Genomic DNA, 115343 nt, shown 5'->3' on the forward strand with positions numbered 1-115343 from the left:
AGGTTGCATTTACAGTAGAAGAAGCTGTAGAAGCAGCGAAAGAACTAGGAACAGATGTATGTGTAGTGAAAGCACAAATTCACGCTGGTGGACGCGGCAAAGCTGGCGGAGTAAAAGTTGCAAAAAATTTAGATGAAGTTCGTACATATGCAGAAAGCATTTTAGGAACTACACTTGTGACACATCAAACAGGTCCTGAAGGTAAGGAAGTAAAACGCTTACTTATCGAAGAAGGTTGCGATATTAAAAAAGAATATTATGTAGGTCTAGTTTTAGATCGTGCAACTTCTCAAGTTGTTTTAATGGCGTCTGAAGAAGGCGGAACAGAAATTGAAGAAGTAGCAGAAAAAACACCTGAAAAAATCTTTAAAGAATATATTGATCCAGCAGTAGGCTTACAAGGTTTCCAAGCACGCCGAATTGCATTTAACATCAATATTCCAAAAGAGCTTGTAGGACAAGCTGTGAAGTTTATGATGGGCTTATACCGTGCGTTTATCGAAAAAGATTGCTCTATCGCTGAGATTAACCCACTTGTTACAACAGGTGAAGGTAAAGTTATGGCATTAGATGCAAAATTAAACTTTGATTCTAATGCGTTATATCGCCATAAAGACATTTTAGAGCTTCGTGATCTTGATGAAGAGGATTCAAAAGAAATTGAAGCTTCAAAATACGATTTAAACTACATTCCTTTAGATGGAAATATCGGTTGTATGGTTAATGGTGCAGGTTTAGCGATGGCTACAATGGATATCATTAAACATTACCACGGTGACCCAGCTAACTTCTTAGATGTTGGTGGCGGTGCAACTGCTGAAAAAGTTACAGAAGCATTCAAAATTATCCTTTCTGACAAAAATGTAAAAGGTATCTTCGTTAACATTTTTGGTGGTATTATGAAGTGTGATGTTATTGCAGAAGGTGTTATTGAAGCAACGAAACAAGTAGGTCTTGAGTTACCTTTAGTTGTACGTCTTGAAGGTACAAACGTAGAACTAGGTAAGAAAATTTTAAATGAGTCTGGCTTAAATATTGTTGCAGCAGAATCTATGGCAGACGGTGCACAAAAAATTGTTTCACTAGTGGGCTAATAGAAAGCGGGGGAGAAAAATGAGCGTATTAGTTAATAAAGATACAAAAGTTATTGTTCAAGGTATTACAGGTTCTCAAGGTTTATTCCATACAAAACAAATGATTGAATACGGTACGAAAATTGTCGGTGGTGTAACACCAGGTAAAGGCGGCACTGATATTGAAGGTGTACCAGTATTTGATACAGTAGAAGATGCAGTGAAAGCAACAGGCGCAAACGCTTCAGTTGTATACGTTCCACCCGCTTTTGCGGCAGATGCAATTATGGAAGCAGTTGATGCAGAAATTGATTTAGTAGTATGTATTACTGAAGGAATTCCTGTATTAGATATGGTAAACGTAAAGAGATATATGGCTGGTAAACATACACGTTTACTTGGACCAAACTGCCCAGGTGTAATCACACCAGATGAATGTAAGATTGGTATTATGCCAGGATATATTCATAAAAAAGGTCATGTTGGTATCGTATCTCGCTCTGGTACATTAACGTATGAAGCTGTACATCAATTAACACAAGAAGGTATTGGCCAATCTACTGCTGTAGGTATCGGTGGAGACCCTGTTAACGGTACAGACTTTATTGATGCGTTAAAAGCATTTAATGAAGATGAAGAAACACATGCTGTAATTATGATTGGTGAAATCGGCGGTACAGCAGAAGAAGAGGCAGCTGAATGGGTAAAAGCTAATATGACAAAACCTGTTGTAGGCTTCATTGGTGGTCAAACAGCGCCTGCTGGCAAACGTATGGGCCATGCTGGTGCAATCATTTCTGGTGGTAAAGGAACTGCTGCTGAAAAGATTAAAACAATGGAAGCTTGTGGCATTAAAGTAGCTGAAACTCCAGCAGTTATGGGAGAAACGCTAATCTCTGTTTTAAAAGAAAAAGGTCTATTTGAGACTTGCAAAAACTATTAATCTGTTGAAAGACACCTTCTTACTTGAGGGTGTCTTTTTACACTTTTTTCTGTTTACATAATAAAAATTATGGGTAAGGAGAATCAAGATGAAAAGAGAGCGGTTATTACATCTTCATTACTTGCTAGCAGATTATTGGAAAGCGATGGAGAGGCTACTATATGTCGATCCAGAATTAAAGAACATATATAATTTTAACGAAAAACAAATGGAGCACTACACTGGAATATCCTCGAAAAAATCTTCAGAACTAGTGAAATTTCTTCAAAGTTCAAATCTTCCGCAATATATATCTTATTTAGAGAAAAACCGTATCTTTTATATAACGATATGGGATGAAAATTATCCACAATTATTACGTGAAATACAAGACCCTCCCTTCGTTTTATATGGAAAAGGAGAGAAAGATTTTCTAAATAAAGTAAATAAATTAGCAGTTGTTGGAACGAGAGAACCATCATTATATGGTCATGAGAGCTTGAAATTTATTTTACACCCTTTATTAGAAAGAGAGTGGCTTATTGTCAGTGGGTTTGCAAAAGGGATAGATACAATGTCTCATGAGATTACAGTAAGGCATCATTGTCCCACTATTGGGATATTAGGGCACGGATTGTCGTTTATGTATCCGAAAGAAAATAGACATTTATATGAAATGTGGAAGGAATATATATTGTTATTGACAGAGTATCCTCCGCACTATGCACCGAAAAAATGGTATTTTCCAAAAAGGAACCGGATTATTAGTGGTATAAGTAAAGGTGTTTTAGTTGTAGAAGCGAAATCGAGAAGTGGGACACTTATTACTGCAGACCTTGCGTTAGAGCAAAATAGAGAGGTGTTTGCGCTTCCTGGACCTATATTTATAGAGGGGGCATCGGGAACGAATCATCTTATTCAACAAGGAGCAAAATTAGTAAGAAATGCAGAAGATATCTTGGAAGAGATTTTAAATTAACCTTATATTTTTAAATTTTTATTAAACAATTATTGACAAATGGTAGATTGGCACTGTATGGTATATTCATTCTTGATTGACAAAAACAAGAGAAATCAATAAGATTAATGAAGACTTGAATCCACCTCTTAAGGAGGCACTAGCATGTCAGATTACCTCGTGATCGTGGAGTCGCCTTCTAAGGCGAAGACCATTGAGAAATATTTAGGGAAAAAATACAAAGTTGTCGCGTCTATGGGACATGTTCGCGATTTGCCAAAAAGTCAAATGGGGATAGAAGTAAAGAACAACTTCACCCCGAAGTATATTACCATTCGTGGTAAAGGTCCCGTCTTAAAAGATTTAAAATCAGCGGCGAAAAAAGCAAAGAAAGTCTATCTCGCGGCCGATCCAGACCGCGAAGGGGAAGCAATTGCTTGGCATTTAGCGAATACGTTAAATGTGGACGTTGAATCAGATTGTCGGGTTGTGTTTAATGAGATTACGAAAGATGCAATCAAAGAATCATTTAAACATCCTCGTGCAATTAATATGGATTTAGTAGATGCACAACAAGCAAGACGTATACTTGATCGTCTTGTTGGTTACAATATTAGTCCTTTATTATGGAAGAAAGTAAAAAAAGGATTAAGTGCAGGGCGTGTACAATCTGTAGCAGTTCGTTTAATCATCGAACGTGAAAAGGAAATTCAAAGCTTTGAACCTGAAGAATTCTGGACAATTAAAACAGAATTTGTAAAAGGAAAAGACACATTTGAAGCAAGTTTTTACGGTGTAGATGGGGAAAAGGTTCAATTAACGAATGAAACGCAAGTGAATGAAATAATTGAACAGATGAAAGACAATGCGTTTTCAGTTGAAAATGTAACGCGCAAAGAGCGAAAACGTAATCCTGCATTACCGTTTACAACATCTTCCTTGCAACAAGAAGCAGCACGTAAGTTAAACATGCGAGCAAAGAAAACGATGATGCTTGCACAGCAATTGTATGAAGGGATAGATCTTGGAAAACAAGGAACTGTAGGTCTTATTACGTATATGAGAACTGATTCAACACGTATCTCAGAAACAGCTCAAACAGAGGCTCGTACTTACATCACTGAAGCGTATGGTACGGAATACATAGGAACAGAAAAGAAGAAAGAAACGAAAAAGTCAAATGCACAAGATGCACATGAGGCAATTCGTCCTACTTCGGTAATGAGAAAGCCAGAGGAACTAAAAAGTTTCTTAAGTCGTGATCAACTTCGATTATATAAATTGATTTGGGAGCGATTTGTTGCAAGTCAAATGGCGTCTGCTATAATGGATACTGTGACAGCGAGACTCATTAATAACAATGTTCAGTTCCGTGCAAGTGGATCGGTTGTAAAGTTCCCAGGATTTATGAAAGTGTATGTAGAGTCGAAAGATGATGGTGCTGAAGAAAAGGATAAGATGTTGCCGCCTTTAGAAGTAGGGGAAACTGTATTTTCGAAGGATTTAGAACCGAAGCAACATTTTACACAACCTCCTCCGCGCTATACAGAGGCTCGTCTAGTAAGAACACTTGAAGAACTTGGAATTGGAAGACCGTCGACTTATGTACCTACACTTGAAACGATTCAAAAACGTGGATATGTAGGCTTGGATAATAAACGCTTCGTTCCGACTGAACTTGGTGAAATAGTAATTGAACTTATTTTAGAATTTTTCCCGGAAATTATTAACATTGAATTTACTGCCAATATGGAGCAAAGCCTTGATGAAGTGGAAGAAGGAAATGCCAATTGGGTGAAAATTGTTGATGATTTCTACGTAGGATTTGAACCGCGCTTAGAAAAAGCGGAAAAAGAAATGCGTGAAGTGGAAATTAAAGATGAGCCAGCTGGGGAAGACTGTGAATTATGCGGACATCCAATGGTCTTTAAAATGGGTAAATACGGGAAGTTTATGGCTTGTTCGAATTTCCCTGATTGTCGTAATACAAAACCGATTGTGAAAGAAATCGGTGTAACTTGTCCGAAATGTGAAGAAGGACAAATTATTGAGCGTCGTAGTAACAAAAAGAAACGCCTTTTCTATGGATGCGGTACGTATCCAGAATGTGACTTTGTATCTTGGGATAAGCCGATTGGTCGTAAATGTCCGAAGTGTGAAGGCATGCTTGTAGAGAAGAAGTTGAAAAAAGGCGTGCAAGTACAATGTATTTCGTGCGATTATGAAGAAGAACAACAAATGTGAGCGTAACTGCTCACATTTTTTTCGGGAAGAAAAGGAAAGGTGATATATATGACAACACAAGTAGTAAACGTCATTGGCGCAGGTCTTGCAGGAAGTGAAGCGGCTTACCAAATTGCAAAACGTGGTGTCCAAGTTAGATTATATGAAATGAGGCCGGTAAGGCAAACGCCAGCTCATCACACAGATAAATTTGCTGAATTAGTATGTAGTAACTCACTTCGTGCAAACACTTTAACAAATGCAGTTGGAGTTATTAAAGAGGAAATGCGTTTAATGGATTCTGTAATTATTCGTGCGGCAGATGAGTGCTCTGTACCAGCTGGAGGTGCGTTAGCTGTAGACCGTCATGAGTTCGCAGCTAAAGTAACAGAATACGTAAAAAACCATCCGAATGTAACGGTAGTGAACGAAGAGCTTACTGAAATTCCAGAAGGACCAACAATTATTGCAACAGGTCCACTTACATCTCCTGATCTTGCTGCACAATTAAAAGAACTAACAGGTGAAGATTATTTCTATTTCTACGATGCGGCAGCACCAATCGTAGAAAAAGACAGTATTGACATGAATAAAGTATATTTAAAATCGCGTTATGACAAAGGGGAAGCTGCATATTTAAATTGCCCAATGACAGAAGAAGAGTTTGACCGTTTTTATGAGGCTTTAATTGCTGCTGAGACAGTGCCTTTAAAAGAGTTTGAAAAAGAAATTTTCTTTGAAGGTTGTATGCCAGTAGAAGTTATGGCAAGTAGAGGGAGACAGACGCTAGTATTTGGACCTATGAAACCTGTTGGATTGGAAGATCCAAAAACAGGGAAAACGCCATATGCTGTTGTTCAGTTACGTCAAGATGATGCAGCAGGAACTTTATACAATATCGTAGGTTTCCAAACGCATTTAAAGTGGGGACCACAAAAAGAAGTGCTACAGTTAATACCGGGACTGGAAAATGCAGAGATTGTACGTTATGGTGTAATGCATCGTAATACGTTTATTAATTCACCTAATTTGCTTCGTCCAACATATCAATATAAACAACGTGATGATTTATTCTTCGCTGGTCAAATGACTGGAGTAGAGGGATATGTTGAATCAGCAGCATCAGGATTATTAGCAGGAATTAATGCTGCACGTCTTGTGCAAGGTGAAGAGCCAGTTGTATTACCGTCAGTAACTGCGATGGGCAGCATGGCAAATTACATTACGGCAACGAACGCTAAAAACTTCCAACCGATGAATGCGAACTTCGGTCTATTTGCACCGTTAGAGAAGAAGATCAAAAAGAAAGCGGAACGAAATGAAGCATACGCAACACGCGCTTTAGAAACAATTCAAAATTTTGTAAATATTTAGTTAAATTTCTTGCAAAGGCTACTAAGTTGTGATACGATTTAGTAGCCTTTATTGAGGTGAGTTGTGTGAATGTGAAGAAATTGTTACAATTATTCGTTGGATATTTACAAATTGAAAGAAATTATTCAAAATATACAATTGCAAGTTATCAAAATGATTTAGAACATTTTGTGCAATTTATGGAGCGAGAAGGCATATCCTCTTTTTTAGACGTTACATACGCGGATGTTCGTTTGTACTTAACGACGTTGCACGATGAAAAGTTAGCCCGTAAATCTGTCGCAAGAAAAGTATCAAGCTTACGAAGTTTATATCGTTTTTTGATGCGTGAAGGTTATCGGAAAGATAATCCGTTTGCACTTGCGTCACTCCCCAAAAAAGAATTGTCAATCCCAAAGTTTTTATATGCTGAAGAGTTAGAGGAATTATTTGAAGTTTCTGACACGGAAACGCCATTAGGTCAAAGGAATCAAGCTTTATTAGAGTTGATGTATGCGACTGGAATCCGTGTGAGTGAATGTGTCAATTTACAACTTACCGATATTGACTTTGCGGTGGGAACAATTTTAGTAATGGGAAAAGGAAAAAAACAAAGGTATATTCCGTTCGGAAGCTATGCGCAAGATTCTTTAATTACTTATATAGAGAATGGGAGAAAACAGTTAGTTAATAAGACTGACGAAGACTCTCGTATGGTGTTTTTAAATGCGAAAGGTACACCGCTAACAAGTCGTGGAGTGCGTTATGTTTTAAATGAACTCATTAAAAAGGCTTCACTGACAATGCGAATAAGTCCCCATATGTTAAGGCATACATTTGCTACACATATGTTAGATGAAGGGGCGGATTTACGTACTGTACAGGAGCTATTAGGTCATGAGAATTTGTCGACCACACAAATTTATACGCATGTCTCTAAAGAAAGATTGCGTTCTGTTTACATGAAGCATCACCCGCGGGCATAAATTGCTTTAAAAGCTATAAAAACAAATAAAGGAGTTTTTTCTATGGGGAATTTCCACGCTACAACGATATTTGCAGTTCATCATAATGGAGAATGTGCAATGGCTGGAGATGGTCAGGTGACAATGGGAAATGCTGTTGTAATGAAACATACAGCTCGTAAAGTTCGCAGACTTTTCCAAGGTAAAGTTTTAGCTGGTTTTGCAGGTTCAGTTGCTGATGCATTTACTCTTTTTGAAATGTTTGAAGGAAAATTAGAAGAGTATAATGGCAACTTGCAGCGTGCAGCTGTTGAAATGGCAAAACAATGGCGTGGCGATAAAATGTTACGTCAACTAGAAGCGATGCTCATTGTCATGGATAAAACAACTATGCTCCTTGTTTCAGGTACAGGAGAAGTGATTGAACCGGATGATGGTATTTTAGCAATTGGATCTGGTGGGAATTATGCACTTTCTGCAGGTCGTGCTTTAAAGCAATATGCAAGTGAACACTTAACAGCGAAACAAATTGCGAAAGCGAGTTTAGAGATTGCTGGCGATATTTGTGTTTATACGAATCACAACATAATTGTTGAAGAATTGTAGAATCGTAAGGGAGGCATTTTATATGCATTTACATTTTACTCCGCGCCAAATTGTGGAAAAATTAGATCAATACATCATCGGTCAAAAAGACGCAAAGAAAGCGGTTGCTGTAGCGTTGAGAAATCGATACCGTCGCAGTAAATTAGCTGAAAATTTACGTGATGAAATAGCACCTAAAAACATTTTGATGATTGGACCGACAGGTGTTGGGAAAACAGAGGTAGCACGACGAATGGCGAAACTCGTTGGAGCACCTTTTATTAAGGTTGAGGCTACAAAATTTACAGAAGTTGGATATGTGGGTAGAGATGTAGAGTCGATGGTACGTGACCTTGTGGAAACATCGGTTCGTATTGTAAAAGAAGAAATGGTAGTGAAAGTTCAAGATAAAGCAGAAGAGCAAGCGAATCAACGTCTTGTTGAAATTTTAGTGCCGAGTCCGGAGAAGCAATCTGGATTTAAAAATCCATTAGAGATGCTTTTTGGGGGCGCTCAAAATTCGAGTCAAACGTCTGATACACAAGAAGATGGTGAAATTGAAAAGAAACGTCAAGATGTGGAGAGAAAGCTTGCTGCAGGGCTTCTTGAAGACGAAATTGTATCGATTGAAGTGACTGAGCAACAGTCGTCAATGTTTGATATGTTACAAGGAACTGGCATGGAGCAAATGGGAATGAATTTCCAAGATGCGTTAGGGAGTTTTATGCCGAAAAAAACAAAAAAACGTAAACTTTCTGTAAAAGAAGCAAGAAAACTCTTGACAAATGAAGAGGCACAGCGCTTAATTGATATGGATGAAGTTACACAAGAGGCTGTTTATCGTGCTGAACAGCTCGGGATTATTTTTATCGATGAAATTGACAAAATTGCTGGTAAGCAGTCGAATAGCGTAGATGTATCACGTGAAGGTGTGCAACGTGACATTTTGCCAATTGTAGAAGGGTCGAATGTTGCGACAAAATACGGATCAGTAAAAACGGATTATATTTTATTCGTTGCAGCTGGAGCGTTCCATATGTCTAAACCGTCGGATTTAATTCCGGAATTGCAAGGGAGATTTCCGATTCGAGTAGAATTAACGAAATTATCGACAGACGATTTTGTTAAAATATTAATCGAGCCTGACAATGCGTTAATTAAACAATATATGGCATTATTAGCGACTGAAGGTATAGAAATTGAATTTTCAGACGAAGCTATTCGTAAGATTGCTGAGATTGCTTATCAAGTTAATCAGGATACAGATAATATTGGAGCAAGAAGACTTCATACGATTATGGAGAAGCTCCTTGAAGATTTATCGTTTGAAGCATCTGAAATTACGTTAGAGAAAATAACGATAACCCCTCAATACGTTGAGGAGAAATTAGCAACAATTGCTAAAAATAAAGATGTGAGCCAGTTTATTTTGTAATAGTGTCATCAGGTGACTCGCCCTAGTTTCCAAGTGATGAAAAAATATGTGAGTAACATGTAGGAGGAACTTTTGAAATGGAATTATTAGCAAAAACGAGAAAATTAAATGCGTTATTACAGAGCGCAGCAGGGAAGCCTGTAAACTTTAGAGAAATGTCTGACACAATGTGTGAAGTAATCGAAGCAAACGTATTCGTAGTTAGCCGTCGTGGTAAATTACTAGGTTATGCAATTCACCAACAAATCGAAAACGAACGCATGAAGCAAATGCTTGCAGAACGTCAATTCCCAGAAGAATATACACAAAGCTTATTCAACATTACAGAAACATCTTCAAACTTGGATGTGAACAGTGCTTACACAGCATTCCCAGTAGAAAACAGAGAATTATTTGGTCAAGGTTTAACTACAATCGTACCAATCGTTGGTGGTGGTGAGCGTCTAGGTACATTAGTATTAGCTCGTCTAGGTCAAGAGTTCTTAGATGACGATTTAATCCTTGCTGAGTACAGCTCAACTGTTGTAGGTATGGAAATCTTACGTGAAAAAGCAGAAGAAATCGAAGAGGAAGCACGTAGTAAAGCTGTTGTTCAAATGGCGATCAGCTCATTATCTTACAGTGAGTTAGAAGCAATTGAGCACATCTTCGAAGAATTAAATGGAACAGAAGGTTTACTTGTTGCAAGTAAAATTGCTGATCGCGTAGGAATTACTCGCTCTGTAATCGTAAATGCACTACGTAAATTAGAAAGTGCTGGTGTTATTGAGTCTCGCTCTTTAGGTATGAAAGGAACATACATTAAAGTGCTAAACGACAAGTTTCTACAGGAACTTGCTAAATTAAAAACAAACTAATTTATAAAAAACTCTCCTCGATTGAGGAGAGTTTTTTTGCGCAATGGATTGATGGTGCTTGTGAAAAGTGGCATAAGCGTGTTTTCTGGGAAAACTATTAATTGTATTTTGCTTTTTTGCTTAAAAGAAATGAAGGTTGGTAATACTAGAATTCGAGTATGAACAAAGAAAGTTTTACATTGTTCGCATTTTCGACTTGATTGTAATATTTCAGTATGATATAGTAAGCAGTGGTGTCAGTACAAAGTACACACGTTTACTGATTTAAGTGTTGGTGCTACGTTTGTAGTTTCGCTTAGAGATGAAGTAAACGGAGGATATCAAAAACCATTTAGGAGGAACTATATTATGTCAGTAATTTCTATGAAGCAATTGCTTGAAGCTGGTGTTCATTTCGGACATCAAACTCGTCGTTGGAACCCAAAAATGAAGCGTTACATTTTCACAGAGCGTAACGGTATCTACATCATCGACTTACAAAAAACTGTGAAAAAAGTTGAGGAAGCTTACAGAACGATGCGTGACATCGCTGCTGAAGGTGGAGACATTTTATTCGTAGGTACTAAAAAACAAGCACAAGAAGCTATTAAAGAAGAAGCAACTCGTGCGGGTATGTACTTCGTTAACCAACGTTGGTTAGGTGGAACTTTAACAAACTTCCAAACAATCCAAAAGCGTATCAAGCGTCTTAAAGACATCGAAAGAATGCAAGAAGATGGTACTTTCGAAGTACTACCTAAGAAAGAAGTTGTTCAACTTAAAAAAGAGTTAGAGCGTCTTGAGAAATTCTTAGGCGGTATTAAAGATATGAAAGGTCTTCCAAGTGCATTATTCGTAGTAGACCCTCGTAAAGAGCGTATTGCAGTTGCTGAAGCACGCAAATTACACATTCCAATCATCGGTATCGTTGATACAAACTGTGATCCAGACGAAATCGATCACGTTATCCCAGCAAACGATGATGCAATTCGTGCTGTAAAACTTCTTACATCTAAAATGGCAGACGCGATCCTTGAAGCAAAACAAGGTGAAGAAACTGTTACTGCGTAACAAAGTTGGAAAGGTGATAAGGGGTTCGGCCTTTTATCACCTTTTTTAAGGTATAAACACCTTTATAAAAAGTATAAATACATATTTTAGGAGGATGAAAAGTATGGCAATCACTGCTCAAATGGTAAAAGAATTACGTGAAAAAACTGGCGCAGGTATGATGGACTGCAAAAAAGCTTTAACAGAAACTAACGGCGACATGGAGAAGGCAATTGACTTCTTACGTGAAAAAGGTATTGCGAAAGCTGCTAAAAAAGCAGACCGCATTGCTGCTGAAGGTTTAACTTTCATCGAAACAAACGGTAACGACGCTTTAATCTTAGAATTAAACTCTGAAACTGATTTCGTTGCGAAAAACGAAGGTTTCCAAGCATTAATTAAAGAACTAGCTGCTCACTTATTAGCTAACAAACCTGCTAACGTTGAAGAAGCTATGACTCAAACAATTGAAGGCGGCAAAACAGTAGAAGAGCACATCAACGAAGCAATCGCTAAAATTGGTGAAAAACTTACACTTCGTCGTTTCGAAATCGTATCAAAAACTGATGCAGATGCATTCGGCGCTTACCTACACATGGGTGGACGTATTGGTGTATTAACAGTTCTTGAAGGTTCTACTGATGAAGCAGCTGCTAAAGATGTAGCAATGCACATTGCAGCAGTTAACCCTAAATACATCGACCGCGATGCTGTAACAGCTGAAGAAGTTGAGCATGAGCGTCAAGTATTAACACAACAAGCATTAAACGAAGGCAAGCCTGAAAAAATCGTTGCAAAAATGGTTGAAGGCCGTCTAGGCAAATTCTTCGAAGAGATTTGCTTACTTGACCAAGCATTCGTTAAAAACCCTGATATGAAAGTTCGTCAGTTCGTTGAGTCTAAAGGCGGAACATTAAAAGGATTCGTTCGCTACGCTGTTGGCGAAGGTATCGAAAAACGTGAAGACAACTTTGCTGAAGAAGTAATGAACCAAGTAAAAGGTAGTAACTAATACAGATTAGGGAACACATTGTGTTCCCTTTTTTAAAATAAAGATGTAAGCAATTGGAGGTTCATTATGAGTAAACCGAAATATAATCGTGTCGTTTTAAAGTTAAGTGGAGAAGCTTTAGCTGGAGAGCAAGGATTTGGAATTAATCCAACTGTTATTAAGTCAGTTGCAGAACAAGTAAAAGAAATTGCAGAACTTGATGTAGAGGTTGCTGTTGTTGTTGGTGGCGGTAACATTTGGCGTGGGAAAATTGGAAGTGAAATGGGCATGGATCGTGCAGGAGCAGATTACATGGGCATGTTAGCTACAGTTATGAATTCATTAGCTCTTCAAGATAGCTTGGAGAATATTGGAATCCAAACTCGTGTACAAACTTCAATTGAGATGCGTCAAGTGGCAGAGCCTTACATTCGCCGTAAAGCAGTTCGTCACTTAGAGAAAAAACGTGTTGTTATCTTTGCAGCAGGTACAGGTAATCCATACTTCTCTACAGATACAACAGCAGCATTACGTGCAGCGGAAATCGAAGCAGACGTTATTTTAATGGCGAAAAATAATGTGGATGGCGTATATAGCGCAGATCCATCTATTGACCCAACGGCTACGAAATACGAAACGCTTACTTACTTAGATGTATTAAAAGAAGGTTTAGGTGTAATGGATTCTACAGCTTCTTCTCTATGTATGGATAATGATATTCCATTAATTGTATTCTCAGTTATGGAAAAAGGTAATATTAAACGTGCCGTTTTAGGCGAAAATATTGGAACAGTTGTAAGGGGGAAATAAATATGGGACAACAAGTATTGAAGTCTTCAAATGAAAAAATGGAAAAAGCAGTTGCTGCTTATTCTCGTGAATTAGCAACAGTTCGCGCTGGTCGTGCAAGCTCGTCTGTATTAGATAAGGTACAAGTTGATTACTATGGTGCACCAACACCAGTTGTGCAATTAGCGAACATTACAGTTCCAGAAGCACGTTTACTTGTAATTCAACCTTATGATAAAACTTCTATCGGTGATATCGAAAAAGCAATTTTAAAAGCAGATTTAGGCTTAAACCCTTCTAATGATGGAACTGTAATTCGTATTGCATTCCCTGCATTAACAGAAGAGCGTCGTCGTGATCTTGTTAAAGTTGTGAAAAAATATGCTGAAGAAGCAAAAGTTGCTGTTCGTAACGTACGTCGTGACGGAAATGATGATCTTAAGAAGCTTGAAAAAGCTGGCGAGATTACAGAAGATGATTTAAGAGGATATACTGAAGATATCCAAAAAGAAACAGATAAATATATTGCAAAAGTTGACGAAATCGCAAAAAACAAAGAAAAAGAAATCATGGAAGTGTAATAGCGATAACTTCGCAAATATGACCCTCTTCTTAAGGGGGTCTTTTTACACTTTTAGGCATACGTCTGCTTGTTGGAGGGTATGAATGATGTTTAAAAACTTTCCTTTTTTTAAAGGTAAAAAGGACACATCGTTTGATCATCTCGTTGAAGAAGTGAAAAAAGGATATATCCCAGAACATATTGCCATCATTATGGATGGGAATGGAAGATGGGCAAAGAGGAGAGCAATGCCTCGTATTGCGGGACATCATGAAGGTATGCAAGTTGTAAAGAAAATTACAAAATTTGCAAGTAAACTTAATGTGAAAGTGTTAACTCTCTATGCTTTTTCAACTGAGAACTGGAAAAGACCGAAAAAGGAAGTTGATTATTTAATGAAGCTTCCAGAAGAATTTCTAGGTACATTTTTACCAGAATTGATTGAAGAAAACGTACAAGTCCGAGTAATAGGGCAAAAAGATCGTCTTCCTACGCATACACGCAGAGCGATGGAGAAAGCCATGGAAGATACGAAAGAGAATACGGGATTAATTCTTAATTTCGCGTTAAACTATGGAAGTCGAGATGAAATCGTTTCTGCTGTGCAACATATGATGAAAGATAACGAGGAAGGAAAAATTCGTTCTGAAGAGGTAAGTGAAGAAATGCTTTCTTCCTACTTAATGACGAGTTCTTTACCTGATCCAGAGTTGTTAATCCGAACAAGCGGAGAGCTACGTATTAGTAATTTCATGTTATGGCAAATTGCGTATTCGGAGTTTTGGTTTACAGACGTGTATTGGCCAGACTTCAAAGAAGAACATTTGCTAAATGCAATTACTGACTTTCAACATAGAGGGCGCAGATTCGGAGGCGTGTAGAAAGAGAGGGTTTGGTAGTGAAACAGAGAATTATTACTGGAGTGGTTGCTGCCGCGCTATTCATTCCCATCGTAATATACGGTGGCGTGCCTTTTACGGTTTTAGTGTATGCACTTGCTTCTATAGGTTTATATGAATTAATTCGTATGAATAAGCTTACGCTTATTTCAGTACCGACAGTTTTAGCTGCAGTATTATTGTGGATTCTTTTAATTCCAAGTAGTGCATCAGAACTGTTTACATGGATTGGATTAGGTAAATTGGAAATCACATTTGTGATTGTTTTATTACTTTTATCATATACAGTCCTTTCTAAGAATACATTTACTTTTGATAATGCTTCATTTTTACTGATGGCAACGACATATGTGGCAATGGGATTCTTATATTTAAATGAAACGAGAATATTAGGAATTAAATATGTGTTTTGCGCATTATTTATTATATGGGCTACTGATTCAGGCGCATATTTCGTAGGAAAAGCATTAGGCAAGAGAAAATTGTGGCCAGAAATTAGTCCAAATAAAACGATTGAAGGTTCATTAGGCGGCATCGTTTGCGGAATTATCGTGGCACTTGTTTACAACGCGTTCTTCCCAGTTGAATCGAATGTAGTAATTTTAATTGTGCTGACAATTATCATTTCTATTTTTGGACAAATTGGTGATTTAGTACAATCTGCTTTTAAACGTCATTATGGCGTAAAGGATTCAGGTACAATTTTACCTGGACATGGTGGTATATTAGATCGAACAGATAGTTGGTTATTCGTTTTACCAATTCTCTACTTCTTATTACAATACAATTAATAAATGAACGAGGGGTTGGAGTCATGAAAAACATTAGTTTATTAGGTGCGAGCGGATCAATTGGTACACAAACTTTAGATGTATTACGCTCGCACCCAGACCAATTCCGTCTCGTTGCTTTTTCTGTAGGGAAAAATATTGACTACGCAGTAAAGGTAATTCAAGAATTTTCTCCGCAAATCGTCTCTGTGCAAAGAGAGGAAGATGTTTTAAAATTACAAGCTGTTTCTGGTAATACAAAAATTGTATATGGTAGTGAAGGGCTTTTAGAAGTAGCATTACATCCAGATGCGGAGATTGTAGTAAATGCTGTTGTAGGTAGCGTAGGGTTGTTACCAACACTTCGTGCAATTGAGGCGAAAAAAACAATTGGAATTGCAAATAAAGAAACGTTAGTAACTGCAGGACATCTTGTAATGGAAGCAGCACGAAAACATAATGTTTCGTTACTTCCAGTAGATAGTGAACATTCAGCTATTTTTCAATGCTTGAATGGTGAAAATGAGAAAAGAATTTCTCGTCTTATTATAACGGCTTCTGGTGGAAGTTTCCGTGATAAAACGAGGGATGAATTGCATCATGTGACCGTAGAAGATGCGCTTCGACATCCAAACTGGTCAATGGGTTCGAAAATTACAATTGATTCTGCTACAATGATGAATAAGGGACTAGAAGTAATTGAAGCACATTGGCTTTTTGGTATCCCTTACGAGCAAATCGATGTTGTTTTACATAAAGAAAGTATTATCCATTCTATGGTTGAATTTGAAGATCGTAGTGTAATGGCGCAGCTTGGTTCACCTGATATGCGAGTACCAATTCAATACGCACTTACATATCCTGATAGATTGCCTCTTTCAGACACAAAACAGTTAAACTTATGGGAAATAGGGACGTTGCATTTTGAGAAAATGGACCAAGAAAGATTCCGTTGTCTACGTTTTGCGTATGAAGCTGGAAAAGCAGGTGGAAGTATGCCAGCTGTAATGAACGCAGCGAATGAAGTAGCTGTTGAAGCCTTTTTACAAAAGAGAATTGGTTTCTTAACAGTAGAAGACCTCATTGAAAAAGCAATGAACCATCACAATGTCATTGCACGTCCGAGCTTAGAGGAAATTCTGGAAATTGATGCAGCCACAAGACGGTTTGTGATGGAACAAATTTAGCAAAGGTGGTTATGGAATTGAATACAGCGATTGCCTTTATATTAATTTTCGGTGCACTCGTATTTTTCCATGAGCTAGGACATCTATATTTCGCAAAAAGAGCAGGTATTTTATGCCGCGAGTTTGCGATTGGTTTTGGTCCGAAAATATTCTCATTTGAAAAGAATGAAACGGTGTATACGATTCGATTACTGCCCCTTGGTGGCTATGTAAGAATGGCTGGCGAGGATGCGGACACAGTTGAGTTAAAGCCTGGGAAAAAGGTTGGCCTTGTATTAAATGAAAAAGACGAAGTTGTGAAATTAGTTTTTGATGGATATGAAAAGTATCCAAATGTTCGTGTCATTGAAGTCGAACAAGCTGATTTGGAGCACAATCTAACAATTTCGGGCTATGAGGAGTACGAGGAAGAGCTTCAAACGTTCCGAGTGAATGAAAAAGCTCGTATTATTACTGCGGGGGAAGAAATTCAAATTGCTCCGTATAATAGACAATTTGGTTCAAAAAAATTAGGGCAACGCGCTTTAACAATCTTTGCGGGTCCTGCAATGAACTTCATTTTAGCATTTGTTATTTTTGTGATTCTTGGATTTGTACAAGGGGTTCCTATTGACAAACCAATGGTCGGAAAAGTGATGGATAATAGTGCAGCACAGCAAGCTGGATTGAAAGAGAATGATACAATTCAAGCGATTGATGGAAAAAACACAAGTACATGGAAAGATGTTGTTGACATTGTACGTGAAAATCCGGATAAAGAAATTACGTTACAAGTAAAGCGTGATAATGAACAGTTTAATGTGAAAGTAACGCCAACACTCGATAAAGAAGGAAAAGACGAAGTTGGTAGAATTGGTGTTTATTCCCCTGTAGAGAAAACAGTAATGGGTTCTATTAAATCAGGATTTGAACAAACATACCAATGGACGAAACTAATTTTTGAATCTCTTGTGAAATTAGTAACTGGTCAATTTTCTATTAATGAGTTGTCAGGTCCAGTAGGAATTTATAATCTAACAGATCAAGTTGTAGATTATGGATTTACGCGTGTACTAAGTTTAGCGGCAGTTTTAAGTATTAATCTTGGTTTATTCAATTTATTACCAGTTCCTGCTTTAGACGGTGGCCGTTTATTCTTCTTCTTAATTGAGGCGTTACGAGGAAAACCAATTGACCGTCAAAAAGAAGGAATGGTTCACTTTATTGGTTTTGCATTATTAATGTTATTAATGTTAGTTGTAACATGGAATGACATTCGTAAGTTTTTCTTGTAAAATAGAATGAAACTTATAATGAAATAGAGCCCGTAGAATAAAATCCCTCACCTAATTCGAGGTGAGGGGTTTTACTGCGTGTAAGAGTAAAATGAAGAGGTGCAAATAAATGAAACAAAGTATGGTATTCAGTCCTACATTACGTGAAGTTCCAGCTGATGCTGAAATTAAGAGTCATCAATTATTACTTCGCGCAGGTTTTATGCGTCAAAATGCTTCTGGTATTTATAGTTTTCTACCATTTGGGTTAAAAGTATTACACAAAGTAGAACGTATCGTTCGAGAAGAAATGGAGCGCGCAGGAGCTGTGGAATTATTGATGCCAGCTATGCAAGCTGCAGAATTATGGCAAGAATCAGGTCGTTGGTATTCTTACGGATCTGAATTAATGCGTATGAAAGATCGTAACGCTCGTGAGTTTGCTTTAGGAGCGACGCATGAAGAAGTAATTACTGATCTTGTACGTGATGAAATAAAATCATATAAAAAATTACCGTTAACATTATATCAAATTCAAACGAAATTCCGCGATGAACAAAGACCTCGTTTCGGTTTATTACGTGGAAGAGAGTTTCTAATGAAAGATGCATACTCTTTCCATGCTACACAAGAGAGCTTAGATGAAGTATACGATCGCTTATACAAAGCATATTCTAACATTTTTGCTCGTTGTGGTTTGAACTTCCGTGCAGTTATTGCTGATTCTGGAGCAATGGGCGGAAAAGATACACATGAATTCATGGTATTATCTGATGTTGGTGAAGATACAATTGCATACTCTGATACATCTGATTATGCAGCGAACATTGAAATGGCTCCTGTTGTAGCTACGTATACGAAGAGTGACGAAGCGGAAATGGCACTTGAAAAGGTTGCAACGCCAGATCAAAAAGCGATTGAAGAAGTATCTGCATTCTTAAACATTGAAGCTGACAAGTGTATTAAGTCTATGGTATTTAAAGTAGATGAGAAATTAGTAGTTGTACTTGTTCGTGGTGATCACGAAGTAAACGATGTAAAAGTGAAAAATGTATACGGCGCTTCAGTTGTTGAGCTTGCTTCTCATGAGGAAGTAAAAGAATTATTAAATTGTGAAGTTGGTTCATTAGGACCGATTGGTGTAACAGGTGATATCGAAATTATCGCTGACCATGCTGTAGCATCAATTGTCAACGGATGTTCAGGAGCGAACGAAGAAGGATTCCATTATGTAAATGTAAATCCAGAACGTGACTTTAAAGTAAGTCAGTATACAGATTTACGCTTTATTCAAGAAGGAGACCAATCTCCAGACGGAAACGGAACAATTCTTTTTGCACGTGGAATTGAAGTTGGTCATGTATTCAAATTAGGAACTCGTTATAGTGAAGCAATGAACGCAACATTCCTAGATGAAAATGGGAAAACACAACCACTTATTATGGGTTGTTACGGTATCGGTGTATCTCGTACAGTGGCAGCAATTGCAGAGCAGTTTAATGATGAGAACGGCTTAGTTTGGCCGAAAGCTGTAGCACCGTTCCATGTGCATGTAATTCCAGTAAATATGAAATCTGATGCACAACGTGAAATGGGTGAAAACATCTACAACTCATTACAAGAAAAAGGCTATGAAGTGTTATTAGACGATCGTGCAGAACGTGCAGGTGTTAAATTTGCAGATGCAGATTTATTCGGCCTTCCAGTTCGCGTTACAGTTGGTAAAAAAGCAGACGAAGGTATTGTAGAAGTGAAAGTACGTGCTACAGGTGAGTCTGAAGAAGTAAAAGTAGAAGAACTTCAAACATATATTGCAAATATTTTAAAATAAGAAGAGGTACCTCGTAATGGGGTACCTTCTCTTTCTTTGTAAACGTATTTTGTAAAAGAAGAAGTGAGAAATCTTTCTTTGTAGTACGTTTCAATTTATAATAGCAAATGGAAGGAGAGTGCTTATGTCTTTAACAAATGAACAACAAGAGCGATTTCAAATTTTGCTCCAGCAGTTGCAAATACCAGACGACCTTATAAATCAATATTTACAAGGCGGTGGTATTGAAAGGCTCGTTATTGATAAAGCGAATAAAAGTTGGCATTTTGATTTACAAGTGCCACGTATTTTGCCTACAGAATTATATGAATTGCTAGAAACAAAGCTTAAGCAATCATTTTCTCATATTGCAAGAACAACATTTGCATTAGAAACAGAGAATAAACAATTTACAGAAGAAGAAGTGAGGGCGTATTGGCCGCTTTGTACGGAACGAATTACATTTTCACCTATGTTTGCTTACTTAAAGAAACAGCTTCCGCAGGTGAATGGAGTGAAGTTGCTAATAAATGTGAATAATGAGCTGGAGTCTACTGCTTTAAAGAAAAACGTTGCGAAACCAGTAGGGGATCAATACGAAGCTTTTGGATTTCCACGTTTCCAGTTAGACACACATATACAGCAAAATGCAGAAGAAATGCAAAAGTTTCGTGAGCAAACGCAGCAAGAAGACCGCGAGCGTGTTATACAAGCTATGGAAGAAATGGCGAAGAAGCAAGCTGAAGAAAGTAGCGTTGTGTATGAAGGACCGATTACACTCGGGTATCTTATTAAGCCAGATGAAGAGATTACACCGATGCGAGAAATTCAAGATGAAGAAAGAAGAAAAACGGTTCAAGGATATGTCTTCCATGTAGAGACAAAAGAGCTTCGTAGTGGACGTACGTTATTAACTTTAAAAATAACGGATTATACGGATTCTATTATGATCAAAATGTTCTCGCGTGACAAAGAAGATATTCCAATGCTGCAATCCTTGAAAAAAGGAATGTGGGTGAAAGCCCGTGGTTCAGTTCAAAACGATACATTTGTTCGAGATTTAGTAATGATTGCGAATGATATTAATGAAATAACAGGTCCGTCTCGTAAAGATAAAGCGCCAGAAGGCGAAAAGCGTGTAGAACTTCATCTTCACACTCCCATGAGCCAAATGGATGCTGTTACTCCTGTTTCTAGGCTTGTTGCCCAAGCTGGTAAATGGGGACATGAAGCTATTGCGGTTACAGACCATGCTGTGGCTCAGTCGTTCCCGGAGGCATATTCTGCGGGGAAAAAGGCTGGAGTTAAAGTTATATACGGTGTAGAAGCGAATTTAGTTAATGATGGTGTACCGATAGCGTATAACGAAGCGCATCGTTTACTTGCGGAGGAAACGTATGTTGTTTTCGACGTTGAGACGACAGGTTTATCAGCTGTATACGATACAGTCATTGAGTTGGCTGCCGTAAAAGTAAAGGGTGGCGAAATCATTGATCGTTTTGAATCTTTTGCAAACCCACATCAACCATTATCAGCGACGATTATTGAATTAACAGGTATTACAGATGATATGTTAACTGATGCACCAGAAGTGGACGAAGTGTTTAAAAAGTTTGAGGAATGGATGGGTGACCATACACTTGTTGCCCATAACGCAAGCTTCGATATGGGATTTATTAACGTAGGTTTTAAAAAGGCTGGGTTAGAAAAAACGAATAACCCTGTTATTGATACGTTAGAACTTGCACGATTCTTATTCCCAGAAATGAAAAATCACCGATTAAATACGATGTGTAAAAAACTTGATATTGAATTAACGCAACATCACCGTGCGATTTATGATACAGAAGCGACGGGATATTTACTTGTGAAAATGTTGAAAGACGTAATTGAAAAGGGATTTGAATATCACGATCAATTAAATGATAGCATGGGGCAAGGGGATGCGTATAAGCGTGGCCGTCCAAGCCATCTGACGTTACTTGCCACATCAGATGTTGGATTGAAAAATTTATATAAACTTGTTTCATATTCTCACCTTAATTACTTTTACCGTGTACCACGAGTACCGAGGTCACTATTAAAAAAATATCGTGAAGGAATTTTAGTAGGAACGGCTTGTGATAAAGGTGAAGTGTTTGAGGCAATGATGCAAAAAGCTCCTGAAGAGGTAGAAGAAATTGCACAGTTTTATGATTACATTGAAGTAATGCCTCCAGAGGTGTTGCGTCATTTAGTAGAGCGTGAACTCGTTCGAGATGAGGGACAATTAAAAACAATTATCTCTAACTTAGTAAAACTAGGCGAGACGTTAGATAAACCAGTTGTTGCTACAGGGAACGTGCATTACTTAGATCCAGAAGATGCAATGTATCGTAAAATTTTAGTCAGTTCGCAGGGCGGAGCCAATCCGTTAAATCGACATTCATTACCGCCAGTACATTTCCGTACAACTGATGAAATGCTAGAGTGTTTTTCATTTTTAGGTGAAGACAAAGCGAAAGAAGTTGTTGTGACGAATACACAAAAGGTTGCGTCATTAATTGGTGATGTTCGTCCAGTAAAAGATGATCTATATACACCGAAAATTGAGGGTGCCGATGATGAAACACGTGATATGAGTTATAAAATGGCACGCAGTATATATGGTGAAGAACTACCAGAAATTGTAGAGGCTCGTTTAGAAAAAGAATTGAAAAGTATTATTGGACATGGATTTGCCGTTATCTATTTAATCTCACATAAGCTTGTGAAAAAATCGTTAGTCGACGGATATCTAGTAGGTTCGCGTGGTTCGGTAGGTTCGTCGTTCGTTGCAACGATGATGGAAATTACAGAAGTAAACCCATTACCACCACACTATGTCTGTCCAAAGTGCAAGCAATCTGAATTCTTTAATGATGGTTCCGTAGGCTCTGGTTTCGACTTACCAGATAAAGATTGTCCGACATGTAATGTGGCATATGTGAAAGATGGACATGATATTCCATTCGAAACGTTCCTTGGATTTAAAGGAGATAAGGTACCCGATATCGATTTGAACTTCTCCGGGGAATACCAACCACGTGCCCATAACTATACGAAAGTACTGTTCGGTGAAGACTATGTATACCGTGCTGGAACGATTGGTACAGTTGCGGAAAAAACCGCTTATGGATATGTAAAAGGTTATGCAAATGATCACAATTTAACAATTCGAAATGCAGAGATTGATCGCTTAGTAGCGGGATGTACAGGGGTAAAACGTACAACTGGACAGCATCCAGGTGGTATTATCGTTGTGCCAGATTACATGGATATCTTTGATTTCTCACCAATACAGTTTCCTGCTGATTCAATTGGTGCTGAGTGGAGAACAACGCATTTTGACTTCCACTCGATTCATGATAATTTATTGAAACTTGATATACTGGGACACGATGATCCGACCGTTATTCGTATGTTACAAGATCTAAGTGGTATTGATCCGAAAACAATCCCAACGGATGATCCAGAAGTAATGAAAATTTTCTCTGGTCCAGAAACGTTAGGGGTAACGGAAGAACAAATTAACTGTAAAACAGGTACACTTGGTATCCCGGAATTCGGTACGAAGTTCGTAAGACAGATGTTAGAAGAGACAAAACCAACGACATTCTCAGAATTGGTCCAAATTTCTGGGCTGTCACATGGTACTGACGTATGGCTTGGTAATGCAAATGAGTTAATTTATAACGGTACATGTACGCTGAGTGAAGTTATCGGTTGTCGTGATGACATCATGGTATATTTAATCTATCAAGGTTTAGATCCATCATTAGCCTTCAAAATCATGGAGTCGGTTCGTAAAGGTAAAGGTGTACCAGAAGAATGGGAAGATGACATGAAAGGTAATAATGTGCCAGGTTGGTATATTGATTCATGTAAGAAGATTAAATACATGTTCCCTAAAGCCCATGCGGCTGCTTACGTACTTATGGCTGTGCGTATCGCATACTTTAAAGTACATTTTGCACTTTTATTCTATGCGGCATATTTTACAGTCCGTGCAGATGATTTTGATGTAGAGGCGATGGCGAAAGGTTCAGCATCCATACGTGTAAAAATTGATGAAATTGCTCAAAAAGGATTGGATGCAGCGCCGAAAGAGAAGAGTTTATTAACAGTACTAGAAATGACACTGGAAATGTGTGAGCGTGGATATTCATTCCAAAAGGTCGATTTATACCGCTCGCATGCAACTGAGTTTATTATTGATGGGGATACTTTAATTCCTCCATTTAATGCAGTGCCTGGTCTTGGTACGAACGCAGCCTTAAGTATTGTGGAAGCGCGCAAAAATGGAGACTTCTTATCAAAAGAAGACTTACAGCAGCGAAGTAAGGTTTCGAAAACAATTATTGAGTATTTAGATAGCCAAGGTTGTTTAGGAGATTTGCCAGATCAAAACCAATTATCACTGTTCTAATAGGTAGGAAAAGTCTTTGCAAATCAATATTTGCTATGGTATACTATAAACCGAGATAACCATGTCATGTATATTTTGTGAAAAAGAGAGTGGGGAAACCCACTCTTTCGTGTTACTATCTACATTTTATTCATGTAGATAGTAAAGACATTTCTGTCGTATATACATATTTTGTTACAAGTTTTACTTCTTAAATTTGGTAATACTAAGACAGATATTCCCTGCTTAACGGCAGGGGCTTTTGTTAGCTAACGAGAAAGAATAAGATAGACCGTCTTTGTGAACGGGATCTTTTCTTGTAAATGGTACATGGCGGCAGGAAGGAGGCTGTTTATGGATAAGAAAGTCACAGAAGTTGTAGAAGCATTTGCGCAGCCAATCGTTGAAGAGTTAAATCTTGAACTTGTAGATGTAGAGTATGTGAAAGAAGGACAAGACTGGTTCTTACGCGTATTCATCGATTCTGAAAAGGGAGTCGACATTGAAGAATGCGGTGCGGTAAGTGAACGTTTAAGCGAAGCTTTAGATAAAGAGGATCCAATTCCTCACCTTTACTTTTTGGATGTATCATCTCCTGGAGCAGAACGCCCATTAAAGAAAGAGAAAGACTTCCAGCAAGCGGTAGGAAAACAAGTGGCAATTAAAACATATGAGCCAATTGATGGCGAAAAGATGTTTGAAGGAAAGTTACTTTCCTACGACGGTACTACAATTACACTACTATTAACAATTAAAACACGTAAAAAAGAAATCCAAATTCCAATGGATAAAGTTGCAAATGCGCGACTTGCTGTTACGTTTTAGTAAGAAGGGGGATCTTCATGAGCACTGAGTTGTTAGATGCTTTGCTCGTATTAGAGTCAGAAAAAGGTATTAGTAAAGATATTATTATTGATGCGATTGAAGCAGCATTAATCTCTGCTTATAAACGCAATTTTAACCAAGCACAAAACGTTCGTGTGAGCTTTAACCCAGAAGTGGGAACAATTCAAGTTTTAGCACGTAAGGACGTTGTTGATAATGTGTTTGATCCACGTCTTGAAATCTCTGTAGAAGAGGCAAGACAAATTAATCCAAACTACCAAGATGGCGACGTACTAGAAATTGAAGTAACGCCAAAAGATTTTGGTCGTATTGCAGCGCAAACTGCAAAACAAGTTGTAACACAACGAGTTCGTGAAGCAGAACGTGGTGTTATTTACTCAGAATTTAGTGATCGTGAAGAAGACATTATGGTTGGTATTGTACAACGCCAAGATGCTCGTTTCATCTACGTAAGCTTAGGCAAAGTAGAAGCTTTATTACCTGTAAGTGAGCAAATGCCAAATGAGCAATATAAGCCACATGATCGTATTCGCGTATTTATTACAAAAGTAGAAAAGACAACAAAAGGACCACAAATTTACGTATCACGTACACATCCTGGTCTTTTAAAACGTTTATTCGAAATGGAAGTTCCAGAAATTTATGATGGAACTGTAGAAATTCGCTCTGTAGCGCGCGAAGCAGGAGATCGTTCTAAAATCTCTGTGCATGCAGAAAACATTGATGTTGATCCAGTTGGTTCTTGCGTAGGACCGAAAGGACAACGTGTACAACGTGTTGTAGATGAACTAAAAGGTGAAAAGATTGACATCGTTCGCTGGTCAAATGACCCAGTTGAATATGTTGCAAATGCTTTAAGCCCATCACAAGTTGTTAAAGTACTTGTAGATGAAGATGAAAAAGCAACAACTGTTGTTGTTCCAGACCACCAGCTATCGTTAGCTATCGGTAAGCGTGGACAAAATGCACGTCTTGCAGCTAAATTAACAGGCTGGAAAATTGATATTAAAAGTGAGTCTGATGCGAAACAACTTGGAATTGTTACAGAAGAAGATAGCGTAATCGCATTCGGATTCGATTCAGTTGAAGACGAAATCCAATAGAGGTGATGAGTATGAGCAATCGAAAAGTTCCGTTACGAAAATGTATTGCGACGCAAGAGATGAAATCAAAACGAGAGCTGGTTCGCATTGTTCGTTCCAAAGAGGGCGAAGTGTCTATTGATTTATCTGGAAAAAAATCAGGACGAGGTGCATATTTGTCAAAAGATAAAGAATGCATTATACAAGCCCAAAAGAAAAACATTTTGGAACATCATCTAAAAGCGAAAATCGACAGTTCTCTGTACGAAGAGCTTCTTGAGCTTGTTGAGAAGGAGTCGAAATAAGTGTCCGATTGGAAATCGTTTTTAGGACTAGCAAATCGCGCTCGAAAAATCATTTCGGGTGAAGAACTCGTTTTAAAAGAAGTACGAAGTGGTAAAGCAAAGCTCGTATTGCTTTCTGAAGATGCGTCAGCGAACACTACTAAACGTATCACTGATAAAACGACGTACTACAACGTACCAATGAAAAAAGTCGAAAATCGACAACAATTAGGGCATGCGATTGGGAGAGACGAGCGAGTCGTTGTAGCTGTGTTAGATGAAGGCTTTGCGAAAAAGCTACGTAGCATGCTCGATACAAATTACCGGGGGTGAAGGTATGAGTAAAATTCGAGTACATGAATATGCAAAAAAAAATAATATCTCAAGTAAAGATCTTATGACAAAACTTAAAGAGATGAATATCGAGGTTTCGAATCATATGACAATGTTAGAAGACGAAGTAGTAAATAAATTAGATAATGAATATAACACTGGAGCGGAAAAACCTTCTGTTGCAGATGAGTTTGAAGTAGAAGAGAAAGTTGTTCGCAGTAAAAAGAACAGCAATAAGAAAAAGAAAAAAGGCAAAGGAAATGAAGACAAACGTCAAGATAACTTTGCTGGAAGACAACAAACACAAATAGTAGAAACACCAGATAAAATTACTTTCTCTGGAAGCCTTACAGTAGGTGAACTTGCTAAAAAGTTAAGCAAAGAGCCATCTGAAATTATTAAAAAGCTCTTCATGCTAGGAATTATGGCGACAATTAACCAAGATTTAGATAAAGATACAATTGAGTTAATCGCTACTGATTACGGTATTGAAGTAGAAGAAGAAATAGTGGTAAGTGAAACTGAGTTTGAAACATTCATGGATGAGCAAGATGATGAAGAAAACTTAAAAGAGCGTCCAGCTGTTGTTACGATTATGGGACACGTTGACCATGGTAAAACAACATTACTTGACTCTATTCGTAATTCAAAAGTAACTGCTGGCGAAGCTGGTGGAATTACTCAGCATATTGGTGCATACCAAGTTGAAGTAAATGATAAGAAAATTACATTCTTAGATACGCCTGGTCACGCGGCATTTACAACAATGCGTGCTCGTGGTGCGCAAGTAACTGATATTACAATCCTTGTTGTTGCAGCTGATGACGGTGTTATGCCACAAACAGTTGAAGCGATTAGCCATGCAAAAGCAGCTGGAGTACCAATTATTGTTGCTGTGAATAAAATGGATAAACCAGCGGCGAATCCTGATCGTGTAATGCAAGAATTAACAGAATATGAATTAGTTCCAGAAGCTTGGGGCGGAGACACAATTTTCGTACCAATTTCTGCAATTCAAGGCGAAGGCATTGACAACTTGCTAGAGATGATCCTTCTTGTAAGTGAAGTAGAAGAATATAAAGCAAACCCAAATCGTTATGCAACGGGTACTGTAATTGAAGCACAGCTTGATAAAGGTAAAGGAACTATCGCGACATTATTAGTTCAAAACGGTACGCTTCGAGTTGGAGATCCAATTGTTGTTGGAACTTCATTCGGACGTGTTCGTGCAATGGTAAGTGATATTGGTCGTCGTGTAAAAGTTGCTGGTCCATCAACTCCTGTTGAAATTACAGGTTTAAATGAAGTACCACAGGCTGGAGATCGTTTCATGGCATTCGCTGATGAGAAGAAAGCTCGTCAAATCGGTGAATCACGTGCACAAGAAGCGTTAGTTGCACAACGTGGTGAGAAATCTAAATTAAGCCTTGAAGATTTATTCCAACAAATCCAAGAGAGCGATGTAAAAGAAATCAACTTAATCGTAAAAGCAGACGTACAAGGTTCTGTTGAAGCGATGGCAGCATCACTTCGTAAAATTGATGTTGAAGGCGTAAAAGTTAAAATCATTCACACTGGTGTAGGTGCGATTACAGAATCTGATATTATTTTAGCTTCTGCATCTAATGCAATTGTAATTGGATTTAACGTACGTCCGGATGTGAACGCGAAGCGTACAGCTGAATTAGAGAACGTTGATGTTCGCTTACACCGCATTATCTACAAAGTAATCGAAGAAATTGAATTAGCAATGCAAGGTATGCTTGATCCAGAATTCGAAGAAAAAGTAATCGGTCAAGCGGAAGTTCGTCAAACATTCAAGGTAACAAAAGTTGGAACAATTGCAGGTTGTTACGTAATTGACGGTAAAATTACACGCGATAGTGGCGTTCGTATTATCCGCGATGGTATAGTAATTTTCGAAGGACAACTTGATACGTTAAAACGTTTCAAAGACGACGTAAAAGAAGTTGCACAAAACTATGAGTGTGGTATTACAATTGAGAGATATAATGACCTTAAAGAAGGGGACATCATTGAAGCATACGTTATGGAAGAAGTGAAGCGATGATTGTCGCTTCACTCTCATTCGAGTGTATGATTTACGATGTACATTCTTTAAAAGAGAAACGGGCAATTTTGCAACGAGTGCTAACTCGTGTGAAACAGCGCTATAATGTAGCTGTTTCTGAAGTTGGGCATCAAGATGTATGGCAACGTACAGAAATTGCGATTGTTTCCGTATCCTCAAATCGTGTTATCTGTGAAAAAGAAATGAATCGTGTACTGGAGTACATCGATTCATTTCCTGAAATTGAACGTACGATAACACAATTGGAATGGTATTGAATGAGGTGAAGAGTTATGAAATTACGTGCAAACCGTGTAGGCGAGCAAATGAAAAAAGAATTAGGCGACATCATTAGTCGTAAAATTAAAGACCCACGTATCGGATTTGTTACAGTAACAGATGTACAAGTGAGTGGTGATTTACAAATTGCCAAAGTATATATTTCTGTTTTAGGTGACGAAGAACAGAAAGAAAATACGTTAAAAGGTTTAGCGAAGGCAAAAGGCTTTATTCGTTCAGAAATTGGCCAACGTATTCGTCTTCGTAAAACACCGGAAATTACCTTTGAGTTTGATGAGTCTATCGGATATGGTCATCGAATTGATACACTTTTACATGAAATTAATAAAGACGGTAAACGTGAAGAATAATGGATAGACATTTGTCTATCCATTTTTTCAATGCAAAATAAGTTTTGGATATTTACTACGAAAGAATTATGATGAGGTGAACATATATGGAAGGTGTAGTATTATTACATAAGCCAAAAGGCATGACATCACATGATTGTGTATTTAAATTAAGAAAGGTATTGAGAGAAAAGAGAATTGGTCATACGGGAACATTAGACCCAGATGTAACAGGAGTATTACCAATTTGCGTCGGAAGAGCAACAAAAATTGCACAATTTTTAACAAGTGAAACGAAAACATATGAAGGTGAAGTAACATTAGGATTTTCAACGACAACTGAAGATGCTTCTGGTGAGGTTGTTGAAACGAAAAATGTCGATCGTGCTATTACTCGTAAGGAAATAGAAAAAGTTCTTGCTGAATTAACAGGCACGATTGAACAAATGCCACCAATGTTCTCGGCTGTAAAAGTAAACGGGAAAAAATTATACGAATATGCAAGAGCAGGACAAGATGTGGAACGTCCAGTTCGTACAATTACGATTCATGAGTTCGTATTACTTGATGATCGTGAAGTTTTTGAAGGAGAAAATATTTCATTCCGTTTCCGTGTAACGTGTAGTAAAGGAACATATGTAAGAACGTTAGCGGTAATGATCGGGGAGAAACTTGGTTTCCCATCACATATGTCTCACCTTGTAAGAACGGCATCTGGTGAATTTTTATTAGAAGATTGCATATCATTTGAAGAAATTGAAGAAAACGTGCAAAATGGAACAGTAGAGTCTATCTTCATTTCAATTGATGAAGCATTAAGTAAGTTTCCAAAAATGGTTGTAGATGAAAAGCAAGCAGAGAAAATTAAGAATGGTATGTTCTTAAAGAATGAATTAGAAATAACGGCACCATTTATTACAGTGTTTGATAAAAATGATCGGTGCTTAGCAATTTATGAACATCATCCGAAACATCCTGGCATGTTAAAGCCGATGAAAGTACTTGTGAATAATCAAGAACTAAAGCTATAATGAATTATTGGAAGGATTATTACAGAAAAAGGTGAATTCAAGCGTGAAACTTATTCATTTAACTCATCCACATGAACAAAATAAATTAGAATTACCACCTACTGTAATGGCATTAGGATTTTTTGATGGCATTCATTTAGGACATCAATGTGTAATTCGAACTGCGAAAAAAATAGCGGACGACAGAGGATATAAAAGTGCAGTTATGACATTTCATCCTCACCCATCTGTTGTTTTAGGGAAAAAGGATGCGCATGTGGAGTATATTACACCAATGCGTGATAAAGAAAAAATAGTCGAAAGCTTAGGAATCGATATATTATATGTAATTAAATTTGATGAATCATTTGCAGGGTTATTACCGCAACAATTTGTAGATGATTATATTATTGGTTTAAATGTAAAGCATGTAGTAGCAGGGTTTGATTATTCATATGGACGTTTAGGAAAAGGAAAGATGGAGACTTTACCATTTCATGCAAGAGGGGAGTTTACACAGACTGTGATTGAAAAAGTTGAATTTCAAGAAGAGAAAGTAAGTTCTACAGCATTACGAAAGTTAATTCGAAATGGCGAAATGGAACAAATTCCATCTATTTTAGGTAGAGCCTATACTGTAGCGGGAACAGTTATACACGGCGACAAACGTGGGCGTCAAATTGGTTTTCCAACAGCTAATGTAGGTTTAAGTGATGAGTATTTATTGCCACCTGTAGGTGTTTATGCAGTGAGATTAAAAGTTCACGATGAATGGTACGATGGTGTATGTAATATTGGATATAAACCGACTTTTAAAGAAGATGAGCGTCAATTATCAATTGAAGTGCACTTATTTGAATTTAACAAAGATATATACGACCAAAATGTTACAGTAGAGTGGCATATGCGTATAAGAGAAGAGAAGAAATTCAATGGCATTGATGAGTTAGTTGAACAAATCGCAAAAGATAAGAAAACAGCACAAGAATATTTTGCGAGCGAAAAGAATATACTTGCTTTTTCAAATGAAAAGTAGTATTCTATGTTATGTACTTTATGACAACCATTGCTTGGCATTGCGACTCACCGACGCTTGCTAGGTAATTGGGGGTTTAATTAATAGGAGGTGAAATAGGATGGCTTTAACACAAGAGCGTAAAAACGAAATCATTGCACAATTTAGAACTCATGAGACTGATACTGGTTCTCCAGAGGTTCAAATTGCTGTCCTAACGGAGCAAATTAACACTCTAAACGAGCACTTACGTACTCACAAGAAAGATCATCATTCACGTCGTGGTCTATTAAAGATGGTTGGTAAACGTCGTAACTTACTAACTTACCTTCGTAATAGCGATATCACACGTTACCGTGAATTAATCACAAAGCTTGGCTTACGTCGATAGTCAAAGAAGCGGGAATATTCCCGCTTTTTTGTTAGGTAAAAATATATCTTCTACGCTTTATAGCTTACTTAATTTTAGGCAATACTAGAGGTAGAATATTGTGATATACTATCCATTTACATAGAAGAATTGAATACTTTAAATTGAGAGGGGTACTTAAATGAGTCAAGAAAAGCAAGTCTTCTCGATAGATTTAGCTGGTCGCCAGCTAACAGTTGAAACTGGTCAGCTTGCCAAACAAGCGAACGGAGCAGTATTAGTAAGATATGGCGATACAGCGGTTCTATCTACAGCAACTGCATCAAAAGAAGCTAAAAATGTAGATTTTTTCCCACTTACAGTAAACTATGAAGAGCGTTTATATGCAGTCGGAAAAATTCCTGGCGGTTTTATTAAGCGTGAAGGTCGTCCAAGTGAAAAAGCAATTTTGGCAAGTCGTTTAATCGACCGTCCAATTCGTCCGCTATTCGCAGATGGTTTCCGTAACGAAGTGCAAGTTGTCAGCATTGTAATGAGTGTTGATCAAGATTGTTCTTCTGAAATGGCAGCTATGCTTGGTTCTTCATTAGCGTTATCGATTTCAGATATTCCATTTGAAGGTCCAATCGCTGGTGCGACAGTTGGTCGTATTAATGGCGAATTCGTTATTAATCCAACAGTAGAACAGCAAGAACAAAGTGATATCCACTTAGTTGTAGCTGGTACGAAAGATGCGATTAACATGGTTGAAGCAGGAGCAGATCAAGTGCCTGAAGAAACAATGTTAGAAGCAATTATGTTTGGTCATGACGAAATTAAACGTTTAATTGCATTCCAAGAAGAGATTGTACAAGCTGTAGGTAAAGAGAAATCAGAAGTGAAACTTTATGAAGTTGACGCTGATCTTAATCAAGCTGTACGTGAAATGGCTGAGAAGGATATGCATTCTGCAATTCAAGTACATGAGAAACATGCACGTGAAGATGCAATTAACGAAGTGAAAAAGCGTGTAATTGAGCATTACGAAGCTGAGGAAGCTGACGCTGATACATTAGGACAAGTAAATGAGATTTTATATAAAATTGTAAAAGAAGAAGTACGTCGTCTTATTACAGTTGAAAAAATTCGCCCAGATGGCCGTAAAGGTGACGAAATCCGTCCTTTAGCATCAGAGATTGGTATTTTATCTCGTACACACGGTTCTGGTTTATTCACACGTGGACAAACACAAGCATTAAGTATTTGTACATTAGGTGCATTAGGCGATGTGCAAATTTTAGATGGTCTTGGTGTAGAAGAATCAAAACGCTTTATGCACCATTACAATTTCCCATCATTTAGTGTTGGTGAAACAAGACCGATGCGTGGACCAGGTCGTCGTGAAATTGGTCACGGTGCACTAGGAGAGCGCGCACTTGAGCCTGTAATTCCATCTGAAAAAGATTTCCCATACACAGTACGCCTTGTATCTGAAGTATTAGAATCAAATGGTTCTACTTCACAAGCAAGTATTTGTGGTAGTACTTTAGCAATGATGGATGCGGGTGTTCCACTTAAAGCTCCAGTTGCAGGTATTGCAATGGGTCTGGTTAAATCTGGTGAGCATTACACAATTTTATCTGATATTCAAGGTATGGAAGATCATTTAGGTGATATGGACTTTAAAGTAGCAGGTACAGCACAGGGTGTAACTGCACTGCAAATGGACATTAAAATCGATGGTTTATCACGTGAGATTTTAGAAGAGGCATTACAACAAGCGAAAATTGGTCGTGTGCACATTCTAAATCATATGTTATCTGTTATTGCAGAGCCACGTACTGAATTATCAGCTTACGCTCCAAAGATTATTACAATGACAATTAACCCAGATAAAATCCGTGACGTTATTGGACCAAGCGGTAAACAAATCAATAAAATTATTGAAGAAACTGGCGTTAAAATTGACATCGAGCAAGATGGTACAGTATTCATTTCATCAATAAATCAAGAAATGAACGACAAAGCTAAGAAGATTATCGAAGATATCGTTCGCGAAGTACAAGTAGGTGAGATCTACGAAGGAAAAGTGAAACGTGTTGAGAAATTTGGTGCTTTCGTTGAATTATTCAGCGGTAAAGATGGATTAGTTCATATTTCTGAACTTGCACTTGAGCGTGTAGGTAAAGTAGAAGACGTTGTGAAAATCGGTGATGTAATTACAGTTAAAGTTATCGAGATTGACAAGCAAGGTCGCGTAAATCTATCTAGAAAAGTATTGCTAAAAGAAGAGCAAGAAAAAGAAGCTGCTAAAGAAGAAGACAAACAAGAGCAGCAATAAGTAAAAGCCAGTTAAACTGGCTTTTTTTGTTATGTAAAAAACATGATGTTCATATATTTTTATGTCGGTATAGGTATAGTTTTCATTATAACGCTCAAATTAACAAAGATAAGAAGAAAATGTTTTTATATAGTTAATTTGGGAGGGTTTATATGAAAGTTCGTATATTGGCATACATATGTATATTTTCTTTATATGTCAGTTTAGGCTCTTATTCTGTTTTTGCACAAGATAACTTGCATGAAGAAATTCAAAAGTATGCAAAACAGTATGAGATTGCACCTCAAAATGCGATGATTGATAAAATATGGAAGGCAACACCTGGATATAATGGAAGACAAGTGGATATTGAAGCATCGTATAATAATATGAAGAAGCTAAAGGAATTTGATCAAAAATATCTTGAATTCAAAGAAGTCTCACCGAGTGTTCATTTGGAAGATTTATCACCAGCTCCAATTTATAGAGGGCATCCAAATAAAAAGATGGTAGGATTAACAATAAATGTGGCATGGGGAAATGAGTATTTGCCACGTATATTAGAGATATTGAAAAAGCATGATGTGAAGGCCACTTTCTTTTTAGAAGGACGTTGGGTGAAAGAAAATTTGCGGTTTGCAAAAATGATTGTCGATGCAAAACAAGAAGTTGGAAATCACTCATACACACACCCTAATATGAAAACGTTATCCTCAGATGAAATACGAGATCAGTTACAAAAAACAAATCGAATGATAGAAGTAGCAACGAATCAAAAAGTAAGATGGTTTGCCCCGCCGAGTGGAAGCTTTCGAGATGAAGTCGTAAAGATTGCAGATGATTTTCAAATGGGAACGATTATGTGGACTGTAGATACGATTGATTGGCAGCGACCTGAGCCAGATGTACTATTGCAGAGAGTAATGAGAAAAATACATCCAGGTGCTATCATATTAATGCATCCTACTTCGTCTACAGCAGAGGCTTTAGATATAATGATTACAAAATTGAAGGAACAAGGATATAAAGTGGGGAATATAACTGAATTACTGGATGAAAAACGTGTGGATTAAATACATTTGCATGACATTCATCCTTAAACTTGTTATCATTAAATAATAGCGTTTTATTTAGAGAAACTGGCAGTAGGAGGAAAGTTTTTGATTAAAAAATATACTTGTAAAAATGGTGTAAGAATAGTTATGGAGAATATACCAACTGTAAGATCGGTTGCAATTGGTATTTGGATCCATGCGGGATCAAGAAATGAAAATGAAAAAAATAATGGGATTTCTCACTTTTTAGAGCATATGTTCTTTAAAGGGACAGAGACACGTAGTGCACGAGAGATTGCAGAATCATTTGATAGCATTGGTGGTCAAGTGAATGCATTTACTTCAAAAGAATATACTTGTTACTATGCAAAAGTATTAGATGAGCATGCTAAATATGCTTTAGATGTTTTAGCAGATATGTTCTTTAATTCAACATTTGATGAGGAAGAACTGAAAAAAGAGAAGAATGTCGTATGTGAAGAAATTAAAATGTACGAAGATGCTCCAGATGATATTGTGCATGATATGTTAACGAAAGCAACATATGAAACGCATCCACTCGGATATCCTATTTTAGGAACAGAAGAAACGCTTAATACGTTTACAGGTGATACGTTACGTCAATATATAAAAGATCATTACACACCTGAAAATGTAGTTGTATCAATTGCAGGAAATATTGATGAAGCATTTTTACAAACAGTGGAGCAATATTTCGGTAGTTATGAAGGAACAACAAACCGTGAACAAGTACATAGCCCAATTTTCCATTTCAATAAGGTAGCCCGCAAAAAGGAAACGGAACAAGCTCATTTATGTCTAGGATATAAAGGCTTACAAATGGGACACGAAGATATTTATAACTTAATTGTATTAAATAACGTTTTAGGCGGTAGTATGAGTAGCCGTTTATTCCAAGAAGTACGTGAGCAACGTGGATTAGCTTACTCAGTATTTTCTTACCACTCTTCTTATGAAGATACAGGCATGTTAACACTTTACGGTGGAACTGGTAGCCAACAATTAGATACATTGTATGAAACAATGCAAGAAACATTAGAGACATTGAAAAATACAGGTATTACAGAAAAAGAGCTTATGAATAGTAAAGAGCAATTAAAAGGAAACTTAATGTTAAGTTTAGAAAGTACAAATAGCCGTATGAGCCGTAACGGTAAAAATGAATTGCTTCTTCGTAAGCATCGTTCACTTGATGAGATTATTGAAAGTGTAAACACTGTAACAAAAGAAAATGTGGACGGATTAATTCGCAATATGTTTACTGATGAATTCTCTGCGGCACTTATTAGTCCAGACGGAAAACTTCCAAAAGGAATAAAACTATAATCGATTTTTATAATGTATCTGATAATAACCTTCTCTCTTTTTAAATGAGAGAAGGTTATTTTTTTTATCCATATAGAATAGGTACTAATTATAGACAATGCAAATGAAAAATTCAGTAGGGGGAGTGGAGTATGTATGCGATTAAGTGAATTAAGTGGTAAAGAGGTTGTAGATATAGAAAAAGCGGAAAAAATGGGAGTCTTAGGTTATATGGATTTAGAGATTAATGAGAAAGACGGACAAATACAAACACTTATAATACCTGTAGGGAAGTGGGGAGGTTTTAAAAAGGAACCACAAGAAGTAAGGGTGGCATGGAGTCAAATAAAGAAAGTCGGACATGATATGCTTCTTTGTGATAGTATGGATCGTTCAAATTCGGAGTGAAGGATGGCCACTTTGGTCATCTTTTTTTGTATCTACATAGAAACCTGATAAAACATATATGCATTTGGATTTTCAATCACCATAAACTCGTACATTACATATGATGTGGAGGAAAAAGAAAAAGTAGGCACTTTTCTTATAAATGACAGAAAAAGAAGGTGAATTAGGGAATGTTGACTGAGATGCATATTGCTGTCATAGGAGGAGATGCAAGGCAGCTAGAAGTAATTCGTAAGCTAGTTGAATTGGATGCAAAACTTTCTTTGATAGGGTTTGATCAGTTAGATCATGGTTTCACAGGGGCAGCAAAAGAAAGTATACAAAATTTAGATTTCACTTCTGTAGACGCAATTATTTTGCCGGTTGCAGGTACAAATGCCAAAGGAGAAGTAGATACTATTTTTTCAAATGAAAAAGTTTCAATAACGAAAGAACAAATTGAAAATACACCAGAACACTTTACTATATATTCAGGTATTGGTACACCTTACTTGGAAAATCTCGTATCTACTACGAACCGAAAACTTGTTAAATTATTTGATCGTGATGATGTAGCAATATACAATTCTATTCCAACTGTAGAAGGTACATTAATGATGGTAATTCAACATACCGACTATACAATTCATGGGTCCAATGTAATGGTTCTAGGATTTGGTAGAACAGGAATGAGTGTTGCGAGAGCATTTCAATCATTAGGAGCCCATGTCAAAGTTGGAGCAAGACGATCTGAACATATTGCACGTATTACAGAAATGATGTTTTCTCCTTTTCATATGCAAGACATAGAGAAAGAAGTAGGAAATATCGATATTGTAATCAATACAATTCCGTACCTCGTTGTAACAGCGAATGTTATTGCAAAAATGCCAGCTCATACGTTAGTGATTGATTTAGCTTCTAAACCAGGCGGTACTGACTTTAGATATGCCGAAAAAAGAGGAGTCAAAGCGTTGCTAGCACCTGGATTACCAGGTATTGTTGCTCCAAAAACGGCTGGGCAAATTTTAGCAAATGTTCTTTCTCAGTTATTAGCAGCAGATGCAATTGCAAAGGAGGAGGAAAAGAAATGAGTTTGAAGGGGAAACGAATTGGTTTCGGATTTACGGGTTCACATTGTACGTATGAGGAAGTTATGCCGCACTTAGAAAAATTAATTGCTGAAGGGGCAGAAGTACGTCCCGTTGTTTCATACACTGTTCAATCAACAAATACTAGATTTGGAGAAGGAGCAGAATGGATTAAGAAGATTGAAGAAATAACAGGTTTTAAAGCAATTAATTCAATTGTTGGAGCAGAGCCACTTGGACCTAAAATTCCATTAGACTGCATGGTAATCGCTCCTTTAACAGGAAATTCTATGAGTAAATTTGCAAATGCAATGACAGACTCTCCAGTACTAATGGCAGCAAAAGCGACGTTAAGAAATGGCAAGCCTGTCGTATTGGCGGTTTCGACGAATGATGCATTAGGATTAAATGGGGTAAATCTCATGCGCCTAATGGCAACAAAAAACATCTACTTCGTTCCATTCGGTCAAGATGCACCAGAGAAAAAACCGAACTCAATGGTAGCTCGCATGGAGCTGCTGGAAGACACAGTATTAGAAGCACTGCAAGGAAAGCAATTGCAACCGGTGGTCGTAGAAAAATTCAGATATATGAATTAAAAAACGAAAAAAAACGGACAATTTTTGATGAAACCATCATTCTTACTGTAGAATATGATAAAATTAACGTTATTAAGATTAGAAGGGGTATTGTATACTCCTTCTGATTCTAAGTTATAGAAGGATTGGTATCTAGAAAGGGGCATAGTGATGGAAAAGCAAAAAACTTTTCATGTCGCTGTAGTTGGAGCAACCGGCGCAGTTGGTGAACAAATGTTAAATACTTTAGAGAAACGAGAATTTCCGATTGGGAAGTTAACGTTACTTTCATCTAAACGATCTGCAGGTAAGAAACTTGTATTTAAAGGCGAAGAATTTACAGTTCAAGAGGCAACTCCTGAAAGCTTTGAAGGAGTAGATATCGCACTATTTAGTGCTGGTGGATCTGTATCGAAACAATTAGCGCCAGAAGCAGCAAAACGCGGTGCGATTGTTGTTGATAATACAAGTGCATTCCGTATGACAGAAAACGTGCCACTTGTTGTACCTGAAGTAAATGAAAATGACTTAAAAGAACATAATGGCATTATTGCAAATCCAAACTGTTCTACAATTCAAATGGTAGTAGCTCTTGAGCCAGTTCGTCAGCAATATGGTTTAAAACGAGTAATCGTTTCCACATATCAAGCTGTATCAGGTGCTGGTGCGGCAGCTATTGAAGAACTTCATGAACAATCACAAGCAATCTTAAATGGCGAAGAAGTTAAGGCAAATGTTCTTCCTGTATCAGGTGATAAGAAGCATTTCCCAATTGCTTTTAATGCGATTCCACAGATTGATAAGTTCCAAGATAATGGATTTACATTTGAAGAAATGAAAATGATTAACGAAACGAAAAAAATTATGCATATGCCTGAATTAGAAGTAGCGGCAACGTGTGTACGTTTACCAGTTGTATCAGGACACTCTGAGTCTGTTTACATCGAAGTAGAAAAAGAAGGCGTAACAGTAGAAGAATTAAAGAGCTTACTTGCAAATGCGGAAGGTATTGTTCTGCAAGATAATCCAGAAGAGCAGTTATATCCAATGCCAGCTACTGCAGTAGGTAAAAACGAAGTATTCGTTGGAAGAATCCGTAAAGATTTAAATAACGATAAAGGATTCCATCTTTGGGTCGTATCTGATAACTTATTAAAAGGCGCTGCATGGAATTCTGTTCAAATTGCAGAGCGCTTAGTAAAATTACAATTAGTGTAAACGGCTAAGAGAAGGTGCAAAATATGAAAATAATTGTTCAAAAATTTGGTGGCACATCAGTACGTGATGACAATGGACGTAAGCATGCGCTTCATCATATAAAAAAATCATTAGCTGCTGGTTATAAAGTAGTTACTGTCGTATCTGCTATGGGCCGTAAAGGTGAACCATATGCAACGGATACGTTATTAAGTCTTGTAAATCAAGAGGAATCTACTATTTCTAAACGTGAGCAAGATTTATTATTATCGTGCGGAGAGTTAATCTCTGCAATTGTTTTCTCTAATATGTTGAATGAGAATAGTATAAAAGCAGCAGCATTAAATGGTGCACAAGCTGGTTTTGTAACGAATGATGACTTTACGAATGCAAAGATTATTGAAATGAATTGCGATCGTATACATGAAGAGTTAGAAAATGTAGATGTAATCGTCGTTACAGGATTCCAAGGGCAAACGAAAAAAGGTGATACGACAACACTTGGACGCGGAGGTAGTGATACTTCAGCTTCAGCATTAGGTGTTGCACTTCATGCTGAATACATCGATATATTCACTGATGTAGAAGGTGTTATGACTGCGGATCCTCGTATTGTAAAAGATGCACGTCATCTTCAAACTGTAACGTATAACGAAATTTGTAACATGGCTTATCAAGGTGCGAAAGTCGTTCATCCACGTGCAGTTGAAATTGCGATGCATGCAAAAGTGCCACTTCGTGTACGTTCTACGTATTCTGATAGTGAAGGTACGCTTATTTCAGCATATGACGGTGCTACAAGAGGTCGTGATGTAGAAGAACGTCCTGTTACAGGTATCGCCCACGTATCAAACGTAACGCAAATTAAAGTGCTTGCAAAAGAAACGGCATATGATTTGCAACAACATGTGTTTAAAGAGATGGCGAACGAAGGAATAAGTGTTGATTTAATTAATATTTCACCTACTGGCGTAGCATATACGGTGAGTGATAATGTATCAAGTCATGCAGTTAAATTATTAAAGAACCTTGGATATGAGCCAATTGTGACAGAACATTGTGCGAAAGTATCTATCGTTGGAGCTGGAATGGCAGGATACCCAGGGGTTACTGCGAAAATCGTTACAGCTTTAGCGGAAAAAGGTATTCAAATTCTGCAATCGGCAGATAGTCATACAACAATTTGGGTTCTTGTAAAAGAAACTGATTTAGTGGAGGCTGTAAATGCATTACATAGTGCGTTTGAGCTTTCAAAAGAAAAGCAACTGGAACAATAAGGAGTGAGACCATGATAGATTTTGGGACAATTGCAACCGCGATGGTAACACCGTTTGATATAAACGGGAATATCGATTTTGCAAAGACAACGAAATTGGTAAATTATTTAATTGATAACGGTACAACAGCAATCGTGGTAGGAGGAACGACAGGAGAATCTCCTACATTAACTTCAGAAGAGAAGGTAGCGTTATATCGCCATGTCGTATCTGTTGTCGATAAAAGAGTGCCCGTAATCGCTGGAACAGGTAGCAATAATACGCATGCTTCTATTGATTTAACTAAAAAGGCAACAGAAGTTGGTGTGGATGCAGTAATGCTAGTAGCACCGTATTATAACAAACCGAGTCAAGAAGGAATGTATCAGCATTTTAAAGCAATTGCTGAAAGTACGCCACTTCCGGTTATGCTATATAACGTTCCAGGACGATCTATTGTACAAATCTCCGTTGATACAGTTGTTCGTTTATCAGAAATAGAAAACATTGTTGCTATTAAAGATGCAGGCGGCGATGTGTTAACAATGACAGAAATCATTGAAAAAACAGCGGACGACTTTGCGGTATACAGCGGTGATGACGGTTTAACGTTACCGGCTATGGCAGTTGGAGCGAAAGGTATCGTTTCGGTAGCATCTCATGTTATCGGAAACGAAATGCAAGAAATGATTACAGCATTTCTTGCAGGAGAGTTTAAGAAGGCACAAAAATTACATCAATTACTTGTAAGAGTAACTGATTCATTATTTATGGCGCCAAGTCCAACTCCAGTAAAAACAGCGTTACAAATGGTTGGATTAGATGTAGGTTCTGTACGTTTACCACTTCTTCCATTAACAGAAGAAGAAAGAGTAACGTTACAATCTGTAATGCAATCTATTCCTCGTTAATAAAAATGACCTAGTTTCACACTAGGTCATTTTTTTATTGATATGAAAATGTTTGAATCTGTTTTAAAGTAAATCTTTTATAAAATGATTTTAAGCTTGCCTTTCTCATCTGTATACGAACCTATAATATTGAAAACGAGTACATTACGCTACGCGTGCTCTACTTGATAAAGTATGATATTGTTCTTTCATTAATTTGGTTCCAACCTCTTGTCCTCGATAGTGACTGTCAAATCCCCCTAAAAATTTAATCTTATTAAATTTCTATTAGATTTTGTAATTCATAGCTTTTTGTCATGTAATACAATGTTTATAAGAAAAGGATCTTACACTTTTAATTTTGTTGAAAAGTAGTTGCTAGTACAGGAAATACTTTCGGTTATGTTTTTAGAGGAATTGCCTCAAATATGACGTAATCTATAAAAAAGTTTCATTTTATAAGTGTTTTTTTGCAATTCAAGAAAAAAATCTAGGAAATCCATCAAATGAAAGTAATTTAAAGTGTTTAGGGTTTTTTTTCAAATAACATGGAGTATAAAAGCAGCGGAAATAAGCCATATACTTTTAGTACTGTTCCTTTCTTTTACTTTTTCTTTCGCACGATTTAACTTGTGTTCTATTTCTTCTATCAGGTATAATATGGCTAAGTAGCTTAGTACGGGTATGCTTAGCAAAATTGGGAAAAATTATAATTTAATTAAATTTTCATATCATATCGAATAAGATATTTGATTTATATAATGAAAGAGAGGTGAAACCTGGTTTAAAAAATAAACAAGGACATGATATCGCATAACGGTAAGGACATTCGTCTTGGACGGTGAATATATGGTGGTTGTAGAGTTTCCCCTGGTGTCTCTGCAATTTTAGTGAAATCAGTGTTTGCAAGATTTTTAAACCAGGCAACAACATGAAGAGAAAAGAGAATGAGTCTGTTAAAGTATTTGCTCTTGGTGGAGTAGGTGAAATCGGGAAAAACATGTACTGTGTTGAAATTGATTCTGAAATCTTTATTGTGGATGCAGGGTTAATGTTCCCGGGAGATGAAATGTTTGGAATTGATATCGTTATTCCTGATATTACATATTTAGTGGAAAACCAAGAGCGAGTAAAGGGTTTATTTATTACTCACGGTCATGAAGATCATATTGGTGGTATTGTTTACGTACTTCGTAAATTATCTATTCCAGTGTATGCAACGAAATTAACAGTAGGACTTATACAAGAAAAACTTGGCGAAGCGGGTATGTTAGGTCGTGTAGACTTAAAAACAATCGATTCAAATTCAACAGTAGAGTTTAATACTACAACGGTGTCATTCTTTGGAACGACACATAGTATTCCAGATTCTGTTGGTGTTTGTTTCCATACATCAAAAGGTGCAATTGTATATACAGGAGACTTTAAATTCGATCAAACTCCAATTGGAAATAGTGGAGCAGACCTTGGGAAAATGGCTCAAATCGGAAATGAAGGCGTACTTTGCTTATTATCTGATAGTACAAACGCAGAGCGCCCAGGTTATACAGGTTCTGAAAAAGAAGTTGGTGTAGAAATTTCTAAAGTGTTCTACGGCGCAGAAGGTCGTATTATCGTTGCTTCATTTGCATCGAATGTACATCGTATTCAACAAGTATTTGATGCAGCTGCCGAAACAGGGCGAAAAGTAGCGGTAGTAGGACGTAGTATGGTGAAAGTAGTAGACATTGCAAGACGTCTTGGTTATTTAGATGTTCCAGAAGGTATGGTTATTTCATTACAAGAAGTAGACAACTTCCCAGAGAAAAAGGTAGCTATTTTAACGACAGGTAGTCAAGGTGAACCGATGGCTGCTCTATCTAGAATGGCAAAACAAGCACATAAACAAATTTCAATTCGTAAAGGTGATACTGTTATCATTGCTGCTTCGCCAATTCCGGGTAATGAAATATCTGTATCAAAAATTATTGATTTGTTATTTAGAGCTGGAGCTGAAGTTGTTTATTACGGCGAAAGAAAAGTTCATGTTTCAGGTCACGGTAGCCAAGAAGAATTAAAATTAATGTTAAATTTAATGAAACCGAAGTACTTTGTACCCGTACATGGTGAGTTCCGTATGCAAAAAGCACATGCGTATTTAGCTGAAGATGTAGGTATTACAAGAGAAAATATCTTTATCGTAGAAAAAGGCGACGTAATTGCTTTTGGTGACGATGAAGCGAACTTAGTCGGTAAAGTACAAGCTGGTAATGTTTTAATTGATGGATTAGGTGTAGGTGACGTTGGTAATATCGTTCTTCGAGATAGAAAGATGTTATCTCAAGATGGAATATTAGTAGTAGTTGTAACGCTTGGTAAAGATGAAAAGAAAATTATCTCTGGTCCAGAAATCATTTCACGTGGTTTCGTATATGTTCGTGAGTCAGAAGCGTTAATTGAACGATCTACAGAGATTGTACGTATGATTGTTGAGCAGTCAATTAAAGAATATTCGATTGAATGGTCAATGTTAAAACAAAATATTCGTGAATTATTAGGACAGTTCTTGTACGAAGAGACAAAGAGAAAACCTATGATTTTACCGATTATTATGGAAGTATAAAAAAGATCACCCTTATGGGTGATCTTTTTTTTCTTTTTAACCCTATCGAATGAAATTTATAACTTAAGAAATAATAGTTATATACGAGTGAAAGGGGATGCGAAATGACAGAACGTGATCGATATACAAATGAAGAAAAAGAAACTGAGCCAAAAGAAGCTGGAAAAGAGGCTTCAATAGTAGAAAAAATTCAACAGCTTGGACAGACAAATGTACCACAGATGAATGAATCACGTATTCATTGTTTAACGATTATCGGACAAGTGGAAGGTCATGTTCAATTACCGCCGCAAAATAAAACAACAAAATACGAGCATATCATTCCGCAAATTGTTGCGATTGAACAAAATCCGAAAATTGAAGGTTTGCTTTTAATATTAAATACGGTTGGAGGTGACGTTGAAGCTGGACTAGCAATTTCAGAAATGGTAGCTTCACTTTCAAAACCAACAGTATCTCTAGTTTTAGGTGGGGGACATTCCATCGGTGTACCGATTGCTGTTTCTACTGACTATTCGTTTATTGCGGAAACTGCGACGATGACAATTCATCCAATTCGTTTAACAGGTCTTGTCATAGGTGTGCCGCAAACATTTGAGTATTTGGATAAGATGCAAGAAAGAGTTATTCGTTTTGTGACGAAGCACTCGAAAGTAACAGAGGATCGTTTTAAAGAGCTTATGTTTGCGAAAGGAAATTTAACGCGAGATATTGGGACGAATGTAATTGGTGGAGATGCAGTAAAGTACGGTCTTATAGATGATGTTGGTGGTATTGGAAATGCGATTCGAAAATTAAACGAATTAATAGATGTTCGCGCGGAAGGTAGTGCAGAAGGGACAATGTTACAATGATTTTATATACAATTATGCCAGAGCAACTTGTGTATCCGGCCGATTATTCACAATGTGAAAGTCAAAAAGTTGTAAATATAAATGGTGTGGAATTAATGGTTTCTGAAGAGGAAAATGGGTGTTATTCTATTGTACGTGTGCTAAGTACGGACCCACTTCACTATTTAGAGTTTGAGCCCGGTCAGAAAATAACCTTTTAGCAAAAAGAAGGATTTTGTTTAGAAGCTATGGTATAATATAAAAAACAAGACGGTTGAGCAGCCATGAGTAGGCTGCTTTCTTCTGTTTATTTAGCATTTTACAAGAAGTGTAAAAATAGAAGATATAAAGACCTGAAAAATAGAGAAAACAGACATATAAATAGAGCATTTTTAGGGGAGCTTTACTTATATGTAGAACACGAGGTGAAGAAATGGCAAAACAAAAGCAAAGAGGGACGAAGGCAAAGGCAAGACGTACGATAAAGCCAACTTTGTATTATGAAATCGTCGGTTTAACTCTTTTTGCACTTTCAATCATTACGATTTTACAGCTAGGCGTTGTAGGGAAATCGTTTGTGTTATTTTTTCGCTTCTTCTTTGGTGAGTGGTACATAATTGGTGTGTTAGGTGTAATAGCTTTATCGGTTTCCTTTGTTATAAAACGCAGATGGCCGAACCTTTTAAATAAACGGTTAATTGGATTTTATTTAATTGTATTGGCAATATTAATGTTTAGTCATATTACATTATTTAACCTTCTTACAAAAGATGGAGCAGTGCAAAATACTTCTGTTATTGTGAGTACGAAAGATAACTTCTTTCTTGAAATGAAAAAAGGGCCAGATAGCGTTCATTTAGGCGGTGGTATGTTTGGTGCGCTTATGTTCGCGACATGTTACTTCCTATTCGACGAAGTAGGAGCCTATATCATTGGGATTATTTTAGTTATTCTCGGGGTACTCTGTATAACAAATAAACATATTGGAGAAGTGTTAGCTCCAGTTGGTAGAATTCTTAGAAGTCAATTTCAAGTGATGCAAGGGGATTATAAAGATTGGAGATCCAAAAGAACGGCTGAACAAACAGAAAAGAAAAAAACAACAAGAAGTACAAGAAGCAAACGTGCTGCAGAACAAGAAGAAGTGATTGAGCCGATGGAAGAAATCCAAATTGATCCGCCAATTATTTCAAATTTCACTGAGAATTATCCTGCAAATGAAGAAGAGGATAAACGAATCGAAGTAGAGCAAGAAGATTTGATCACTTCACCGTTTATTGAAGAGACTCCACCAATTGAAGAATCAAAGAAAAAGCGTGGAGAAAAAATCGTTGAATCGTTAGAGAGTGAAGCGCAAGCACCTCCTATGCAATTTTCAAATGTAGAAAATAAAGATTACAAGCTTCCTTCACTTGATATATTAAAATTTCCAAAGAATAAGCAAGTTACAAATGAAAATGCGGAAATTTATGAGAATGCTCGTAAATTAGAACGTACATTCCAAAGTTTCGGAGTGAAAGCGAAAGTAACAAAAGTGCATAGAGGTCCTGCAGTTACAAAATATGAAGTGTATCCTGATATGGGGGTAAAGGTAAGCAAAATTGTCAGTTTAAGTGATGATTTAGCCCTTGCATTAGCTGCAAAGGACATTCGTATTGAGGCGCCAATTCCCGGGAAATCAGCTGTAGGGATCGAAGTTCCGAACTCAGAAGTTTCGATGGTAACGCTGAGGGAAGTTCTTGATTCTAAGGCTAACAATCATCCGGAAGAGAAGTTGTTAATTGGTCTTGGCCGAGATATTACAGGTGAAGCTGTATTAGCCCGTTTAAATAAAATGCCCCATTTACTCGTAGCTGGTGCGACAGGGAGCGGGAAAAGTGTATGTATTAACGGTATTATTGTTAGTATTTTAATGCGTGCAAAACCACATGAAGTAAAATTAATGATGATTGACCCGAAAATGGTAGAGTTAAATGTATATAACGGTGTGCCTCATTTGTTAACACCAGTTGTAACTGATCCGAAAAAAGCATCGCAAGCATTGAAAAAAGTTGTGAGTGAGATGGAACGTCGTTATGAATTGTTTGCTCATAGTGGTACACGTAACATTGAAGGATACAACGATTATATAAAAGAGCATAATAGTCAATCAGAAGCGAAACAACCCGAATTACCGTATATTGTAGTAATTGTGGACGAGTTAGCAGATTTAATGATGGTTGCTTCGTCTGATGTAGAGGATGCGATTATGCGTCTAGCGCAAATGGCTCGTGCTGCTGGTATTCATTTAATTATTGCAACGCAACGTCCGTCAGTTGACGTTATTACGGGTGTTATTAAAGCGAATATTCCATCACGTATTGCATTCGCTGTATCTTCTCAAACAGATTCTCGTACAATTCTTGACGGTGGTGGTGCAGAGAAGCTACTAGGTCGTGGCGACATGCTGTTTATACCAATTGGTGCATCGAAACCTGTACGTGTACAAGGTGCATTTTTATCAGATGATGAAGTTGAGAGAGTTGTAGAATATGTTATTGGACAGCAAAAAGCACAATATCAAGAAGATATGATTCCGCAAGATGTTCCTGATACGAAGCAGGAAGTAGAAGATGAATTATATGATGAAGCGGTTCAACTTGTAGTGGAAATGCAAACAGCATCTGTTTCTATGCTACAACGTAGGTTTAGAGTAGGTTATACGCGAGCTGCTCGTCTAATTGATGCAATGGAAATGAATGGTGTAGTAGGTCCATATGAAGGTAGTAAACCGAGAGAAGTACTCATTAATGATGTACAAGAAAAAAGTTCTTAAAAAAAGCCTAATTGTTTTTACAATTAGGCTTTTTTATATAGTGTTTTTGTTATATACTATACTCAGCAATAAAGAAAGGGCTTACATTTAGAGGGTATCTTTAGAATACGAATACTTTGAGTATGTTTTATGTAAATGTTCGATATTTAATGTAGAAAAATGTTGGATTTTGTTGACACGTATGAGAGCAAGTGGTAAGATTACTTCGAAAAGAATCACTGCCTCATATAATCTTGGAGATAAGGTCCATAAGTTTCTACCTGGCAACCATGAATTGCTAGACTATGAGGGGAAAAGTGTGTAACAAAGGATGTAAAGGATCTTTGTGCCGAACTTTTTCTCGAAATGAGGAATGTTTATGGTGCAAAGTTTTTTTTATACAGTAAAGAGTGAAAATTTCATTTTAAAAAATTATTATTATTTATTCGACAATTGCGCTTATTTTTAGTGGTTAGTCATTTGTACTATGTTGTAAGTTGAAAAAAGAGAAAAGAAGTCTTACATCAGAGGTCGAATAATTGAAATGCGGGGGAGTCTTATGTCAGTAAAATCCGATAGTCGTCACCTATATTTACGGGTGATTGATCACATCAAAGAAAAAATTAAAGATGGGGCTTATAAAGAACGACAAAAGTTACCATCAGAGTTTGATTTAGCGAAAGAACTTGGCGTAAGTAGAGCGACTTTAAGGGAAGCGTTACGTATTTTAGAAGAAGAAAATGTTGTCATTCGTAGACATGGTGTAGGGACATTTGTAAATGCAAAGCCATTATTTTCTTCTGGAATAGAACAACTTTCTAGTATTACAGATATGATTTCTAGTGTGGGGAAAACACCAGGAACGATCTTTTTATCATCATCTACTACAACTTTAACAGAAGAGGAAAAAGAGAAGTTTAATAGTGAAGATGGTTTCAATGCAGTGATGATTGAACGCGTGCGTACAGCAGATGGGGAACCTGTTGTATATTGTATCGATAAACTTGCAAAAGAAATATTGCCAGATTTATCGGGTTACAATGAGGAGTCATTATTAACGGTGATACATAATAACACGCATAAGCGCATAACATATGCGGTTGCTCATATTGAGCCAATTGGCTATCACCCTAAAATCTCACCGATTTTAGAATGTGAGCCTGAAACAGCACTGCTTGTATTAAAACAAATGCACTATGATCAAAATGATGAGCCAATCTTATATTCTATCAATTACTTTAGAGCTGATAAGTTTAGCTTCCACGTATTAAGAAAGCGTATGTAGGTAAGTTCCTTTTTAGGGAGGTGACAGCAAGAAGTAAGGAACAGCAGCGAAAGAATAAAAAAATATATATCATTTTTGGAGGGGTTTCTAGTATGAAGAAAAAAGCAGGTCTTTTATTATCATTAACATTAGCAGCAAGTACAGTTTTAGGTGCATGTGGTAACTCGGATAAGGCAAGCAGTGACAAGAAAGACACGAAAGACTTCAAGGTCGGTATGGTAACGGATGTTGGGGGCGTTGATGACAAATCGTTCAACCAATCGTCTTGGGAAGGACTAAAAAAGTTTGGTAAAGATAACGGATTAAAGGAAAAGACAAATTATCGTTACCTACAGTCTGAAAAAGAAGCGGATTATATTCCAAACTTAAAGAAATTTTCAAAAGATAAGTATGATTTATCTTTCGGAATTGGTTATAAATTAGAAGGTGCAATTAAAGAAGTAGCAAAAGAATCTCCAAAACAACAATTTGCAATCGTTGATACTGTAGTAGATGCACCAAACGTAACGAGCATTACATTTAAAGATCATGAAGGATCATTCCTTGTAGGTGCGGTAGCAGCTATGTCAACAAAATCGAATAAAGTAGGATTTGTTGGTGGGATGAAGAGTGATTTAATTAGTAAATTCGAAAATGGATTTAAAGCGGGTGCAAAAGCAGTAAATCCAAACATTGAAATCGTATCTGAATATGCAGAAGCATTCGATAAACCTGAAAAAGGTACAGTTCTTGCATCAGCAATGTATGGTCAAGGCGTAGACGTAATTTATCATGCTGCTGGTGGTACAGGTAACGGTGTATTCACTGAAGCGAAAAACCGTAAGAAAAAAGGTGAAAATGTTTGGGTAATCGGTGTTGACCGTGATCAAAACCAAGAAGGTATGCCTGAAAACGTAACATTAACTTCAATGGTAAAACGTGTAGATATCGCTGTTGAAAAAGTAGCGCAAGAAGCGAAAGACGGTAAGTTAAAAGGCGGTAAAGTAGAAGCGTTTGGTTTAAAAGATGACGGTATTGGTATTTCAAAAACAACTGATAACGTGAAAAAAGTTAACCCTGAAATTTTAACAAAAGTAGAAGAATTTGAAAAGAAAATTACAGACGGTGAAATTAAAGTACCGGCTACAGATAAAGAGTATAAAGAATATGAAGCTTCTCTAAAAAAATAAATAGAGAAATAGCAAAGGTTAGTTCATAGAACTAACCTTTGTATGTATAAAACTTCCGAATTGCTTAATAAGTTAATAGTGTAATAGGGAATGTTCCCTGTTAAAAGGAGGAACACAATGGAATACGTAATTGAGATGAATAACATTACGAAAGTATTCCCAGGCATTGTAGCGAATGATGATATTACGCTGCAAGTAAAGCAGGGTGAGATACATGCTTTACTTGGAGAAAATGGTGCAGGGAAATCCACATTGATGAATGTACTATTTGGTTTGTACCAACCAGAACAAGGTGAAATTAAAATTAAAGGAAAGTCTGTAAATATTACCAATCCGAATGTGGCAAATGACCTTGGTATTGGAATGGTTCATCAGCACTTTATGCTTGTTCATAATTTTACAGTTACAGAGAATATTATTCTCGGAAATGAACCGAGGAAAAAAGGGAAAATTGCTGTTGAGGAAGCTGCTAAAGAAATTCAAAAACTGTCTGAACAATACGGTTTAGCTGTAGATCCATATGCGAAAATACAGGATATTTCAGTGGGTATGCAACAGCGTGTTGAGATTTTGAAAACTCTTTACCGCGGTGCAGAAATTTTAATATTTGATGAACCGACAGCTGTGTTAACACCACAAGAAATTCATGAGCTAATTCAAATTATGAAAAAGCTTGTGCAAGAAGGAAAATCTATTGTTCTTATTACACATAAGTTGAAAGAAATTATGGAAGTTTGCGATCGTTGTACGATTATTCGTAAAGGAAAAGGAATTGGAACGGTTGACGTTGCAAATACGGATGAAAATAAACTTGCAGAATTAATGGTCGGACGTCAAGTGAATTTTAAAACAGAAAAAAAAGACGCGAAACCAAAAGAAGAGGTACTTTCAATTGCAAATCTTGTTGTTCACGATGCACGTCAACTACCTGCTGTAAAAGGCCTTGACTTAACTGTTCGTGCGGGGGAAATTGTTGGGATTGCAGGGATTGATGGAAATGGACAAAGTGAATTAATAGAAGCAATTACTGGTTTACGAAAAGTTGAGTCAGGTTCTATTGCAATTAAAGGGAAAGAAATAACAAATTGGCCTGTTAGAAGAATAACAGAAGAAGGAATTGGTCATATTCCAGAAGATCGTCATAAACACGGACTCGTCCTTGATTTTTCTGTTAGAGATAATATAGTTCTGCAAACGTACTATAAGAATCCGTTTTCAAAGAAAGGGATTTTAAATTTCAGCAAAATTACAGAAAAAGCAAAGGCTCTTATTGAACAGTTTGATGTACGTACACCCAGTGAGCAAACTTTAGCACGCGCTCTATCTGGGGGAAATCAACAAAAAGCAATTATTGCACGTGAAGTAGACCGTGATCCAGATTTATTAATCGCAGCACAGCCAACACGTGGTTTAGATGTAGGAGCAATTGAATTTATTCATAAGAGATTAATAGAGCAAAGGGATAAAGGGAAAGGTGTATTACTTTTATCACTAGAGTTAGATGAAATCTTAAATGTTAGCGATCGAATTGCTGTTATTTATGAAGGGAAAATTGTAGCAATAGTTGATGCGAAAGAAACGAATGAACAACAGCTTGGATTGTTAATGGCTGGAGGAACAAAGAAGGAGCAGGTGGGTACAAATGGCTAAAAAACTTTTAACAGAACGAACGATAAATATTTTAGTCCCAGTACTATCCGTTATTTTTGGCTTACTTGTCGGAGCGATTGTAATGTTAGTTAGTGGTTATGATCCAATTGTAGGTTATAGTGCACTTTGGACAGGGATGTTCGGTAGCGCAAGTGCGATTGGTGAAACGCTTCGTACAATGATACCGCTTATTCTTGCTGGTTTATCAGTGGCGTTTGCATTTCGTACAGGTTTATTTAATATCGGGGTAGAGGGTCAATTGCTAGTTGGTTGGCTTGCAGCGGTTTGGTTCGGTTATGCAGTTTCACTACCAGCTTTCCTTCATATTCCATTATCTATTTTATTCGCAGCATTGGTAGGAGGAATTTGGGGCTTCATTCCTGGATATTTAAAAGGAAAGTTTCAAGTTAATGAGGTTATTGTAACAATTATGATGAACTATATCGCATTATATGTAACATATGACATCATTAAGCGCTTTTTACATGAAGGTAATGATAAAACGTATGACATTAAAGAGAGTGCATCACTATCTTCAGACTGGCTTGCTAGCATTACTGATGGTTCGCGTCTTCACTGGGGAATTATTGTAGCAATATTAATCGCTATTTTAATGTGGTTCTTATTAGATCGAACAACTTTAGGCTACGAATTAAAGTCGGTAGGATTTAATCAGCATGCTTCTCAATATGCAGGTATGAAAGTTTCTCGTAATGTAGTATTCTCCATGACAATTGCTGGTGCATTTGCGGGGATTGGTGGAGCGATGGAAGGATTAGGAACATTCCAGAGTATGACCGCGATGTCTTCGTTTACAGGAGTAGGATTTGATGGGATTGCCGTAGCATTACTTGGAGGGAATAATCCGTTTGGTATAATCCTTTCAGCTTTATTATTTGGTGGTTTGAAAAGTGCTTCCCCTCAAATGAACTTTGAGGCAGATGTACCATCAGAGCTTATTAATGTAATTATTGCATGTATCATCTTCTTTGTTGCATGTAGTTATGTGTTAAGATGGGCGCTTACACGCATGAGCAAGGAGGGGAAATAAATGAGCTTTTTAGATATATTAGCCATTCTTGTGACGGGTACGTTATATACATCGGCACCTATCATTTTCACAGCACTAGGTGGAGTATTTAGTGAACGATCGGGTGTTGTAAATATCGGATTAGAAGGACTAATGCTATTTGGTGCATTTATTGGAGTTGTTACAAACTTATTAATGGGTGATACTTGGGGAACGATGACCCCGTGGATTGCGTTATTATTTGCGGCAATTGGTAGTGGATTATTTGCATTACTTCATGCGGTAGCTTCTATTACATTCCGAGCAGATCAAGTTGTAAGTGGTGTAGCAATTAACTTCTTATCCCTTGGTTTAACGGTATTTGCAATTAAGAAGATTTTTGATAAAGGGCAGACTGACTTTATTCAGTATCGTATTGAAAAGATTGATATTCCAGGCCTTTCGGATATTCCGGTTTTAGGGAAAATATTTTTCTCGAATGTACCAATAACGTCGTATATTGCCATTATTTTAGCATTCGTTGTTTGGTATGTTATTTATAAAACACCGTTCGGTCTTCGTCTACGTGCTGTTGGTGAACACCCAATGGCAGCGGATACGATGGGGATTAACGTATATAAAATGCGCTATATTGGAGTCTGTATTTCAGGAGTGTTTGCTGGAATTGGTGGAGCGATTTTTGCAATGTCAATTTCTAATAACTTCTCAGGGGCAACTATTACAGGACAAGGTTTCTTAGCTTTAGCTGCTATGATTTTTGGAAAGTGGAATCCACTAGGCGCACTAGGTGCAGCTCTATTCTTTGGTTTTGCGCAATCTCTTAGTGTAACGGGCGGAACAATTCCTGTATTAGATCAAATTCCAAGTGTTTTATTAACGATATTACCATATGTATTCACAATATTAGCGCTTGTTGGTTTTGTAGGTCGTTCTGAAGCTCCGAAAGCATTAGGAACTCCTTATGAAAAAGGAAAACGATAAGTATTTTATAAGTATAAAAAAGCTCGCACATTAGTGTGGGCTTTTTTACATAGAATATATTTAATACGGAATTTTACTATGTTCCTTACATATTAAAGTTTTTAGAAAGAATCATATGTAAGCATAATAAGGGAGAAAAGTTGATTTTTTATTTCTAAAAACTGTATATTGAAGAGGAATATTCCTATATACGTAAAGGAGGGCTATAAATGAAACTAATGGAACAACAACTACATGAGTTAGGTGGTTTGCGCGTACATATTATTCCGACTGATAAATATAAAACGAATACCTTTGTATTTCGTTTTAAAGCGCCTTTAAATGAGGAGACGGTGACAGAGCGTGCCCTATTGCCATACGTATTGCAAAGTGCCACAGAAAAATTACCTTCTGTAATTCGTCTTCGTCAATATTTAGAAGAATTATACGGGTCTTCTTTAGCGGTAGATGTAAGTAAAAAAGGGGAAGACCATATTATCTCCATTTATGTAGACATTGCAAATGAAGTTTATTTACATGATGCACCACCGTTATTTGAAAAAGCGCTTTCTATGTTGTCTGATATTGTGTTACATCCAGCAACCGAGGGGAACGGTTTCCTATCTTCTATCGTAGAAAGTGAAAAAAGAGCACTGTTACAGAGAATTGAAGCTACTTATGATGATAAAATGCGTTATGCAAACGAGCGTTTAATTGAAGAAATGTGCAAAGTAGAACCGTATCGTTTAAGTGCAAATGGAAAAAAAGAGAGTGTTACGTCTATTACAAATGAAAGTCTGTATCAATATTATCAAAAGGTGTTAGCAGAAGATGAAATGGATCTATATATTATTGGTGATATTTCAACAAACGCCGTTGATCTTGTAAGTAAGTATTTTTCTATTTCAGCTCGTCCAGTGAGAGAAAGAAATGTACTCCTTCATAGACGAAATAATGAAGAAAAAGAAGTTGTTGAAAAACAAGAATTAAAACAAAGTAAATTACACATCGGTTATCGTACATTTGTCACATATAAAGATGAAGATTATTTTGCATTGCAATTGTTCAATGGATTGTTTGGTGGTTTTTCTCATTCGAAGTTATTCGTAAATGTGCGTGAAAAAAATAGTTTAGCGTACTATGCAGCATCGCGCTTTGAAAGTCATAAAGGTTTATTATTTGTTATGTCAGGAATCGAAGCGGAAAATTATGAAAAAGCAGTTGAGATTATTAAAGAACAAATGCTTGCGATGCAAAACGGAGAGTTTTCTGAAGAAGAAATACATCAAACAAAAAGTGTCATCCAAAATCAAATATTAGAGGCGATTGATACACCGCGTGGATTTGTAGAAATGCTATATCATGGTATTATTTCAGATCGTACACGTCCAGTTGAAGAATGGCTTACAGGTATAGAAAGTGTAACAAAAGAAGAAATTGTAAAAGTAGCTAAAAATATTGAACTAGATACAATTTACTTTTTACAAGGAACGGAGGGAGAGTAAATGGAAAAAATTGTTTATGAGCAATTAAAAGAAACACTCTATTATGAAAAACTTCCTAATGGATTAGATGTATATGTTTTACCGAAACAAGGATTTAATAAAACATTTGCGACGTTTACGACGAAATATGGTTCAGTAGATAATACATTTGTACCATTGGGGAAAGAAGAAATGATTCGTGTGCCTGATGGGATTGCACATTTTCTTGAGCATAAATTATTTGAAAAAGAAGATCACGATGCTTTCCAATTGTTTAGTAAACAAGGAGCATCGGCAAATGCTTTTACATCCTTCACACGAACAGCTTACCTTTTTTCATGTACTTCAAACGTAGAACAAAATTTAAATACATTGCTAAACTTCGTGCAAGAGCCTTATTTCTCTGAAAAAACAGTTGAAAAAGAGAAGGGGATTATTGGGCAAGAAATTCAAATGTATCAAGATAACCCAGATTGGCGTTTGTACTTTGGGTTAATTGATAGCTTGTTTGTAAAACACCCAATTAAAATTGATATTGCAGGGACAATCGAATCTATTAGTAAAATTACGAAAGATTTATTATATGAATGTTATGAAACATTTTATCATCCGAGCAATATGTTATTATTTGTTGTGGGTGCAATTGATCCAGAGAAAACAATGGATTTAGTACGTGAAAATCAAGCGGAAAAAGATTATAAAAACCAGCCAGAAATTGTGCGTTCATTTGAAGAGGAACCAAATGAGGTAAATGAAAAGAAAAAAATTATTTCAATGCCTGTGCAAACACCGAAATGTTTAGTTGGTATTAAAGCGACTAATTTAAAAGAAAAGGGGCAAGCGCTTTTAAAACAAGAAATTGCGCTTACGTTACTCTTAGATTATTTATTTGGAAAAAGTTCTGTTCATTACGAAGCTTTATATAATGAAGGACTTATTGATGATTCATTCTCGTATGACTATACAGAAGAAAATAACTTCGGTTTTGCAATGGTTGGTGGTGATACGAAACAACCTGATGAATTGGCAGATCGTTTAAAAGATATTTTATTAAAAACAGATTATGATCAATTAGATGCGGCGGCATTAGAACGAGTGAAGAAAAAGAAAATTGGTGGTTTTTTACGCTCGTTGAATTCACCAGAATATATTGCAAATCAATTTACACGATATGCGTTTAATGAATCTAGTCTATTTGATGCATTGACTGTATTAGAAGGGCTAACCGTTCAAGACTTACAAGAAGTAGCAAAATTATTGTTATCAGAAGAAAAAATGAGTGTTTGTCAGGTGTTACCGAAAAAATAACATTTTAAAGATACCCTCATCTTATCATTGAAAAATTGTAAGATGAGGGTATTATTTAGTTGTGTGAAAATTGAACTTGTAGAGATAAGAGAGGGAATTTATGAAAAAGTATGCGTTAGTAACTGGAGGGAGCGGAGGGATTGGCTCTGCTATTTCGAAACAATTAATTCAAGATGGATATACAGTTTATGTTCATTACAATAACAGTGAAGGAAAGGTATTGGAATTGCAGAAAGCATGGGGAGAAGTTATCCCTGTTCAAGCGAATTTGGCTTCTAGTGATGGAGCAGAGCAATTGTGGGGACAAATTGAACACCCTATTGATGTTATTGTATACGCAGCTGGGAAGAGTATTTTTGGACTAGTAACAGATGTAACAAACGAAGAATTGGGTTATATGGTAGAACTTCAAGTGAAGAACGTATATAAATTACTTTCAATGGCACTTCCGCCTATGATCGGGAGGAGAAGTGGTAATATTGTAATTATTTCATCTATATGGGGACAAATAGGGGCTTCTTGTGAAGTGCTGTATTCAATGGTAAAAGGGGCGCAAAATTCATATGTGAAAGCTTTAGCGAAAGAAGTTTCTTTAAGTGGATTACGTGTGAATGCAGTAGCACCAGGAGCAATTGAAACGGAAATGTTAAGTGTTTTTTCTGAAGAAGATAAAATGGGAATTGCTGAAGATATACCATTAGGTAGAATAGGATTACCAGAAGAAGTAGCAAAAACAGTTTCATTCCTCGTATCACCAGGAGCATCATACATAACTGGACAAATCATCGGAGTGAATGGCGGTTGGCACTGCTAAAAATTTCTTACATAAAAAATGAACAGTTGCACAAATTAAGGATGATTTTATTACTCAATAGTGAGGTGCTTAATTATGTCAGTATTAGATAATTTTGATCAGTGGAAGAGCTTTTTAGGAGATCGTTTAGAGCAAGCGCAAGGAAAAGGTTTAGACGGCGGTGCGGTATCAGATATGGCATTTCGTGTTGGCGACTACCTTGCTAATGAAGTAGAAGGGCGCAATGACCAAGAGAAATTATTAGCTGAGCTTTGGAAAGTTGCTGATGAACAGGAGCAACATACAATTGCAAACTTAATGGTTAAGTTTGTACAACATAAGTAAAAGTAGAGAGGAGATTCTCCTCTCTACTTTTTTTGTATAATAATTACACAGGATAGATTATACATTTAGCTTCCCTATTAAGGTGAAATCATATAATATAGTACGTAGGTGTAAAGTAAGCAAGGGGAGTGATCTTGGATGATTGAATGGTATTTTGAATATGAAATACATAAAAACCGACCTGGCTTGCTTGGTGACGTTTCTTCGTTAATCGGTATGCTCGGCATTAATATTGTCACAATTAATGGTGTAGATAATGCACGACGTGGGTTACTTCTTATGTGTGATAATCAAGAGCAAATCTCTAGACTTGAATCAATTTTAAATACGATGGATAACATAACGGTAACGAAATATCGTCCGCCCAAGCTAAGAGATAAGCTAGCGGTTAGGCATGGTAGGTACATACAACGAGATGCAGATGATAAGAAAACATTTCGATTTGTGCGTGATGAATTAGGCTTACTTGTAGACTTTATGGCAGAAATTATGAAAAAAGAAGGCCATAAACTAATTGGGATACGCGGAATGCCTCGTGTCGGAAAAACAGAATCCATTGTTGCTGCAAGTGTTTGTGCAAATAAAAGGTGGTTATTTGTATCATCTACTCTTATTAAGCAAACTGTTCGTAGTCAATTAATTGAAGATGAGTATAGCGATGACAATATTTTCATCCTAGATGGAATTGTGTCAACGAAGCGTGCCAACGAAAGACATTGGCAGCTCGTTCGTGAAATTATGAGATTGCCTGCAACGAAAGTTGTGGAACATCCTGATGTATTTGTGAGTCAGTCAGAATACACATTGGATGATTTTGATTATATTATCGAGTTGCGTAACGATTATGATGAAGAAATTCAATATAATTTAGTAGATGAAATTGAGCAAGGTACGCAAAATAATTTCTCTATGTTTGACTTTTAAAGAAATATTGAGGTGTTAGTAGTGACGGAATTGGGACAAAAGCTGAAAGAAGCAAGAGAAGCGAAAGGCTTGTCTATTGATCAGCTGCATGAAATTACAAAAATTCAAAAACGCCATCTAGTGGCAATTGAAGAAGGCAATTATGATGTATTGCCAGGAGCTTTTTATGCGCGTGCATTCATTAAACAATACGCAGATGCTGTTGGATTAAATGGAGAGGAACTGCTTGTAGAACATCAGAGTACGATACCACAATCTGAAAGGCGTGAAGTTCCACAAGTATCAACGGGACAAAAAACACAAGAAACAATGCAAAAATCTTCATCATGGCCAGTTGCAGATCACATGCCGAAAATCTTAGTTGCGCTGTTAGTAATCGCGGTTGGAGTCGTAATCTGGTTTGTGTTTCAAGCGTTAACTGGAAAAGATGATGAAAAAGTTCCGAGTGCTCAAAGTGAGAAAATTGAAGTTCAAAAAGCGAAAGATTCTCCGTTAGATACGAAGAAAGCGGAAGAGCCAAAGAAAGAAGAGCCAAAGAAAGAAGAGCCAAAGAAAGAAGAACCAAAGAAAGAGGAGCAGCCAGCACCACCAACTGGACAGCAAGAAGTGAAAGTAGTTGGAACAACTGGTAAGGTATCTACTTTGGAAATTCATAATAATAAAACGTTAGAATTGGAAATTTCAGCGAAGGGTGCAAGTTATGTAGATGTTAAGGATGATGCGGGTAACGAAATTCTAAACACTACAGTACAAAGCGGTCAAACAGAGAAACGCGATGTATCAACATTAAAAGAAGTACGACTTAATATTGGAAGTGCACCGAATGTTGAAATTAAACTGAATGGCCAAGTGCTTGCTTTCCCGTTAGATCCACAAAAAGAATATCACCAAAGATTGGTGATTAAAAACCAAGGGATAGAGCAACCTGCACAATAACAGTCATCGCTTCGATGACTTTTTTTTCGATGAACAAATGTTTTTGATATGATGGAGGAATAGCTGTGAATTTACCAAATAAAATTACAATATCTAGAATCTTCTTAATTCCAATTTTTATGGTAATTATGTTAGCGCCCTTTGATTGGGGTTCATACAAAATTGGTGATGTTGATTTGCCAATTCAACATTTAGTAGGGGCACTTATCTTTATCATTGCTTCAGCTACAGATTGGATTGATGGACATTACGCAAGAAAGTATAATCTTGTAACGAATTTAGGAAAGTTTCTTGACCCATTAGCTGATAAATTACTTGTTTCAGCAGCACTTATTACATTGGTAGAGATGCAATATGTACCGGCTTGGATTGTTATTGTAATTATCAGTCGTGAGTTTGCTGTAACAGGTTTACGTCTTGTACTTGCTGGAACAGGGGAAGTAGTTGCGGCAAATCAGCTAGGGAAAATTAAGACATGGACACAAATTATTGCGATTGCAGCATATTTATTACACGATGTACCTTTAAATTTAATCCATATTCCAGTTGCTGATATCTTCATATGGATTGCATTAATCTTTACTGTTATTTCAGGATGGGATTATTTCTGGAAAAATAGAGCTGCTTTTGTAAACTCAAAATAGAAGTTTATGGGGGAATTAGGATGAATGCTGAGATTATTGCGGTTGGAACTGAATTATTACTTGGACAAATTGCAAATACAAATGCCCAGTTTTTATCTGAAAAGTTAGCTTCAATTGGAATTAACGTGTACTATCATACTGTTGTTGGTGATAATAATAAGCGACTGCAAAAGGCGATTGAAGCTGCGGAAGAACGTGCTGATATACTTATTTTTACAGGTGGATTAGGACCGACAAAAGATGATTTAACGAAAGAAACGATAGCGGCTAGTTTAGATGAAGCGCTTGTGTATGATGAAAAGGCATTAGCCTTAATAAGTAATTACTTTAAGCGTACAGGCCGTGAATTTACGGAGAATAATAAAAAGCAAGCGCTAGTCTTAAATGGAGCAACAGTATTTGCAAATGACCACGGTATGGCGCCTGGTATGGGGGTAAATAAGAACGGAAAAGTTTATATTTTATTACCAGGGCCGCCAAAAGAAATGAAACCAATGTATGTAAGTTACGTGGAGCCTTTTTTACGTAATTTTACAACAGGAGAAAACATTTATTCCCGTGTGCTTCGTTTCTTCGGTATCGGGGAGTCCCAATTAGAGGTGAAAGTTCAAGATTTAATTGATGGACAAACAAACCCAACAATCGCCCCGCTAGCAAATGATGGAGAAGTGACATTACGTTTAACCGCTAAGCATCAAAATGTTAGCGAAGCGGAGAAACTAATTCAACATGTGGAAGATTTGATTTTAGAAAGGGTAGGAGAATTTTTCTACGGATATGACCAAGAATTTTTGCATTATAAGGCAATCGAGTTATTGAAGAGAAAAGGGTTAACTTTAGCATGTGCAGAAAGTTTAACAGGTGGTCTTTTTGGAAATCAAGTAACTGAAAATGCTGGTGTTTCTTCTGTATTTAAAGGCGGTGTCATTTGTTATCATAATGATGTGAAGCAACATGTATTGCGTGTGCCTGAAGAAGTGTTGCATACTGATGGTGCAGTTAGTAAAGAATGTGCTCGTTATCTTGCTGAAAATGTTAAGGATTTATTAAAAGCGGATATCGGAATTAGTTTCACTGGGGTAGCAGGGCCAGATGCTTCAGAACAGAAAGAGCCAGGAACAGTATTTGTTGGATTGGCGATTAAAGGTGAACAAACTGCAGTTTTTCCTCTTAATTTAAGTGGAAGTCGTCAACAAATTAGAGAACGCTCGACAAAATATGGATTTTATCATTTATATAAAAAGCTAGAAGAGATATAAGTTTCTTCTAGCTTTTTTTATAGTTAAATTACGTATTTATGTAATGGAAAATAAAAAAACGAATAAATGTTCGATTTTTGTTGGCAAATTGAATTGAAAATAGGTATAATAAGATTAGCAATTCAGTTAAGGAGGAATTTTGAATGAGTGATCGTCAAGCGGCATTAGATATGGCGTTAAAACAAATAGAGAAGCAATTTGGTAAAGGTTCAATTATGAAATTAGGAGAACAAGCGGAACGTAGAATTTCTACAATTTCAAGTGGTTCTTTAGCACTTGATGTGGCATTAGGGGTAGGCGGATACCCACGTGGCCGTATTATCGAAATTTACGGACCTGAAAGTTCAGGTAAAACGACAGTTTCATTACATGCAATTGCAGAAGTACAACGTCAAGGTGGACAAGCAGCATTCATCGATGCGGAGCACGCAATGGATCCTGTATATGCACAAAAATTAGGCGTTAACATAGATGAATTACTATTATCACAGCCTGATACAGGGGAGCAAGGATTAGAAATCGCGGAAGCTCTTGTACGAAGTGGTGCGGTTGACATTATCGTAATTGACTCTGTAGCAGCTCTTGTACCGAAAGCAGAGATTGAAGGCGACATGGGTGACTCACACGTAGGTTTACAAGCACGTTTAATGTCACAAGCACTTCGTAAGCTTTCAGGAGCAATCAACAAATCAAAAACAATTGCAATCTTTATTAACCAAATTCGTGAAAAAGTTGGGGTTATGTTCGGAAACCCAGAAACAACTCCAGGTGGTCGTGCGTTGAAATTCTATTCAACTGTCCGTCTTGAAGTGCGTCGTGCGGAGCAATTAAAGCAAGGTAACGACATCGTTGGTAATAAAACAAAAGTAAAAGTAGTGAAAAATAAAGTAGCGCCACCATTCCGTGTTGCTGAAGTTGATATTATGTACGGAGAAGGTATTTCAAGAGAGGGTGAAATCTTGGATATGGCTTCTGAGCTTGATATCGTTCAAAAGAGCGGTGCTTGGTATTCTTATAATGAAGAACGTTTAGGACAAGGTCGTGAAAATTCGAAGCAATTCTTAAAAGAGAATACGGACTTAAGAGAGGAAATTGCCTTCTTTGTTCGTGATCATCACGGAATTGGTGAAGATTCTGGTGTGGAAGACACGGAAGATGCAACTCTTCAAGATTAAAAAATAAAAGACACGGGTCCCGTGTCTTTTATTTTTTTACCTTCTATTAAAGGGGTATCTATCGTAGTGGTTAAAATATTTTTTTGACTCAAATGGGATGTGTAAAGAGGAATATTCATACGTTTTAAGGGAATAAAATGGTATTTACTAAGGTTTTCCAGGATAGTATGCTATCAATTTTTCAAATTCAGATAACATTAAGGACTGAAGGTAAAGAAAGTAAAAGTAGACAACGCTTGACAATGAAAATTACGATAGATACAATGAGAATGTATATTTTTTCTTATATACGATATACTCTTCTCAAGAAGAGAAGTAATATTCGGAGTAAGGTTTAAATCTTACCGAAATAATAATATGACATTTTAATTGTGAAATGAAGAAAGTCCCTTAAAAAAGCGGGACGACGGTCTTTGCTGTATATTGTAATTTAATGTACATGCCGACAGTCTTTTTTCATTCATAGCAAGGGGAGGTGAAATCATGAGTAGTACAGTTTGGATACTCATCTCCATTTTGCTTGCAACAACAGTCGGTGCAGTTGTTGGCTTTTTTGTTCGAAAGTCTATTGCTGAAGCGAAGATTAATGGTGCGGCTAATGAAGCGAAACGTATTTTAGACGAAGCGAATCGTGAGGCTGAAGCACTTAAGAAAGAAGCGCTTTTAGAAGCAAAGGATGAAATTCATACACTTCGTACAGAAGCTGAATTAGAAATTCGTGACCGTAGAAGCGAATTACAAAAACAAGAAAATCGTTTAATGCAAAAAGAAGAGAACCTTGATCGTAAAGACGAAACGCTCGATAAACGCGAGCAGCAGTTAGAGAAGAAAGAGGAATCTCTTGTAGCGAGACAACAACAGATTGAAGAGTTGGAAAGCAAAGTGGGAGAGTTAGTTCAAAAGCAACAAACAGAATTAGAGCGCATTTCCAATCTGACACGCGAACAAGCGAAAGCAATTATTCTTGGTAAAGTAGAAAATGAAGTTTCTCATGAAATCGCTGTTATGGTAAAAGAAAGTGAAGTTCGCGCGAAAGAAGAAGCGGATAAGAAAGCAAAAGAGATTTTATCTCTTGCAATGCAAAGATGTGCAGCTGATCATGTTGCTGAAACAACCGTTTCGGTTGTAAATCTTCCAAATGACGAAATGAAGGGACGTATTATCGGGCGTGAAGGTCGTAATATTCGTACGTTAGAAACGTTAACGGGTATTGACTTAATTATCGATGATACACCAGAGGCGGTAATTCTTTCTGGATTCGATCCAATTCGTCGTGAAACAGCTCGTATCGCTCTTGATAAACTAGTACAGGACGGACGTATTCACCCAGCGCGTATTGAAGAGATGGTCGAAAAATCAAGACGTGAAGTGGACGAGTATATTCGCGAAGTCGGAGAGCAAACAACGTTTGAAGTGGGTGTTCACGGATTACACCCAGATTTAATTAAAATTTTAGGTCGTTTAAAATACCGTACAAGTTATGGACAAAACGTCTTAAAACACTCTATGGAAGTTGCATATTTAACTGGACTTATGGCAGCAGAGCTTGGTGAGGATGAAAAACTAGCAAGACGTGCTGGTCTATTACATGATATCGGAAAAGCGATTGACCATGAAGTAGAAGGTAGCCACGTTGAAATTGGTGTTGAACTCGCAACGAAATATAAAGAGCATCCTGTAGTTATAAACAGTATCGCATCTCACCATGGTGACACAGAACCAACTTCTATCATTGCAGTTTTAGTTGCAGCAGCAGATGCTTTATCAGCTGCAAGACCGGGAGCTCGTAGTGAAACGCTTGAAAACTACATTCGTCGTCTTGAAAAGTTAGAAGAGATTTCAGAGTCTTATGAAGGCGTTGAAAAATCATTTGCAATTCAAGCAGGACGTGAAGTTCGTATTTTGGTAAAACCAGATACAATCGATGACTTAGAAGCTCATCGTTTAGCTCGTGATATCCGAAAACGTATTGAAAATGAACTGGATTACCCAGGACATATTAAAGTAACTGTTATTCGTGAAACACGTGCAGTGGAATACGCAAAATAAAGTGGTGAAACACCACTTTATTTTTTTGTGTTGGAATTGGATAAAATAAAGACAGTTATTTAGCATAAAAGTGAAACAAACTTATAATAAACATATTATAAGGAATTTACTTGATGCTATAGCAATAAAAAATGCAGTACATAGAAAGGGTAAGACATATGAGAATATTATTTGTTGGGGATGTAGTAGGATCTCCTGGTAGAGGTATGATTCAACAGTACGTACCGGCATTAAAGAAAAAATATACACCTACAGTAACAATCATTAATGGAGAAAACGCAGCAGGTGGCCGTGGGATTACAGAAAAAATATATCGAAACTTTTTAGAGTGTGGGGCACAAGCAGTTACACTTGGAAACCATGCTTGGGATAATCGTGAAGTATTTGAATTCATCGATGATGCAAAATATCTTGCAAGACCAGCTAACTTCCCAGAAGGAACTCCAGGAAAAGGACTTATCTTTGTGAACTGTAATGGAACAGAAGTTGCAGTTATTAACTTACAGGGGCGTACTTTCCTTCCTCCGATTGATTGTCCATTCCGTAAAGTGGATGAATTAATTAATATTGCGAAAAAACGTACGAATATTATCTTTATTGATTTCCATGCGGAGACTACAAGTGAAAAACAAGCGCTAGGTTGGTATGTAGATGGACGTGCTACAGCAGTAGTAGGTACGCATACGCATGTCCCTACAGCGGATAACCGTATTTTACCAAGCGGAACGGCATATATTACAGATGTTGGGATGACAGGGCCATATGATGGAATTTTAGGTATGGACCGAGAAGCAGTATTGAAGAAGTTTTTAACGAACTTACCGGTACGATTTGAAGTAACAAGTGGTAGAACGCAATTAAGTGCAGTGTTAATTGATGTGGATCCAAATACAGGAAAAGCAAAGAAAATTGAGCGCATTTTAATTAATGACGATCAACCATTTTTTGAGTAAATTTCCGTTAAATTTTAGATAAGTTATTATATTTTAATTTTTTAGAAAAATTACGAAAATTTAGCAGGAATACGCGCCATTCCTCGTGAATATAAGTTAAAGTGAAATAATTGCTAATACTTTTTAAAGAAACGAGGAGGAAACGCGGAATGGAAATATTAAAAGTTAAAGCAACGTCGGTCCCTAATTCTGTAGCTGGTGCACTTGCAGGTGTTATTCGCGAACGCGGAACAGCAGAAATTCAAGCTATTGGTGCAGGTGCATTAAACCAAGCGGTAAAGGCAGTAGCAATTGCAAGAGGGTTTGTAGCGCCTAGTGGTTTGGACCTAATTTGTATCCCAGCGTTTACAGATATTATGATTGATGGCGAAGAGCGTACAGCAATAAAATTAATTGTAGAACCTCGTTAAGTTTAAACAACCTGTTTGCAGTATGCAAACAGGTTGTTTTTATAATGGAGGAATGAAAATGAAAATTTTTGATGCTCATTGTGATGTGCTCTTTCAGTTATGGAGTGCAAAGGGAAAAAAGAATTTTAAAAACGATCCGCAATTACATATTACATTTCAACAGTTAAAGGAAAGACAAGGAAGTATACAATGTTTTGCAATATATGTGCCAGAAACAGTGACGTATGAAAAACGATTTGAAGCGGCATTACAAATGATAGATATTTTTTATAATGAAATTCTATCGCTACCAGGTGTGAGATTTATCCGAACGAAAGAGGATATAAATAGATTAAAACAAGACGAGGTTGGCGCGCTATTAACGTTAGAAGGGTGCGAAGCAATTGGCAAAGAAGCGATGAAATTACGTTTGTTTTATCGGTTAGGTGTACGTTCTTTCGGATTAACATGGAACTATGCGAATTTGTTAGCTGATGGGGCGCTAGAGACGCGTGGAGCAGGTTTAACTACTGTTGGTAGACAAGTTGTACAAGAGTTGAATACTTTGCAATTATGGACGGATCTATCACATTTAAATGAGAGAAGTTTTTGGGATGTGATAGAAATTGCAAATAACCCAATTGCATCCCACTCAAATTGTTATAAACTGTGTGAGCATCCACGCAATTTAAATGACGAACAAATTAAAGCGCTTATACAGAGAAATAGCATAATCGGTGTTACTTTTGTACCGCAGTTTCTAACAAGTGAAAGACAAGCAAATATAACAGATATAGTAAAACATATCGAATATATTTGCTCGCTAGGTGGAGAAAACAATATAGGGTTTGGTTCAGATTTTGATGGGATTGTAGATACGGTTGTCAATGTATCTGCCTACGGAGATTATGAAAATGTCATGAATGAGCTTTATAAATACTATGCTGCATCTACTGTAGAAAGATTTTTATATGATAATTTTGTTGAACATATGAGTTTTTAAGTTTTTGGTTTAAAATTCAGAATAATTAAAATTAACTCATTTGATTTTATTGCTTTTTTTAAGACCTAATACTAGAATGAAAAACAAAATAGCTTTATACTAAAGATTCAGGGAAATCAGAAGAGGCATAATTTGCGTCCGTTGTAGTTTATTTGCATAAAAAATGCTAAACTATTACTGTAAAAAAATACACTACAATGAATGCAGCCAAAAGGGGTGTAGGAGATGATTAGTCAACTTTCATGGAAAGTTGGAGGCCAACAAGGTGAAGGAATTGAAAGTACAGGAGAAATCTTCTGTATTGCATTAAACCGATTAGGATATTACCTATACGGTTACCGCCACTTCTCATCACGTATAAAAGGCGGCCATACAAATAATAAAATTCGTGTAAGTACAACAGAAGTACGAGCGATCTCAGATGATTTAGATATTTTAATTGCTTTTGACCAAGAAACAATTGATTTTAACTTCCACGAACTACGTCCAGGTGGAATTGTAGTTGCGGATGCGAAATTTAATCCAACAATACCTGATAATACAGATGTAAATCTATATGTGATACCGTTTACAGATATTGCTTCAGAATTAGGCACATCATTAATGAAAAACATGGTTGCTGTTGGAGCATCAAGTGCAGTATTAGGATTAGACGAAACAGCTTATTTAGATGTTGTTGAAGAAATCTTTGGTCGTAAAGGAGAGCAAGTCGTTCAAAAGAATATGAACGCAATTAAACGCGGCTCTCAATATATGAAAGAATTACTAGGTGAGAAAGTAAACATGATGCAGCTTGAAAAAGCTGATGGTAAAAAACGCATGTTTATGATTGGAAACGACGCAATCGCATTTGGTGCGGTAGCTGGTGGTGCTCGTTTTATGTCAGCATACCCAATCACACCTGCATCAGAAATTATGGAATACTTAATTAAAAAATTACCGAAAGTCGGCGGAACAGTAATCCAAACTGAGGATGAAATCGCAGCTTGTACAATGGCAATCGGTGCAAACTATGCTGGTGTTCGTACATTAACTGCATCTGCTGGTCCTGGTCTTTCATTAATGATGGAAGCAATCGGTTTAGCAGGTATTACAGAAACTCCATTAGTAATTGTTGATACACAACGTGGTGGTCCAAGTACGGGATTACCAACGAAACAAGAACAGTCTGACTTAATGGCGATGATTTACGGTACGCATGGTGAAATTCCAAAAATCGTAATGGCGCCAAGTACAGTTGAAGAAGCTTTCTATGACATTGTAGAAGCATTTAACTTATCTGAAGAATATCAAGTTCCTGTTATTTTCTTAACAGATTTACAGCTTTCGTTAGGAAAACAAACAGTAGAACCACTTAAATTAGATAAAGTGGAAATTCGTCGTGGTAAGCTTGATTTAGAAGCGGAATTACCAGAACGTGAAAATAAAGCATACTTCAAGCGTTATGAAGTAACTGAAGACGGCGTTTCACCGCGTGTTTTACCTGGTATGAAAAATGGTGTTCACCATGTTACAGGTGTAGAACATGATGAAACTGGAAAACCATCGGAATCAGCAATAAACCGTAAAGATCAAATGGACAAACGTTTCCGTAAAATGGAGAACTTGAAGTTTAATACCCCTGTTTATAAAAATGTTAAGCATGAAGAAGCAGACGTATTGCTTGTTGGATTTAACTCAACTCGTGGTGCGATCGAAGAGGCAATGACGCGTTTAGAACAAGAGGGTATGAAAGTAAACCATGCTCATGTACGTTTAATTCACCCGTTCCCAACAGCTGAAATCGATCCACTTGTGAAAAAGGCGAAGCGTGTTGTAGTAGTAGAAAACAATGCAACAGGTCAGCTTGCTAACATTATGAAAATGAATCTTGGTAATGGTGAGAAAATTTCTAGTCTTTTAAAATATGATGGAAACCCATTCTTGCCGAAAGAGATTTACAACGAATGCAAAAAAGGGGTTGTATTAAATGGCAACATTTAAGGACTTTCGTAACAGTGTAAAGCCAAACTGGTGCCCAGGTTGCGGAGACTTCTCAGTGCAAGCTGCAATTCAACGTGCGGCAGCTAACGTTGGTTTAAATCCAGATGAACTTGCTGTTATTTCTGGTATTGGCTGTTCAGGCCGTATTTCAGGTTATATTAATTCATATGGTGTGCATAGTATTCATGGTCGTGCCCTTCCGATTGCACAAGGTGTAAAAATGGCAAATCGTGATTTAACAGTCATCGCTTCAGGTGGTGATGGTGATGGATTTGCGATTGGTATGGGACATACAATCCATTCTATTCGTCGTAATATCGATATTACGTACATCGTAATGGATAACCAAATTTACGGATTAACAAAAGGGCAAACTTCACCACGTAGTGAAGCTGGATTTAAAACGAAAAGCACACCGCAAGGTTCAATTGAACCATCACTAAATGTAATGGAAATGGCTTTAACAGCTGGTGCGACATTTGTGGCGCAAAGCTTTTCGAGTGATTTAAAAGAATTAACACAAATTATTGAAGCTGGTATTAACCATAAAGGATTTTCATTAATTAACGTATTTAGCCCATGTGTTACTTACAATAAAGTAAATACCTACGATTGGTTTAAAGAGAATTTAACGAAACTAAGCACAGTAGAGGGATATGATCCATCTAATCGCATGATGGCTATGCAAACTTTAATGGAAAATAACGGTTTAGTAACAGGTTTAATTTATCAAAATACTAAGCAACCATCATATCAAGAACTTGTTAAAGGCTATAGTGAAGAGCCTTTAGTGAAATCTGATTTAAATATGGATCAGAAAATGTTTGATGAGCTTGTTGCTGAATTTATGTAATATAAGAAGAGGAGGTTGCCATGTGGCAACCTTTTTTTATTAGAAAAATATAGGGTAGTCTTATTTACTTAGAAAATTCAGAATGGTAAAATAATATATAAATCGTTGTATGAAAATGGCAAGTTCATTGCTTATGAAATGTAAGATAATAAAGGGCCTCTGTATTGTTAAAATTGGCGAAACAGGTCATACTATGGTAATGTTTATAGGGATAAAGCAATATGCTTTTGGGTAGGACAACAAGAAATAATAAAAAGGGAATGTCTATTTGCGTGGGGAAGACTTCATTCTTATGAATGATTAGATTGATTACTCAAGTTTCAAAGGACAAGTTATCTCTCAAGCTATCTAACCATTTTTGAGGTGAGTCTAGGCGCATTAAAATGGACTATAGAGTGTGTATAGTTAAGGGTGAAAGGAGATTACCGATGAACGAGCAACAACGATTAGCAAGTCAACAAGCAAATTCCTCTACGAAAAAAGAAGAGAAAGATTATAGTAAATACTTTGAAAGTGTATATCAACCACCTTCCTTAAAGGATGCGAAAAAGCGAGGGAAAGAAGAAGTTAAAATTGAACGGGATTTTGGCTTACCTGAAGAGTTTCGCAATTTTGGTACAGGAAGAAAGTTCTATATTCGTACATATGGTTGTCAAATGAATGAGCATGATACGGAAGTAATGGCAGGTATTTTCACAACGCTTGGATATGAACCAACTTTTTCGACTGAGGATGCAGATGTAGTTTTATTAAATACTTGTGCAATTCGTGAAAATGCTGAAAATAAAGTGTTTGGTGAACTAGGCCATTTAAAGTCACTAAAGCGAAGAAATCCGGACCTTTTAATTGGTGTATGTGGTTGTATGTCTCAAGAAGAATCTGTTGTAAATAAAATTATGCAAAAAAATCAGCATGTAGATATGGTATTTGGAACGCATAATATTCATAGATTACCGTACATTCTAAAAGATGCGATGTTCTCGAAAGAGACGGTAGTTGAAGTATGGTCAAAGGAAGGCGACGTAATTGAAAACCTTCCGAAAGTACGTCGTGGTGATATTAAAGCTTGGGTAAATATTATGTATGGCTGTGATAAGTTCTGTACGTATTGTATTGTACCGTATACGCGCGGAAAAGAGCGGAGCAGACGTCCAGAAGATATTATCCAAGAGATTCGTCATTTAGCTGCGAATGGTTATAAAGAAATTACATTACTTGGACAGAACGTAAATGCATATGGTAAAGACTTTGAAGATGTAGAATACGGTCTTGGTGATTTAATGGACGAACTTCGTAAAGTTGATATTGCCCGTATTCGTTTTACAACGAGCCATCCACGTGATTTCGATGATCACTTAATTGAAGTGCTTGGCAAAGGTGGCAACTTAGTAGAACATATCCATTTACCAGTTCAATCTGGAAGTACAGATATGCTGAAAATTATGGCGCGTAAATATTCACGTGAGCATTATTTAGAACTTGTAAGAAAAATTAAAGAAGCAATTCCAGATGCAGTATTAACAACAGATATTATCGTTGGTTTCCCAAATGAAACAGATGAGCAATTTGAAGAAACGATGTCGTTATATCGTGAAGTAGGATTTGATACTGCCTTTACATTTATTTATTCTCCTCGCGAAGGTACACCAGCTGCAAAAATGAAAGATAATGTACCTATGGAAGTGAAGAAAGAACGTCTTCAACGCTTAAATACACTAGTAAATACGTTGGCAATTGAAAAGAATAGTCGTTACAAAGGTCAAATTGTAGAAGTGTTAGTTGATGGGGAAAGTAAAAATAATCCGGAAGTACTTGCAGGTTATACTCGCACGAATAAACTTGTAAACTTCGTCGCTTCAAAATCTTTAATTGGTCAGCTTGTGAAAGTAAAAGTAACGGAAGCAAAAACTTGGTCTCTTAACGGGGAATTAGTTGAAGAGCCGATTGAGGTGAAATAATAGATGAAAGTATATTCGAAAGATGACATTGTTGAACAAGCAAAAGAATTAGCAAAAATGATTTCTGAAACAGAAGAAGTTGATTTTTTTAAGAAAGCAGAGGCGCAAATTCATAAAAATGAAAATGTAAAGCGCGCAATCGATGAAATTAAAGCACTGCAAAAACAAGCAGTAAACTTGCAGCATTACGGGAAGTGGGAAGCTTTAAAAAAGGTAGAAGCTGAAATTGATGCATTGCAAGATAAGTTAGACAGTATTCCAGTCGTACAAGAATTTAAATCTTCACAAACATATGTAAATGACTTATTACAGTTAGTTGCTAGTACAATTTCTAACAACGTAACAGATGAAATATTAATTTCAACTGGTGGCGATGTACTTAAGGGTGAAACTGGCGCAGCGGTAGAAAGTAAAAAAGGAAATTGTGGTTGTTAAAGAGATGTCATATTGACATCTCTTTTTTTTAGTTGATTAAACGTAAGTTCTTCTCAAAAAAAGAATGACACATTCCGCTATTGTCACGCATATGATTAAGTGAATAGTGATTGAGGAGGGTTACGAATGTCCGAATTTAGAGAGATTATTACAAAAGCAGTGGTTGGAAAAGGACGTAAGTATACAAAGTCAACGCATACATGTGAATCGAATAATGAACCAACAAGTATTTTAGGGTGCTGGGTAATTAACCACTCGTACGAAGCAAGAAAGAATGGGAAGCATGTGGAAATTGAAGGTTTCTATGATGTGAACACTTGGTATTCATTTGATGGAAATACAAAGACTGAAGTTGTAACAGAACGCGTGAACTACACGGACGAAGTAAGCATTGGTTATCGTGATAAAAACTTTTCTGGTGACGATTTAGAAATTATTGCTCGTGTTATTCAGCCACCAAATTGTTTAGAAGCGCTTGTATCACCAAACGGTAATAAAATTGTTGTAACTGTAGAACGTGAATTTGTAACAGAAGTAGTTGGAGAAACGAAAATTTGTGTAAGTGTAAATCCTGAAGGCTGCGTAGAATCAGATGATGATTTCCAAATTGCTGATGATGAATTTGAAGAATTAGATCCGAACTTTATCGTTGATGCAGAAGAAGAGTAATAGAAAGCTAGGGAGAAGTTCTTCCTAGCTTTTTACTTTACATAAGTGGCGCTGAATGAACATGATTCTTTATGAAATATGTTATAATGAAGATAGACTCCTGAAATAGGAGATATGGATGTCCGTGAAATGTGACATATATGAAAATTGATTACTATGTAAGAATTATGGAGGAAAAGTATGACGCAATATACCCCTATGATACAGCAATATTTAAAGGTTAAGGCAGACTATCAAGATGCCTTTTTATTTTTCCGATTAGGCGATTTTTATGAAATGTTCTTTGAAGATGCCGTTAAAGCAGCTCATGAACTTGAGATTACATTAACGAGCCGAGATGGTGGCAGTAGTGATCGTATACCGATGTGCGGTGTACCGCATCATGCAGCTAAAAACTATATTGAACAACTTGTTGAAAAAGGATATAAAGTTGCTGTTTGTGAGCAAGTGGAAGATCCAAAAACAGCTAAAGGTGTAGTGCGCCGTGAAGTAGTACAACTAATTACGCCAGGAACGATGATGGAAGGGCGTACAATTGATGAGAAAGAAAACAACTTCTTAGCCGCATTAACACATTTTGAAGATGGATCATATGCTTTAGCTTGTAATGATTTAACGACTGGACAAAATACAGTAACGTTGTTAACTGGTTCAGTAGAAGATATTTTATTGGAAGTGTATGCAACTGGTTCAAAAGAAATTGTTGTAGATTCTTCATTTTCTAAAGATGAATTAAATAAATTAACTGAAACGTTAAAAATGACAATTTCATATGAAGATGCAACGGCAATTCCTGAAGGATTAGAACATCTTGTGAAAAATGTTTCGCAAGCAAAGTTAATTAAAGCAATTGGACGCTTATTTAACTATTTGATAAGAACGCAAAAACGTTCATTAGATCATTTACAGCCTGTAGAAATTTATTATACGAATCAATTTATGAAAATTGATGTGCATTCAAAGCGAAATTTAGAGCTGACAGAAACACTTCGAACGAAAGAAAAAACAGGATCATTATTATGGCTATTGGATAAAACAAAAACAGCTATGGGTGGTCGTATGTTAAAACAGTGGATGGAACGTCCACTTATTCAGAAAGAAAAAGTTGAAGAGCGTTTAGAAATGGTTGAAACATTTGTAAATGATTACTTCTTACGTGAAGATTTAAAAGAAAAACTAAAAGAAGTATATGATTTAGAACGTTTAGCAGGAAAAGTTGCATTTGGTAATGTCAATGCAAGGGACTTATTACAGTTAAGACGATCTTTACTTCAAGTACCAGCTATTTTAGAAGCGATTAGTTTGTTAGATAATGCTTATGCAGCAAGGTTAATTCAAGGAGCGGATCCATGTGAGAGCTTAACTGAATTACTAGGAAGAAGTATTCAAGAAAACCCACCGCTTTCTATTAAAGATGGAGATATTATTAAAGACGGTTATAATGACAAGCTTGATCAATATCGTTACGTTAGTAAAAACGGAAAAACGTGGATCGCTGAGCTTGAAAAACGAGAGCGTGATATTACAGGAGTTAAATCGTTAAAAATCGGGTACAACCGTATTTTCGGCTACTACATTGAAGTGACGAAGGCGAATCTTGCAGCACTTCCAGAAGGCCGCTACGAACGAAAACAAACGCTTGCTAATGCTGAACGTTTCATTACAGATGAACTGAAAGAAAAAGAAACGTTAATTTTAGAAGCAGAAGAAAAAATTGTACAGCTAGAATACGATTTATTTACAGCACTTCGTGAAGAAGTAAAAGTATTTATTCCGAAATTACAACATTTAGCAAAAGTAATTAGTGAATTAGACGTACTGCAAAGTTTCGCGACAGTTAGTGAAGAAGAACAGTTTGTAAAACCTGTACTAACAACGAAGCGTGAAATCTTTATTAAAGATGGTCGTCATCCTGTCGTTGAAAAAGTATTGAACGGAAAATTGTATGTACCGAATGATTGTATTATGCCAGAGAAGATGGATGTCTTTTTAATTACAGGACCGAACATGTCTGGTAAAAGTACGTATATGAGACAGTTAGCACTTGTAACGGTTATGTCACAAATTGGTTGTTTCGTACCAGCGACAGAAGCAGTATTACCTGTATTTGACCAAATCTTTACGAGAATTGGTGCAGCAGATGATTTGATTTCAGGTCAAAGTACATTTATGGTCGAAATGTTAGAAGCGAAAAATGCAATTGCAAACGCATCAGAAAGAAGTTTAATTTTATTTGATGAAATTGGACGAGGTACATCTACGTATGATGGCATGGCACTTGCACAGGCAATCATTGAACATATTCATGACCAAATTGGGGCAAAAACGTTATTTTCTACACATTATCATGAATTGACTGTGTTAGAAGAGAGTTTAGATCAACTGAAAAATGTACACGTTTCAGCAATTGAAGAGAATGGTAAAGTAGTATTCCTTCATAAAATTCAAGATGGAGCAGCAGATAAAAGTTACGGAATCCACGTTGCGCAACTTGCAGAGCTTCCAGATAGCTTAATTGCCCGCGCGAAAGAAGTGTTAGCACAACTAGAAGGACAAGAAGAAATTATTATTCCAAAGCGTGTAGAAGTGAAAGTGCAGGAGCAAGAAGTTATTCCAGAACCTGTAGTTGTAAAAGAAGAGCCAGTAGAAGTACTAGAGGCGAAAGTAGAGACTGAGGAAGAATCACAACTATCTTTCTTTGGAGGAGAACAGTCTTCGAAGAAACAAGACAAGCTTGCGTTAGATCAAAAAGAAACAGCAGTACTGGCGCAAATTAAAAAAATTGATTTACTTGATATGACGCCTTTAGAAGCGATGAACGAACTGTATCGCTTACAGAAAAAGTTAAAGAAAGGATGAGTAAGTAGATGGGGAAAATTCGCAAACTCGATGACCAACTCTCTAACTTAATTGCGGCAGGAGAAGTAGTAGAGCGTCCTGCTTCAGTCGTAAAAGAACTTGTGGAAAATTCTATCGATGCGAATAGTACATCTATTGAAATCCACTTAGAAGAAGCTGGTTTATCGAAAATTCGCATCATTGATAATGGAGATGGCATTGCAGAAGAAGATTGCATCGTAGCTTTTGAACGACATGCGACAAGTAAAATTAAAGATGAAAACGATCTGTTTCGCATCAGAACACTCGGTTTCCGTGGTGAGGCATTGCCGAGTATCGCCTCAGTTAGTGAATTAGAATTAATCACTAGCACAGGTGATGCACCTGGTACACACCTTATTATTAAAGGTGGAGACATTATAAAGCAAGAGAAAACCGCGAGCCGAAAAGGAACAGATATTACAGTACAAAACTTATTCTTTAATACACCAGCGCGTCTTAAATATATGAAAACCATTCATACAGAGCTTGGTAATATTACAGATATTGTGTATCGTATTGCAATGTCACATCCAGAAGTATCGTTAAAGCTGTTTCATAATGAAAAGAAATTGCTTCATACGTCAGGTAATGGTGATGTAAGACAAGTACTTGCATCGATTTACAGCATTCAAGTTGCGAAGAAACTTGTTCCGATTGAAGCTGAATCTTTAGATTTCACAATTACAGGCTATGTAACATTACCAGAAGTAACGAGAGCATCTCGAAATTATATGTCAACAATCGTAAATGGCCGTTACGTTCGAAACTTTGTATTAATGAAAGCAATTCAGCAAGGATATCATACATTACTGCCAGTCGGACGATATCCAATCGGATTTTTATCGATTGAAATGGATCCAATGCTTGTTGACGTTAACGTACATCCTGCAAAATTAGAAGTTCGTTTTAGTAAAGAACAAGAATTGCTAAAGCTTATCGAAGAAACATTGCAAGCTGCATTTAAAAAAATACAGCTCATTCCAGATGCAGGCGTAACAACGAAGAAAAAAGAAAAAGACGAGAGTGTGCAAGAACAGTTCCAGTTTGAGCATGCGAAGCCGAAAGAACCATCCATGCCGGACATTGTTTTACCAACTGGCATGGATGAAAAACAAGAAGAACCGCTGCCTGTGAAACAGCCAGCACAACTGTGGCAACCGCCGAAACAAGAATGGCAACCACCACAGTCGCTCGTAAGAGAAGAACAAAGTTGGCAGCCATCTACTAGACCGATAATGGAAGAACCAATTCGAGAAGAAAAATCGTGGGACAGTAATGAAGAGGACTTTGAATTAGAGGAATTGGAAGAAGAAGTTCAGGAAATCAAAGAGATTGAAATGAACGGTAATGACTTACCGCCACTTTATCCAATTGGACAAATGCATGGAACATATATTTTCGCTCAAAATGATAAAGGCTTATATATGATTGATCAACATGCTGCGCAGGAACGTATCAACTATGAATATTTCCGTGATAAAGTAGGAAGGGTAGCGCAAGAAGTACAAGAACTGCTTGTACCGTACCGTATCGATTTATCTCTTACTGAATTTTTACGTGTTGAAGAGCAACTAGAAGAACTGAAAAAAGTCGGTCTATTCTTGGAGCAATTTGGCCATCAATCCTTTATCGTCCGCTCGCACCCAACGTGGTTCCCGAAAGGACAAGAAACAGAAATTATCGATGAAATGATGGAGCAAGTTGTTAAACTAAAAAAAGTTGATATTAAGAAATTACGTGAAGAAGCAGCCATCATGATGAGCTGTAAAGCATCTATTAAAGCAAATCAATATTTAACGAACGATCAAATATTTGCTTTGCTGGAAGAACTACGTACAACAACAAACCCGTATACATGCCCGCACGGAAGACCGATTCTTGTGCATCATTCTACTTATGAGTTGGAGAAGATGTTTAAGAGGGTTATGTAGAGTGAATGTCAAAAAGGAAAAATTAATTAGACTAGGGAAAAATTAATTAGACTAGAGAAAAATCAAAAAGAAATAATTTATTTTTGTTATTATTTTGGAAAAGTTATGAGCTGAGAAAACGAAGCGATTGAAATAAGTCGCTTCGTTTTTATTAATTTTTTAGGTTCTAATGTAAGTAGGTATTGTCGTCAAGGAAAGAAAAGGAAATACCTCGAAACGAAAAAAGCTGAATTCTCATAAGTAAATGTGAAAATAGTTAATTTTGGATATCCCAACTTTATAGGAACTATACATGATTTTTTAAATCACTTTTTTACTTCTAAGGCGTATCAAGAATTATATCCAAATAAAAAAGCGTTATTAGATGAAGAGGAGATGTATAAAGAAAAATTCGCTGAAATTTTCAGTGAATATAGTTCCTCTTTTGCCCCTACGACTCGAATAAAAGAAACATATTTAGAATTTTTAAATGATGGTAGCCTAGAGTTAATAGGCGAGTGCAATGAGTGGTGTCGAGAAGAGGTGGTTAATACCTTTAGGGATTTGTTAGAAATGGGGATATTTAGGCATAATGATACTATATCATTTTCAAATTGGTATATAAAAAAGTACGAACATCGTATTAAGAACGCATTTGGAAAACGGTTTTTGTGGGCATTTATTGATGAAACACAAGATACAAGTGAGATACAATATGATTTATTAATGAGAATATTTAATAATGGATTAACAATACTACAAAAATTTGGAGATCCATATCAAGCGCTGTATACAATGTTTGGAAAAGGGGAAGATGCTTGGGTACCATCTAGAGAAACGATACCGCAACTTGAATTATCATATAGTACACGTTTTGGTGAGAGCATCGCAAAAGTTTTAAGGACTACTTGTATTGAAAAATATGAAGTACTAAGAGGAAATCCTAATAAAAAATCATTTAAACCGTACCTATTATTATATAACTCTAAAAATAATGTTATAAATGAGTACTTAAATTTAGTAAAGAGTTTATCAGATACTAATACAGAGTTTAAGTGGAGTACCAAAAAAATAGGAGCAGTAGGTTTAATGCATGATGAAGTGAAAAATTATTATACTAGGTATAAAAGAAACAGTGATGTAAAGCCAAAAACAGAAACGATAATTAAAAATTTTTATGAGATAGTAATGAAAGGGTTACTAATGTATGTGAAGCATACAAATGATCGGTTACCGAAGGGAAAATCAGCATATTCTCTTAATTACTTTAATAATTTATTGAGACAAGAAAAGTTTATAGATATAAAGTCTAAGATAGCGGTGTGTATAAAAGAAATTTATGGTGCTGAGGGAGTTGTAAACGAGGATATTAAGGAAGAAATCGTTAAAATATATAAAAGAATTATTGAATTAGAAGAGATGATACTTAATAATGAAGATTTATTAAATCATTGTACAGAACGTGTATGTAATAGAATTGAGAGGAATTATATTAGTTATAAGCGAGGACAACAGCTCATCCAAAATGACCAGATGTTAGATATAGAATTGGTAGAACAAGATATTTGCTTTGGAACAGTTCATTCCGTTAAAGGTGAGACTCATAAAGCAACACTTCTTTTAGAATCAAAGATAAGGAAAGGGGATTTTAATAATCCAGACATATTCTATGATTTTACGGAGATTTTTGACTTTTTAATTGGAAATTATCGTAATTATGAAACTGAATCTGGATATTTACCTGAGGTAATTAGGGATGCACTAAAAACAGCTTATGTAGCGTTAAGTAGGCCGACACATTTAGCTGTGGTGGCTATAAATAAGATGAATTTAGGAGATTCAGTAGATGAAAAAAGGGGAATGGCTATTGAAGCTGGATGGGAAGTTATAGATGTTAATTAAAATTCTAAGAATATTTGTAAGTGACAAATATTAAAATGAAATAGGTATTCTTCTCAACGTGTAAAATGAAAATATAATTGTTTAATTTTGATTTAGGATAATTCACTATAATAAAAAATATAACAATAATGTTGTTTGAAAATCTAAGTTTTATTCCAAGATGAAAATTCACTTAATAATCTTTTAACCTTAGATTCTAATAAAAAATACTCCATTCTAGAAACATATAATAATACGAAAGATAGATTACCTGATAAAATTTATCCTTTTGCTTGAGATCCATTTGGTAATCTTTTATGCTTCGATTATCGAGATACCAGTGATTCACCATCAATCGTATTCTGGGATCATGAGGAAGAAGACATAGAGGAAGCAATATATCCTGTTTGTCCAGCATTTACAGAATTGCTTGATAGTCTATATGAATTTGATGATGAAGAATAAAGGATGAGTTATACCATAGCTTATCCTTTATATTTTTATCATTTATTGGTTTTAATAAAAAGCACCCGACATCTTTCGAACAGCAAAAATCGGGAAAGATTCTCTTATTTCATACATAATATTTTTGAAGGGAGGGGTAACGTAGTATTTAAACCTATACGTTCACGCAAGATTACATGTATTTAGTACTATAAATCTGCAAAAATTTAGTTTAGAATAAAATATCCATCAAATTATTCTTAATTAATAGATTCATGAGAAATAACATATTCTATTTTAATAATTATATCACATTCACTTATACAAAAAACAAGAAACTTCTTATAATTAAGGAGCTTCTTGTTTTTAACTTTAGACAAAGCAAATTTATATCAGTTTTAAATAATTAACACAATTATAGATGTTAGAGCAATAGCATCTATCTACTTAGTAGTATTGGGATTTTCCCATTGGATTCCTTTTGCTTATCTTGCCAGCTTTTCAATGATTGGAGCTTTAGCAGATAAATCACCACTTGCCATATTACTCATAAAATCCGCACCATAAATAGTAACGGTATCCCCAACTTGAATATCCTCAAGTACTTTAGAAGAAACAACAGCAGTAACAGACAGGCCCTCACTAGAAATTTGGATTGTTTCCTTTGTTTTATTGATTACACTTCCAGTGTGCATTTTATATTGTTTTTCTAGAACGTTTTCTTCATTTTCTTTTTGAACAATTACATATTTAGCTGTAGCTGGATCACCTGGTATTGAGCCTATAAAAACAGGAGCATAAACGGTAACGGTATCCCCAATTTGAATATTTTTTAGTACCTCAGGGGAAGAAACGATAGCGTATACACTTGACTTTTCACCAGAAACCACCAATCCGTCTTCTGTTTTTTCAGTTACTTTACCTGAACGTTTTTGGTGTTGATCTAGAACATGTTGTTCTTTTTTATCGACTTCTGATGCAGACCTCGATTTATCTACACTTGTATTAGCAGTCACTGTCTTACTTGCCAACTTTTCGATGATTGGAGCTTTAGCAGATAAATCACCGCTTGCCATATTACTCATAAAGGATGCCCCATAAATAGTAATGGTATCTCCAATATTTATATCTTGTAAGACTTCAGAAGAGACGGTAGCTCTAACCGTCGAACCTTCACTAGAAATTTCAATAGTGTCCTTTGTTTTATTGATTACACTTCCAGTGTGCATTTTATATTGCTTTTTTAGAACGTTTTCTTCATTTTCTTTTTGAACAATTGCATATTTAGCTGTAGCTGGATCACCTGGTATTGAGCCTATAAACATAGGAGCATAAATGGTAACAGTATCCCCAATCTGAATATCTTTAAGTACCTCAGGGGAAGAAACGATAGCGTATACGCTTGAGTTTTTACCAGAAACCACTAATCCGTCTTCTGTTTTTTCAATTACTTTACCAGAAAGTTTTTGATGTTGATTCAGAGCATTTTGTTCTTTTTTATCGACTTCTGATATAGATTTCGATTTATCTACACTTGTATTAGCAATCACTGTCTTACTTGCCAACTTTTCAATGATTGGAGCTTTAGCAGATAAATCACCACTTGCCATATTACTCATAAAGGATGCCCCATAAATAGTAACGGTATCCCCAACTTGAATATCCTCAAGCACTTCAGAAGAAACAGCAGCAGTAACAGTCAGGCCTTCATTAGAAATTTGGATTGTGTCCTTCTTTTTATTGATTACACTTCCAGTGTGCATTTTATATTGTTTTTTTAGAACGTTTTCTTCATTTTCTTTTTGAACAATTGCATATTTAGCTGTAGCTGGATCACCTGGTATTGAGCCTATAAACATAGGAGCATAAACGGTAACGGTATCCCCAATCTGAATATCTTTAAGTACCTCAGGGGAAGAAACGATAGCGTATACACTTGAATTTTTACCAGAAACAACCAATCCGTCATTCGTTTTTTCAATTACTTTGCCTGAAAGTTTTTGGTGCTGATTTAGAAGAGTATTAGTACTTGTATAGTCTTTTTCTTTTAATTCACTATTCATATCTCTTGACAGCATATCAGTTTTAGCAGTAAGTTGAGCGGCTTCAGCGCGTGTTATAGACCTATTTGGTTGCCAGCCATTATCCGTACCATTGGAAATATTTAAGTCAATTAAAATATTGGCATACTTTTCTCCCCAATGTCCTTTTAAATCCTCAAATTTACCTTGGTCATTATTACTTGCTGTACTTTGTAGTTTATAAGCATTTACTAGCATCGTTGCCATGGCAGCGCGAGTTACTTTACCGGATGGATTGAAAAGGCCATTCCCTTCTCCTTTAACAATGCCAGCTTTTTCAGCTGCAGCAATATAGGGAGCGCCCCAGTGGTCTTGAGAGTCTGTAAAAGAAGGTTTGGCTTTTGGATCGATTTCTATTCCTAAAGCTTTTGTTATAATTGTTGCAGCGGAAGCTCGATCTAACGTAACGTTTGAGCCAAAAGTTCCATCTGGATAACCAATTATGACTTGTTTATCCACTAAATAGTTTACAGATTGCTCTGCCCACTTGGGAACATCAGGAAATTTGTGAGTATCCGCTAAAATATTAGAAGAATAAGATAATATAGCTCCTGCAAGGATACCTGTTGTAATTAATTTGCGCTTCATAAAAATACACACCTCTACCAATCTATTGTATTACCAAATTGAGATTTTTTATTTTTATATTTATATGTTTGTGATGATGCTGACATCTATTCAATTTGGTGTAACGATTATAGTTACTTATATGCATGAGTGTCAATGAATAACTTTTACAAAAATGTTTAATATTAACATGAAAAATCAGTATAAATTAATTTTATTTACTGAAAATTAATAAGGTGTTGACGTATTAATGTATACTTAACTATAATTAATCGTGATTAATTGAGATTGATTTTCAAGTTTGTATACTAGTTTAACAAGTATACAAAAACTAACTTGAATTTAATTAAAAAAATTGAATATAAACTTATATTTGTTCATTGACACTTATATACAGGCGGCTAAAATCGTTGAACCAAATGTATGTTATGCTTAAAAATTTTTAAACGATACATATTGATAGAAAATGATAGAAAATCTTTTCTCTATATACTCTGTTGGGGAAAGAACCTTTATTTATGCAACTCCTTATATATATTGTCCATTAACAATATAGTTTATTATTAAATAAGCTCACCAACATTTATTGCAATTTTTTATTACTAATTCTTAATAAAGGAATAATGTAAATTAAATGCATGAAAATGGATAGAAATTAAGATTTAGAAGGAGAATATTTTATGAAATCCAAGTTAATTGCTACAGGAATTATTGCAGGAAGTCTACTATCCTACTCATCTAATATATTTGCAGATACTCACAAATTTCCTGATGTTCCCAAGTGGGCAGAGCAATCTGTAAACTATTTAGTGGATAAACAAGTCATAATTGGTTATCCAGATGGAACTTTTGGTTCACATGATTCATTAGACAGAGCTTCCGCTACGAAAATTATGACAAAAGTATTAGGTATACAAATTGACTTTGATGCAAAACCATCCTTTACAGATGCACAAAGCCATTGGGCTACCCCTTATATCGCTGCAGCTGAAAAAGCTGGCATTGTTAAAGGCGAAGGGAATGGCCTTTTCAATCCATCCGGTAAAGTAACTCGCGCTGCCATGGCGACGATGCTAGTAAATGCTTATAAATTACAAGGTACAGCAAATAATAATGACCAAGGTAAATTTGAGGATTTAAAAGGGCATTGGGGAGAAAAGTATGCCAATATTTTAATTGACTTAAATATTTCCAATGGTACTGATAATGGTTGGCAACCAAATAGGTCTATAACACGCGCCGAGGCCGCTCAACTTACTGCTAAAACAGATATGTTACAACAAAATCAAAATAATGGTTTAAAAGACAAAGAAATCATTACTGCTACTTCGTATGAGGATTTAAATTTAACAGTGGCTTCGAAAATTACAGCCCAAGAGATTGATAGTTTTATTGCAAAATACCATTCAGATAGTCCGTTAGTTGGACATGGGCAAGACTTTATTAATGCGCAAAATCAATACGGTGTCAATGCACAGTATTTAGCAGCACATGCAATTTTAGAGTCTGGATATGGAAAATCAGAAATCGCATATCGAAAACACAATTTATTTGGGTTACGCGCGTATGATAAGGATCCGTTTAAATATGCAAAATATTTACCAACCTACGGTGACAGTATTGCTTATAATGCCAATTATGTACGAGAAAGATATTTAGAAGAAGATGGCATGCATTATAATGGACCAACATTAGCTGGTATGAACGTAAAATATGCATCAGACAAAGGCTGGGCTGGAAAAATTGCAAATATTATGGAACGTATTAAACCTTTCCGTGGGGAAGACTATACATCTGCAAAAAAATTACCAAAAAATCCTGAAACATTAGATGTTGAAGCGTTATCTAATAACATTCTATATAACATGTATGAAGATGGGACAACAGCAAATGTTGTATCAACAGCTGCTTATTACCATGTACCGTATCCATTTAGCTTAAAAATTAAAAGTAAATCAGATGTAGCAGTCGAGGAAAATAAAGTTGGTACAGTAACTCGTGGAACAAACATCTTTATTTATCGTGAAGATCCAAATGGATGGGTGGAATTCTCTTTTGACACTACTGGAGAAAAATACTGGACATTAAAAAGTAAATTAAGTATGTAATTAGAAAGGTCTCTTTCACTACTCATAATCGTTTAGATTTAAATGACATATAATTATGAGACAAGTTTTTTACTTTTTTAAATATAGTTATGTACACAAAAAAGTTAGAGAATTATTTTCTCTAACTTTTATGCGCTAGTACTTGAAATTAAAAAGATGGTGGGGTTACTCCAAATATAACAGTGACTTTGTGTAAAGAAGTGTTTTCCCATTTATGTTTTACGTATGGTGGGATTTTAACACTATCACCTGGGTTAAGAAGTAAAACCTCATCATTTAGATATAGTTTTACTTGTCCTTCCATAACAAATGCTATTTCTTCACCTTTATGTGCCATAGGCTCCATAGAAGAAGCGGTTTGAGGTAACAGATTCATTAAAGCTAATTCCAGTGATCCATCTAAATTAGGTGATAATAACTCATACGAAACATTGCCGCTTTCAGGGAAAGTTATTTTTTTTCTTTGATTAGCTCTTACAACTAATTCTTCTGTAATGGTATCTTCTAAGAAAAAATTAAATAAAGCAATATTTAATGCTGCAGAAATTAGTTTTAGTGTTTGTAAGGATGGATTCGTGATTCCTTTCTCAATCTGACTTAACATGGAAGGTGTTATATCAGCTAATTCAGCTAACCGTTTACTAGTTAATCCAGCACCTTTTCTAAATACCATAATTTTTTCACCGATATTAATATTGTTCATATGCGTAATCCCCTTTAAATAAGTAAATAAAATTAAAATTAATGTTATTCACTTATACTAAACATGTTGTTAATATACTTAATTATAATAAAGTATGATTAATTTTCAAGCACCTGCATAGTTGTGAGAATAGTAAATAAGACGAGAAATGATTGATACTTATTTTTCCATGTGAACTATTAAGTATGATGACCTGATTATATGATTGAATTTCTGTATAAGATTTTGGGATTGACAATAATGCAATAGCGGATGGACTGGCACTTGGAATAGCATCTGGGTTTGTAGGGGAAGCAATGGAACCATTTTTATGTGGGGCATATACAGTTGGTGATAATCATTTATATAAACTATTAAAAAAAATAGTGGGTAAAGAGGTTATTTAGCTAGAACCAACAATATTAGCAGGAATGATTAGACCTATTAAATTGCATAAAGTGGGGGGAGAGGCTCTTTACAAAATAATGATTTAAAACATAAATTGAATCAAGGTACACAAATTGTATAGAGAGCAGGAGGAAGTGTGATTCCAAAAAAAGTAATGGAAGAAAATACAAGCAAACAGATTCTCAGTTAATTAAAAAGAAGTTCTAATAAATAAATAAATAAATAAATAAATGACAACATATGAGTAAACACCAATGCTTTATTATAAAATTTTTTAGGAAGTGAAAACATTATGAAATCAGCTTTAACTAACATTATAATCTCCTTGATTCTTGCAGTAGGAGGGGTCATTTCGCTTTTGTTTAATTTAATGGGAGGTCAAGATTGGATCTGGGATTGGGTAGGGTTATTACTGGCATATCTATCTTTGGGCATTTTAATAGGCTTATATAATAAAACTGTGGATCACAAAACAGTACCTAGAATATTAAAAAGAATTTTGTTTATTTCCTTTAATGCTACAGTATTAGGAATAATAATAGGGATAACATGCCAACTATTAGGAAAGGCGAATCTTACTATAATGATGTATTATTGGTTGATAATGTTATTACTACATTTCATTACTATAATAACATTAGTTATCCTAGTATTTGTACATCAAAATAGTCAAAATTACAGCCTGTTATATACATTTATTGTAATTTTAAACATTTTCCTTACCCTAGGACCAGTATTATATCCTTTGGTTCTAACTATCATAGGAAATGGCATGAATGCTAGTGCAGGACACTAATTTTTACCTATATAGATTATTAAAATAAGTAATCCAAAATTGACATTGGTTAAGTTAAAGAACTTTATAAGCTAATAGGATAATATAACTAAACAACATAAAGTGAAATAATAGGATAGAAAGAAGATTATAATATGAAAATTAAGCTTAAGAAAAAAAGAATTATAAGTGTATTGTTGGCTATTACATTAGTAGCAATAGGGTATTACATGTTTCAATCTATTACGAATCCTAAGCTGGTAAATGCGAAAGAGGCAAATAGTGTTCAACAAGTGAGCAGTCTACCTAAAAATGAATTGAAAAAATCGATACCTAATCGTTTTGATGGTAAAGAAAGAAAAGTTGCATATTTAACTTTTGATGATGGACCAGGAAAATATACAGCTAATCTATTAGATGTATTAAAGAAAAATGATGTGAAAGCAACATTCTTTTTAATTGGCGATAATGTGAAAAGGTTCCCAGATTTAGTGAAACGAGAGCATGTAGAGAACCATTATGTGGGTATGCATAGTATGACACATAATTTTAAAAAGTTATACACCAATCAGGAATATGTTAAGGAAATGAAAGAGGATCAATCTTTAATTAGAAATGTTATTGGAAACTCCCCGAAATTAACACGCCCACCATATGGATCAATGCCTGGATTAAATGAATCACTTCGAAATGAAGTGGTCGGAAATAATTTAAAAGTATGGGATTGGACAATTGACTCTCTAGATTGGAAATATAATAAACTACCTGTGGATGTAGCGGCCGCAAAAATTGTTCAAAATGTCTTAGCAGGTGCGACGTCTTCAAAGGAAATTGTTTTAATGCACGATATTCATCCACAATCTGTTGCGGCTGTTCCAGCAATTATAAAAGGATTAAAAGAAAAAGGGTATGAATTTGAAGCTTATGATGAGAACAATCATTTCCCAATAAACTTCTGGCATGATAATCGTATATAAAAAGATATGTATTAGTTAAAAGAAAATCAGAATAGAATAAGCAATTCATATAGGGTTTAAATATTTGTAAGAGCGTGTTTAGATAAATAGATGAAAACACGCTCTTTTTACCCAACTATTTTTTATTTTAGATTTAAGTATAGACTTTCTTATGTTAGAAAACTTTATCTGATTCTTTTAATGGATATAAATAATTAAAAGTCTTTTATTTTTACGCACATAATTATTTAATCATTATATAACAATGGAGTGAATTTAATTGTCATTTTTAAAAAACAGTAAAATTGGCACAACACTAAACGCAATGGTAGTTATAGCAAGTGTCTCTTGTATCATATTATCTATACTAGGATTTTGGGGCCTTAAAAAAGGGGAGCATGCTTCTACTACTATGTATGAAGATAGTTTATTACCAATCCAGTGGATAGGAGCTATAGAGTCTAATTTTTATCTGATCAATATGAATGTAAAAGAAACGATCCTATCAAAAGATGAAAAACGAATAAAGGAGCTTTTAAATGAAATAGATGTAGCTCGTACAGAAACTGATCAGTTATTAAAGAAGTTTGAGACTAGAGTTAGTTCTAGTAGAGAAAGGGAATTGTATAACACATTTTATACAATATTTAAAGAATTAAGAACACAACTGAAAAACGTGCAAGATTTGGGACAATCTAATAATGATGAAGCATATGCTTATTACCTAAAAGAGGTTGACCCTAATATGAAAAAGTCAATTCAGGCTATTCGTGAACTTATCCAATTTAATAATAATAATGCAGATCAATTACAAAAAAATAATACTGACAGTGCAACAAATACCATGATGCTATTTGTTAGTATCTCTATTATAGCAATTGCAATTGTTATTTTTATTGGCTATATCATTAAAAGTGCGATTAAACAACCAATTGTACTATTAGAAAGAGATATGGAGCGAGTATCTGAAGGTGACTTAACGATACGTACTACCTATAAATCAAATAATGAATTGGGAAGCATTGTGAAGTCTTTTAATAGTATGCTGGATAACTTACAACAATTAATTGGAGAAGTAAAAATCACAACGCAAGAGGTCATTTCTTCTACCAATGGAATGTTGCAAGATACTACACGAGCATCTCATATATCAAGAGAGGTAGTTCAAACTATATTCGAGGTTGATAAAAAAATAGAAGGACAAGTTACTAGTATTCAAGAAAGCTCTTCATCAATGGAAGAAATTGCGACTGGAGTTCAAACAGTAGCTGAATCTTCAGCAACGGTTACAGAAGTGGCTGTCACAACAACAGAACAAGTCAATTCTGGTAGTGAAGTGATAAAACAATCTATACTTCAAATGAATAGTATTCATGAGGTTGTTGAAGAAACTTCTAAAGTAATTGAGAGGCTTGTTACACGTACGCAACAAATAGATAAAGCTCTGGATGCAATCACTAATATTGCTGAACAAACAAACCTACTTGCCTTAAACGCATCAATTGAAGCTGCACGTGCTGGAGAAAACGGAAAAGGATTTGCAGTAGTGGCAGCGGAAGTTGGAAATTTAGCTGAGCAGTCTAAAACATCTGCATATGAAATCAATCATTTAATACAAGCCATTCAAAAAGATACAAAAGATACAGTTGCTGCAATGCAAAAAGGCCAACAAAAAGCTTCAGAAGGAAAAGAAACAGCTAATAAAGCAGATCAAGCATTCTCATCTATTATGTTGGCTATTAATAAAATCACTAGTCAAATTCAAGAAGTATCTGCAGCGACAGAAGAAATGTCTGCGGGTACAGAAGAAGTCAATGCCTCTATGTCGAGTGTTTCTGAAACTGCTACGCAAGTAGCTAAGGAAACAACTCAAACTGTACAGTCTATCCAATCACAAGCAGCATCAATCGAGGAGATATCGAATCAATCTAACAAAATAAAAGAAAAAGTAGAAGCATTGTCAGCATTAGTTTCAAAATTTACTATCGAGAAGCAAGACAAAGAGCAATCAAATATAATGTAAGAACAATAAAAAAGACCATCGTAACTTTGAAGTGAACCCCGAAAACGGGACACCAATCAAAAAACCTAAACCACTTGTTCCCTAAATTCTTTAGGGGATAGGTGGTTTAATTTTTCTTGAATTCGCACACAATTGTAGTAATGAATGTATTCTAGCACAATCTTTCGCACAGTTGTGTTGGATACTTTTGTTATCTTTTGTGAATAGAAAGCTTCACTTTTTAAATGACCAAAGAAGCTTTCCATGACGGCATTATCATGGCAATTTCCTCTCCGGGACATGCTGGTGATCATGCCGTTTTCTTTGGCATACGCTTGAAATTTTTTTGCTGTATAAATGCTTCCTTGATCCGAGTGAAGAAGGACATCTTTTACTTTTCGCCCTCTCATTGCTTGTTTCAATGTTTTCATCGCTAATGTCAGTGTTTGTGATTCGCTGATGACACAACTAATAATTTCACGATTAAAGGCATCCATGATCGTTGATAAATACAAGGTACGCTCTCCAAATAAGAGATACGTCACATCCGTAAACCACTTTTCATTTGGTTTGGATGCATCGAATTGGCGCTCCAATCGATGAGGGGCTACCATTGGTTCCGCACCATTGATATATTTCTTTTTCTTTCGACGCACTTTTGAAAGAATATGATTTTGTCTCATGATTCGTAATACTTTTTTATAATTGACACACAGTCCCATTTTTCGAAGAGTAGCGGTCACTCTTCGATATCCATACCGGAATTTATGCCTAAGACAGACGTCCTTTACTTTTTTTTCTATATCATCTTTCAGATCTTCCGTGCGTTGTAACCAACGATAAAATGTAGAACGGGGTAATTCTAATACGTTACACAAGTCTTTTACCGTTATTTTTGTTTGTACATTTCTCCATAAAGTAACTACAGTTTCTGGTTTCAGCCCCTTTCGATTTCCAGATACTTTCCCCATACAAGTAATTTTGTTTTTAGATGTTTATTTTCTAAACGTAGCTGTTCTAATTCACTGAGCTCTTTTGGTCCTTTTCCATAAGAATATTGTTTTCCTACAGGTTGTTGAAAGCGATACGTTTGATCTGTACGATACCATTTCATCCATGTCTTAATTTGGGAAACATTTTTAATTCCGAGTTTCTCCATAATCGCACGATTTGAATAACCGTCTTTCTTCATTTTAATGACTTTCCACTTTGTTTCTTCTGGGTAATGAACTCTTGTCTTCAAACGAAAAACACCTCCAATGAATTTGCATACTTAGTATGCGAATTCAGGAGGTGTTTTTTTCATGTACCACTATTCGGGTTCACTTCACTTTTATAAAGTACAATGGTTTTTTTATTGAATAGATGTTCTAAAAATTCTTCAGATCATTAAATACAAAAATCACATTAATTTTTGTTTTAATTTAATTGTTAATAGAACAGTAGATGTATTTCTAATAAAGTCCTTTGAAAAATAATATAGTTGTTTAATTCTTATTGAACTAACGGTGCAGGATAGTTGAATAAGGATGATGATATACTTAAGGGGGAATGTACTTTATTTTATAATTTATGAGGTGGAAAATGGACTCTTTAGAATTAAACAAATCTAAATATATTGTCTCTAATATCAAAGAAATTTTGCATAAAAAGCTTATTCTTGATAAACCGTTAACTAAAGATGAAGTAAAAAAATTAAACCTAGTGAATCCCCCTGTATACGAAAATGAGAAGTATCTCATGCAAAAACGGTGGTTTTATAGTATTAATATCGGGGAATGGGAAGATGTGGATATTAATATTCAAGGGAATAATGAAAATCCCGATGTGGAGATCATCGAAATGGCGGAAAAAACATTGAATGAACTCCATCTACATATAAGCTGTGCATTAAAATATTTACAGAAATTCTTCCCTAATCAAGAAATGAAGAACTACTATCTATCCACAATATGTTTTGGAAAGATGGTTAATTTTGACGATTATATATTTTCTGGGTTTAGTTTAGCTTTTATTTATGATGGTCACTTTGAGTTTCAATATAAAGTAAAATTTAAAGACGATGGATGGCCTATTGGTTTTGAAGGTGGGCCACTTTAATAATAGATAATTTTTTCTTATGGAATAAAAATATTAATTAAATTTGTTACAGAATAGATAGGCATCTTATGATGCCTTTTCTTTATAAATAAAAGTAACGTAGTATTTAAACCTATACGTTCACACAAGATTAAATGTATTTAGTTCTGTAAATCTGTAAAATTTTAGTTTGGATTTTCTTGGCCCAATCAAGTACCAAAAATGAAAGTTTAGACTTTCTTGTCTAAATAGTTTAGAGTTTCATGTCCTTATTGTACAAAGACATGAAAGCAGGAACTGATTTTATAGTGTATAATGCTGAATTATCTACAGATACATCTCATGTAGTACCCATTTTCTTGTCTGCATATGGAGACAAGAAAATGGGTACTTCTTTAAAAAGAGACACCAAAGTGGGTACTTTGTAAAAATAGCAAATACTAAATAGATGTGAAGTTGAAATCCAGTTCTATATTAGTAACAAAAATATTCATGAAGGATTTACTTTCTTATCTCATTAGCAGGACATGAGAGTTTAAACTTCTTTTAATTTTTCCCATTCTTATCTTGATAGGTATAGGAAAGGATTCCACAAACACCAAACAAGCTTGACAACAAGAGATTACAAGTGTAATATTCAATTGTGGATTACAAACGTAATCAAAGGAGGGTGTAATTTAAACTAATGAAAGAATTACCTAAAATTTCGGAAGCTGAATTAGAAATAATGAAAGTATTGTGGTCAAACTCTCCACAAACGGCAAATGAAGTCATTGAAGCGTTGGAGGTAAAAATGGATTGGAAACCGAAAACGATTCGAACACTGATTAATCGATTAGTTCACAAAGAAGCAGTGGCTTATCATCAAGATAAAGGGCGTTTGTACTCTTATTATCCTTTGGTATCGCAAGATAGTTATTTACAAGTAGAAACGAAATCTTTACTTAAACGTTTCTATGGTGCAGCATTTAAACCTTTACTTGTAAATTTCTTAAAAGAAGAAAAGCTGTCTTCAGAAGATATTAACGAACTTAAACGTATTCTGGATGAGAAAACTGAGGAAAATCAGAGGAAGGATAGATTATAGTGATAGAAAAATTTATAAATATCTATCTACCTGCTTTTTTTGATTGGATGATTGAGACTTCCATTATGGCTAGTATATTAGTGGGTCTAATCTTGTGTATCAAGGTCTTGTTTAGAAATAAGTTAACTCCACGTTGGCAATATATGCTATGGATCATATTAATTCTAAGACTTGTATTACCTTGGTCGCCAGATAGTTCTTATAGTATCTACTCTGTACTTACTTACAAGAATAATGATGCATTTATTTCTAGCCAAAACCCTGTAGCTAATTTTCTTACAAAAGAACGTATGCAAGAATTAAAAGATATAGACGATACAAAGGTCCTCACAAAAGAAGATACTTATACCTCAAGTTCAACAAAAACTGCTCAGGCAAACAAGACACAAACAGGCATGAATGAAAAGCAGGATGATAAGACGATTTCATTCTATACAATCTTTATGTACATTTGGCTTACTGGCGTTATCCTTCTAAGCGTTGCTACTTTTATAATGAACAGGCGTTTATTACTTTACATAAAAAAACAACCTATTATTACAGACGAGAAGATTGTCCAGATTTTTGAAAAGTGTAAGCAATCTATGTCTATTCAACGGAATATCCCTCTATTTGTATCTGGAAAGGTTTCCAGTCCAACAGTGTTCCGATTTATTCGTCCCAAGTTGTTATTGTCAACTGTACATATGGAGATATTAGATGAACAACAGTTACGATATATTTTTTATCATGAATTAGCTCACATCAAGCGAAGAGATGTTGGTGTGAACTGGCTTATGCATGGCTTACTCATTTTAAATTGGTTTAATCCCATTCTATGGTATGCCTACTCATGTATGCGGGAAGATCAAGAACTAGCATGCGATGCATTAGCTCTTACATGTATAGATTCAGAGGAACAAATTGCGTATGGACATACTATTATTAGTCTATTGGAACACTACTCAAGTTATTATCAAGTACCAAGTATAGCAAATTTTAGTAAAAACAAGAGAGCGTTAAAAAGGAGAATTCTAATGATTAAAAAATTCCAAAAAAAATCATATCGTTGGTCTGCGATAGGGGCTGTGGCAGTGATTGCAGTATCATCTGTATCCTTATTAAACGCCCGTGCTGATCAGCCGACTAACCCTGAGAAACAACAATTAGAAGTGAAAAATAATATGAAAGAATTAAAAACACAAACCGATATTCCTATACAGCAAATTGTAGAAAAAATGATTGGTACAAAAGAACAGGCAAATGCAGAATTTTTTATTTCAGAGGGAGATTATAATACTTTACTTACAGAACTTGGGGTGGCACGAAATCTGTTTACGAAAGAAGAATTTGAACGATTTATTGATTTAGAAACAGTGGCATCTACTTTAGGTAGAAAAGAAAAGTTAGACCCAGAAGAGGAAAAAAAATATGAGAAAAACAGTGAAGAAATTGGACCATTTAGAGATAAAATTTATTCGCATTTTAGATTAACTAAAAAGGAAGCACAGAAATATCTTGATTTTCCAATTAAGACCCCAAGTTATGTGGTAAAAGGGTATAAATTAACTGGACAAGATGTTCAAACACCGATGACTACTGAAAAAATGAATCCCACTATTGTTTCTCAATATCAAAATGAAGATAATGTGTATTTTGTGTACCAAACTGCAGATACTGATCAGGGAGAAAATTTGTCGAACAAAGTAACGGAGTATAATGAAAAGGTAACAAATTATGAATTAGAAGGTGCAAAAATAAGCTTAAAAGAAAGTCTCGATACAGAGGAACACTATAAATTCATGCAAATGATTGTTCCTGCAAAAGGAAAGAATAGCGCTTATCAAGTCATAATTCTTGCAGGTGATTTAAGTAAAGAAGAAACAGAGAAAGTTATGCTGTCCTTTCTAAAATAAAAATAGAGTCTCAGGATCCCGTTCTTGAGGCTATATTTTTTAGCTTAAACGAAACTTATAAGTGGGAAGAGAAATTAGTATAGTCTATATAATAAAAAAGTAAAATGATATTTAGTTTTGCTAGCTTGATTGAGGTGGATAAAAAATAACAATTTAAAACATAAATTGAATCTAGGTAGGTATATTGTATGGAGAACAGGAGGGAGTATGGTTCAAAAAGAAGTAATGGAAGAATACTAGCAAATGGTGATGTATTTTAACACTATCACCTGGATTGAGAAGTAAAACCTCATCATTTAGATATAGTTTTACGTGCCCTTTTATAATAAATGCTATTTCTTCACCTTTATGTGCCACAGGCTCCATAGATGAAGCGGTTTGAGGTAGCAGATTGATTAAAGCCAATTCCAGTGATCCATTGCTCAATCTTACTTAACATGGAAGGCGTTGTATCAGCTATTTCAGCTAAATGTTTACTAGTTAATCCTGCACCTTTTCGAAATGCCATAATTTTTTGAACAACATTAATATTGTTCATATAAATAATCTCCATTAAATGAGTGGAGTATATTAAATTAAAATTAATTTTATTTACTTATACTTAATATAATGTTAATATATATTTAATTAAAATAAATTAAGATTAATTTTCAAACTGTCAACTGATGCGAAAACGTGGAAAAAAATCTACTTAGAAGTAAAGGGATTACTGTTATTGAATATACAACAGACTATAGTAAAGCGATAGAAAAAGAAGAATACAAGCTAATAATGTATTCTTAAGTTTTTAAAGGACGTGAAATGAACATGAAACCAGTTTTAAAATATATAATTATTTCCCTTGTTTTTTCAATAGTAGGGGTGTGTTGGGCGCTGTTTGACATCTTTATGTTAGATGCAGACTGGCTATTGATTTGGATAGGTGTATTAATGGCATATCTATCGTTGTATATTGTGATAGGTCTATATAGCAGAAAAACGTACGACTCAAAATTGACTAAAGTGCTTCTAAAAACAATAATTACAACCTTTAGTTTTGGAGCATTAGGAATATCATTCGGAGTTGTGCACGAGATATTAGGACCATTGAGTCTTACTTTAATGACATGGTATTGGTTTATAATGATATTTTTATATTTAATACCCATAATATTATTATCGATTTTAGTATTGGTAAATAGTAAAAATCATAATTTCCCTGGGGTATATAGTATACTTATAATTCTAAATATACTTCTTACGTTATGGCCGTTATTATGGCCATTATTTATTAATTTTATGGGATCTGCTATGAATGCAAGTGCAGGATGGTAGCAACTCACAAATTATAAAAGGATTAAAATAAAGAGGTTATGAATTTGAAGCTTATAACCGAATATAAAAAAGGATGAATAAGTTAAATGAATGGAATAAGAAATTAATATAGGGTTTAAATATTGGTAAGAGTGTGTTTAGCTAAATATATAACAACACGCTCTTTTAACTGGCTATTTTTTATTATTTAAATTTTTAAAAATAATATTGATTAAATGAAAAGAGAGTTTTGCTCTCTTTTTTTGCATTTCAGCAAAACCTAATTAAATGTGAAGTGAAAATTCATTTGGAATTTATATTAGTAACGAAAGATATTCAAGAAGTATCTACTTTCGTGTCTAAAAAATATCCATTTTCATGTCTTTCTACAACTGTAGAAAGACATGAAAATCTAAACTACAATCTCATGAACAATCGTTGATAAATAACCATTATCATAAATTTTTTAGGTACTTTCATGTCTCAATAACGGGACATGAAAGTCTAAACTTTTTGAACATAGGACAAGAAACTCTAAACTACTTAGCCAATAATAATACAATAAAAAGAAAGTAAACTTTTACCCAAAAGTTTACTTTCTTTCAATCACTGTGTTTATAACATTTCTTCATATTTCGAATAAATATCCAAAAAAGGATACATTCAAAACACTGTTATTTTGGTTATTATGAACAATTGCTACTTTTACATAAAAACCAGTCGAACAGCTTAAGAATTATATTCACGTGTCCGATTAACTAAAATGATTTATCAAATCAAAAAAGAGAGTGAGGCAGATGAAAATAAAATTCAGAGTTGGTAAGTTGAAAGTGTATTTCGAGATTAACAGAGCTACATTTAAATTAATAGACGAGTTAATAATGAGGTCGCGCCAACTAAACGCGAACTTCGTATGCTAAGGAATTTCTAAGTTAAAAACCTGGGTTTTACCGTACGTTAACAAATTTCCATAAACGACATTTAATGTTTGTTATGGGATTTTGTTTTTAGTAATGAGTTTAAGAACTGGTTTTTGGCCGTATTTCTTTCAGATATCATCCTTTATTTATTATATATAGTTTGGAAAAATTACCATTTACACACAATCAGTATTAGTGTATTATTCATCTAGTACACTAATACTGAGGAGGGAAGAAATGGAAATTGATTTTTCTCCTAATATCCCGATTTATATTCAGGTAATGGAATACATAAAAGAGGAAATTGTAACAGGTCGTTTAGCACCGGGTGATAAAATCCCAGCTGTACGTGAACTAGCCAGTGAATTACAAGTGAATCCCAATACGATTCAACGCACATTTCAAGAGCTAGAACGAGAAGGTATTGCTGTGACACGAAGAGGAACAGGGAGATTTGTAACGAGTGAAGGAGAAAAGATTACTGAACTACGCAAAGAAATGGCAACAGAGTTGCTTGATAATTTTATAAATGGAATGGACAATTTAGGATTTACGAAAGAAGAAATTCTTCCAATCCTCCATTCTTCATTAGAAAAGAAAAGGAAGGAAAACGAATGACAGAGTTATTAAAAGTTGAAAATCTGTGGAAAAGATATAACTTAAAAACAGTGCTTCAAGGTTTAAGTGTAACAATTTCTGAAGGGAAAATTATTGGTCTTGTTGGTGATAATGGTAGCGGAAAAACGACATTATTAAAAATGATTGCTGGTTTGCGTTATCCTTCTAAAGGAACTGTCACAATTGAAGGTCAGAAGGTAGGAATAGAAACAAAGAAAACTGTTTCATTTATGCCTGATAGTCCTGTTTTTGACGAGTGGATGACGATAAAAGATGCTGTAGTTTTCTATCGGGATTTTTATAGTGATTTTGATTTTCATCAAGCAATGGACTTAATAGCTGAGTTTAAAATGCCATTAGAAGAGCATATAGTTGCTTTATCAAAAGGTGAAGTGGAAAAATTACAACTTATCTTAACTTTCTCCAGGAAGGCAAAGTTATATATATTAGATGAGCCATTGGGTGGAATTGATCTTGTTTCTAGAAAACATGTACTAGATTTAATTCTTAAATTTTACCGAGAAGATTGTACCATTCTCATTTCAACTCATTTAATAGAAGAAATCGAAAATATATTTGATGAAGTAATCTTTTTAAAAGACGGAACTATTATATTACATGAAAACGTAGAGGAAATTCGTTTTCATCACGGGAAAGCAGTACATGAGTTATTTAGGGAGGTATTTGAGCAATGAACCCACTTTTTCTCTATTTATATAAGTGCAATAGAAAAAAAATAGCAGTCTTTTATTCTGGTTTTATTATCATTTCTTTACTCCTTTTATTTAGTACGATAGGACTCTCAAGGGTACTACCTCCGTTTATAAAGGATTTAGTATTACTCATATACCTAATAATAATTGGTATAGCTGCATTTTTACTTCTTCTAATAGCGCTGCCTTCTTTCAATAAAATATTAAAAAATTCTATGATTCGTTATACAGCCTTCCCAACCCGAAAATATATATATACGAATTTATTATTTTTTACATTAATGTTTATTATTTTATTAGGTATAGGCTTAATTTTTTCATATTATTTTTCACAAAGTCTTTATGATGGAAAAGTAATTGATTATAATCCGAGTCTTTATGGTGGGGAAGTAACCGGAGAATTTCGACAAGAATATCACAAGTTGTATAGTTACGGAATCTTCCACCACATATTTGCTTTTCTTTTATGGGGAATCGATTTCATGAGTATCCTTATTTCTTGTTATTTTATCATAGCCATTATAAGGCTGTTTCCAGTGAAGTCATGGATGAGTAAAATAATTTTATTCATCATTTTCGTTGCTATCTTTTCAACAATACAAACAATAGTAATGAATGTGTTAAGTAAATTAGAGAAATATGCAGTTACTATTAAAAGTTCTGGGTTCATGGATAAGAATGATTTTTTTGATACATCATTTTACCCTATTGAAGATTTCACTATTTTGGGTCTATGTTTTACTTGCTTGTTAATAATTGTACTCGTAGCGATTACAGGTCGCATTATCAATAAGAAATTAGAGATATAAAAAATCACTTTATAAGTAAAAGATATTTTGGGAGGAAAGCATGAGAACATCTAATCCAATGTTAAAAAAAGACAAATTCCATGAAGAGAAGACAAGTGCTTCTACGATGACAATAGGTGGAACGATAGGAAAAACATTCATTTTGCTTATCTTACTTCTTGGAGCGTCTGTCTATTCCTACGTACAGATGACACAAGGGACAATGAAAATACCCGTGTTAATTGGAATTATAATAGTTACTCTAATTGTCGCTTTTGTGGTTATATTCATTCCGTGCATATCCCCAATTTGCGCACCGATTTACGTAATATTACAAGGGGTTTTATTAGGAAGTATTTCAGCATATTATACAATGCGCTTTGGTGATTCTATCGCTTTAACTGCCGTATTACTAACAATTTCGATTTTATTTTCCATGTTAGTGTTATACGCAACTCGAATAGTAAAAGTAACTAAAAAGTTTCGTGCGGTTGTAACGGTTGCAACACTTGGAATTTTTATTATGTATTTTATTGTTTTCTTATTGAGCATCTTAGGGGTGACTGTTCCATATATTCATCAAGGTGGGACAATTAGTATTATCATAAGTGCAATTGTAATTGTTGTTGCTGCATTCGATTTATTACTAGATTTTGATTCAATTGAACATGGTACTCATAGTGGAGCACCAAAGTATATGGAATGGTACAGCGCAGTAGGACTTATGATGACATTAGTATGGTTATACCTAGAGATCCTTCGTCTGGTTTCTTACATTATGAAAAACAAAGACTAGAAAACATCCTGCATGGTTCAAACATGCAGGATGTTTTTGTATTTCGTAGTATCAATTAGGTCACGTTAGTCAGTGGAGAATGTATGAAGATGCTTTACAACAACTTCAACTCATACCTATAACCTTTCAGCCGCTCTTTTCTATAATCTTCTTTCGACCATTACACACAAATTAATAGTAAAAAACTTTTTCCCCCTTAGCTTACAGGAAAGCAGCTTTTTCTACGTAAAAAATTGCTTAGCGTACGAAATTCGCGTTTTGTTGGTGCTACCCCATCGCTATCAAGCTAAAGAAGTAGGTCACCCCCAAAAAGAGAAAATATGTTAAATTCTCATAGATAATTATCTTATATTAATTACATAATTAAGTGTGATATTATAATATAAAGATACTATATTTAAAGGGGGATTCAAATTGGTTAAAAACTTACCTTTACTAATAGTGATTTTAATACTAGGTATAAGTTCTTCTACATTAAGCACGAACGGATACTTTTCTCCAGTTATAGAAGGGTCTTTAATGATTATAAGTATTATTTTAAACATTACTGCAGTGATAGGTTTATCACTGCACGTCCTTGTATATCAACCTATGAAAAGATTTGATAAAAATTTAAAAGAGACCTTCAAATAAAATAATTATATTTAAGGTAACACTACATCGCCATCGAGCTAAAAAATGTATCCATAAAAAGAAAAAATACGATATTCTTTCTGTAGAATCATAGGAAAGGATGGCGTTTTTTATGTCTGTTTCTGTGTCTGATGAATTACAACTATTTGCTCAAGAGATTCAACGTTTTTTATCTCCAAATACCTTACGGAATCTTGCTAGAGATGTTGGTTTCGTACAACGAACCAGTAAGTACCAAGCAAAAGATTTAGTCGCTTTATGTGTATGGATGAACCAAAATATCGCTACGACGTCTTTAACTCAGTTATCTAGCTGTTTAGAAGCCTCGACAGAAGTACTCATCAGTCCCGAGGGACTGAACCAACGATTTAATAAAGCAGCCGTTCAATTTTTACAACACATACTAGCTGAACTACTAAGCCGAAAATTGACCTCATCTATACAGATTTCGTCTCCATATACTTCTGTTTTCAAGCGTATCCGTATTTTAGATTCAACTGCATTTCAACTCCTAGATCCCTTTTCATTCGTTTATCCGGGCGCAGGAGGATGCAGCCATACAGCAGGAGTAAAGATTCAGCTTGAGTATGATTTATTAAGTGGACAATTCCTTCATATTCATACAGGTCCAGGTAAACAACATGATCGAACCTACGGTTCCCTGTGTGTCCCAACTGTAACAACGAATGATTTATGTATCCGAGATTTAGGCTATTTTCATTTGAAAGATCTTCAACATATACAAGATAAAAAGGCTTACTATATCTCACGTATCAAATCGAATACACGTATTTATCAAAAAAATCCTAAACCTAATTATTTTCAAGATGGCAGAATTAAGAAAGGTACAGAGTATATCCAGATAGATATGGAGGTTTTAATGAACTCACTTCAGCTAGGACAAACATGCGAAATATCCAACGCTTATGTAGGAATGACTGATAAAGTCCCAACTCGTGTGATTGTTCATCGACTAACAAAAGAACAATAACAAAAAAGGTTACACGATCAAACTGTAAGAGAAAAAAGAAAGGAATGAAGTATTCTGCTCGTAGTAAACGACTTAGCGGTATCAATGTATATATGACAAATACGCCTACAGATATTGTACCTATGGGACAAGTGCATGATTGGTATTCTTTACGTTGGCAAATCGAGATTTTATTTAAAACGTGGAAATCATTGTGGATATTGTTTACCTTGTGTTATATGGAGAGCATCAATATTAAAGGCAGAAATTGAGGATGGGAGCAGATATAGAGATAGAGACTTTACCAGTGGTCCTACGGCAAAAACTAATCTTAATTCTTACAATATAGGCATTAAAAAACACAATAAAAAGTATGTATTCTTGAAAATACAAAATTCAGGACCTATTGAAACAAATATAGAACAATTTATAGGTGTTTATAATAGAGGTATGGAAGAACTTAGCTCTTTATTGGAGGAGTATAATGAAGAAGTTTTATCATGATACACATTTGCATTTAGATTTATATAAAAATACTTATGAAATTATAGAGTATATAAATAACTTTAAATCATACACGATTGCAGTTACTAACCTACCTATTTTATATGAAAGAGCGATGAAAACATTTCCCAAAAGTAAGTATATACGCTTTGCAGTAGGGTTTCATCCAGAGCTAATTCAACAATTTTCAGAGCAAATTCCGCTTTTTTATGAAACAATAAAAAAAAGTAGATACATAGGGGAGATAGGATTAGATTTCAGTAAGAACAATCTAAATTCAAAAGAATTACAAATTCAAGTGTTTACAGAGACGGTTAAGATTTGTAATAAAATAGGTGGGAAGATATTAACGATTCACTCTAGAAACGCTGCCGAGACGATTATAGATATAATAGGAGTGAATTTTAACGGGAAAATTATTTTGCATTGGTTTACTGGTGGTTTGAAACAATTACAAAGAGCTATTCAATACGGTTACTATTTTTCAATTAATCAAGAGATGGTGAGAAGTAAAAATGGTAGAGAAATAATTAGCCGGTTACCAGAGGAGCGAATATTAATTGAAAGTGACGGACCTTTTACTAGGGGAATAAATAAAGATTATAAAGTACAATTTATAGATGAAATTGTACAAGAGCTATCCCATATTAAAAATTATGATGTAGAGAAAGTATATGAATTACTAAAAAACAATTTTAAGGAGTTATTAAACTAGACACGAAGGAAATTTTATAGAGATTAGTTTAATTTTTGTATTGAAAATATGTTTTATAAAAATTATGTAATAAATACGTAATGTATAGTAAAAAACTCAAATTAAATTTGTTAGAAGTGTGGTTTTGCTGTATGGTAATACAAATTATCTGCTAATTCTTCGATTGTATATTAAATTATTAAATACTCTTGTTAATAGTTTGATCATATAGGACGGATAATTCCAGTTTTTTAGCAAGAAATAATATATATTTCTTGCTTTATTTAAAATGTAAATATAGAGAATTTTATTAATTAAGGATTCTTTTTATTGGGTACATTCAATTTTGTAAAAAGGATTATTACTTTTCGTAAATTGACGTCAAACATTAATTATACCTATTACTGAAGCAATTATTAGACATGAGGAGAGAGCGATTAATGAAATGAAAATAGAATTAACGCTAAAATATTTTATTTTTATTATATATAGATATATAATAAAAATAAAAAGTTAGGTGAATAAATTGAATGAAATATTAAAACAAATTTCTAATTTTTTAGGTTTAGAAAATAATCGTTAGAAGCGTTTATTTTGTTTATTGTGTTTTTTATTGCAGCTTGGTTAATTAAAGAGTTTAAAGATATTTACAGTAAAGAAAGAGAAACTTTATCATTAAAACAAATAGAAATGAAAGAAAAATTATCAAGCGTGAAATTATCTATAAAGTTATATAGAAGACAAGAAATAGAGATGAAAGATTTATTAGAGTCTATCTTTAAAATTAATGCATATTTAAATCGTAATAAATATAAAGAACTAAAAAATATTTTAGAGGATATAGATAAAGTTGATTTTGTAGATAAATTAGATGATTTTGTAACAAATTTATTAGATACAATAATGAATCAGACGAATATATATATAATAAAAGAATATAGTATGGCTCAAGATGTTGAAAGGTTTTCTAGAAGAATGAAGGACATTGTGTTACCGATTATAGCTGCAAGTATTGTTATTTTTTGTTCTTGTGTCCTATTAACATTTTATGCTTCAGGTAAGACTCCTTTTTGGGGAGCTATGCGCATGTACTCATTTATATTTTTTATATCTTTTCTCTCCATTTTTATCAACTCTTTGTTCAGCAAACAGGATGATACAAAAACTAGAATTTATTTTGGCATAGTAGCAGTTTTATCTACTCCACTTTTATTTTTCGAAAATATTTATTGTTTAATAATAACATTGTTAGGTATTTTGGGAGTTGTTCTTATTCGAAAATATAAGGATGAATAGAAAAGTTGATTTTGCAAATAGAGTTTAGAAATTGAATGTTTTCGAGTGTTGAATGCTGGAGAATTGTTATATAGAACAATGAGAGGGAATAAGGCTTCTTTAATTAAGTTTTTAATATAGTATAAGAATTCATAATTTATAACTCGAATTGTATTGACCCAATTAGGATAGAAGAAATTTAGTTTAATATGAAAATAAAAAGGTAATTAATGTAAAGTAAAAATTAGTTAGACTGGAAACGAAAATCTAATTGATACAATAATTTTCAGTCTAACTAATTTTTCCTCTTGCACAGTGAATAAATTATATTTCAAAAGGGGGCAACATTTACTGTTGCTCCCTTTTAATATGTAGATTTAATTGTTAAACGAGAATATGGTGAAGTAATTTTGCAGTTTATTTCTTGGCTGCGTTAGCTTATATTTATCTATGTATAAAAAAGCGCTGTATACAGCACTTTTTAAAAGGTGCATGAATAGTATAATGAAGATTTTTACATTATTAAAGACATAACTATGCATGGCCTAATATTGATTCTTATTTGGTTAATTGTCATAAGGATCTATACGATTATTTATTTTTATTATTATTAATTTTTTCAGTGTATAGAACTTGCTCTTTGTAGTGTTTCTTAATTGGAAAGTTATGTGTACCTGTGCCGTTCTTGAATTTTTTATCAATGGGGTTCTTTAGAGGAACTGTTGTGGTTTCAGTAAATTCATATGGGTAATTTATTTTAGATTTATCTTCAAACATGAAAATGCCTCCTTTTAGGATTTCCTAAATTCTTTACTATAACATGATATGCATATAGATTTTTTTGGACTAGTTATTTATATAGGTTAATGGAATTTAATTACATAACCACTGAAACCTTTTAAAGGAAAATAATTTGAGAAAGAAATGGTATGAATAGCCGTTGGCTCCTATTGTTATTTTTTTGTTTGACAGCGCAGTGAATAATGCATATAAATTCAATATAGATTGTTTTTATAATATGGTTTATATGAGATTTTCTTGATAATATAATGTGGAATATTATAGTATTATTAGGTTATTAGGAACATTTAATGCTGTTTCATAACTGAAAGGGAATTGAAAAAAAACTGAAACTTTTCTCATAAAAATTCAATCTAACTTGAAAAATGAAAGGAAAATGAAATTTTCCAAAAGATATTCTTTGTTAAGATAAAAAGCATACATACAAAAAGTATTGGTATATCTTAAAAATGTATTTTCAAGATATAGTGGGGGAAAAGATGAGATTAGAAAAAAAATTAATAAAAAAGATGTATTATGAAACATTCCTAATGGAGAATGAAACAAAACCAACTCTTGACGTACTTGGACAAGCTTATGTAAACGATGAAAAAAATGAGATTTCTGATGGGTCTTATATTCGTTTTGCACAAGGTGAATTTTATTATCGTCATCAAGATTTTGAAGCAGCTATTTTTAAATGGGAGAAGGTTAGTAATGAATTAGCACCATGGGCACAAAAAAATATTGCGGATGCTTATTTCGAACTTAATCAATTATCATATGCTGAAAATATTTATACTTCTATTACTACTGATAATAAAATATTGATGATCGAAATTAGACTACAATTACTTTCTCTTTACATTGAGCAAAATAATTTTGACTCAGCTTTCGGTGTTATTAAAGAAGCAGTTTCTTTAAATCCTGATTATCCGAATGTCACAAAAATTGCCCGTTCCTTTTATGAGGAACAGCAAGATTTTGATAGTGCAGTAGAGCTTGCTGTGAATGAGTTAATTCGAATAGAATCGTATCCGTGGTTTGAGGTATTAAAAGGATATATTGATAAAGGGTTTACTAAACATATTTCACCAGATTATTTTTATAATGCATTAGCTACATTAAATAATGTAGATCAAGTACAGTTTACGCAAATGGTTTCATCACTTTGGAACAGTTATAAAGATGAACAAAATTATTTATTATGGCTTAATACAATAAATGAATTTTTCTTACATATTGAAATACATTCGTCCGATATATGGAACAAAGTTTCTGCTCTTTACGAAGAAACTTACTTTGCATTAATTCAAGGTCAATATACGCTTAGACAATTAAACGATATCATACCCAATCTGTTAGCAAATTGGTTAAAGGTAGTTAATCCATCTTATGCTGTATTTCCATCTGCAGCTGTATTGGCATGGGATGAGATTTTCCCTTCCAAAATAGATTCAGCAAATATAGAGCATGCGGAAAACTTACTGTCACATTCTATTAATCATGTAAATGGCTTAGAGTACAGCTTACACCTTTTTGAATCTATTACACAGTGGGCACAAAAGCACAATATAGAAATAGGTCACCGATTTAAATGGTTAGTTGACGAACTCGCAGATTTAAGAACAAATCGTATTTTAGTAACGGGTACTTCAGGAAATGGAAAAACTACATTTATTAACTCTATATTAGGAGAAAACATATTAGAAAAATCAATTTCAAATGTAGTAGTTTTAAAAAATGATGCTCATATAGAAATAAACGCTATAACAGACTCAGCAATTACAACAACGGAAGATGTCTCTGATTACCATAATATGATGTCTCAGCACCATCAAACATATAGAGATAGAGCGTGTGTTGAATTTAAATTACCATGCAGATTTTTAAATGAAAATAAACTTACATTTGTAGTGACACCTGGCTTTAATAGGAATAACGACACTAGAGATGAGATATTCGAATATTTAAATTCTGTAGACGAATTACTGTTCGTATTGAATGCGGATTCACCTTTTACTGACAAAGAACGTGACATTCTATTAAGTATTCAAGAACATACGCCAAATTTACAAATTCATTTCTTATTAAATAAAATCGATAACATTTACAGTGAAGCAGAAGTGAAAAGGGTATTACATGATACGGCAACGAGAATAAACACATATTTCCCGCATGCGAGAATTTTCCCTTATTCCTCGTTATATACAAGTAGTAAACAATTAAATGATTTAACTGAGTTTATTCATTTTAACTTTAATCATAAAAATATCGATGCAGAACGTACTGAAAAGTTATTATTTTTCATTCGAAAAACAATTACATATCTTTTGGATAAACGTGTTGAGAAAGAAAATAATCTAGTAGATGCTATTAATTGGAATGAAGATATGCTAGTGAAACTAAACGGTAGCATTAATAACCTTACTGCATTTGAGAGGGAAAAAATTCATTTCATTACACAATCATATCGTTCAATGAAGACTGAAATTACAAATGATCTTACTGAAAATATTCCGAAGATATTAAAGAGCTGTTCTAATTTAATTAGTGAAGAAAGTGATTTCGGGCACATGGATACGGAACTAAATAAAGCAATGAATGAAAAAGTGCATAAATATTTAGAACAAACTGTATTACCTAATCTCGCTCTTTCTATGCAAAATTGGATTGCAACTTCTAATAATGAGCTTCTTCAAAGTCAAACGTATTTAGAAGAACTTAGTGAAGGGCTTAATTCACTATTTGGAGAAAATAGAATACAGTTAGAATGTGATTTTAAAGTGCTTGATGACTGGCGCAGAGATACTGACAGGATGACGACTAGAATACAAATGGATGAAGTAAATATTTTACGTCGATTTACGCCAGCACAATTTTTGTTGAAAAGTGCCGGTAAATTATTTGGAGTTCTTCCTAAAAATAAATCTATGCTATATAACAAATACAAACAGTATGTAGAAAATGAAGATTATACTGAAGTAACGGCTTCTATTATGAAGAAATTTTTCTTGCAATTTGAGCTGTTTGAAAACACACAAGAGCGAGATATTAATATATTCTTTAGGAATCCATTTAACTCCTTAAAGCAAGCTGTAGAAAACACTCATTTAGAAATACAAGAAAAACAAGAGATATTACATAAGATGAAATCAAATCCTGAAATCTATCATGATTCTATCATGCTCTTTGAATTGAGATTGCGTCAATGTGAAGTAATTTTAAATATAGGTGATGATAATACCTATACGGATGTAGCTTTAGAAACAAGCGTAGAATAAAAGTAAACACATCAGATTTTTTATATAAAAAATCTGATGTGTTATAAGAAAGTAAAAAGGAGCAATTGTAATAAGTTGCTCCTTTTTCATATATAGATTATTTTTCTGTTTCTTTAATTTTAGTTTGTACTTCGCCAGTTTTAATTTTATTACTTTCTGAGAAGCGTAATAAATCGCCTTCAATAATTTTGTCAGACATTCGTAATTCATTTTGTGCACGTTTAATGAGGGCTTGAGCTTCTTTTTTTGGTAAATCTACAATTTCCCCTGTTATACGGTCGTAGAAAGTGTTGTTTTTGTATGCATACTTATCTGTAACGAAGCTACCATCGCGTAAAACAACAAAGCCAGTATATTCATCTGAAAACATATCATGGCCAAAACGGATATCATTCGTAGAACCAACACCTAATAAATTTAGAATAGTAGGTTTCATATCGATTTGTCCCGTAGGCTTTGAAATAGTTTGACCTTCTGTTTGTCCAGGAATATGAATATATAAAGGTGTACGTTGTAAATTTAAAGTATCAAATTCTGTTATTTGATCTTTGTCTAAAAACTGTGCCATTGCACGATTATGTTTTTCGGAAATGCCATAATGATCACCGTATAACACAATAATAGAATCATCATACATTCCCTCGGCCTTTAAACGCTCAATAAATTTTTTAATTGATTCGTCTAAGTAACGTGCAGTTACGATGTAACGATCGAATACGCCATTACCAGAGTTGTATGGTTCAATGAATTTTGTATCTTCATCATACGTGAATGGATAATGGTTTGTTAAAGTAAGGAAACGAGCATAGAATGGTTGATCAACAGTTTTTAATATATCTACTGATTGATCAAAGTATTCGATATCTTTTAATCCCCAATTTAAATTTGTTTCTGGCGTAATTTTGTAATCAAGCTCATTATAGTAACGATCATAACCAAGAGCGGAGTACATAATATTACGATTCCAAAATGTTGCGTTATTCGCATGGAATACAGAAGTGAAATAACCTTGCTGACGTAAAATTTCTGGAGTCGCAGTATAATCATTGTTACCGTGTGTGAAGAATACAGCCCCTCGATTTAATGGATACAACGACGTATCGATTAGAAATTCAGAATCGGATGTTTTCCCTTGACCAGTTTGATGGAAAAAGTTATCAAAGTAATAACTTTCATTTATGAATTCATTTAGGAATGGTGTAACTTCTTGCCCATTGACTGATGCGCCTATTAAGAAGGTCTGCAAGGATTCAAGAGTGACGACAATTACATTTTTTCCTTTCGCTGCACCAAACATATTAGGGTTTGGCTCGCTTTGGTTTGCTTTTACGTAGTTTTCAGTTTCTTGTAATTTACTACTATCAGCAAGTGCTTTTTGTGACCCAGCTTTTACTTGCAGTGTTAAGTCATATACTTGGTGAGTATATAAGCCTAAATTTTTGACAAGCATTACCCGGTCGAATGATCTCGTTAATAATTCAGGGCGCTCTTTTTCTGCAAGCTGTAGATTCGCAAAGAATACACCAATCGTTAAAAGAAAGTATAACAAGCGTGTAGAATGAGTTACACGTTCTGTTTTAAAGACCAATGATTTCTTTTTTAATAAAATAAAGAAGAAAACAATGTCTACGAATGCGAGTATAATTTTGTAGTTTAATATCTCTATAATACTGCCGCCTAATTGGCCAAAGTTTGAGGTTTGTCCAAGTACTGGTAATGTAACGAAATCATTATAAAAATCATAGAACATTACATTTCCAACAAGCACGATCGTTAATAAGAAATTAATACATAGCGCTATATAATTTCGTTTTTCACCAGTTGCAAATAATGCTAATCCAACAAATGCTAATGATGCGGCTAGAGGGCTAATAAACAAAATAAGCTCTTGCGTTGAAGACTCAATTTTTAAATCAAAACTGAATCGCGTAATAAGATATGTTTTTAACCATACTGCTAAAGCCATTATTATAACAAAACTTATATTTTGCATTTGTAAATTTATTTTATTCTTCATTTTTACACCTTCTTTATACAATTTATTTAATTGAAGTTATATATTATGTTTTTATAACTATTAGAGTTTAATGAACCATTTAGATTATGTTTTCTAAAGGGAATAATTTGAAGTATTCATATACATACAATGGGGATTTTTAAAGCGTAGTAGCATAAATATAACTCTTTTTGAGAAACGGGCAGAACAAGTCATAGTTGTAGTGAAATTGACTTATAGACATCCTACCATATTAAACACTATGATGATGTTACAAAATATCGAACAAATGAAAGTGAAAATGGATAGAGACTTTTAAAACTGTTGACATTCAATTTATTAGAATTGAATGTCAATCGTTTTAAATATACAGTTATGTTACATATGTATTTTGTAAAATTCCGTTTCTTTGTCAGTTAATCATTAGCCGGGAAGGATAGGAGGGATTATTAAAACACTTTTACTATATATAAGTAAAAGTGTTTTGGAATTGAAAATATTTGACTGACATCTTAATGATAGAAATTAAATGTCAGATAAGTACTTTCCAACATACAGACCACTTGCAGCAGCTTGAGATAAGGAATGAGTGACGCCGGAACAATCTCCAACTAAAAATAGTCCATGCACACTTGTTTCAAAAGAGTTATTGATTTTTATCGTAGGAGCATAGAACTTTCCGTCAATTCCATATAGTAAAGTATGTTGATCAATAGGCTCTTGTATAAATTGTTCTAAACGTAATAAAAATTCTTTCAGCCCTTCAATATATAATTGAGGAACTTCTTGATTCAAATCTCCATAATCCCCCTGTAGTGTAGGTTGTATACGATTATGTTCCATGCTGTTTTCCGCCGTAGGTTGTTTCTTTAATAAGTCCTCTAAGCGCTGTATAACAATCCGATCTCGTCCTTGGTTAATGCCTTTAATAATTGAACTTGCGTATACATTTGCTTCTTTGAGAGTTGGAAAATAGCGAGGAATAAATAAAGTGAAGTTTAAATTAGAAGTGCCAGTTCCTTGCTCTCGAAAATTTTGACCGTCAGGCATAACTAAACCTTCTTCGTACTTTCGAATGATGCGTCCTTTTGGATTCATACAGTAAGTAGTTGCTGTGAAATGCTCACCTTGATAAGAAAGTTTTGTTTCAAAAGTATCTTTTAATATAGAACGTAATTGATGTTCCTTCATTTCTACTCTAATTCCTAAATCTACACGTGTTTGCTCCTGAGAAATACTTAGAGAACTGCATATTTCTTTTAACCAATCGGCCCCTGAACGCCCAGTTGCAAATACTAGTTGCTTAGTTTGAACTGTTCCTTGATTTGTCTCTATTGTAAAATAATCTTCCTGTTTCAGAATATGTTGTACATCTATTTGAAATTTGATCTTTATTTTCGTCAGTAAAAATTCATAGAGCTGCTGAAAAATGTTATTGGAAAGGGGAGTACCAAGATGTCTTACTTCTGTTGTTAGCATTTGTAAACCACACGCTTCAGCTCTTTTAGTGAGACTTGAATTTTCAGTACAATATTTTGAGACAGAACTTCCACCAAACTGACATAGAATTTCATCTACTTCAGCCATGAGCTGTATAAAGCCCTCTTTACCGACTTTTTGCTCAAGTTCTCCGCCAAATCCGTTTGTATAATTAAATTTCCCTTCAGATCTTCCTAAACCACCAAACCCGAAATATTTATCACATGTAGTACAATTACACAATTTTCCTTCGTCTAAAGGACAATGGCGATCTTCTAGCGCTTTACCTTTATCAAGAATTAAAACTTTTTTGTTACTTTTAGCTAGTGAATAAGCCATAAAAATGCTACTTACTCCAGCGCCGATAATTGTAACATCATACATATTCTTTCACCTGCTAACGAATAGTTTGTTTTTTATTTTTCTAGTGTATAACAATTTTATGAAGTTAAGAAATAGCTTTTATTAATAAAGTGGGAGTTTTTGAACTTGATGCTGTATTAACTTCTCCGAGTGGTGGAGTTAATACAAAAATTTTTATTTGAAAGAAGAAATAGTTTGAAAAATCACTATGTCATATGATTAATAACATCTTACATAGAAAAAAAACAGACCTTTTAAGTGAAGAGGTCTGTTAATGATTTTAAATCTTATTTAGCAAACACATGGTTACCAATTACTGCTACTGTTTGACGTGTCGTAATCCACTTGTCTGTTGATGTTTTTGGATTGTAGAAATAAATCCAGTCAGAATGTACTCCATTTGTGGAGATAGCCTCTTCTACAGCCATTTTTGCTTCTGCACTTGCAGGCTGATTAATTCTGCCATCTGTAACAGGAGTAAATGCATATCCGTATTTAATAGGTTCATAAATAACACCTGTTATTGTATTTGGAAAACCTTTTGCATTTACACGATTTAGTATAACTTTTGCTACTGCTACTTTTCCTTTATAGGATTCGCCACCTGCTTCAGCAGTAACTAAGCGTGCCATTAAGTCTTTTTCTTTTTGTGAAATGCTTGAGTTAATTTTTAAATGTTGTCCTGTATAAAGCTTGTTTCCGACTGTATTGTTAATTTGTTTTATAGATTGGACGGTGACATTGTAACGCTTTGCTATCGTTTCTAATGAATCCCCCGGTTGTACTTGATAAATAATTTGTCCAGAAATGCTCGCAGACTTGGCGTTTTGAGGAACAGTGATTTCATTTGATTTCACGGACCCTGGAATATGTAACTGTTCGCCAATAAAGGTTTTATCGTTTCCTTTATTATTAGCCTGTTTAATGGATTGTATTGAAACTCCGTATTGTTTACTAATGCCCCAAAGTGTATCGTTCTTTTTTACTGTATGAATGGTAGAAGCTTCAGCTGTACTTTGACTACATACGAATGTAATTGCAGCCGCGGATAAAGGGATTATATGTTTTATTTTTAGTAATTTCATTGTAAATCCTCCTAAGAAAAAATTAAGGTGAAACTATTAAGTAATGTAGTTCAGAATGTTTATATGCGTAATATATTAATGTAAGTATATTAGCACATATAAAATAAATAATCACTATAAGTTTCATATTCGTGTAGTGTAGAGTCAGAATATGAAATATTGCATATGAAAATACATTGAAGTTCATATTTCTGATTACTATAATCTATTTAGTAGAAAGGGAATACGTTATAGAAATAAAATCATTATATATTAATATAATGATTAATAATTATTAATAGGAGGATTGATGTAATGAAAATATTTCAAAAAATGTATGCGTCAACTGTAATCATTACAACACTTTTAGGAACAGGAGGCACTATCAATAGTGTACATGCTGATTCTATAGAACAGCAGAGTAAATTAGGGATAGAACAAGAAACAGATAAGCAAATCATTGTAAAATTTAAAGCAGATTTGGATTTTCCATATGAAGATGGTATTGAAAAACAAATACAATCTCAAACGAATGATAAAGTAATAAAAGATCTTTTGACAGAATATCCAGATGTAACATTTACTCGTTTATTCACATCTGTAAGCCCGGAACAAATACAAAACCTTGAAGTGAAAGCACCTAATCATGTATCTACAAGTTTATTAAACTACTATATTCTTCAAAATCAAAATAGTGGGTATGAAGAAGAAATAGTAGATAAGTTAAAGGCATCTTCTTTAATAGAAGATGCGTATATGAAGAAACAAGAGAAAATAATGCCACCTGAATTGCAATCATCAAGTGTAGCTCTTAATCCTAATAAAAATCCTAGATTTAAAAAACAAGGTTATCTTGAAGCAGCCCCATACGGTATTAATGCGCCTTTCGCCTGGGGAGTTCAAGGCGGCAATGGAAATGGTATCACTTTTGTTGATATGGAATACGGATGGCTATTAAATCATGAGGATTTATTACATCAAAATATTGAATTAATGTCTGGAAGAAATATAAATCAGCATGTCGGTCATGGGACGTCTGTACTAGGAATTGTATCCTCTGAGGACAATGAAGTCGGGAATATTGGGATTGCGCCAAAAGCGAAAGCAAAGGTTATCTCTCAAATAAGAGATAACGGACAGTATAATACGGCTGATGCAATATTAAGCGCTGTAAATCAGTTAGAAGCTGGGGATGTTTTATTGTTAGAGGCGCAAGCATCCTTTGATGGATATGGTGATAAATATTTACCTGTTGAAGTACAACCAGATATTTTTGATGCAATTCGTGCTGGTACAGATAAGGGAATTGTAATTATAGAGGCTGGAGCAAATGGGTGGAATGATTTAGATCAGTTCAAAGATAGAAAGGGTAAGCAAGTCTTAAATCGTAATAGTAAAGATTTTAAAGATTCGGGTGCAATTATGGTAGGAGCTGGCTCTTCATCTTTCCCTCATGAACGTATGTGGTTTTCGAATTATGGAAGCCGTATTGATGTGTACGGATGGGGAGAAAATGTAGATACAACTACAGCCGAGCAAAGTAGAAGTGCTGTAAATCTTTATACTTCAAGCTTTAGCGGAACATCTAGTGCTTCGCCAATTATTGCTGGGGCAGCGACTTTAGTACAAAGCATTGCTAAAGAAAATTTAGGACAACCATATAGACCTAGTGAACTAAGAGCAATATTAAGCAACCAGAGCACAGGAACAAAATCTAAAGATCCATATGCAGATAAAATTGGTGTTTTACCAGATTTGAAGTCTATACTAGTAAACTTAGGCTATGAACAAAGAAAACCAAACGGTGGGAATGAATTACAAGTAACAGAAAATGAACCAAATAATGAGCCTAGACAGGCAAATAAAGTTAACTTTCATACACCGGTGAAAGGAACGCTACATAATAGTGATAGAGTAGATGTATTTACTTTCCAAATTGACTCGCCGGAAAATATTAATATTTCTCTACTAAATGAACAAAATATCGGAATGACATGGGTACTTCATCATGAATCAGATTTAAATAACTATGTAGCATATGGTGAAAATGAAGGAAATGTAGTTAAAGGAACTTATAATGCAAAGCCAGGAAAATATTATTTATACGTCTATAAATATGAGAATAAAGA

94 protein-coding genes, 3 pseudogenes and 1 riboswitch (2 of these 98 cut by a window edge) are annotated in these 115343 nt (G+C 35.1%); of the genes and pseudogenes, 89 read left to right on the plus strand and 8 right to left on the minus strand.

Features of this window, described 5'->3' with window-relative positions:
* The 69 genes and pseudogenes from sucC to N2V92_RS16040 all read left to right on the plus strand — a co-directional run.
* Window positions 1-1094, plus strand: partial view of an ADP-forming succinate--CoA ligase subunit beta gene (gene sucC, locus N2V92_RS15700; protein ID WP_001020791.1) — the 3' portion only. Its footprint begins 67 nt before the window's first position; only the last 1094 of its 1161 coding nucleotides appear in the window; the start codon falls outside the window, past its left edge; the stop codon is at window positions 1092-1094.
* A gap of 19 nt (window positions 1095-1113) precedes the next feature.
* Window positions 1114-2016, plus strand: a complete 903-nt coding sequence (gene sucD, locus N2V92_RS15705; RefSeq protein ID WP_000115178.1) for a succinate--CoA ligase subunit alpha — start codon at window positions 1114-1116, stop codon at window positions 2014-2016.
* Window positions 2017-2104: 88 nt separating this feature from the next.
* Window positions 2105-2974, plus strand: coding sequence for a DNA-processing protein DprA (gene dprA, locus N2V92_RS15710; protein WP_000818044.1), 870 nt, complete (start codon window positions 2105-2107; stop codon window positions 2972-2974).
* A gap of 144 nt (window positions 2975-3118) precedes the next feature.
* Window positions 3119-5197 (plus strand): type I DNA topoisomerase, encoded by a 2079-nt coding sequence (gene topA, locus N2V92_RS15715; protein WP_001286957.1) that lies wholly within the window; start codon window positions 3119-3121, stop codon window positions 5195-5197.
* 48 nt (window positions 5198-5245) lie between these two features.
* Entirely contained in the window at window positions 5246-6550 is a 1305-nt protein-coding gene (gene trmFO / locus N2V92_RS15720) for an FADH(2)-oxidizing methylenetetrahydrofolate--tRNA-(uracil(54)-C(5))-methyltransferase TrmFO (RefSeq protein WP_000213006.1), read from the plus strand.
* Window positions 6551-6615: 65 nt separating this feature from the next.
* On the plus strand, window positions 6616-7515 hold the full coding sequence (gene xerC / locus N2V92_RS15725) for a tyrosine recombinase XerC (protein WP_001101244.1): 900 nt from the start codon (window positions 6616-6618) through the stop codon (window positions 7513-7515).
* A gap of 42 nt (window positions 7516-7557) precedes the next feature.
* The gene (hslV, locus tag N2V92_RS15730; protein WP_000526274.1) at window positions 7558-8100 is read left to right on the plus strand and encodes an ATP-dependent protease proteolytic subunit HslV; all 543 of its coding nucleotides are present in this window, start codon (window positions 7558-7560) and stop codon (window positions 8098-8100) included.
* A 22-nt stretch (window positions 8101-8122) separates the two neighbouring features.
* A complete protein-coding gene (hslU, locus tag N2V92_RS15735; protein ID WP_000550084.1) occupies window positions 8123-9514 on the plus strand; it encodes an ATP-dependent protease ATPase subunit HslU in 1392 nt (463 codons plus the stop codon).
* A 77-nt stretch (window positions 9515-9591) separates the two neighbouring features.
* Window positions 9592-10371 (plus strand): GTP-sensing pleiotropic transcriptional regulator CodY, encoded by a 780-nt coding sequence (gene codY / locus N2V92_RS15740; RefSeq protein ID WP_000421290.1) that lies wholly within the window; start codon window positions 9592-9594, stop codon window positions 10369-10371.
* A 348-nt stretch (window positions 10372-10719) separates the two neighbouring features.
* Complete coding sequence (gene rpsB, locus N2V92_RS15745; protein WP_000111485.1) at window positions 10720-11421, plus strand: 30S ribosomal protein S2; 702 nt, start codon at window positions 10720-10722, stop codon at window positions 11419-11421.
* Between the two features lie 103 nt (window positions 11422-11524).
* Window positions 11525-12412, plus strand: a complete 888-nt coding sequence (tsf, locus tag N2V92_RS15750; protein WP_001018576.1) for a translation elongation factor Ts — start codon at window positions 11525-11527, stop codon at window positions 12410-12412.
* A 66-nt stretch (window positions 12413-12478) separates the two neighbouring features.
* Window positions 12479-13201: a UMP kinase gene (gene pyrH, locus N2V92_RS15755; RefSeq protein ID WP_000042669.1), complete on the plus strand. Its 723-nt coding sequence runs from the start codon at window positions 12479-12481 to the stop codon at window positions 13199-13201.
* Window positions 13202-13203: 2 nt separating this feature from the next.
* Window positions 13204-13761 (plus strand): ribosome recycling factor, encoded by a 558-nt coding sequence (gene frr, locus N2V92_RS15760; RefSeq protein ID WP_000531505.1) that lies wholly within the window; start codon window positions 13204-13206, stop codon window positions 13759-13761.
* A gap of 85 nt (window positions 13762-13846) precedes the next feature.
* The gene (gene uppS / locus N2V92_RS15765; protein WP_000971296.1) at window positions 13847-14623 is read left to right on the plus strand and encodes an isoprenyl transferase; all 777 of its coding nucleotides are present in this window, start codon (window positions 13847-13849) and stop codon (window positions 14621-14623) included.
* Window positions 14624-14640: 17 nt separating this feature from the next.
* The gene (gene cdsA, locus N2V92_RS15770) at window positions 14641-15432 is read left to right on the plus strand and encodes a phosphatidate cytidylyltransferase (protein WP_000813589.1); all 792 of its coding nucleotides are present in this window, start codon (window positions 14641-14643) and stop codon (window positions 15430-15432) included.
* Between the two features lie 23 nt (window positions 15433-15455).
* Complete coding sequence (dxr, locus tag N2V92_RS15775) at window positions 15456-16598, plus strand: 1-deoxy-D-xylulose-5-phosphate reductoisomerase (RefSeq protein WP_000790358.1); 1143 nt, start codon at window positions 15456-15458, stop codon at window positions 16596-16598.
* Between the two features lie 17 nt (window positions 16599-16615).
* Entirely contained in the window at window positions 16616-17872 is a 1257-nt protein-coding gene (gene rseP / locus N2V92_RS15780) for an RIP metalloprotease RseP (protein ID WP_001090241.1), read from the plus strand.
* A gap of 109 nt (window positions 17873-17981) precedes the next feature.
* On the plus strand, window positions 17982-19682 hold the full coding sequence (locus N2V92_RS15785) for a proline--tRNA ligase (protein ID WP_000814295.1): 1701 nt from the start codon (window positions 17982-17984) through the stop codon (window positions 19680-19682).
* Between the two features lie 124 nt (window positions 19683-19806).
* Entirely contained in the window at window positions 19807-24108 is a 4302-nt protein-coding gene (locus N2V92_RS15790) for a PolC-type DNA polymerase III (RefSeq protein WP_000059996.1), read from the plus strand.
* A gap of 333 nt (window positions 24109-24441) precedes the next feature.
* Window positions 24442-24912, plus strand: a complete 471-nt coding sequence (rimP, locus tag N2V92_RS15795) for a ribosome maturation factor RimP (protein WP_000359095.1) — start codon at window positions 24442-24444, stop codon at window positions 24910-24912.
* 17 nt (window positions 24913-24929) lie between these two features.
* Window positions 24930-26036 (plus strand): transcription termination factor NusA, encoded by a 1107-nt coding sequence (gene nusA / locus N2V92_RS15800; protein ID WP_000102599.1) that lies wholly within the window; start codon window positions 24930-24932, stop codon window positions 26034-26036.
* An 11-nt stretch (window positions 26037-26047) separates the two neighbouring features.
* Window positions 26048-26320: an RNase P modulator RnpM gene (gene rnpM, locus N2V92_RS15805; protein WP_000071123.1), complete on the plus strand. Its 273-nt coding sequence runs from the start codon at window positions 26048-26050 to the stop codon at window positions 26318-26320.
* Window positions 26321-26632 carry a YlxQ family RNA-binding protein gene (locus N2V92_RS15810; protein WP_001286522.1) on the plus strand — a complete coding sequence of 104 codons (312 nt, stop codon included), beginning with the start codon at window positions 26321-26323 and terminating at the stop codon, window positions 26630-26632.
* Between the two features lie 4 nt (window positions 26633-26636).
* Window positions 26637-28703 (plus strand): translation initiation factor IF-2, encoded by a 2067-nt coding sequence (infB, locus tag N2V92_RS15815; protein WP_000036346.1) that lies wholly within the window; start codon window positions 26637-26639, stop codon window positions 28701-28703.
* The gene (locus N2V92_RS15820; RefSeq protein WP_000634349.1) at window positions 28700-28981 is read left to right on the plus strand and encodes a DUF503 domain-containing protein; all 282 of its coding nucleotides are present in this window, start codon (window positions 28700-28702) and stop codon (window positions 28979-28981) included. The genes infB and N2V92_RS15820 overlap by 4 nt, the downstream gene beginning before the upstream one ends.
* 15 nt (window positions 28982-28996) lie before the next feature.
* Complete coding sequence (rbfA, locus tag N2V92_RS15825; protein WP_000776437.1) at window positions 28997-29353, plus strand: 30S ribosome-binding factor RbfA; 357 nt, start codon at window positions 28997-28999, stop codon at window positions 29351-29353.
* Window positions 29354-29439: 86 nt separating this feature from the next.
* On the plus strand, window positions 29440-30363 hold the full coding sequence (truB, locus tag N2V92_RS15830) for a tRNA pseudouridine(55) synthase TruB (RefSeq protein WP_000399365.1): 924 nt from the start codon (window positions 29440-29442) through the stop codon (window positions 30361-30363).
* A 43-nt stretch (window positions 30364-30406) separates the two neighbouring features.
* Entirely contained in the window at window positions 30407-31378 is a 972-nt protein-coding gene (ribF, locus tag N2V92_RS15835; protein ID WP_000766703.1) for a bifunctional riboflavin kinase/FAD synthetase, read from the plus strand.
* A 100-nt stretch (window positions 31379-31478) separates the two neighbouring features.
* Complete coding sequence (rpsO, locus tag N2V92_RS15840) at window positions 31479-31748, plus strand: 30S ribosomal protein S15 (protein WP_001229392.1); 270 nt, start codon at window positions 31479-31481, stop codon at window positions 31746-31748.
* Window positions 31749-31908: 160 nt separating this feature from the next.
* Complete coding sequence (gene pnp / locus N2V92_RS15845) at window positions 31909-34047, plus strand: polyribonucleotide nucleotidyltransferase (RefSeq protein ID WP_000076742.1); 2139 nt, start codon at window positions 31909-31911, stop codon at window positions 34045-34047.
* A gap of 152 nt (window positions 34048-34199) precedes the next feature.
* Entirely contained in the window at window positions 34200-35099 is a 900-nt protein-coding gene (locus N2V92_RS15850) for a polysaccharide deacetylase family protein (RefSeq protein ID WP_000868231.1), read from the plus strand.
* A gap of 87 nt (window positions 35100-35186) precedes the next feature.
* Entirely contained in the window at window positions 35187-36428 is a 1242-nt protein-coding gene (locus N2V92_RS15855) for a M16 family metallopeptidase (RefSeq protein WP_000592996.1), read from the plus strand.
* Between the two features lie 135 nt (window positions 36429-36563).
* Window positions 36564-36815, plus strand: a complete 252-nt coding sequence (locus N2V92_RS15860) for a YlmC/YmxH family sporulation protein (protein WP_016077306.1) — start codon at window positions 36564-36566, stop codon at window positions 36813-36815.
* 170 nt (window positions 36816-36985) lie between these two features.
* On the plus strand, window positions 36986-37888 hold the full coding sequence (gene dpaA / locus N2V92_RS15865; RefSeq protein WP_000954737.1) for a dipicolinic acid synthetase subunit A: 903 nt from the start codon (window positions 36986-36988) through the stop codon (window positions 37886-37888).
* Window positions 37885-38484 carry a dipicolinate synthase subunit B gene (gene dpaB / locus N2V92_RS15870; RefSeq protein WP_000053596.1) on the plus strand — a complete coding sequence of 200 codons (600 nt, stop codon included), beginning with the start codon at window positions 37885-37887 and terminating at the stop codon, window positions 38482-38484. The genes dpaA and dpaB overlap by 4 nt, the downstream gene beginning before the upstream one ends.
* A 150-nt stretch (window positions 38485-38634) precedes the next feature.
* Window positions 38635-39681 (plus strand): aspartate-semialdehyde dehydrogenase, encoded by a 1047-nt coding sequence (gene asd, locus N2V92_RS15875; RefSeq protein WP_000414849.1) that lies wholly within the window; start codon window positions 38635-38637, stop codon window positions 39679-39681.
* 23 nt (window positions 39682-39704) lie between these two features.
* Window positions 39705-40937, plus strand: a complete 1233-nt coding sequence (dapG, locus tag N2V92_RS15880) for an aspartate kinase (RefSeq protein WP_000692458.1) — start codon at window positions 39705-39707, stop codon at window positions 40935-40937.
* Between the two features lie 11 nt (window positions 40938-40948).
* A complete protein-coding gene (gene dapA / locus N2V92_RS15885) occupies window positions 40949-41827 on the plus strand; it encodes a 4-hydroxy-tetrahydrodipicolinate synthase (protein WP_000564762.1) in 879 nt (292 codons plus the stop codon).
* 910 nt (window positions 41828-42737) lie between these two features.
* Window positions 42738-44408 carry a ribonuclease J gene (locus N2V92_RS15890; protein WP_000823089.1) on the plus strand — a complete coding sequence of 557 codons (1671 nt, stop codon included), beginning with the start codon at window positions 42738-42740 and terminating at the stop codon, window positions 44406-44408.
* Between the two features lie 104 nt (window positions 44409-44512).
* Entirely contained in the window at window positions 44513-45262 is a 750-nt protein-coding gene (gene tepA, locus N2V92_RS15895; protein ID WP_000139825.1) for a translocation-enhancing protein TepA, read from the plus strand.
* Window positions 45259-45462 (plus strand): YlzJ-like family protein, encoded by a 204-nt coding sequence (locus N2V92_RS15900; protein WP_016077341.1) that lies wholly within the window; start codon window positions 45259-45261, stop codon window positions 45460-45462. Before tepA ends, N2V92_RS15900 begins: the two co-directional genes overlap by 4 nt.
* A 212-nt stretch (window positions 45463-45674) precedes the next feature.
* Entirely contained in the window at window positions 45675-48056 is a 2382-nt protein-coding gene (locus N2V92_RS15905; RefSeq protein WP_016077342.1) for a DNA translocase FtsK, read from the plus strand.
* 203 nt (window positions 48057-48259) lie between these two features.
* Window positions 48260-48361: riboswitch (purine riboswitch) on the plus strand.
* Window positions 48362-48594: 233 nt separating this feature from the next.
* Complete coding sequence (locus tag N2V92_RS15910) at window positions 48595-49320, plus strand: GntR family transcriptional regulator (RefSeq protein ID WP_000114182.1); 726 nt, start codon at window positions 48595-48597, stop codon at window positions 49318-49320.
* A 92-nt stretch (window positions 49321-49412) separates the two neighbouring features.
* Window positions 49413-50489 carry a BMP family lipoprotein gene (locus N2V92_RS15915; RefSeq protein WP_000725767.1) on the plus strand — a complete coding sequence of 359 codons (1077 nt, stop codon included), beginning with the start codon at window positions 49413-49415 and terminating at the stop codon, window positions 50487-50489.
* Window positions 50490-50606: 117 nt separating this feature from the next.
* Window positions 50607-52139: an ABC transporter ATP-binding protein gene (locus tag N2V92_RS15920; RefSeq protein ID WP_000456930.1), complete on the plus strand. Its 1533-nt coding sequence runs from the start codon at window positions 50607-50609 to the stop codon at window positions 52137-52139.
* Window positions 52132-53190 carry an ABC transporter permease gene (locus N2V92_RS15925; RefSeq protein WP_001085255.1) on the plus strand — a complete coding sequence of 353 codons (1059 nt, stop codon included), beginning with the start codon at window positions 52132-52134 and terminating at the stop codon, window positions 53188-53190. Before N2V92_RS15920 ends, N2V92_RS15925 begins: the two co-directional genes overlap by 8 nt.
* Window positions 53191-54150 carry an ABC transporter permease gene (locus tag N2V92_RS15930; RefSeq protein ID WP_000008857.1) on the plus strand — a complete coding sequence of 320 codons (960 nt, stop codon included), beginning with the start codon at window positions 53191-53193 and terminating at the stop codon, window positions 54148-54150.
* Between the two features lie 209 nt (window positions 54151-54359).
* Window positions 54360-55634: an EF-P 5-aminopentanol modification-associated protein YfmF gene (yfmF, locus tag N2V92_RS15935; protein WP_016077343.1), complete on the plus strand. Its 1275-nt coding sequence runs from the start codon at window positions 54360-54362 to the stop codon at window positions 55632-55634.
* A complete protein-coding gene (gene yfmH / locus N2V92_RS15940) occupies window positions 55635-56921 on the plus strand; it encodes an EF-P 5-aminopentanol modification-associated protein YfmH (RefSeq protein WP_000411972.1) in 1287 nt (428 codons plus the stop codon).
* A gap of 100 nt (window positions 56922-57021) precedes the next feature.
* Window positions 57022-57735, plus strand: a complete 714-nt coding sequence (gene ymfI, locus N2V92_RS15945) for an elongation factor P 5-aminopentanone reductase (protein ID WP_000759625.1) — start codon at window positions 57022-57024, stop codon at window positions 57733-57735.
* A gap of 75 nt (window positions 57736-57810) precedes the next feature.
* Complete coding sequence (locus N2V92_RS15950; protein WP_000114444.1) at window positions 57811-58059, plus strand: DUF3243 domain-containing protein; 249 nt, start codon at window positions 57811-57813, stop codon at window positions 58057-58059.
* A 138-nt stretch (window positions 58060-58197) separates the two neighbouring features.
* Window positions 58198-58983, plus strand: coding sequence for a DUF3388 domain-containing protein (locus tag N2V92_RS15955; RefSeq protein ID WP_000574107.1), 786 nt, complete (start codon window positions 58198-58200; stop codon window positions 58981-58983).
* Between the two features lie 21 nt (window positions 58984-59004).
* On the plus strand, window positions 59005-59919 hold the full coding sequence (locus N2V92_RS15960) for a helix-turn-helix domain-containing protein (RefSeq protein WP_000137466.1): 915 nt from the start codon (window positions 59005-59007) through the stop codon (window positions 59917-59919).
* A 65-nt stretch (window positions 59920-59984) separates the two neighbouring features.
* Window positions 59985-60563, plus strand: a complete 579-nt coding sequence (pgsA, locus tag N2V92_RS15965; protein WP_001052967.1) for a CDP-diacylglycerol--glycerol-3-phosphate 3-phosphatidyltransferase — start codon at window positions 59985-59987, stop codon at window positions 60561-60563.
* A 20-nt stretch (window positions 60564-60583) separates the two neighbouring features.
* Window positions 60584-61822, plus strand: a complete 1239-nt coding sequence (locus tag N2V92_RS15970; RefSeq protein ID WP_000990684.1) for a competence/damage-inducible protein A — start codon at window positions 60584-60586, stop codon at window positions 61820-61822.
* Between the two features lie 143 nt (window positions 61823-61965).
* Window positions 61966-62997 carry a recombinase RecA gene (gene recA, locus N2V92_RS15975; protein WP_001283853.1) on the plus strand — a complete coding sequence of 344 codons (1032 nt, stop codon included), beginning with the start codon at window positions 61966-61968 and terminating at the stop codon, window positions 62995-62997.
* A gap of 483 nt (window positions 62998-63480) precedes the next feature.
* Window positions 63481-65046, plus strand: coding sequence for a ribonuclease Y (rny, locus tag N2V92_RS15980; protein ID WP_000099770.1), 1566 nt, complete (start codon window positions 63481-63483; stop codon window positions 65044-65046).
* Between the two features lie 158 nt (window positions 65047-65204).
* Entirely contained in the window at window positions 65205-65999 is a 795-nt protein-coding gene (locus N2V92_RS15985; protein ID WP_001221092.1) for a TIGR00282 family metallophosphoesterase, read from the plus strand.
* Window positions 66000-66148: 149 nt separating this feature from the next.
* On the plus strand, window positions 66149-66409 hold the full coding sequence (spoVS, locus tag N2V92_RS15990) for a stage V sporulation protein SpoVS (protein WP_000404341.1): 261 nt from the start codon (window positions 66149-66151) through the stop codon (window positions 66407-66409).
* A 22-nt stretch (window positions 66410-66431) separates the two neighbouring features.
* The gene (locus tag N2V92_RS15995; protein ID WP_003279695.1) at window positions 66432-67391 is read left to right on the plus strand and encodes a dipeptidase; all 960 of its coding nucleotides are present in this window, start codon (window positions 66432-66434) and stop codon (window positions 67389-67391) included.
* Window positions 67392-67616: 225 nt separating this feature from the next.
* Window positions 67617-69374 carry a 2-oxoacid:acceptor oxidoreductase subunit alpha gene (locus N2V92_RS16000; RefSeq protein WP_000625429.1) on the plus strand — a complete coding sequence of 586 codons (1758 nt, stop codon included), beginning with the start codon at window positions 67617-67619 and terminating at the stop codon, window positions 69372-69374.
* Entirely contained in the window at window positions 69361-70227 is an 867-nt protein-coding gene (locus tag N2V92_RS16005; protein WP_000190155.1) for a 2-oxoacid:ferredoxin oxidoreductase subunit beta, read from the plus strand. Before N2V92_RS16000 ends, N2V92_RS16005 begins: the two co-directional genes overlap by 14 nt.
* Window positions 70228-70655: 428 nt before the next feature.
* Complete coding sequence (gene miaB, locus N2V92_RS16010) at window positions 70656-72185, plus strand: tRNA (N6-isopentenyl adenosine(37)-C2)-methylthiotransferase MiaB (RefSeq protein WP_001005392.1); 1530 nt, start codon at window positions 70656-70658, stop codon at window positions 72183-72185.
* A gap of 3 nt (window positions 72186-72188) precedes the next feature.
* Window positions 72189-72620, plus strand: coding sequence for a RicAFT regulatory complex protein RicA family protein (locus N2V92_RS16015; RefSeq protein ID WP_000870460.1), 432 nt, complete (start codon window positions 72189-72191; stop codon window positions 72618-72620).
* Between the two features lie 126 nt (window positions 72621-72746).
* Window positions 72747-73289, plus strand: coding sequence for an outer spore coat protein CotE (gene cotE, locus N2V92_RS16020; protein ID WP_001288799.1), 543 nt, complete (start codon window positions 72747-72749; stop codon window positions 73287-73289).
* A gap of 180 nt (window positions 73290-73469) precedes the next feature.
* On the plus strand, window positions 73470-76148 hold the full coding sequence (mutS, locus tag N2V92_RS16025; protein ID WP_000195989.1) for a DNA mismatch repair protein MutS: 2679 nt from the start codon (window positions 73470-73472) through the stop codon (window positions 76146-76148).
* Window positions 76149-76156: 8 nt separating this feature from the next.
* Window positions 76157-78100: a DNA mismatch repair endonuclease MutL gene (gene mutL / locus N2V92_RS16030; protein WP_000516486.1), complete on the plus strand. Its 1944-nt coding sequence runs from the start codon at window positions 76157-76159 to the stop codon at window positions 78098-78100.
* Window positions 78101-78346: 246 nt separating this feature from the next.
* Complete coding sequence (locus N2V92_RS16035) at window positions 78347-79981, plus strand: UvrD-helicase domain-containing protein (protein ID WP_016077345.1); 1635 nt, start codon at window positions 78347-78349, stop codon at window positions 79979-79981.
* A 156-nt stretch (window positions 79982-80137) separates the two neighbouring features.
* Window positions 80138-80425 (plus strand): annotated as a pseudogene (locus tag N2V92_RS16040) (SMI1/KNR4 family protein); the annotation flags it as partial.
* A 464-nt stretch (window positions 80426-80889) separates the two neighbouring features.
* Here N2V92_RS16040 and N2V92_RS16045 read toward each other — a convergent pair.
* Window positions 80890-83073, minus strand: a complete 2184-nt coding sequence (locus N2V92_RS16045) for an S-layer homology domain-containing protein (RefSeq protein WP_042595525.1) — start codon at window positions 83071-83073, stop codon at window positions 80890-80892.
* A gap of 659 nt (window positions 83074-83732) precedes the next feature.
* Here N2V92_RS16045 and N2V92_RS16050 point away from each other — a divergent pair.
* Window positions 83733-85160 (plus strand): S-layer homology domain-containing protein, encoded by a 1428-nt coding sequence (locus N2V92_RS16050; protein WP_000837503.1) that lies wholly within the window; start codon window positions 83733-83735, stop codon window positions 85158-85160.
* A gap of 148 nt (window positions 85161-85308) precedes the next feature.
* Here N2V92_RS16050 and N2V92_RS16055 read toward each other — a convergent pair whose 3' ends face one another.
* Window positions 85309-85863 carry a helix-turn-helix domain-containing protein gene (locus N2V92_RS16055; RefSeq protein ID WP_170265104.1) on the minus strand — a complete coding sequence of 185 codons (555 nt, stop codon included), beginning with the start codon at window positions 85861-85863 and terminating at the stop codon, window positions 85309-85311.
* Between the two features lie 679 nt (window positions 85864-86542).
* On the opposite strand from N2V92_RS16055, the gene N2V92_RS16060 reads away from it, so the two are divergent.
* From N2V92_RS16060 to N2V92_RS16070, 3 genes are all read left to right on the plus strand, one after another.
* Entirely contained in the window at window positions 86543-87046 is a 504-nt protein-coding gene (locus N2V92_RS16060) for a DUF3902 family protein (protein WP_340864327.1), read from the plus strand.
* A gap of 134 nt (window positions 87047-87180) precedes the next feature.
* Complete coding sequence (locus tag N2V92_RS16065; RefSeq protein ID WP_340864329.1) at window positions 87181-88002, plus strand: peptidoglycan-N-acetylglucosamine deacetylase; 822 nt, start codon at window positions 87181-87183, stop codon at window positions 88000-88002.
* A gap of 259 nt (window positions 88003-88261) precedes the next feature.
* Complete coding sequence (locus N2V92_RS16070) at window positions 88262-90004, plus strand: methyl-accepting chemotaxis protein (RefSeq protein WP_000008933.1); 1743 nt, start codon at window positions 88262-88264, stop codon at window positions 90002-90004.
* 65 nt (window positions 90005-90069) lie between these two features.
* On the opposite strand, the gene N2V92_RS16075 is transcribed toward N2V92_RS16070, so the two are convergent.
* Window positions 90070-91226 (minus strand): IS3 family transposase gene (locus tag N2V92_RS16075; RefSeq protein ID WP_127725919.1). Its coding sequence is split into 2 segments (ribosomal slippage): window positions 90070-90974 and window positions 90974-91226, totalling 1158 coding nucleotides; the frame shifts between segments, so codons are not numbered across the junction.
* A 341-nt stretch (window positions 91227-91567) separates the two neighbouring features.
* On the opposite strand from N2V92_RS16075, the gene N2V92_RS16080 reads away from it, so the two are divergent.
* The 3 genes from N2V92_RS16080 (at window position 91568) to N2V92_RS16090 (ending at window position 95044) form a co-directional block, all read left to right on the plus strand.
* On the plus strand, window positions 91568-92083 hold the full coding sequence (locus tag N2V92_RS16080; RefSeq protein ID WP_003281110.1) for a hypothetical protein: 516 nt from the start codon (window positions 91568-91570) through the stop codon (window positions 92081-92083).
* A 664-nt stretch (window positions 92084-92747) separates the two neighbouring features.
* Window positions 92748-93149, plus strand: coding sequence for a BlaI/MecI/CopY family transcriptional regulator (locus N2V92_RS16085; RefSeq protein WP_016077350.1), 402 nt, complete (start codon window positions 92748-92750; stop codon window positions 93147-93149).
* On the plus strand, window positions 93149-95044 hold the full coding sequence (locus N2V92_RS16090; protein ID WP_000570339.1) for a M56 family metallopeptidase: 1896 nt from the start codon (window positions 93149-93151) through the stop codon (window positions 95042-95044). Before N2V92_RS16085 ends, N2V92_RS16090 begins: the two co-directional genes overlap by 1 nt.
* 252 nt (window positions 95045-95296) lie before the next feature.
* On the opposite strand, the pseudogene N2V92_RS16095 reads toward N2V92_RS16090, so the two are convergent.
* Window positions 95297-95582: pseudogene (locus N2V92_RS16095) on the minus strand (cupin domain-containing protein); the annotation flags it as partial.
* A gap of 269 nt (window positions 95583-95851) precedes the next feature.
* On the opposite strand from N2V92_RS16095, the gene N2V92_RS16100 reads away from it, so the two are divergent.
* The 11 genes and pseudogenes from N2V92_RS16100 to N2V92_RS16150 all read left to right on the plus strand — a co-directional run bounded on the left by N2V92_RS16100 (window position 95852) and on the right by N2V92_RS16150 (window position 104269).
* A complete protein-coding gene (locus N2V92_RS16100; protein WP_000805764.1) occupies window positions 95852-96358 on the plus strand; it encodes a DUF3902 family protein in 507 nt (168 codons plus the stop codon).
* Window positions 96359-96644: 286 nt separating this feature from the next.
* Window positions 96645-96779: a hypothetical protein gene (locus N2V92_RS16105; protein WP_255254349.1), complete on the plus strand. Its 135-nt coding sequence runs from the start codon at window positions 96645-96647 to the stop codon at window positions 96777-96779.
* Between the two features lie 715 nt (window positions 96780-97494).
* Window positions 97495-97875, plus strand: a complete 381-nt coding sequence (locus N2V92_RS16110) for a GntR family transcriptional regulator (protein WP_000401819.1) — start codon at window positions 97495-97497, stop codon at window positions 97873-97875.
* A complete protein-coding gene (locus N2V92_RS16115; protein WP_000137767.1) occupies window positions 97872-98570 on the plus strand; it encodes an ABC transporter ATP-binding protein in 699 nt (232 codons plus the stop codon). The genes N2V92_RS16110 and N2V92_RS16115 overlap by 4 nt, the downstream gene beginning before the upstream one ends.
* Window positions 98567-99397, plus strand: coding sequence for a hypothetical protein (locus tag N2V92_RS16120; protein ID WP_016077351.1), 831 nt, complete (start codon window positions 98567-98569; stop codon window positions 99395-99397). The genes N2V92_RS16115 and N2V92_RS16120 overlap by 4 nt, the downstream gene beginning before the upstream one ends.
* Window positions 99398-99437: 40 nt before the next feature.
* Window positions 99438-100172, plus strand: a complete 735-nt coding sequence (locus N2V92_RS16125; protein WP_016077352.1) for a Bax inhibitor-1/YccA family protein — start codon at window positions 99438-99440, stop codon at window positions 100170-100172.
* Window positions 100173-100586: 414 nt separating this feature from the next.
* Window positions 100587-100805 carry a hypothetical protein gene (locus N2V92_RS16130; protein WP_000240382.1) on the plus strand — a complete coding sequence of 73 codons (219 nt, stop codon included), beginning with the start codon at window positions 100587-100589 and terminating at the stop codon, window positions 100803-100805.
* Between the two features lie 112 nt (window positions 100806-100917).
* A pseudogene (locus N2V92_RS16135) lies at window positions 100918-101993 on the plus strand (IS4 family transposase); the annotation flags it as partial.
* Window positions 101932-102279, plus strand: a complete 348-nt coding sequence (locus N2V92_RS16140) for a hypothetical protein (protein WP_062804400.1) — start codon at window positions 101932-101934, stop codon at window positions 102277-102279. The pseudogene N2V92_RS16135 and the gene N2V92_RS16140, both read left to right, overlap by 62 nt.
* Window positions 102260-102994 carry a Qat anti-phage system TatD family nuclease QatD gene (gene qatD / locus N2V92_RS16145; RefSeq protein ID WP_016077353.1) on the plus strand — a complete coding sequence of 245 codons (735 nt, stop codon included), beginning with the start codon at window positions 102260-102262 and terminating at the stop codon, window positions 102992-102994. The genes N2V92_RS16140 and qatD overlap by 20 nt, the downstream gene beginning before the upstream one ends.
* A 573-nt stretch (window positions 102995-103567) precedes the next feature.
* Window positions 103568-104269, plus strand: a complete 702-nt coding sequence (locus N2V92_RS16150; RefSeq protein ID WP_340864337.1) for a hypothetical protein — start codon at window positions 103568-103570, stop codon at window positions 104267-104269.
* Between the two features lie 570 nt (window positions 104270-104839).
* Here N2V92_RS16150 and N2V92_RS16155 read toward each other — a convergent pair.
* Window positions 104840-105025, minus strand: a complete 186-nt coding sequence (locus N2V92_RS16155) for a hypothetical protein (protein WP_000461138.1) — start codon at window positions 105023-105025, stop codon at window positions 104840-104842.
* A gap of 503 nt (window positions 105026-105528) precedes the next feature.
* On the opposite strand from N2V92_RS16155, the gene N2V92_RS16160 reads away from it, so the two are divergent.
* Entirely contained in the window at window positions 105529-108312 is a 2784-nt protein-coding gene (locus N2V92_RS16160) for a dynamin family protein (protein WP_001235292.1), read from the plus strand.
* 97 nt (window positions 108313-108409) lie between these two features.
* On the opposite strand, the gene N2V92_RS16165 is transcribed toward N2V92_RS16160, so the two are convergent.
* The 3 genes from N2V92_RS16165 to N2V92_RS16175 all read right to left on the minus strand — a co-directional run bounded on the left by N2V92_RS16165 (window position 108410) and on the right by N2V92_RS16175 (window position 113235).
* Window positions 108410-110329, minus strand: a complete 1920-nt coding sequence (locus N2V92_RS16165; protein ID WP_086397843.1) for an LTA synthase family protein — start codon at window positions 110327-110329, stop codon at window positions 108410-108412.
* 504 nt (window positions 110330-110833) lie between these two features.
* Window positions 110834-112171: an NAD(P)/FAD-dependent oxidoreductase gene (locus N2V92_RS16170; RefSeq protein ID WP_000272394.1), complete on the minus strand. Its 1338-nt coding sequence runs from the start codon at window positions 112169-112171 to the stop codon at window positions 110834-110836.
* A 266-nt stretch (window positions 112172-112437) separates the two neighbouring features.
* Window positions 112438-113235 (minus strand): cell wall hydrolase, encoded by a 798-nt coding sequence (locus N2V92_RS16175; protein ID WP_000771010.1) that lies wholly within the window; start codon window positions 113233-113235, stop codon window positions 112438-112440.
* A gap of 294 nt (window positions 113236-113529) precedes the next feature.
* Here N2V92_RS16175 and N2V92_RS16180 point away from each other — a divergent pair, with 294 nt between their 5' ends.
* Window positions 113530-115343: the 5' portion of a S8 family peptidase gene (locus N2V92_RS16180; protein ID WP_016077356.1), read on the plus strand. The gene runs 28 nt beyond the window's last position; only the first 1814 of its 1842 coding nucleotides appear in the window; the start codon lies at window positions 113530-113532; its stop codon lies beyond the right edge, outside the window.

The organism is Bacillus sp. CH_48, from assembly GCF_038008465.1.
Classification (GTDB): domain Bacteria; phylum Bacillota; class Bacilli; order Bacillales; family Bacillaceae_G; genus Bacillus_A; species Bacillus_A thuringiensis_S.

Bases quoted from the DNA above. Each gene is read 5' to 3' on its own strand.
- sucD (WP_000115178.1), top strand. From the start codon at position 1,114: ATGAGCGTATTAGTTAATAAAGATACAAAAGTTATTGTTCAAGGTATT.
- dprA (WP_000818044.1), top strand. From the start codon at position 2,105: ATGAAAAGAGAGCGGTTATTACATCTTCATTACTTGCTAGCAGATTAT.
- topA (WP_001286957.1), top strand. From the start codon at position 3,119: ATGTCAGATTACCTCGTGATCGTGGAGTCGCCTTCTAAGGCGAAGACC.
- trmFO (WP_000213006.1), top strand. From the start codon at position 5,246: ATGACAACACAAGTAGTAAACGTCATTGGCGCAGGTCTTGCAGGAAGT.
- hslV (WP_000526274.1), top strand. From the start codon at position 7,558: ATGGGGAATTTCCACGCTACAACGATATTTGCAGTTCATCATAATGGA.
- hslU (WP_000550084.1), top strand. From the start codon at position 8,123: ATGCATTTACATTTTACTCCGCGCCAAATTGTGGAAAAATTAGATCAA.
- codY (WP_000421290.1), top strand. From the start codon at position 9,592: ATGGAATTATTAGCAAAAACGAGAAAATTAAATGCGTTATTACAGAGC.
- rpsB (WP_000111485.1), top strand. From the start codon at position 10,720: ATGTCAGTAATTTCTATGAAGCAATTGCTTGAAGCTGGTGTTCATTTC.
- tsf (WP_001018576.1), top strand. From the start codon at position 11,525: ATGGCAATCACTGCTCAAATGGTAAAAGAATTACGTGAAAAAACTGGC.
- pyrH (WP_000042669.1), top strand. From the start codon at position 12,479: ATGAGTAAACCGAAATATAATCGTGTCGTTTTAAAGTTAAGTGGAGAA.
- frr (WP_000531505.1), top strand. From the start codon at position 13,204: ATGGGACAACAAGTATTGAAGTCTTCAAATGAAAAAATGGAAAAAGCA.
- uppS (WP_000971296.1), top strand. From the start codon at position 13,847: ATGATGTTTAAAAACTTTCCTTTTTTTAAAGGTAAAAAGGACACATCG.
- dxr (WP_000790358.1), top strand. From the start codon at position 15,456: ATGAAAAACATTAGTTTATTAGGTGCGAGCGGATCAATTGGTACACAA.
- N2V92_RS15785 (WP_000814295.1), top strand. From the start codon at position 17,982: ATGAAACAAAGTATGGTATTCAGTCCTACATTACGTGAAGTTCCAGCT.
- N2V92_RS15790 (WP_000059996.1), top strand. From the start codon at position 19,807: ATGTCTTTAACAAATGAACAACAAGAGCGATTTCAAATTTTGCTCCAG.
- rimP (WP_000359095.1), top strand. From the start codon at position 24,442: ATGGATAAGAAAGTCACAGAAGTTGTAGAAGCATTTGCGCAGCCAATC.
- nusA (WP_000102599.1), top strand. From the start codon at position 24,930: ATGAGCACTGAGTTGTTAGATGCTTTGCTCGTATTAGAGTCAGAAAAA.
- rnpM (WP_000071123.1), top strand. From the start codon at position 26,048: ATGAGCAATCGAAAAGTTCCGTTACGAAAATGTATTGCGACGCAAGAG.
- infB (WP_000036346.1), top strand. From the start codon at position 26,637: ATGAGTAAAATTCGAGTACATGAATATGCAAAAAAAAATAATATCTCA.
- N2V92_RS15820 (WP_000634349.1), top strand. From the start codon at position 28,700: ATGATTGTCGCTTCACTCTCATTCGAGTGTATGATTTACGATGTACAT.
- rbfA (WP_000776437.1), top strand. From the start codon at position 28,997: ATGAAATTACGTGCAAACCGTGTAGGCGAGCAAATGAAAAAAGAATTA.
- truB (WP_000399365.1), top strand. From the start codon at position 29,440: ATGGAAGGTGTAGTATTATTACATAAGCCAAAAGGCATGACATCACAT.
- rpsO (WP_001229392.1), top strand. From the start codon at position 31,479: ATGGCTTTAACACAAGAGCGTAAAAACGAAATCATTGCACAATTTAGA.
- pnp (WP_000076742.1), top strand. From the start codon at position 31,909: ATGAGTCAAGAAAAGCAAGTCTTCTCGATAGATTTAGCTGGTCGCCAG.
- N2V92_RS15850 (WP_000868231.1), top strand. From the start codon at position 34,200: ATGAAAGTTCGTATATTGGCATACATATGTATATTTTCTTTATATGTC.
- N2V92_RS15860 (WP_016077306.1), top strand. From the start codon at position 36,564: ATGCGATTAAGTGAATTAAGTGGTAAAGAGGTTGTAGATATAGAAAAA.
- dpaA (WP_000954737.1), top strand. From the start codon at position 36,986: ATGTTGACTGAGATGCATATTGCTGTCATAGGAGGAGATGCAAGGCAG.
- dpaB (WP_000053596.1), top strand. From the start codon at position 37,885: ATGAGTTTGAAGGGGAAACGAATTGGTTTCGGATTTACGGGTTCACAT.
- asd (WP_000414849.1), top strand. From the start codon at position 38,635: ATGGAAAAGCAAAAAACTTTTCATGTCGCTGTAGTTGGAGCAACCGGC.
- dapG (WP_000692458.1), top strand. From the start codon at position 39,705: ATGAAAATAATTGTTCAAAAATTTGGTGGCACATCAGTACGTGATGAC.
- dapA (WP_000564762.1), top strand. From the start codon at position 40,949: ATGATAGATTTTGGGACAATTGCAACCGCGATGGTAACACCGTTTGAT.
- N2V92_RS15890 (WP_000823089.1), top strand. From the start codon at position 42,738: ATGAAGAGAAAAGAGAATGAGTCTGTTAAAGTATTTGCTCTTGGTGGA.
- tepA (WP_000139825.1), top strand. From the start codon at position 44,513: ATGACAGAACGTGATCGATATACAAATGAAGAAAAAGAAACTGAGCCA.
- N2V92_RS15900 (WP_016077341.1), top strand. From the start codon at position 45,259: ATGATTTTATATACAATTATGCCAGAGCAACTTGTGTATCCGGCCGAT.
- N2V92_RS15905 (WP_016077342.1), top strand. From the start codon at position 45,675: ATGGCAAAACAAAAGCAAAGAGGGACGAAGGCAAAGGCAAGACGTACG.
- N2V92_RS15910 (WP_000114182.1), top strand. From the start codon at position 48,595: ATGTCAGTAAAATCCGATAGTCGTCACCTATATTTACGGGTGATTGAT.
- N2V92_RS15915 (WP_000725767.1), top strand. From the start codon at position 49,413: ATGAAGAAAAAAGCAGGTCTTTTATTATCATTAACATTAGCAGCAAGT.
- N2V92_RS15920 (WP_000456930.1), top strand. From the start codon at position 50,607: ATGGAATACGTAATTGAGATGAATAACATTACGAAAGTATTCCCAGGC.
- N2V92_RS15925 (WP_001085255.1), top strand. From the start codon at position 52,132: ATGGCTAAAAAACTTTTAACAGAACGAACGATAAATATTTTAGTCCCA.
- N2V92_RS15930 (WP_000008857.1), top strand. From the start codon at position 53,191: ATGAGCTTTTTAGATATATTAGCCATTCTTGTGACGGGTACGTTATAT.
- yfmF (WP_016077343.1), top strand. From the start codon at position 54,360: ATGAAACTAATGGAACAACAACTACATGAGTTAGGTGGTTTGCGCGTA.
- yfmH (WP_000411972.1), top strand. From the start codon at position 55,635: ATGGAAAAAATTGTTTATGAGCAATTAAAAGAAACACTCTATTATGAA.
- ymfI (WP_000759625.1), top strand. From the start codon at position 57,022: ATGAAAAAGTATGCGTTAGTAACTGGAGGGAGCGGAGGGATTGGCTCT.
- N2V92_RS15950 (WP_000114444.1), top strand. From the start codon at position 57,811: ATGTCAGTATTAGATAATTTTGATCAGTGGAAGAGCTTTTTAGGAGAT.
- N2V92_RS15955 (WP_000574107.1), top strand. From the start codon at position 58,198: ATGATTGAATGGTATTTTGAATATGAAATACATAAAAACCGACCTGGC.
- N2V92_RS15970 (WP_000990684.1), top strand. From the start codon at position 60,584: ATGAATGCTGAGATTATTGCGGTTGGAACTGAATTATTACTTGGACAA.
- recA (WP_001283853.1), top strand. From the start codon at position 61,966: ATGAGTGATCGTCAAGCGGCATTAGATATGGCGTTAAAACAAATAGAG.
- rny (WP_000099770.1), top strand. From the start codon at position 63,481: ATGAGTAGTACAGTTTGGATACTCATCTCCATTTTGCTTGCAACAACA.
- N2V92_RS15985 (WP_001221092.1), top strand. From the start codon at position 65,205: ATGAGAATATTATTTGTTGGGGATGTAGTAGGATCTCCTGGTAGAGGT.
- spoVS (WP_000404341.1), top strand. From the start codon at position 66,149: ATGGAAATATTAAAAGTTAAAGCAACGTCGGTCCCTAATTCTGTAGCT.
- N2V92_RS15995 (WP_003279695.1), top strand. From the start codon at position 66,432: ATGCAAACAGGTTGTTTTTATAATGGAGGAATGAAAATGAAAATTTTT.
- N2V92_RS16000 (WP_000625429.1), top strand. From the start codon at position 67,617: ATGATTAGTCAACTTTCATGGAAAGTTGGAGGCCAACAAGGTGAAGGA.
- N2V92_RS16005 (WP_000190155.1), top strand. From the start codon at position 69,361: ATGGCAACATTTAAGGACTTTCGTAACAGTGTAAAGCCAAACTGGTGC.
- miaB (WP_001005392.1), top strand. From the start codon at position 70,656: ATGAACGAGCAACAACGATTAGCAAGTCAACAAGCAAATTCCTCTACG.
- N2V92_RS16015 (WP_000870460.1), top strand. From the start codon at position 72,189: ATGAAAGTATATTCGAAAGATGACATTGTTGAACAAGCAAAAGAATTA.
- cotE (WP_001288799.1), top strand. From the start codon at position 72,747: ATGTCCGAATTTAGAGAGATTATTACAAAAGCAGTGGTTGGAAAAGGA.
- mutS (WP_000195989.1), top strand. From the start codon at position 73,470: ATGACGCAATATACCCCTATGATACAGCAATATTTAAAGGTTAAGGCA.
- mutL (WP_000516486.1), top strand. From the start codon at position 76,157: ATGGGGAAAATTCGCAAACTCGATGACCAACTCTCTAACTTAATTGCG.
- N2V92_RS16045 (WP_042595525.1), bottom strand. From the start codon at position 83,073: ATGAAGCGCAAATTAATTACAACAGGTATCCTTGCAGGAGCTATATTA.
- N2V92_RS16050 (WP_000837503.1), top strand. From the start codon at position 83,733: ATGAAATCCAAGTTAATTGCTACAGGAATTATTGCAGGAAGTCTACTA.
- N2V92_RS16055 (WP_170265104.1), bottom strand. From the start codon at position 85,863: ATGAACAATATTAATATCGGTGAAAAAATTATGGTATTTAGAAAAGGT.
- N2V92_RS16060 (WP_340864327.1), top strand. From the start codon at position 86,543: ATGAAATCAGCTTTAACTAACATTATAATCTCCTTGATTCTTGCAGTA.
- N2V92_RS16065 (WP_340864329.1), top strand. From the start codon at position 87,181: ATGAAAATTAAGCTTAAGAAAAAAAGAATTATAAGTGTATTGTTGGCT.
- N2V92_RS16080 (WP_003281110.1), top strand. From the start codon at position 91,568: ATGGACTCTTTAGAATTAAACAAATCTAAATATATTGTCTCTAATATC.
- N2V92_RS16085 (WP_016077350.1), top strand. From the start codon at position 92,748: ATGAAAGAATTACCTAAAATTTCGGAAGCTGAATTAGAAATAATGAAA.
- N2V92_RS16100 (WP_000805764.1), top strand. From the start codon at position 95,852: ATGAAACCAGTTTTAAAATATATAATTATTTCCCTTGTTTTTTCAATA.
- N2V92_RS16110 (WP_000401819.1), top strand. From the start codon at position 97,495: ATGGAAATTGATTTTTCTCCTAATATCCCGATTTATATTCAGGTAATG.
- N2V92_RS16115 (WP_000137767.1), top strand. From the start codon at position 97,872: ATGACAGAGTTATTAAAAGTTGAAAATCTGTGGAAAAGATATAACTTA.
- N2V92_RS16120 (WP_016077351.1), top strand. From the start codon at position 98,567: ATGAACCCACTTTTTCTCTATTTATATAAGTGCAATAGAAAAAAAATA.
- N2V92_RS16125 (WP_016077352.1), top strand. From the start codon at position 99,438: ATGAGAACATCTAATCCAATGTTAAAAAAAGACAAATTCCATGAAGAG.
- N2V92_RS16140 (WP_062804400.1), top strand. From the start codon at position 101,932: ATGATTGGTATTCTTTACGTTGGCAAATCGAGATTTTATTTAAAACGT.
- qatD (WP_016077353.1), top strand. From the start codon at position 102,260: ATGAAGAAGTTTTATCATGATACACATTTGCATTTAGATTTATATAAA.
- N2V92_RS16155 (WP_000461138.1), bottom strand. From the start codon at position 105,025: ATGTTTGAAGATAAATCTAAAATAAATTACCCATATGAATTTACTGAA.
- N2V92_RS16160 (WP_001235292.1), top strand. From the start codon at position 105,529: ATGAGATTAGAAAAAAAATTAATAAAAAAGATGTATTATGAAACATTC.
- N2V92_RS16165 (WP_086397843.1), bottom strand. From the start codon at position 110,329: ATGAAGAATAAAATAAATTTACAAATGCAAAATATAAGTTTTGTTATA.
- N2V92_RS16170 (WP_000272394.1), bottom strand. From the start codon at position 112,171: ATGTATGATGTTACAATTATCGGCGCTGGAGTAAGTAGCATTTTTATG.
- N2V92_RS16175 (WP_000771010.1), bottom strand. From the start codon at position 113,235: ATGAAATTACTAAAAATAAAACATATAATCCCTTTATCCGCGGCTGCA.